Genomic DNA, 107,183 nt, shown 5'->3' with positions numbered 1-107,183 from the left:
ACCAACACCAACACCAACACCAACACCAACAAGTGTAGCGGATCGCTTTGTTGGAAGTTGGTTAGCGGGCAAAGGAGGTTGTATTAACGGTTCTGCTCTAAAAATGAACATCATTAAGGTTTCTGATAACAGCGTTCGATTTGCTAGTGAAACAATACGTTATGAGAATGAATCGAACTGTACAGGTAACATTGTTGCAAGTTACCGCCAAGCTGAAGATTTTAGTCTGGTTTCAAATATTGGAGCACCTCAGACAATACAAACCTCAAGCTATAACAAAGTAGATTGGCAGCTTGTTGTAGCTGGAGAATTGGAGCAAAAACAATCTGCTATTTTAGGTTTTAAAAATGCAAATCAATTCTGCCTAGTTCCTACGAATGAACCAAATGCGATACATAATTATTTGCAGCAAGCAAACTTTGATCTCATGAATACTTGCTTTACAAAAACAACCCCACCAGCAAGCATGCAAAAGCCGACACAAGTATTGGCAACAGCAAGTTATAGACTAGCGGACAATAAAGAATCTTGGGCCGATCTATTAACTCAACTTAACGATCAAGGACGCCAAGGCTATGCCCTTCTCACGCCATCAGTCAGTTTAGATAATCCTGATAGTAGCTTTGCCCTATATAAAAATTTATATGTCAAAAACAATAAAACCACTGACACATACACCTATAAAACAGTTGATGTTAAAACCAATTCAGTGGCAAACCGTTATTTACTATGGGTAAATGAGCTAAATAAACAAGGTAGCTTAGGCTATATATATAAACTCTCATTTGGAGAAGTAACTTCGAATACAGATAAATATTTATTTGTTAAAAATGATAAGAAACCAGCAACATATTCTTATTCTAATCGCTTCTTAACCAACACTTCTCGCACGAGTATTTTGAATGCCTTCAATGAACTTGGTGCGCAAGGTTGTAAGCTAATTTACGCAAATACCTCGTTCACCAATAACGGCACAACGAATGGAACCTTCTATGTACCTACCTGTGTAAATAGCAGTACACATAACGGAACCTATGCATATCGTTATTTTGAAGTTCCACAACATATCCCGTTTAACAAGGATGATGCAATTAAACTTGAAAAACTTCTTAAAGAGCAGGCAGCCGAAGGTTATAGACTGGTTGATGCGAACAATAATCTAGGCTTCTTTAATATTGATGGTTATCTATTTGAGCGTGATAGTGAAAATACAGGACCTATTGAATATAAAGTATTTATTGAAGATGCTGCATCCGAAACAGATGAACCATATCTCGTTGAAAATCGAATTCAAGACCAAGGTAAATTAGGTTGGTTCTTTGCAGTTCGACTTGGATCGGTCTATACCAACTCACCAACAAATTATGATTTAGCAAGTGGTGTAATTTTCCCTAAATAGGATATCTAAAACAAATAAGGCCACAAATGTGGCCTTATTCTTACTTAAAATTAGATAACTTATCCTAAGTTTTTAAAGCCCTGCTGACGCCATGCCTCATAAACAATCACGGCGGTTGCATTAGATAAATTTAAACTTCTTGAGTTTTCGGCCATTGGCAAACGGATCCACTGTTCTTGTGGAAACATTAAGCGGACATGCTCAGGCAAACCACGTGTTTCTGGCCCCATCAGTAAAGCTACAGGCCGATTCAAATCGACTGTATGTGGAGTCGCTGAGCCTTTAGTGGTGAGTGGAAAAACATGCTCAACACCTTTAGCTTTTAAGTCTGCAAGGCATAGTTCAATGTTGTCCCAAATCTGCATACGCGCCCATTCATGATAATCAAGGCCTGCTCGCTTGAGCTTTTTATCATCTAACTCAAAACCTAGTGGCTTGACTAAATGTAGCTGTGCGCCCGTATTAGCACATAAACGAATGATATTGCCTGTATTGGCAGGAATTTCAGGCTCGTATAGGACAACATGAATCACAAATTTTCTCGACTTTAATAACCAGCAATAAATTCAGATAAATTTATTGCCATTTTAACTGTTCACGTAAATTCACCACTTCACCAATAATAGTTAAAGTTGGCGCTACGATATGATGTTCAGACACTTTAGTTGCAATATCAGCTAATGTTCCAACAATAACTTTCTGTTCTGGTGTGGTTCCTTTAGATATTAAGGCTACAGGCATATCAGCACGTTGACCATGAGCAATAAGTTGCTCACAAATGCGTTCCAAACCAACTAACCCCATATAGAGGACTAAAGTTTGATTTTCATAAACTAGTTCATTCCAAGGGAGTTCAGGAGAACCTTCCTTTAAATGCCCAGTCAAGAAACGTACACTTTGTGCATAGTCACGATGAGTTAATGGAATTCCTGCATAAGCTGAACAACCTGATGCTGCGGTTATCCCCGGCACAACTTGGAAAGTGACGTTCGCCTCAACTAGCTCTTGAATCTCTTCACCACCACGCCCAAAGATAAATGGATCACCACCTTTTAGACGACAAACACGCTTTCCTTTTTGAGCATATTCAACCAGTAAAGCATTGATACCATCTTGGGGAACAGAGTGATTTGAACGCGCTTTACCTACATAAATTTTGGTCGCATCGCGGCGGCAAAGTTCTAAGATCGGTGCAGACACCAAACGATCATAAATCACAACATCTGCTTGCTGCATAAGACGCAATGCTTTTAATGTCAGCAATTCTGGATCACCTGGTCCAGCCCCCACCAAATAAACCTCACCTTTAGGTGCAGTCCATTCTGTTAAGGCTTGCTGAATCAAATCATTTGCAACTTCTAAATTGTCATTAAAAACTTGTTCTTTTAATGGGCTAGCATATAAGTTTTCCCAAAAGATTCGACGCTCATCTGGGTTACTAATCTTTTCTTTTACTTGCTTACGCCATTGACCAGAAAACTCAGCAAGTTTCCCCATGCCATGTGGAACAATCGTTTCTATTTGAGTACGAAGTTGTCTAGATAAAACGGGTGATGCACCATTTGAGGCAACAGAAATGATCAATGGAGAACGATCAATAATTGCTGGAACCATAAAGCGACAGTGTGGAATATCATCGACACTATTTACCAGTAAATTACGCGCTTCACATTGCTCAAAAACAGCTTTGTTCACTTGCGCATCATTAGTCGCAGCAATGACTAATCTGTAAGGTGTATTTAAAAAAATTTCAGCAAAGGTCTCAGCAAAATACTGCCCTCCACTCGCCTGAACCAACTCTAAAAGCTGATCTTCAATTGCTGGAGCAATAATATCAATTACGGCTCCAGCTTTGACTAAAAGATTTGCTTTGCGCAAAGCAATATGCCCACCACCCACAATCAGACAACGTTGCTGTTGCAACTTTAAAGAGATTGGAAAAATATCCACCTTAAACCTCTACATTAATCATCTGATTTGGGTTAAGCAAAAACCATGCACAATTTAGATGCAAAGCTTAGTCAATAAAGGTTAAACCACCCATATATGGGCGTAATACTTCTGGAATCTCGATAGAACCATCTTCACGCTGGTAATTTTCCATTACAGCAAGCAAAGTACGTCCAACTGCAAGACCTGAACCATTTAGTGTATGCACTAATTCAGTCTTCTTTTGATCCATTCTGTAGCGTGCTTTCATGCGGCGTGCCTGAAAATCACCCATATTAGAGCAACTTGAGATTTCACGATAAGTATTTTGGCTTGGAACCCAAACTTCTAAGTCGTAAGTTTTAGTCGCACCGAAGCCCATATCCCCACCACAGAGCAAAATTTTGCGGTATGGCAAACCAAGTGCCTGCAAAATACCCTCAGCATGCGCAGTAAGGTCTTCAAGTGCCTGCATAGAAGTTTCAGGTTTAACGATTTGCACCATCTCAACTTTATCAAACTGATGCTGACGAATTAAACCACGGGTGTCGCGACCATAAGAACCAGCTTCACTACGGAAACACGGTGTATGCGCTGCATATTTTAATGGCAAGCGTTCGGTATCAATAATCTCATCACGAACGAAGTTAGTAACAGGAACTTCTGCTGTAGGGATGAGGTAATATTCTTTTTCACCTTGAAGTTTGAACAAATCTTCTTCAAATTTTGGTAACTGACCAGTACCACGAAGTGAATCCGCATTTACCAAATAAGGCACATAAGCTTCAGTATAGCCATTCTTTAAAGTATGGGTATCAAGCATGAACTGCGTTAAAGCACGTTGTAGGCGCGCTAAAGAACCTTTCAACACACTAAAACGTGAACCAGTCAATTTAGTCGCAGTTTCGAACTCTAAACCGCCCATCCACTCACCTAAGTCAGTATGATCTTTGATTTCAAAATCAAACTGACGAGGCGTACCCCATTTTGAAATTTCAACGTTATCATCTTCATCTTTACCAGCAGGAACAGACTCATCTGGTAAGTTAGGGATGCTAAGCGCTTTTTGTTCAATCTCGTTTTGGAGCTCTGACAAAGCAACTTCAGCAGCTTTGATTTCATCACCAATCGCTTGCATACGCGCCATGATTTCAGAAGCATCACCACCGGATTTTTTAATCTGACCCACTTGTTTTGCACCGGCATTACGCTCTGCCTGCAATTTTTCAGTTTTTGATTGCAAGTCTTTACGGCGAGTTTCTAAAGAAGCCCATTCCTGAACATCTAATTGAACACCACGTTTTGCCAAAGCTGCATTAACAGCTTCAATATTATTTCTGAGTAACTTAGGGTCGATCATAATCAATCATAATATGGGTAAAAAACTGGCTATAGTGTAAGGCCTTCACACTAAAAAATATAGTGATCATCTTCATAACGAATAGCTTTCACACAATTGTTAGAATAGATCACCTATTTTAGAACTTATAGTTTGGCACACTCGGTAAATACTCAGGTTTAATGAATTTACTCGCTTCAAAATACGGCAGTGTTAATTCAGACATTCCTTCGGCATAAGAAGCCAATTCATAAATTGGATAGACAAAAACAATCCCATTTGCGCCGTAGTAGAAATTATCACTTAATTGCAGTTTTTCACGACTGATATTGTGCTCTTGAAGCCAATTTGTATTTGCATCAAAAAGTGCATCAACTAATTGTTTTTCAACATCAGGCTGAATGAGCTCAGCAACAGTAATATGTTTTTTATTTAATAAATCAAAAGTCACGAACTCTTGATGTGACATGCCATGTGCTGCGCCAACAGAATACGAATAAGTCTGTAATGCAAAAGTTGCAAGATTATAATTTTGCCCTAAATAGCGAACATAAATTGCACTTTGACTCGAACGCGGCTCACCTTCAGGTACCTCTACAGGTTTATCAGCCAAGTTTGCAAAAGCATTCGGATCTGCTTTCTTTATTCGATTAGTGAAGTAATCATTAATCCACTTTTGATTGGTTTGTACTGTTTGAAAGTCATACTCAGTACAACCATCTTCTAAACAAACTTTTGATTTTGGCAATTTTACTGGGATTACTTTTGCCTGAATTACAGGAACACCAGCCTCTTTAGTTTCTTTAACTTTTGCAGTCGAAGCAGCCTGCTCTTCTTTGGCTGTCGACTTTGGTTGGCAACCACTCACAATTGCCATTGCAGCCATTAATGGAAGAATACAAATAATTTTTTTATCGTAAAGTCGCATAATAATCCCCATGAATTTACCTCTATCACTATACAAAGCGTCCGATCGAGGTGGGGTTAAAAAATGTATCTATCTCTCTTATATAAAAAAAGCTACCGTGAAAGGTAGCTTTTTTTGAAGAGGCTTTAATTATTGATCAATAATATCTGTGCCTTTTGGTGGCGTAAAGTTAAAGACAGATGCTGGAATTGAAGCATTTACTTTCACGTTCTTAAAGCGCACATAAGTAGTCTGACCTAATGAGTCTTGTAACACCATAAGCGTAGGCGCTTTATTTGCTCCAAAACTAATTGTTAAGCTTTGGAAAGCGCCATCTTCTTTTTTAGGGAATAATGTGAAATAAAGTTTTGATTTATCGGGTTGCGTTACACGGTAAGATTTCATGATTTGATTAGTATTACCAGAGAGTAATAACGCTGGTGTATCTGCAACCTGATCATCTAAGCTTTGGCGAACCGCTTGTTGTAAATCTGGATCATAGATCCAAACTGTTTTCCCACTTGTTACAATCGTTTGTTTAGCAGGACTTACTGTTTCCCAATAAAATTTCCCTGGACGTTCAACTTTCATTGAGCCTTTGAATGTCTGGTTCATATGCTGTGCACTTAAACTCTTTTTCTGTGCCACAGTTTTTGTATTGGCTTTAGTTGTTTGTTCAAAATCGGCAGTCAAACGCTGTAAACCTGATAACTGATTAACCAGGTTCCCAATTGCCTGTTGCTCCGGTGCTGCTACAGGCGCAGCAAACACTGTAGTACTCATTACAGGAGCAAGCACTGACGCGCTGAGTGTAATAGCACACATAGTTTTACGAAGCATATTCATGTCATCACCTTTTTAGTTGCTGTAAGACAACTTGCCATCTTCCAAAGTTATGAAACTTAGCAAGCTCTTAATTCAAGACTCATATTAACCGACAAACTCTGTGCTAATCATTGAGAAAATAAGATATTTTGTTATGTTATTCATGTTGTTTGTAGAATTTCATTCATCATGATGAAGATACACCAGATTAAATTCCATAAAAAAAGCCCACAAAATGTGGGCTTTTTTTGAAGCTAAAACTTATACAGTTTCAACTTTTACGTAGCGACGGCCAAATTGACCTTTCACTTCGAATTTTACTACGCCGTCAGCAGTAGCAAATAAAGTATGGTCACGGCCCATACCAACATTTGCACCAGCGTGGAACTCAGTACCACGTTGACGAACGATGATGTTACCAGCAGTTACAGCTTGACCGCCGTAAACTTTAACACCTAACATTTTTGGGTTTGAATCACGACCGTTCTTCGTCGATCCACCGGCTTTTTTAGTTGCCATGTCTCTTACTCCTCGTGATTAGCCTGAAATACCAGTAATTTTCAACTCAGTGAACCATTGACGGTGACCTTGTTGTTTACGGTAGTGTTTACGACGACGCATTTTGATAATGCGGATTTTGTCGTGACGACCATGGCCAACCACTTCTGCAGTTACTTTAGCGCCAGCTACAACTGGAGCACCGATTTGAATGCTGTCACCGTTTACAACCATTAATACATCATCAAATGTAATAGTCGCGCCAGATTCAGCTTTCAATAATTCAACTTTAAGGGTTTCACCCTCAACTACACGGTGCTGTTTACCACCGCTTTGGATTACTGCGTACATAATGTACTCCAATTAGCCCGTGTCGTCGTGCCGATAAGGGATATATCGATCTTAAAACGCTCGCCACTGGGGTTATATAAGGCGACAGATTTTAAGTGAAATTTGATCAAACGACAAGTATTTTCTATTTATCAGTGGCTCCTATTCCCCTCTTTTTACAAAATCAACAGACAGCTTCGATTGGAATTTAGCAGTTTTCATTGATTCTGAATGAAAATTAAAATACAGTTCCAGACACAAATTGCGACAAGAACAAGTTGTATTAATGCTGATGTCATTAAATTTATTGTTTTGCCGGAAATATCATGTTTTGCTTAAATAAAGAACAAAGAACGCATAAAGACAATAGAAATGATTAATATCAGCCACTTGTTTACCTGTGCAACACACCTTTAATTGTTACACTAACGCCACTTATCTACCAATACGGGGTTTTTCTTCATATGGTCATCGATTTCAAGCAAGACATTCTTGCGCCTGTTGCCTCAGACTTTGCTGCGATGGATCACTTGATTAATGAAGGAATTAGCTCAAAAGTCGGTTTAGTCATGTCTGTCAGCAAACATGTGGTTGAAGCTGGCGGAAAGCGTATGCGCCCGATTATGTGTTTACTGGCGGCTCGCGCTTGTGGTTTAGACAACATGCAAAATGCTCAACGTCTGGCTGCAATCATTGAAATGTTGCATACCGCGACATTAGTCCATGATGATGTGGTAGATGAATCTGGGCTTCGTCGTGGTCGACCTACAGCAAATGCGACATGGAATAATCAAACAGCCGTTTTAGTCGGTGACTTCCTTATTGCTCGCGCTTTTGACCTATTGGTTGATTTAAACAACATGACTTTATTGAAAGACTTTTCAACAGGTACATGTGAAATTGCTGAAGGTGAAGTATTACAACTTCAATCACAGCATCAACCCGATACAACCGAAGAAACATATTTAAAAATTATTCACGGTAAAACATCTCGCCTGTTTGAGTTGGCTACAGAAGGTGCCGCTATTCTGGCTGGGCAAGAGGCGTATCGTGAACCATTAAGATTGTTTGCTGGTCATTTTGGTAATGCATTCCAAATTATTGATGATATTTTAGACTACACTTCAGATGCTGAAACATTAGGTAAAAATATTGGTGATGATTTAATGGAAGGTAAGCCAACTTTACCGTTAATTTCTGCATTAGCACACTCAACAGGTGAAGAGCATGTGATTATTCGTCGCAGCATTGCAACTGGTGGAGTGGACCAATTATCTCAGGTCATAGAAATTGTACAGAAGTCTGGTGCTTTAGATTATTGTCACCAACGTGCCCAAGAAGAAACAGAAGCAGCACTGCAAGCTTTATCAAACCTACCTGATACACCGTATCGTCAGGCTTTGATTAACTTAACTCAGCTTGCGTTACATCGAATACAATAGATATTATTTTGCCTATGCATATAAATTTTTCAGATCTTTTTTTAAAAATACAGAAACAGCTTGAGGATTCTCAAGCTGTCATTGACGAAAATCTACTTATTGAGTTAGTCAATGCTATTCGTCCATCCGATCCTCAAAATACGGATGAGACAAAGCAAAAAATACAGGCTTTCATTGAAAGCCTATTACGCACACCTACAGCACCCTTCCTGCTACAAACTTTTTTATTACGTCTAATTAATCGCTATAAACAAGTCAGCTTATATGCTGATAGCGGAATTTTGTCTTTAGATGGTTTCTGGAACCAGCTAGGACAAAGACTCGGAGCACATTTTTTACCGTTAATCGAAGATGCAAGCCAACTCAAAATATTAATTGGTAGAATTTTCTATTTAGAAAGTGACAAAATTTGGCTCAATAATATTGATGAGGAAGATTGGGCAAATCTATTTGGTCTTATTGGACAAAGCCAAAGTAATGTAGATGAAAAGCTTGTCATTCAAAGTGAAATGATTAAAGCGATTACCGTTTTATCTTATCGAATTAGTGGAATTGGTCTTTACCCCGAATTTATTAATGCTCAACCGGAATTAACTGAATATGAATCACCATTTTTAGTTCAAAACCGTGAAATTGTTGAGTTTATCGAGAAGTACAAAAAACAAGAACTTTTTGAACATGAAATTGCGGTGACTTCCCCTCCGGATGCATCACAAGCATTTGTTATGTTGGAACAGTGTCGGGATGTGGTTTTAAAAATTCGCCGTGCTACCAAAAGAATTGGGGTCAGCTTAAGTTTGACTTACTTATTGTCATTACTTGAGCAGTGCCTCGATCGAATTGAATTACTGCTTTATTTGGTTGTAGATAACACTAAAGGAAAATATGTCTCTTTAGGACATCTGATTTCCGATTTAACCAAGGCGCACTATAGTGAAAAAAGTGTTCGCTCTTTATTAAGTACAACAAGTGAACTTATTGCTTTTCAAGTAACTGAAAATGCCAGCCGAACAGGTGAACATTATGTAAGTACTGATACCAAAGGCTTTTGGGGCATGTATAAAGCTGCTGCTGGAGCGGGTGTCATTATTGCCTGTATGGCATCTTTAAAAATTCTTGCAGCAAGAATGACAATGGCTCCGCTAATGCAGGCCTTTACTTTCAGTATGAATTATTCTCTAGGATTCATTCTGATTCATGTACTGCATTTCACAGTTGCAACCAAACAACCTGCAATGACAGCTGCGGCCCTCGCAGCCACTGTGCAACAGCGTAAAGGCTCTAAAACAGCTCAAATTGCAGAGTTAGCAGCCCTGATTATTAATATTATTCGAACACAATTCATTGCTATTTTAGGCAATATTTCAATTGCGATTCCTACTGCTGCACTCATTACATTTGCTTGGCAGTTCTATCTTGATGAGCCCTTGTTAACTCATACTAAAGCAACGTATTTGTTGCACAGCTTAAACCCCTTCACTTCATTAGCAGTTCCACATGCAGCGATTGCCGGAGTGTGTTTGTTTTTGTCGGGTCTCATTGCTGGATACTTCGATAACCTAGCTGTTTACCGAAAAGTCGGTCCACGCCTAAGAGCACATCGTCGCTTAGCAAACTGGTTTGGGCAAGATCGCCTTAACCGTTTTGCTGAGTATATTGAACGTAACTTAGGAGCATTAGCAGGTAACTTCTTATTCGGGATTATGTTAGGAAGTATGGGTACCATAGGGTTTATTTTAGGTTTACCTTTAGATATCCGTCATATTGCCTTTGCTTCGGCTAACTTTATTCAAGGTTTAATGACCATTAACGGCAGTCCAGACATCGGACTGATTATCGTGTCCTTTCTAGGTGTGTTATGTATTGGTCTCACTAACTTATTCGTTAGTTTCACCTTAACGATTATTGTGGCTCTACGTGCACGTCGTGTTCGCTTCGAACAATGGAAACCTTTAGCCAAACTCGTTATGACCCATTTTCTGACTCGCCCAAGCGATTTTTTCTGGCCCCCAAAACAGCCGCTAGAACTTGAAGAAAATACGACTACAAATAATGGAAAAAAGATAGAACATTAAAAATTTTGCTTTGTACACAAAATGTGAATTCCGTCAATTTTGTTGTGATTGTTTTTCCAAATGTTAAAAATTTTTCAAAATGAATTTACGATGATCTATCAGGCTTGAAAAAAAGTGTACTGGCAAGTACACTTTTAACGGCTTTCAGTAGTGGACACTGCTTGAATAAGCAAAGGTATTTATATGCCCTATTTGTTGCTTTTTATTGGTTGTATTTTTTTAGGATTAGGTGTTCTTGGTTTGTTTGTACCAAGACTTCAGTCTTTGGATCTTCTCAGCGTTCAAATATTGAGTGAATATCGTTCAGATTATCTTAACTCTATTACGATCTTCCTAGCACGGATAGGTGGTATGCCTTTTGTACTTTTTTTATCCTTTCTGGTGTGTATATATCAGGCATGGTATAAAAAATATATTACTGTTATTTTCATTAGCGTGGGAGTTCTTGGCAGTATCACCATGGGTTGGCTGCTCAAGTGGTGTGTTGATCGCCCAAGACCCCCACAGGTATATCATATTGTCGAAAGTTACGGTGCATCGTTCCCAAGTGCACACAGTGTTTATGCATCAACACTGGCTTGTCTGGCAATGATAATGTTATGCCATAAGCCCAACATTAACTCTCCTTATATCATTTTGATTTCTTGCCTTTGGTTTATCTGCATGGGGCTTTCAAGAATATATGCTGGAGTTCATTTTCCAACAGATGTACTCGCCGGTTGGGGCATAGGTTTTATTTGGATTGCACTGCTTTGGCTCTGGTTATTACAAACACAAAGTAGGTTAAGTAAAAAACAAATATATTTTTAGATTTTATCTAACGAGGTGGAACAATGATGTCGGCTAAGCTTTGGGCTCCTGCCCTTACTGCTTGCGCATTAGCAACAAGTATCGCACTTGTTGGTTGTGGCAAAGGCTCCGATGAGAAACAGCAAGCTGCTGCTGCTCAGAAAATGCCGCCTGCTGAGGTAGGTGTTATTGTTGCTCAACCACAAAGTGTTGAACAAAGCGTTGAGCTTTCTGGCCGTACTTCAGCATATCAAATTTCTGAAGTTCGTCCTCAAACAAGTGGTGTAATTTTAAAACGCTTGTTTGCTGAAGGAAGTTATGTGCGTGAAGGTCAGGCTCTTTATGAACTGGACTCTCGAACAAACCGTGCAACGCTTGAAAATGCAAAAGCATCTCTTTTACAACAACAGGCAAATCTAGCTTCACTACGTACCAAGCTAAACCGTTATAAGCAACTTGTTTCGAGTAATGCTGTATCTAAACAAGAATATGACGACTTACTTGGTCAGGTTAATGTTGCTGAAGCACAAGTTTCTGCTGCGAAAGCTCAAGTAACGAATGCAAATGTAGATCTTGGTTATTCTACAATTCGCTCACCAATTTCTGGTCAGTCTGGACGTTCTTCTGTAACAGCTGGTGCTTTAGTTACGGCAAACCAAACTGATCCTTTAGTGACGATTCAACAGTTAGATCCAATCTATGTTGATATTAACCAGTCTAGTGCCGAGTTATTACGTTTACGCCAACAACTCAGCAAAGGCAGTTTAAACAACAGTAACAACACGAAAGTGAAGTTGAAGCTTGAAGATGGTTCGACTTATCCAATCGAAGGACAACTTGCTTTCTCTGATGCTTCTGTAAATCAGGATACAGGAACGATTACTTTACGTGCCGTATTCTCGAACCCGAACCATCTGTTACTTCCGGGTATGTATACAACTGCGCAGATTGTTCAAGGTGTAGTTCCAAATGCTTATCTGATTCCTCAAGCCGCAATTACGCGTTTACCGACAGGTCAAGCTGTAGCAATGCTTGTTAATGCTAAAGGCGCTGTTGAGAGTCGTCCTGTTGAAACCTCTGGTGTTCAAGGACAAAACTGGATTGTGACTAATGGTCTCAAAGCTGGTGAAAAAGTGATTGTTGATGGTGTTGCCAAAGTTAAAGAAGGGCAAGAAGTGTCAGCAAAACCTTACCAAGCTCAACCAGCGAATCCTCAAGGTGCAGCTCCAAATGCTACAAAACCGGCTCAATCAGGTAAACCTCAAGCAGAACAAAAAGCATCTAATGCATAAGGGGTAGATTGAATGGCACAATTTTTTATTCATCGCCCCATTTTCGCGTGGGTGATTGCATTAGTCATTATGTTGGCGGGTATTCTCACGCTAACTAAAATGCCTATTGCACAGTATCCGACGATTGCACCACCGACAGTTACAATTGCTGCAACTTATCCTGGTGCATCGGCTGAGACTGTTGAAAATACTGTAACCCAGATCATTGAACAACAAATGAATGGTCTAGATGGTTTACGTTATATTTCATCTAACAGTGCAGGTAACGGTCAAGCTTCTATTCAATTAAACTTTGAACAAGGTATTGATCCGGATATTGCACAGGTTCAGGTTCAAAACAAACTGCAATCTGCAACTGCGCTTTTACCTGAAGACGTTCAACGCCAAGGTGTGACGGTTACTAAATCTGGTGCAAGCTTCTTGCAAGTTATTGCATTCTATTCACCAGACAATACCCTGTCAGACTCAGACATTAAAGATTACGTAAACTCGTCAATTAAAGAACCACTTAGCCGTGTTGCTGGTGTTGGTGAGGTACAAGTCTTTGGTGGTTCATACGCAATGCGTATCTGGCTCGACCCTGCAAAACTTACCAACTATCAGTTAACACCAAGTGATATTGCGACTGCTTTACAAGCGCAAAACTCACAAGTTGCTGTAGGTCAGTTAGGTGGTGCACCAGCGGTTCAAGGTCAAGTGCTTAACGCAACAGTAAATGCGCAAAGCTTGTTACAAACACCTGAACAATTTAAAAATATTTTCTTAAAGAACACAGCATCAGGTGCTGAAGTTCGTTTAAAAGATGTTGCTCGTGTAGAGTTAGGTTCTGATAACTACCAATTCGATTCGAAGTTTAATGGTAAACCTGCTGGTGGTCTTGCAATTAAAATTGCAACTGGTGCTAACGCACTTGACACCGCTGACGCTGTTGAACACCGTTTAGCTGAATTGCGTAAGAACTATCCAACAGGCCTTGCAGATAAACTGGCTTATGACACGACTCCATTTATCCGTCTTTCAATTGAAAGTGTTGTACACACATTAATTGAAGCGGTAATTTTAGTGTTCATTGTTATGTTCTTGTTCTTGCAGAACTGGCGTGCAACGATTATTCCAACACTTGCTGTACCTGTTGTTGTATTAGGTACATTTGCTGTTATTAATATCTTTGGTTTCTCAATTAACACCTTAACCATGTTCGCTATGGTATTGGCAATTGGTCTTCTGGTCGATGACGCCATTGTTGTAGTAGAAAACGTTGAGCGTGTGATGAGTGAAGAGCATACCGATCCGGTCACGGCGACTTCACGATCAATGCAACAGATTTCTGGTGCGTTAATTGGTATCACAAGCGTATTGACAGCGGTATTCGTACCAATGGCATTCTTTGGTGGTACAACAGGTGTAATTTACCGTCAATTCTCGATTACCCTTGTAACAGCAATGGTTCTATCGTTAATTGTAGCGTTAACTTTCACCCCTGCACTTTGTGCAACCATTTTAAAACAGCATGATCCTAACAAAGAACCAAGCAATAATATTTTTGCTCGTTTCTTCAGAGGATTTAACAACGGTTTTGACCGCATGTCGCATAGCTACCAAAATGGTGTTAGCCGCATGCTTAAAGGCAAAATCTTCTCTGGCGTACTTTACGCTGTAGTGATTGGCCTACTCGTGTTCTTGTTCCAAAAACTCCCATCTTCATTCTTACCAGAAGAAGATCAGGGTGTGGTCATGACACTTGTTCAGTTACCACCAAACGCAACGCTTGACCGTACAGGTAAAGTGATTGACACCATGACAAACTTCTTCATGAATGAAAAAGATACTGTGGAATCTATTTTCACCGTTTCGGGCTTCTCATTCACGGGTGTTGGTCAAAATGCTGGTATTGGGTTCGTTAAATTGAAAGACTGGAGTGAACGTACTTCACCAGAGTCTCAAATCGGTGCGTTAATTCAGCGTGGTATGGCATTAAATATGATCGTCAAAGACGCATCTTACATTATGCCATTACAGCTTCCTGCAATGCCTGAACTTGGTGTAACAGCTGGATTTAACTTGCAACTTAAAGATTCAAGTGGTCAAGGCCATGAGAAACTTATTGCAGCACGTAATACGATCTTAGGTTTGGCTTCACAAGATAAACGTCTTGTAGGGGTACGTCCTAATGGTCAAGAAGATACACCTCAGTATCAAATTGATGTAGATCAGGCTCAAGCTGGTGCTATGGGCGTTAGCATTGCTGACATTAACAACACTATGCGTATTGCATGGGGTGGCTCATACATTAACGACTTCGTTGACCGTGGTCGTGTGAAAAAAGTTTATGTTCAAGGTGATTCGGATAGCCGTATGATGCCTGAAGACTTAAACAAGTGGTATGTACGTAATAGCAAAGGCGAAATGGTACCGTTCTCTGCATTTGCTACAGGCAAATGGACATATGGTTCTCCTCGTCTTGAACGTTATAACGGCGTATCATCGGTTAACATTCAAGGTACACCTGCACCTGGCGTGAGCTCTGGTGACTCTATGAAAGCCATGGAAGAAATTATTGCTAAGTTACCATCTATGGGCTTACAAGGTTTCGACTATGAATGGACAGGTTTATCACTTGAAGAACGTGAGTCTGGTGCTCAAGCTCCATTCTTATATGCACTTTCATTGTTAATCGTTTTCCTTTGCTTAGCTGCATTATATGAAAGCTGGTCTATTCCGTTCTCGGTTTTACTTGTAGTACCACTTGGTATTATTGGTGCAATCGTATTGACTTACTTGGGTATGATTATTAAAGGAGATCCAAATCTCTCAAATAACATTTACTTCCAAGTAGCAATGATCGCGGTCATTGGTCTTTCTGCAAAAAATGCGATCTTGATTGTTGAGTTCGCAAAAGAGTTGCAGGAAAAAGGTGAAGACCTACTTGAGGCAACTTTACATGCTTCAAAAATGCGTTTACGTCCAATTATCATGACTACCCTTGCCTTCGGTTTCGGTGTACTTCCACTTGCCCTTTCAACAGGTGCTGGTGCAGGAAGTCAGCACTCAGTCGGTTTCGGTGTACTCGGTGGCGTACTCAGTGCAACGTTCTTAGGTATCTTCTTTATCCCTGTATTCTATGTATGGATTCGTAGTATCTTTAAGTACAAACCAAAAACCATAAACACTCAGGAGCATAAATCGTGATGCAAAAAGTATGGTCTATTTCAGGTCGTAGCATTGCGGTATCTGCACTTGCGCTTGCTTTGTCAGCTTGTCAAAGCATGCGCGGCCCAGAACCAGTCGTGAAAACCGATATTCCAGAAAGCTATGCATATAACAGCGCTTCTGGTACGTCTATTGCTGAACAGGGTTACAAACAGTTCTTTGCTGACTCTCGTTTGCTCGGAGTGATTGATTTGGCGCTTGCCAACAACCGCGACTTACGTACAGCAACGCTCAATATTGAACGTGCCCAACAGCAATATCGAATTACGCAAAACAACCAGCTTCCAACAATCGGAGCAAGTGGTAGTGCAATTCGTCAGGTTTCTCAAAGCCGTGATCCGAATAACCCCTACTCTACTTACCAAGTAGGTTTGGGTGTAACTGCCTATGAACTCGATTTTTGGGGCCGTGTACGTAGCTTAAAAGATGCTGCACTAGATAGTTATCTTTCAACACAAAGTGCACGTGATTCGACTCAAATCAGTCTGATCAGCCAAGTTGCTCAAGCATGGTTAAACTATTCTTTCGCAACAGCGAATTTAAGACTTGCAGAGCAAACGCTTAAAGCACAACAAGACTCTTACAATCTCAACAAAAAACGTTTTGATGTGGGCATCGACAGTGAAGTTCCACTACGTCAGGCACAGATTTCTGTAGAAACTGCGCGTAATGATGTAGCGAACTACAAAACACAGATTGCTCAAGCACAAAACTTGTTGAACTTGTTAGTGGGCCAATCAGTTCCACAAAACTTGTTGCCAAACCAACCTGTAAAACGTATTACTCAACAAAATGTATATACAGCTGGTTTACCGAGTGACTTGCTTAACAACCGTCCAGATGTAAAAGCTGCTGAATATAACTTAAGCGCTGCTGGTGCGAATATTGGTGCTGCAAAAGCACGTTTATTCCCAACCATTAGCTTAACGGGTTCTGCAGGTTATGCATCAACTGACTTAAGTGATCTATTTAAGTCTGGTGGTTTTGTTTGGTCAATTGGTCCAAGCTTAGACTTACCAATCTTTGACTGGGGTACACGTAAAGCCAATGTGAAAATTTCTGAAACCGATCAGAAAATTGCATTGTCTGATTATGAAAAATCAGTTCAGTCTGCGTTCCGCGAAGTTAATGATGCGCTTGCAACTCGTGCCAATATTGGTGAGCGTTTAACAGCTCAACAACGTCTAGTAGAAGCGACTAATCGCAACTACACACTGTCAAATGCCCGCTTCCGTGCTGGTATTGACAGTTACTTGACAGTTCTTGATGCACAGCGTTCATCTTATTCAGCAGAACAAGGTTTATTGTTGCTTCAACAAGCTAACTTAAACAACCAAATCGAGTTATACAAAACTCTAGGTGGTGGTTTAAAAGCAAATACTTCAGATACAGTGGTTAATCAACCATCAAGTGCTGAACTTAAAAAGCAATAAGTTTTAAATAACTTAATTTATAAAAGCTCACTTCGGTGGGCTTTTTTATTGCATCTGATGTGAATATTTTTTATCTTGAAACTTTAAGAATTTAGATTGATAAAAAACAATGTTACTGAGTAATTTAGAAAGTGTTCCGGGCCACCAGATTGTAAAGCAACTTGATGTTGTTTATGGAAGTACAGTCCGTAGTAAGCATGTTGGCCGTGATTTGATGGCAAGTTTAAAAAATATTGTAGGTGGTGAACTTACAGGTTATACCGAATTATTAGAAGAATCCCGCCAAGAAGCGATGGATCGCATGATTGCCAAAGCTCAGCAACTTGGTGCGAATGCAATTGTTGGTATTCGTTTTTCAACTTCAAATATTGCCCAAGGTGCTTCTGAATTATTCGTATATGGCACGGCTGTGGTTGTTCAACCTCAAGCACCCCATATACCAGATCCATTTAGTGCATAGGTAGAAAATGGACAATCTTATTTTTCAGCTTGTTATTTTTCTGATTCTTTTCAGTATTGGTTGGGGTTTTGGCCGCCATATTGAACAAAAACATTTGAAAGAACTTCTAGAAAAAGAACAGCAATTCGCCCATATCAGAATTGATACCAATCGTTTTGCAACGAGTGATCAACTAGGTCATTTGATTAGTAGTAATGTCGTGATTTCTCATGACTACTTTAAATACGTATTGGCATCCATTAAGAATGTTTTGGGCGGAAGACTTACCAGTTATGAAAGTGTAGTTGAGCGTGCTCGCCGTGAAGCCATTGTTCGCTTAAAACAACAAGCCCATACCGCAGGAGCTAACCATATTATGGGAGTTCGGCTGAGTACAACCGAACTTGGTATGCAGGGAGGAATGGTCGAAGTATTTGCATACGGTACAGCAGTAAAAGATTAGCACTGCCCCATAGCAGAAAAATGAATACGCGGATTGCCAATATTTTTAGTTAAGTGTTGGCAAATTCCGGTAATTTTCCAACTCTCTTGTTGTTTTGCCAAAGTAAAATAATAACGGCCAAACGAATGAAAATAATCATTTTCCGAAAAACGATAAATTTGATAATTACATTCTACCCATGCTCGGTCTTGTTCAATCTGAATAAGAGGATTACTTAAATTGTGCTGTAGGCGTAAATGCGATAAAGCTTGTTGCCGAGAACCTTTATATTCATGACAAGACACGACACATAAAGGCTCTCCCCTAAACTGGAAATAGTCCACCTCAAGTTGATCTGCCAATAACTCATCAAAAGCGTCCCAATTTTTCTGGTCAAAGACCAATTGAAAACGCGTAATGACGTCTAAAATACGGTGATAATCTTGATCCATGGTGAACCTTCTATGCGGGTTTTTCCATCAATTTAGCACGGCGAAATCACTTTTTTATTTTACTTTTGTTTTCCGAATCATTTTATAAAGAAGTTTTGGTGACATTCGAGAAACCATCACACCCAGTTTTTCTTTTGCTCCACCAACAACAATATATTCTTGACCCTGCATTAATGCTTTTACGGATTGCTCTGCAAATACATCTGCCTCTAAACCATTCTCGATAGCCTCATCTTGATGACCTTGAGGTTGCCCAGCACCATTTAGCGCATTGAACGAAACGTTAGTTTTTACGAAGCCTGGGAAAATAACTGAAACTTCAACACCTTGATCGGAGACTTCAGCACGTAAACTATTTGCCCACATGTGAATTGCCGCCTTAGCAGCAGAGTAGCTTGCACGGTACTGAGTCCCTAATAAACCCGCTACACTCGACACAAATACAACTCGACCAGACTTTTGTTTTAGCATGGTCGGCAGCACAGTTTTGGTTAATGCCACTTGAGAGAAATAGTCAACTTCCATAATGGCCCGTTCGGTTGCCATTGTCGTATCTTTAATTAAAGCACGTTGGCTTAAACCTGCATTATTGATGAGCCAGTCAATTCGCCCTTTCGCTTTTAAAATCTGCTTATAAGCTTCGTTTACTTGTTTTTCATCAGTAATATCAGCAACCACCGACAAATGACGGTCAGCGTTTAACAAGCCAACCCGAACTTCTTCTAATTCTTCAAAACGACGCGAGGTCAAAATCACTTCGGCCCCTTGCAAAGCCAACTCACCGGCTAAGGCCTTACCCAGACCAGAAGATGCTCCCGTAACCCATACCACTTTATTTTGCAAAGTATCAAGTTTGGCCATGCTTTATGTTCCTATTATCTTTTTAAATTATGCTGCTTGATGCATGAAGGCCAAAAAGTGGTTGATATAATGAGTTGCTGTGGTCTGATCGACCTGTGTACCTAACTTTTCCAAACGTTTATAGCCCAAATGCGTCGTCATGTTGATTACTCCGTTAAGAGTTTTATCGACAACTAAATTAAATTTTAAACGCTTTTTAGGCTCACGTACTAGGCTTGTTACGCCTAAATCTACAATTTGTATTAAGGTTTCAAAAGCTGCCGCGATACTTTGCATATTACCATCACGAATTTGCTGCGTAAGGTTTTGAGCTTGTTGTACGAGTTGCAGGGTAACTGGATAGGTAATATAAACTTGTTGCCCCTGTTCTTTCATCAGAGACGTCATGTAATCGACTAAAGGCAAAAGACGCTCATTTCCAAAAAATGAAACTGACCACGGCATGTATTTTCGAAAAGTCTCTAAAACTTGCTGAATCACTTTTTCAGACTCAGCTTGTTGTTTTGGAGACATGGTTGCACTTCCTGACTGTAAAAGCACAGAAAAAACCTGCTCAATAATTTCACAAGAAAGATCAGAGAGTACGTCGCCTAAAGGTTTTGCCTGACTTTGACTTACCCCATCATGCAGTTTCTGTCGAATGGTCTCAAATTGGGTATAAGTTGAATCGGAAATTTTCAGAAAAACTTCATAACTCATGAGCAACATCCTTTTTCAATTCGTTTGTAATTTTTGTGCCGTGTGTCTACACGATTTAATTGTGATCCATCTTTCATAAATCTACCGTTTTTTGAAAAAAATACAAAACCGTTTATCTGTTTTCAGCACATTAATTTCGAGGCATTTTTTTGCTACAATAGGTGCAATTTTTTATGCATATTCGATCTAAGCTACTATGACTGACGCTCAAACCGCTCAAAATATTGCGACCACATACGATCCAACCGAGATCGAAAAGAAGTGGTACCAAACGTGGGAAGAACAAGGTTACTTCAAACCTTCTGGTCACGGTGAATCATTCTGTATCATGATTCCACCACCAAACGTCACTGGTAGTTTGCACATGGGCCATGGCTTTAACAATGCCATTATGGATGCCCTCACCCGTTATAACCGTATGATGGGTAAAAACACTTTGTGGCAACCGGGTACTGACCATGCTGGTATTGCAACGCAAATGGTTGTTGAGCGTCAACTTGGCTTACAAGGTGTGACTCGTCATGACTTGGGTCGTGATAAGTTCATCGAAAAAGTTTGGGAATGGAAAGAACAATCTGGCGGCACAATTACGAAACAAATTCGTCGCTTAGGTTCATCTGTAGACTGGTCACGTGAACGCTTCACGATGGACGAAGGTTTATCAAACGCAGTTAAAGAAGTATTCGTTCGTTTGCACGAAGACGGTTTAATTTACCGCGGTAAGCGCCTAGTAAACTGGGACCCTAAACTTCAAACAGCACTTTCTGACCTTGAAGTTGAAAGCAAAGAAGAAAAAGGCTCACTTTGGCACTTTAAATATTTCTTTGAAGACAAATCAGTTAAAACCCAAGACGGCAAAGACTATTTAGTCGTTGCAACAACTCGTCCTGAAACTTTACTCGGTGATACTGCTGTTGCCGTTCATCCAGAAGATGAGCGTTATGCACACCTTGTTGGCAAAAACATTGTATTGCCAATTACTGGTCGTTTAATTCCAATCGTTGCTGACGACTACGTTGAGAAAGACTTCGGTACTGGCTGTGTAAAAATTACTCCTGCTCATGACTTCAATGACTATGATCTAGGTAAACGCAATAGCTTGCCAATCATTAATATCTTCAATAAAAACGCCGAAGTTTTAGGTGAGTTTGAATATATTGCAAAAGCTGGCGAACAAATTTCTAAAACTATTACTGCACCTGCGGAATATGCTGGTTTAGAGCGTTTTGAAGCACGTAAAAAATTAGTTGCTCAAGCTGAAGCTGAAGGCTGGTTAGATCAAATCCAACCGTATGATTTGAAAGCTCCACGTGGCGACCGTTCAGGCGTAATCATTGAGCCATTACTTACTGACCAATGGTACGTAAAAATTGCCCCGCTTGCTGAGCCTGCAATTGAAGCAGTTCAAGATGGTCGCATTAAGTTTGTTCCAGAACAGTACAGCAACATGTACATGGCGTGGATGCGTGACATTCAAGACTGGTGTATTTCACGTCAGCTTTGGTGGGGTCACCGTATTCCAGCTTGGTACGATGCGAATGGCAACATCTATGTTGGCCGTAACGAAGAAGAAATACGTGCGAAAAATAACATCGCTGCTGACGTTGAACTTAAACAAGATGAAGACGTTCTTGATACATGGTTCTCTTCTGCACTTTGGACATTCTCAACTTTAGGTTGGACTGGCGACGCACAAAAAGATGCAGCAAATGATTTCCTTAAAACCTTCCACCCAACAGATGTGTTGGTGACTGGTTTTGACATCATTTTCTTCTGGGTTGCCCGCATGATCATGATGACCCTGCACTTCATGAAAAATGAAGATGGTTCATCTCAAGTTCCATTTAAGACTGTTTACGTTCACGGCTTGGTGCGTGATGGTGAAGGTCAAAAAATGTCGAAGTCTAAAGGTAACGTACTTGACCCATTAGACTTGATTGACGGTATTGATTTAGAAAGCTTAGTTGCGAAACGTACAACTGGCCTAATGAACCCGAAAGATGCTGCGAAGATTGAAAAATCAACGCGTAAAGAGTTCCCAGAAGGCATTAATGCTTATGGTACTGACGCAGTTCGTTTCACATTCTGTGCGCTTGCAAACACTGGTCGTGACATTAAGTTCGACTTAAAACGTGTTGAAGGCTACCGTAATTTCTGTAACAAAATCTGGAACGCAACTCGTTTCGTTCTGATGAATGTTGAAGGTCAAACTGTTGGTCAAGAGGCTCGTCCTGATCTTTGGGAACTTCCAGAACAATGGATTATGAGCCGTCTGCAAAAAGCTGAAGCTGCTGTACATCAAGCGTTTGCAACGTATCGTTTAGACCTTGCTGCTCAAGCGATTTACGACTTTATCTGGAATGAATACTGTGACTGGTACGTTGAGTTAACTAAACCAGTTCTTAACGATGCAGAAGTTTCAGAAGAGCGTAAAGCTGAAGTACGCCGTGTATTGCTTGCAGTGATGGAAGCATCATTACGTTTGGCTCATCCGCTTATGCCGTATTTGACAGAAGAAATCTGGCAGACTCTTGCACCAATGCTTGGTAAAGGTGGTCCAACGATTATGACTGCTCAATACCCTATTCCTGAGCAAGCAAAAATCAACGAACAAGCTGAAGCAGATATGCAATGGCTTCAAGGTTTGATTGGTGCAGTACGTAACATTCGTGGTGAGTTGGGCTTAGGTAATGCGCGCTTGTTGCCAGTATTACTTCAAAATACGTCTGACGCTGAACGTGAACAAATTATTCGTATTGAAGCGTTGTTCAAAGCATTGGCTAAAGTTGAAAGCATTGAGTTCTTGAATAAAGACCAAGAACCACCTTTGTCTTGCTCTAGCGTTGTTAGCCATGCATCGGTATTTGTACCAATGAAAGGCTTAATTGACCCTAAAGCTGAGCTTGCTCGTTTGCAAAAAGACTTGGATAAAATCCAAAAGCAACACGACCAAATTGCGGGCAAACTTGCAAATGAAGGCTTTGTTTCTAAAGCACCAGCAGCAGTTGTTGAAGGTGAAAAAGCGAAGCTTGCTGAATTTGCTGCTCAGTTAGAGAAAGTTAAAGCGAATATGGAGCAAATTGCTGCGCTTTAAGCTTTTTAGTTAAATGAACCCAGAATCTGTGCAAGCAGGTTCTGGGTTTTTCTATATTTAGCAATTACTTTTTCTGTAGAATCACCATATGAAGATTCCATGATTTTATATGACCACTCAACAAAGGAAGATTTTCATTAATTTCTTTATGAAACAATAAATTAAACTCGCATAAAAACAAATCGGCAATATCTTGATAAGTAAATCCTATAAATTTTTCAGGTTCGTTCATAACCCATTCATCTTGAGTCCCCAATAAATCAGCTACCAGAATTCCGCCTTCAGGAAGCGCATTTATAATTCGTTTAATTACACTATAAAAATAGCTTGGCTCACAAAAGAATAGACTTGATGAGGCAATAATTAAGCTTGCAGACGGGAAATTAAAGTCTTCAAAAGATTCATGATACAAAATAAATTTAGAGTCATCTTTGAATCGCTCAGCACAGACTTTTTGTGCATCAATTGAAATATCAAAAGCATGAACATTAAATCCCTTTGAGAGTAGATAAGCAGATTCATTGCCAGCGCCACAGCCGCAATCTATAGCAATTAAAGGTAAGTTAGGAAAATGACCTAAAGCCTTCTCTAAAATAGGTCTATGTTTAAGTTCTTTTGATAATTGAATAAATTTTTCATTCATAAATCCGATCTTTTAATTTTTATAATTTTCACACTATATTTTATAAAAAATCCAATCTCAATAATTTCTTATTTCATAAGCTGCCGACCATATCACGGGCAAACTTGCAAATGAAGGCTTTGTCTCTAAAGCACCAGCAGCGGTTGTTGAAGGTGAAAAAGCGAAGCTGGCTGAGTTTGCTGCTCAGTTAGAGAAAGTTAAGGCGGATATGGAGCAGATTGCTGCGCTTTAATACAGTAGTTTGATTCAAAAAATCCCCTCTTAGTGAGGGGATTTTTGTTGGAAATAATTACAATTCAGTTCAGAAAGACATATATTTTCAAGCTTTGATATAACCTATTAGGCAACCAAGTCAAATATTGATCAAAAATATAAATTCAATAAAATCTTAACCTATTAATTTAATGTCTTAAAAATATCAATCAATTTTATACACACTAAATAATAGTTTTCCATTTGCAGAGATTGCCCAATATAAGTGATCATTTTTCTGACTTTCTTCTAAAATAATGAATTTATTTTGCTGGCAAACTTGTTCAATTAAACCAATATTTTTTTCTGAACCATACACATTAAAAGAATCATGTCTTTCAAAATCATCATGATCCCTTAGCAATTCAGGTGGTTGAACATAATGAATGTTGGAGTTAAATGTTTTCCAACGTTTTTTTATAGTTGGCTTAATACATTCAACTGTTGAATAGGTAATTTTCTTCTGGCCTTGCAACTGCTTTTTAGATAAAAAATTTACTTTAGTTTTATTATCTAAGGGATAGACTACAATCCAATAACCATCGTCAGATGAATCTAGCCTTTGATAAAAAAATATTGATTTTGTCAGATTAGGAAAGATTTTATGATCATATAAAATACTATTTTTCAATCTTTTCTTATTTAAACTCTCTTCAAAAAAATTATCCGCCATACATACTAAAAAAATTATTACAATTAAAAAACTTACAATTGAAATAAAGACATAAATTACTAACATTAAAATTATACTTAAAAATTTTTTTAGCATAAAAACTCAACTTCAAAACTAGAAAAGGCCCCCATAGGCCTAATTTCTTACAGCTATATTAAATAGCCCCCAATTTTTTTAAAATCCCCCAAATCATCACTATTAATCTCACAGCACCATATTTCTGAAAGTTAATTATTTGTGTTATTAATTAATAATTTTAGAGAGTTTGTCAAAGAAACTAAAGCACTCCATGCCCTAATAGCATCTCTACCCCACTCACCTTTTTCATATGCTTTAAACGTTCCTTTTCACACTTCACCTGCTGCTTTAATTCAACACAGTCTGCATCTACAGCTTTATAAACATCACTAATGTGTACATGCTCTGCTTTTACATTCTTGGCTAACTGAAAAGAGTCTAAAATTTCAGCCATTTGACTTTCAAGCTGCTGACTTTGTGCATCCAAAGCCAGTTTATAAAACCTCAACTGCTCCGCAGATAGTTCTTTAGCGTCTAGCCCTTTATTCTGTTCAAGCTGTAACTGGAGTTTGAGTAAATAAAACAAATCTTGCTTTTCATAGGCCTGACTTGCCTGTTGAAACAATTCAGTTTTTTCTTCTTTTTTTGTTTCATCTTGCTCACGGTCTGGATGAATCATCGCAGCAATTTTTAAATAAACTGTTTTTAACGACTGCGTTGCCATCTGCTCGGCTTGTTCACGTTTCTGTTGTTGTCTTTGCTGCTTGGCTTGTTCCCGCGCTTGTTGTTGCTCAGCAGCATATTGTTCAAAGTCTTCTTCAAACTCTGAACCTTGATCAACGCTTTCTTCATATTCAGATTTTATTGACTGAGCTTTTTTATTCTTCCTTGCTGACTCTCGTGTATGTTGCTCATAAAAGGTATCGATTTCCTTCACTAACTCTAACTGCTCAGCAGATAGGATTTTGGAGCGCTTCAACATTTGTGCAAGCTGGGCAATTTTTTCATCTAGTTGTTGTATGTCTGCTTTGGAAAACTCATGGCTATGCAGCATATTCCAAAGTTGCTCTAGCTGCTGAAATAGCACTTCATGCAAATCGTTATACACAGGCATCAGTTTTTGCCGAATGTGCTGTTGAATCTCAGCTTGTGCATTTTGCCATGTGCTCAGGCTAACTTTTTGCTGTTCTATTTTATCAATCAGGCGATTCAGTTTTTTCTGCTGTGCAGATGGTTCAGACCTTTGCTGCAAGCTCACTTTAAGATCAAAGGACATACTCATCCACCTGAAAAAGAAAAAAGTGTAGCAATAATCAGATGAGGAAGGTAGCCAAGCATTCTTTAAGCCAGAATCAGCCTATTCATTTTTAGAAAATAGAATGCGATTATCTAAGTTATAACCTAAGAGATCCACCAAATCACTAATGGCAAAGTCACGGCAGCACATAAGGTTTGGAAGCTAATCACAGCTGCCATAAGCTGACTATCACCACTCAAAACTTTGGTTAAAATGTATGAAGCAGAAGCCGTCGGTAGAGCAAAGAAAATAACTAAAATTTGCGTTTGTAAGTTTGGTAAACCAAACCACATGCAGACCGCGTAAGCCAAGGCAGGCACTGCTAAAAGTCGAGCAAACGTGTCTGCCGCCAATACCACAATGTCTTTTTTAATTTGCATAAACTGCAAAGCTGCGCCAACACATAACAACCCCAATGGCAAACTCGACACTGAAAAAAGCTTAATAAACTGAGTAAAGCCTTCCCAAATCGGGATATGCAGCGCATTGACTGCTGCCCCGACCACACACGATGCAATTAAAGGATTTTTAAGGAGTGCAATCAAAACAGGTTTAATTGCCATGTGTTCTTTAGAGGTTAGAGCAAGCACCGAAATAACGTTCACAAGTGGAATGCAAAGCGCCAATAAAATTGCCAGAATTGCCATTCCTTCACTTTTAAAAAGCGAAGTCACTAAAGCCAAACCAATATAGGTATTAAAGCGAACCATACTTTGTAAGTGCACACCAAAGCGTGCAGGCGGTATGTGCCAAAACATTCGGAGTATGTATAAAAAGGCGGTCACTGCTAAAACCACAATCAACATCGCAATAATGACTGTGCTCAAACTTTTTAAGTCAATTTTTGCGGTTGATAGCGTACTAAAAAGCAAAGCAGGAAATAAAATATAGTAATTTAGCTTCTCTGCCCCAGCCCAAAACTCATCGCTAAAAAAACGATATTTTTTAAATAAGTATCCCGATGCAATTAATGCAACTAAGGGAAAAAGAGATAAAACAATGCTATTCATTTCTTTACTCGAGTTTTGTGGAGGTTTGCTGTTTGGCAATAACCTTGGCTTACTCATATATTAAAGATAATGAAAACTCATGATAAAATGAGTTTTTACTCATAACAAATACAACATGACCTTTACCCAGCTTGAAATTTTCGCACTCATTGCTGAACTAAAAAGCTTTACTGCTACAGCAGAAAAGCTGGGAATTTCACAGTCGGCAGTTTCCCATGCGCTTAAATCATTAGAACAACAATGGGGCATTAATCTGATTTCAAGATCCCAGAGTGATATTGAGCTCACCACGACAGGTCAGCAGTTATTGACCCATGTAAAAGAGTTATTGAGTATTTCCGATACCTTAGAAAAAGAAGTGGCTGCCATCCATGGTTTAAACGAAGGCACATTACGTATTGGTTCTTTTGGTGCTTCATCTTCTATTTATCTATTGCCTGAAATTTTAGAAGCCTTTCGGCAACGCTATCCTAAAATTGAAATTTATATTGATGAAGGCGAAGATAAAGAAGTTGCTCAGTGGTTATTGGAACGGCGCATAGAGGTTGGTTTTTTGATTATGCCAGATGAGCGTTTTGATACATTCCCCTTAATTGAAGACCGTTTTGTTGCCTTAATTCCCAATCAATTTCCACTCGCTCAACAACTCTATATTAATCCAGCACAACTAGAAAATTGCCCTTTTATTATGACAATGGCGGGTAGTAGATATCAGGTCGAATTAATTTTAAAAAACTTTAATGTGAAACCAGACATCAAATTTTATGTTTCACAAATTTTGAGTATCGTCAGCATGGTTCACAACCAATTAGGGGTGTCTATTGTGTCTGATATGGTCATCACCAAAGAGTTACTCTCACTTTATCCAAACGTAGTTAAACGCCCTTTTAAACCGAACCTTAAACGTTCGATTGGTCTCGCAGTCAAAAATAAAAAGCACATGAGTCCCGCTGTGAAAGCCTTTATTGAAGTTGCCCAATCGGTTTGGTCAAATCATTAAATGATTACGAATAATTTTTAGGAATTTGATAACGAACTCTTTCAGGTCAATTTATAAGCGCATTAGATGATTTATAACGTAAAAAGCGCCATAACTGCCCCATCTTAACCAAACCAACGCACCATTTATCGCCAAAAACCACTTTTGCAATTCAAATTGGTGCACTTATTGCATATTCACTTTTATGCAATTGAGTTTGTTTCGACAAACTTAGGTTTTTAGATTCCTTAAATCTATTTTGGTGCAATTTACAGACCCAGATTTGTTCCAAAATGGAATTTAGCACTTTTTTCGAGCATGCTATGCAAAATGTAGATCTATTTTTCTTATTACTTGGTGCTGTTTTGGTTCTTGCCATGCACGCAGGTTTTGCATTCTTGGAACTTGGTACGGTTCGCCATAAAAATCAGGTGAACGCACTGAGTAAAATTCTGACTGACTTTGCCCTTTCTGCAATCGCATATTTCTTTGTTGGCTACTACATTTCCTATGGTCAGCACTTCTTCCATGATGGCACAAGCCTCGCAAGTGATCATGGCTACAACCTCATGCGGTGCTTCTTTTTACTGACTTTTGCTGCGGCAATTCCAGCCATTATTTCGGGTGGTATTGCTGAACGTGCAAAAATGCGTTCACAAGCAATTGCAACACTCGCTTTAGTTGCGCTGGTCTATCCATTTTTCGAAGGTATGGTCTGGAATGGTAACTACGGTCTGCAAAAATGGTTAGAAGCAACTTTTGGTGCAGCCTTTCACGACTTTGCAGGTTCGGTCGTGGTACATGCTATGGGTGGTTGGATTGCACTTGCTGCCGTGATTTTATTGGGTGCACGTTCTGGTCGTTATAAGAAAGATGGCCGTGTAAGTGCTCATCCGCCATCTTCTATTCCATTTTTAGCGCTCGGTTCATGGATTTTAATTGTAGGTTGGTTTGGCTTTAACGTGATGAGCGCACAACGTGTTGATGCAATTTCAGGTCTGGTTGCCATTAACTCACTCATGGCTATGGTTGGCGGTACGATTACAGCCAATGCGATTGGGAAAAATGACCCTGGTTTCTTACACAACGGTCCACTTGCTGGTTTAGTCGCAATCTGTGCAGGCTCTGACATTGTTCATCCAGTCAGTGCGCTGGTTATTGGTGGCGCAGCTGGTGCAATGTTCGTGTACCTATTCACCTACACACAAAACAAGCTCAAAGTGGATGATGTGTTAGGTGTGTGGCCTTTACACGGCGTATGCGGCGCATTTGGTGGTATTGCAGTAGGTCTATTCGGTCAAAAATGGCTTGGTGGTTTAGGCAATGTATCTTTTGCTTCACAGCTCATTGGTACAGTACTTGCGATTGCTATTGCGCTCGCTGGTGGCTTTATTGTTTATGGCTTACTCAAAGCAACTATTGGCATTCGTTTATCTCAAGAAGATGAGTTTAGAGGTGCAGATTTATCTATTCATAAAATTTCTGCAAACTCTGAAGAAGGTATGTTCTAACTCAACAGCTGATAAGCAGGGTCAAAATGTCCTGCTTATCATTTTCTTAAAATTCTTTACTATCCAAATTAATTAAAACTCTTTAAATAAATAATATATATCTATGAATCATCAATGTTATTTTTTAAGTCTTAACTTTATTTCAACATTAAATTTTGTTTAGTTTAAGAACAATTTAAGTTTTATTTTATGTAATGCCTTCAACTCACACTCAAATTGATGTTGCATGGCAATGAACCAACAAAAACAATTTTTTCAACTTCAGCTTATTTTTCTTGCCCTTAGTTTTTTTATGCTTTTATTTATATTTCCAGTGGGTGGGAAAATTGATATGTATTTCATCCACCCTTGGATGGATTCAACAGGTCATTTCTTTAATCGGGACAATTGGTACCTTGTCAGGGTTAACCATGAAATCGTAAAACAGATCATTACCACCGTTTATGTGATCTTTTTATTTCTGTGGATTGCATCATTTAAAGTAGAAAAATTGAAGCTTTATCGCTGGCAATATGGCTATATGTTTTTTGTGAGTATGATTGGTAGCGGTGTAGTTGGCCTATTAAAATCGCAATCTGCTCACGCTTGCCCTTGGAACATGGTTCATCCGACTGCTTTAAGTTATGTATGGGACTTTACCGCTACGCATGGCCATTGTTTTCCAGGTGGTCATGCAAGTGCAGGCTTTATTTTAATGACAGGCTTTTTTGTTTATCGCCTTGAACAACCTAAACGTGCCTATTTTTATCTGATCGCTGGCATCATCTTAGGCTTTCTAATGGGCTGGGGACAAATGATGCGTGGCGCCCATTTCCTTAGCCACAATTTATGGACAGGCTGGGTGGTTTGGGCAGTGAATATCTTATTTTATAAAATATGTATTCACCGCTTTGAGTTTGAAAAACGAATCAAACAAGAACTTGTTTAAATCAAGTTCTTGCTTCATGAATATGTAGAGCTTTAGGCAATTTAACTAAAACAGAGAGTCCGCCAAGCTCTAAGCTTCGATCTAGTGTCAAAGTCCCACCTAAACGCTGAGTCGCTCGGTCAACAATTGATAAACCTAAACCACTACCCACTTCAAGGTGGTGGTGTACACGATAAAAACGTTTTAAAACTTTATCGTAATGTTCAGGGTCAATCCCTGCACCGCTATCTTCAATTTGTATACACGCATCGCCATCTTTAGCAGTAAAGACTGAAATATTAATCATTCCTTCATGAGGCGTGTATTTAATTGCATTATCAATTAAGTTAAAAATAATTGAGTGTACTGTTGGCTCAACACTATGCATTTCAATAGGTTCATTACGGACAAACCCTAGGTCAATATCTTTTTGCATAGCTAAATTAACCAGCTGCTCAACACAATTTAAAGCGACATCATTGAGTTGAAAAGTTCTGGTCGGTTCAATCACACTTAAAGAGACATCTTGCTTAGCCAAAGCCAAAAGCTGTGTGACCAAATGCTGAATACGCGCTAATCCTTTACTCAAGTTTTGCAGCGCTTCATGCTCAGGAAACTGACTGATTAAAATCTTGGTTTGTAAATTTAGAGCTGTAACAGGAGTTCGTAATTCATGAGCAGCATCTGCAATAAACTGTTTTTGCTCATTTTGAGCTTTAGAAATACGCTCAAACAAACGGTTCATTTCATCAATAGTTGGCAATAACTCTTGAGGATAGTCCGAAACTTCAATGGGAGTTAACTCTTCCGAATCGCGTTCTTTCAGCTCATTTTTAAAGTCATCTATCGGCTTTAGGCCTCGACCAATAATTGCAGCCAAAGCAAAAATCGCAAATGGCAAAATAATTAAATACGGAATAAACATACTTCCCGCAAGTTCCCAAGCAAAAGCTTCGCGAACTCGTTCTTGTTGACTGACCTGAATCTGGTAATCTTTTAAAGGCAAAACATAAGTTCGCACTACGCCTTGGCTAGTTTTATGAGAGTAAAAGCCAGCTTGTGTAACAGGTGCAACCAACAGATGTAAACTGTGAGATAAATGAGCCTGATCCTTATAGGCCCAAATATCTAAAAACAAATCTTCTTCATGATAAGTTTTATGTAAATCAAACTTACTACTTACTGTTCTTAAAGGATACTCAGCTGTTCGTTCTGCTAAATACTGCATTTGAGTATCTAAAATTTCATCAACTTCTTGAAGTGCAACTTTATAGGCACTAAAAATTAATATACAACCTAAGATGACACTGAAAATTGAGGTGCCCCAAATCAGTCGTTTCTTTAATGAATAATGCACTTTTATAAAGTTCCAAAATTGAAGTGAGGATTACCCTAAACGGTAACCCAACCCTCGAATAGTTCGAATAAAGTCTTTTCCAAGTTTAGCTCTCAAGTGATGCACATATACTTCAATCGTATTACTGGTCACTTCACTGTCGAAATCATATAACTTATCTTCAAGATTTGCTTTAGAAAAGATTTTATTTGGATGACTCATTAAAGGAATAAGAATCGCCCATTCACGGTTCGACAAATCAATCCGCTGGCCTTTAAAGGTTGCAATATGTTGTTCAACATTTAAAACCAGATCGCCATTTTGTAAAAGTTGCTCATGATTCGCAAGCTGAGCCTCTACTCCAGTACGGCGCAATAGCGCATGAATACGGGCAAGTAACTCATCGAACTCGTATGGTTTAATTAAGTAATCATCTGCACCGTGGTTTAATCCATCCACGCGGTTTTGCAACTGGTCTCGTGCCGAAATGATTAAAACTGGAGTGACAGCTCTTTGACGGATTTGCTTTAAAACCTGCATGCCATCCATCATCGGCAAACCTAAGTCTAATAAAATGATATCAAACTTATTTTTTGCCAATTGAGCCAGACCATCCAAGCCATTATTGACCCACTCCACCTCAAATTGATGATATTGCAGCAACGTTATTGTTGACTCAGCAATCATAAAATCATCTTCAATCATTAAGATTTTTGTCATGTTCTAGGCTCGCTTTAATTCACATGGGCACATGAGTGCAACATGTCCAGTTGAGGGTTAATGACCTGAGTTTTCACATCCAGCATACTTAACAAACTTGGGAATAAATTATCCTGACTTAACTTTTGTTTCGTTTGTTGGCCTAAACAACTCACTTGTGCAAGATTGTGTTGTTTCCAGTTATCAGAGAACCACATAATCATTGGAACATGTGTTTGTTGAGTCGGTGCAATTGCATAAGGTGAACCATGTAAATATAAACCATGTTCGCCAGTTGATTCGCCATGATCAGATAAATACCATAAACCTGTTTGATATTTCGATACTTCTTTTAAATTATTAATCATCTGACTTAATACATGATCTGTATATACGATTGAATTATCATAGCTATTTATTAATTCGGTTGAAGAACAGCCCTGTATCGCATTAGTATCGCAAGTCGGTTTAAACTTTTGATATTCCACAGGTGCACGCTTGTAATAGGCTGGGCCATGACTGCCGACTTGATGTAAAACAATTAAACGTGGACGCGTGTCTTCTTTAGGAATAGTAGCTAAATATTCATTTAAGCTATCAATTAAAATATCATCAAGACATTCGCCATCTTTACACCATTTTTGCTTTAACTTTTCTGGAATTTGATATTGCTCAACACGATCACATGCGCCTTTACAACCAGAATTGTTATCAATCCAAGTTACCTGATAACCCGCACGCTTTGCAATGTCTAATAGTCCTTCACGATGACTTGCTAATTGCTCATCGTAGTCAACACGTGGCATGCCCGAGAACATGCATGGAACTGAAACAGCTGTTGCTGTACCACATGAACTTACTTGAGAGAAATTCAAAATATCTTGTTTAGAAAGTTCTGGATTCGTATTTTTAGCATACCCATTGAGTGAAAAACTCTCCGCACGAGCTGTCTCACCGACAACCAGCACCATTAATTTAGGCAGGTTCTTTTGTACTGACTGAACCTGATGAGCATCTTGACCATAATGTATTAATGGTAAGTTCTTCTTAGGTGCCTTTTTATGATAATAAGACATCAAAGAAGAAATAGTGTTTTGAGGAGAAATCATGCCTTTTAAATCACGATGTTCACGAAAAATAGCTGCAAAATCCACATAATATGTAAATAACAAACCACCTACAACTGCGAAGGCAATAGCTATATATAATACTTTCTTAACTAAAAGAGGAACTATTCTTTCTTTTTTGATCTTTACCTGAGTAATCAAAAAAATAGGTAAAACAACGAAGAAAACTGTCCAAAGTCCAAAGCGTAATGAAACCAAGTCAGAAACTTCAGATACATCTGTTTGTATCATATTTTGAATCTGATCAGGCGAGATGATTACACCTAACGTATTTACAAAGTAAGAGCTAAAACCACCAATGAAAACCAGCAAAATTGCAAAAAGTTTGGCTGTCCATTTCCAGTTTAAAATTTGTAAAAGCGCATAATACGCAGCAACAACAATAATCACTGTAGCAGCTAAAAATAGAATAGCTTTTACTCCAAAATATGGAGTTAAAAGATGTACTTTGTTATAAAAACCAATATTTAAAACTGCACCTAACCAAATGGCTATAATGAAATTAAACATAAACAGTGAAATCTGTTTATTTTTTAAGGTAGAAAAAAAATTCAGCATCTTGGGGGAACTACAATCTTTTTATGATGCTTTACTGTAGAAATTGAAACTTAAAAATGACTTAAATAAAAAATGATCTAATACATAAATCTTAAAAAATACTTATTTCAAAATTTTTCTAATAAAAAGACGAGGTTAAATTTAACCTCGTCTTTTTTGATTTTTAACTAAATATTGTTCTTAGAAACTATATTTAGCCATTAAACCAACACGGTTATCTTTGTAAGACTTACCTTCAAAGGTATCACGCTTACCATTTACATACTCTAGACCCAAATCAATTGGTTTAACTGGTGTATAAATCACGTTAAGCCATGCTTGTTGAACTTTTTCATTTCCATCTTTATATGCTTTTGCATAATCAGTGCCGTCATCAGCGAATTGAGCACCATACGCTAAAGTCGAACGCAAGTTAGGTAAAATTTTATAAGTTCCACCCACTTGTACTGCTACAAATTTATTTTGCTCGATATCACCATCTACTACGGTATAAGCCTTGTTGCTACCATATAAGTAGTTACTATTACCTACAACATATGATGCATCAGCAAATAATTTTAAAGGATCAGATACTTTAAAGTCCGTACCAACAGCAACACCCCAACCAGTTTGGTTATCACTACCAGCTTTAGATTTATAGTTTTCAACTAATGCACGAGCTGAAGCCGAGCCTTTACCATCTGCATAGCCTTGAGTGATTTTAGCAGTTAATACTGGCAAACTATATTTGATGCTATCATTTACCCAATTATTATCTTTATCTTTTGCACCAGTAAGACCAGAACTATCACCTCTTTCTGCCGATACAAACAATTGTGTAGCTGGTCCTAACTTGTAGTTATAACGCACTTGCGGAACACGTGTTGTACCACCACCAATGTTTGTCGAGAAATCGATCATTTCTGGTGCATGGCTCGCCAAGAAGTTAGATGTTGTTTGACCAAATAACCAGTTGTTATATGTTACATACGCATGACGAACGCGTAATGAGCCATTTGAATCTGTTGTTGAACCGGCAAAATCGACTTCGAGTTTACCGCCAACTTTGGCATCATTTACTGGAGCAGTAAAATCTAAACCAAGGCGTGTCGTTTTAGCAGTCGCACGTAATTTATCATGCGTTTTGCCGTCTGACTTACTAACATCACCAAAGTCGTTATCCGCACCTTCAAGAATATAGTTAGCATCACCACGAACAAAACCATATAGGTTCACATCAGCGCCAGCTTTAGATTTAAATCCTGCTAACGGTGAAACTGGTGCAGCAACTGGTTGTGCTTTCACTTCAGCGAGTTGAACTTGCTGTTGTTGCTGTACTTGCTGTTGTTGTTGCTGTACTTGGCTTTGTTGTTGAATTAAAGCTTTTAAAGCCTCAACTTCTTTACGAAGCTGTTGAATTTCCGCTTTGTCGGAAGTCGCAGCATGTGCCCCACTCATCATTAAAGCTGTAACTGTAAGAGCTAAACTTTTAACAACGAAAGATTTACGATTAAGGAATAGATCCATCAAAAACTCCAAAAAATATATTTTATGTTGCCTATCCATGCCAAGTTGATTTACGCCATTAAATTAAGGGGCTAAAAAATCAACTCTCCTCCACTTTGGTTACATTAATTTTATTACCGCAACCAAAACCAATTTCAACGTTATGCAAGACCAAAACCAATAACCAAAGACATAAAAAACATACTTTGACTTACAGATTTTTACCTTAACTTCATGTTGTAACGAATCCTACACAACTCTCTTATCTTATAGAATGATTAAATCGTTATTTCATTATTCTTTTTTAGACTTTAGGCTAATATCCAATCTACTTGAACATTTTTCTACCCATTTTAATTGATTCACATGATTTTTCTTGTTAACGAAATCCATTTTTACTCCAGTTAGCTTCCATTTGCTACCCAAACAAGATGGCACAATTAATAGAGCATTTAAATAGCTAAAAACATACATTTTTAAAAACATAGACAAAGGTAGTAGATTATGACTAGATCACTCCTTAATCGATATTAAATTTCTTTATTTCATTTAGTTAACATTATTTTTCTTGTAGTTTTGCATGTTTCCAGAGAGAAATAGGGAGCAAAGTAACAGTGCCAATAATGACAATAGCTATCAAATAATGGAAATAACCGAAAGCATCTCCAAACACACCACTCAAGCTATAAAGCCCCCCACTCACAGTCGCCATGACTGAAACCTGAAAGGTAAAATCTGTACCTGCATATTCTTTTCGACTGTAGTGCATGACTAAGGTCAACATAACCACCAACAACATTGCCGAGAATGCATCCTCTAAAGCATTGACTGTATAAATCGCCCAAACATTTAGTTGAATTTTCTGTTCGTAAGCATAAGCTAAATAGGCATAGGCCGCTAAACTCATGATTTTAAATACTGAAAAAATAATTAAAGTAGTGGGTCTAGAGAAATATTTAAGCACTCCACCAGCGATTGCTGCCCCTGCCAGTGCTGCCACTGCACCGAGCATGGTGATATAAACACCAATTTGAGTAAAACTTAGCCCCATATCGACCATTAAAGGTTTAAGTAATGGTCCAGCTAAACCATCTGCTACTTTAAAAGTAATAAGGACAACTAACCAAGAACGAAGCTCTTTATTTTGAGAGAAATAACTCAAGTAGGCCTTAATTTTTATGACTAAATTTTGCTGGCTAGGTTTAAGTTGATGACCTGAATAAGCTGCATGTTTAGGTTCTTTAAATAATAAAACGGGTAAAGTATTTAAAAACACCAAGGCTGCTAATAACAGGAAAGTGGGTTGCCATGTTAACCAGTCTAAACACCAGAGTACGGCACCTCCACCGACAATAAAACCGAGTCGGGAACCAATCACCTGAAATGTATTTCCCCAATGTTGCTGGTCATGCTTTAACAAATTGACGGCCAAAGCATCGGTCGCAATATCTTGTGTTGCTCCTGTTAAGTTCATTAAAAGAAGCGAAATAAAAAAAGCAAATAAATAAAGAGGCTGGTCTAAAGCCTGAATAGGGAAAAAAGACAAAATACACAACACAGCTACCGTCAAAAACTGCGTAGGTAAAATCCAACTACGATAGTGCCCCAAACGGGAAAGTGCATGTCGGTCAACCCACGGCGCCCAAAAGATCTTAATTGACCAAGGCAACATAAGCAGCCCAAAACCACCAATATGAGCGAGTGACACACCTTGTGCCCTTAAAATAACAGGTAAAGCATGGGTCATAAAACCGACAGGTAGCCCTTGTGCCCAATATAAGGAAAATAGCAGAAGATAAAGATTTTGCTGCCGAAACATATATACCTACTTTTTATTTCTTTAATGAGGAATAACATCAAATGTCATGTTGTTCTTACATTTTGCCAATGAAGCATATATTTCAAAAGATTAAGATAAAACTAGGACAAGTTAAAATTTAAAAAATATGGATCAACATTTCCCTAATTTACCTGATTTGGTACCCCAACGTGGTACTGCTTTAAGCCGGGCACTATTTAAGAAACTTTTTTTAGCGCAAGGTTGGACAATTGAAGGCGAAGTTCCTAATTTTCCAAAAGCAGTAGCAATTATTTCACCCCATACTTCCAATATTGATGGATGGTATGGCTTTCTTGCGATTTTCGGATTAGGTATCCAAATTACAGTATTGGGTAAAGATGCCCTTTTTAAACCACCGTTTAAGCGGGCATTAGACTGGGCTGGAGTCATTCCTGTTAAACGTGATACAGCCAATGGACTTACTGAACAAGTGGTTGCAACCATTCAAAAATATGACAAGATCTGGATTGGGATGGCGCCCGAAGGCACACGTAAAAAAGCAAAAAAAATGAAAAGTGGTTTTTACCATATTGCTGCAAAAGCCAATATTCCCATTGTGATGTTTTCTTTTGATTATGACCGTAAGACGATTCACTGCTTAGGTCACTTAGACCCAAGTGGCAACTATGATGAAGATCTCGCCAAGATTTTTGACCGCTATGAAGGAAAAATCTCACCCAAAAATCGTAATTGGCTTGCCGAACCTTTACAAAATCTAGTGAAAAAAACCTAGCAAAAATTGAGCGAATCTGGTCTTATGGCCCTTCTTAATTTATCTCGACATAGATTATTTTTAAAGATGAAAATTGCTCAATTTGCCAGTATTGGATTTATCTCTCTAGCACTCTTTGGCTGTGATAAATTTAGCAAAACACCAACGCCGACTACCTCAATTAAAGCCCGTGAACCTGTAATTGCGCTTGCTTTAGGTGGCGGTGGAGCAAAAGGATTTTCACATATTGGTGTAATCAAAGTTTTAGAGTCTCATGGAATTAAGCCTAAAATTGTAACAGGTACCAGCGCTGGTAGCTTTGTTGGAAGTATCTACGCGAGTGGACAAACACCCTACCAATTGCAAAGTCTGGCTCTGAAATTACAAGAGTCTGATATCCGTGATTTAACGCTTAACCGTCAAGGCATTATTCTTGGACAAAAGTTACAAGACTACGTGAACCGTAATGTTGGTAATAAACCAATTGAGAAGTTCCCAATCCGCTTTGCGGCTGTGGCAACGCGTCTTGATAATGGTCAAAAAGCAGACTTTATTAAAGGTAATGCTGGTCAAGCAGTACGCGCCTCTTGCAGCATTCCAAATGTGTTCGTGCCTGCCACAATCGGCAATCAAAAATACGTAGATGGCGGCCTAGTCAGCCCAATTCCTGTAAAAACAGCTCGTGATATGGGTGCAGATATTGTGATTGCAGTTGATATTTCCGCGCGTCCAGCAGGTAACCGCCCAGCCAACATGTGGGGATTACTGGATCAAACCATTAATATTATGGGCCAACAAAGTATTAATGAAGAACTCAAGCAAGCAAATGTGGTAATTAAACCTAAAGTTGGTCATTTAGGTACACTAGACTTGAAATCCAGTAATGAAGCAATTTTAGAAGGTGAAAAAGCTGCTCAAGCTCAAATGCGTCAAATTGAAGGTGCAATTGCAAACTTCAAAAAATCTCCAGCAGCATTTAAGCCCGCGCCACGCTCTAAATTCTAATTGAGGTGGTTTTTTTCTATCCACATTTCCTATCATCTGCTACAGTGGTAAAAGTGATACTAGTCACTTTTACCCATCATAAAGATATATAAAAGAGCAGATTTATGGAATTTGTTGTACAACCTTGGCACTGGTTTGTATTGGGTATCTTACTTATTCTTTCTGAACTGATTCTACCTGCCTTTGCCGCACTCTGGTTTGGTATTGCCGCCATTATGGTGTGCATTCTCTATTGGTTATTTCCAGATATTAGCCTCACAACGCAAATTGTATTGTGGATAATATTATCAGTGCTATGCACCATTCTTTGGTTCAAGTTTATTAAACCCTTATCAATTGATAAAACGAAAGCGGGCCTCCCCCGTGAAGCAACTATTGGTCAAATTGGAATGGTTATTCAAACTGGTCTAGACCATGATCAAATTATTGTTCGCTTTCCAATGCCTATTTTAGGGGCCGATGAGTGGAATTGTCGGAGCACCACTCCTGTTAAAGTGGGCGATCGTGTCAGAGTTATTGACATTTCGGGTAATGACTTAATTGTTCAAACCCACAGTACTTCATAAACATTAAAGATAAAGAGAGGGTATTTTCATGCCAGTCGGTACTATTATTGTTTTAGCCTTTTTGGCTTTTGTAGGTGTTACCATTTTTAAAGGGGTTCGTATCGTTCCTCAGGGCTACAAATGGATTGTCCAACGTTTAGGTAAATATCACACTACTCTTAATCCGGGACTTAATTTTGTGATTCCCTATATCGATGAAGTAGCTTATAAAATTACCACGAAAGATATTGTGCTAGATATCCCGTCGCAAGAAGTGATTACACGTGACAATGCCGTATTGCTCATGAATGCTGTTGCCTATATTAATTTAACCACACCAGAAAAAGCAGTTTACGGTATTGAAAACTATACATGGGCGATTCAGAACCTTGTACAAACATCATTACGTTCTATTGTCGGTGAAATGGATCTAGATGATGCATTGTCTTCACGAGATCATATTAAGGCTAAGTTAAAAGCTGCTATTTCTGACGATATTTCAGATTGGGGCATTACCTTAAAAACAGTCGAAATTCAGGACATTCAACCGTCTCATACCATGCAAGCTGCCATGGAAGAGCAAGCTGCCGCAGAACGTCAACGTCGTGCTGCTGTTACTAAAGCCGATGGTGAAAAACAGGCTGCTATTTTAAGTGCAGAAGGTCGTTTAGAAGCTTCTCGCCGTGATGCAGAAGCACAAGTCGTGTTAGCTGAAGCCTCTCAACGTGCAATTGAAATGGTGACCAGTGCAGTTGGCGATAAAGAGATTCCTGTGGCATATCTATTGGGTGAACAATATGTAAAAGCAATGCAGGATATGGCGAAATCAAATAATGCTAAAACTGTGGTTTTACCTGCCGATGTTTTAAATACAATTCGCGGTATTATGGGAAAGCATAATTAATTCAATTACTTCAAATAAGTAATTAAAATCAAGGCGGTGACTATCATGTCGCCGTTTTTTTATATTATTGGTTTTTTAATCTTTTCTGATCTTTCAAAGGTAATTTCTTTACGACTAAATCATAAGAATCATGAATTAAATCTTGCAGTAAATCGCTAGTTAAACTCTTATGCGGTGTAATCGAAATCCAATGTTTTTTATTCATGTGATAACCCGGAATAATAAATGAATAAAGCTCCTGATATTCCTGACTCTTATACGGATCACACTTAACATTAATCATTTTGACGCTTGCAACTTCTGTCGTCAGCATGAACATTTTCTCTAAAATTTTAAAAACTTCATAGTCAGGGCCAAACGGATGAGTCTGTTGACTAAAGGGAAGATTACGCGCAATTTCAATTGCTTTTTGATGGAGTTGTTCACCATTCATTTTTTTCTCCTTTACTCATTTCGCATGAATAGAAGTTATGAATATTGATTTAATATTATTAGTTCGTACGCGCTAAAAGAAATTGTGATATATCTACTAATTCTTTTGCATTGTCACCAAAATGAGCTAGGGCTTCAAAAGCTTGATCATGCAATTCTTTGGCATAAATCTGTGCTTGTTCGAGGCCCATTAAAGCTGGGTACGTCGATTTTTGAACTTGCTCATCTTTACCAGCAGTTTTGCCCAAAGCTTCGGTACTCGAAGTAATATCGAGAATATCGTCTAATACTTGAAAAGCCAGCCCAATCGCTTGTCCATATTGACGTAATTTTGGAATTGCTTGATCTGTTCCAGAAAAGATAGTGACTGCACCCATCATAATGGCAGCCTGAATAAGCGCACCAGTTTTATTACGATGAATATTTTCAAGTTCGTCTTGAGCAATTTGTTTAGCTTCAGCTTGTAGGTCTAACACCTGTCCACAGACCATTTTAGAAGTGGCTGTTGCTAAAATCTGAATTTGCTTTAATACAATTGCAGCATCGGTACCCTGCCCTTGTTCATCGAACAAACGACTACCTAAAACTTCAAAAGCCATTGATTGTAAAATATCGCCTGCAAGTAAAGCAGTATCTTCACCAAATGCAACATGACATGTCGGTTGACCACGACGTAATAAATCATTGTCCATACAAGGCAAGTCATCGTGCGCTAGTGAATAACAATGAATGAGTTCGACTGCAACAGCAGCACGACGAGCGGCCGCAAAATTTGGATTTGGCTGTAAAGAAGCCGTGGCATAACATAAAGCTGGACGCACACGTTTTCCACCAAGCATAACTGCATGGTGTACTGCACTTTTTAAAGGTTCTGGAATTGAGAACGCGGCCAATGTCGTCAATAAATCTTGTTGAATACGTTGTTGAGCTTGTTTTAAAACATCCGCATTAACTTGAGAGAGTGATGACACAGTCGCCTCGATAAAATCAGTAGAGAAATTTTATTGAATGTAATGAAGCATTCATGCGCTACATCATACACGATTCACTGTGAAAAGTGGGTGATGAGTTTTTGAAGGCAACTGTAAAAAAGCCTCTACATGATTGAGAGGCTTTTTCTTACTTAACGACTTTTAGAAGCTGTCACCTGGAACGCGAACCCAACCTTCCATTAACACACGTGCACTACGGCTCATAATGGCTTTTTTCACGACCCATTGATCGTTAATAAGTTCCGCTTGAGCACCAACACGTAATGTTCCAGATGGATGACCAAAACGTACTGCTTCACGTTCGCCGCCACCAGCCGCAAGGTTTACTAACGTTCCTGGAATGGCAGCCGCAGTGCCAATCGCAACTGCTGCAGTTCCCATCATTGCATGGTGCAATTTACCCATCGACAAAGCGCGAACCAGTAAATCGACATCACTCTCTGAAACTGACTTACCACTTGAAGCGGTGTAGTTTTTAGGTTTAGAAACAAAAGCAATTTTTGGTGTGTGCTGACGTGCAGCCGCTTCTGAAATATCTTTAATTAAACCCATCTGTACCGCACCATACGCACGAATTTTTTCAAAACGTGCCAGCGCAGTTGCATCACTATTAATATGATCTTGTAATTCAGTACCTTGATAACCTAAATCTTCTGCATTTAAGAAAATGGTTGGAATTCCGGCATTAATAAAAGTCGCTTGGAAACGACCAATATCAGGAACATCTAATTCATCAACAATATTCCCTGTAGGGAACATATCACCGCCTTCTTCGCCATCATCGGCTGGGTCTAAAAACTCAATTTGAACTTCAGCGGCAGGAAATGTCACCCCATCAAGCTCGAAATCACCAGTTTCTTGAACTTGACCATTGGTAATAGGCACATGCGCAATAATGGTTTTTTGAATATTCTTTTGCCAGATTCGAACCGTGCATAGGCCATTTTCAGGAATACGGTCTGCATCAACCAAACCATTTGAAATAGCAAAAGAGCCAACCGCAGCACTTAAGTTTCCGCAGTTACCACTCCAGTCTACAAAAGGCTGATCTATTGAAACCTGACCAAACAAATAATCAACATCATGATCTTGCTGAGTACTTTTAGCGAGAATAACTGTTTTGCTGGTACTCGAAGTGGCTCCGCCCATCCCATCAATTTGTTTTCCATAGGGGTCTGGGCTACCAATGACACGTAGTAAGAGCTGATCTCTTGCTTGTCCTGCAACTTGGGCTTTTTCAGGCAAATCATCAAGCTTAAAAAAGACACCTTTACTGGTTCCACCACGCATATAAGTTGCTGGAATTTTAATTTGCGGTACTGAGCTCATATCAACTGTTATCCTTACTATTATGTTCTTCTATATCAAAACAAGCATTCTTGTTTACCCTTCTCTTCATCTTAAATTGTTTTAAGGTCAAGAGATAGCGATCTGCTTTATACATCAATCGTATTGACGCGAGCATATTTTGGGAATTTAGCAATATGCTTGCAATGACTTAATCTAAGCAAAATCTAAGAAAAAAAGTCTATATGAAATTATATTTTTTAGAGCACTTTTCACTCTATATTGAAATATTAAAAGTAAACCAATGATTTTAAATATATTTTATTATTACTTTTCAGTCACAGCTTATTAATTTGTAGTCTAGGCTAAAATAACTCCATCTATTAGAATAATTTACTTATTCATTGTGAGTGAAGACCTTTGACCAACGAATCTTCTACACTGCAACGAGGACTAAAAAATCGACATATCCAATTAATTGCTATGGGTGGAGCAATTGGTACCGGATTATTTTTAGGCTCGGCGCAAGTGATTCAATCTGCGGGACCATCCATTATTTTAGGATATGCCATTGGCGGCTTAATCGCGTTTTTGATTATGCGTCACTTGGGAGAAATGATTGTTGAAGAACCTGTTGCAGGATCGTTCAGCCATTTTGCGTATAAATATTGGGGGAAATTTCCCGGATTTTTAACCGGATGGAACTATTGGATACTCTATGTTCTGGTTGCGATGAGTGAACTCACCGCGGTAGCCAAATATATTAATTATTGGTGGCCTCATATTCCAGCATGGACTTCTGTCTTATTTTTCTTTGTCGTGATTACGGCAATTAACTTAACCAACGTCAAATTTTATGGTGAGTCCGAATTCTGGCTCGCTATTATTAAAGTTGCTGCGGTTATCTCTATGATTGTGTTTGGACTTTATTTGCTCTTTACAGCAGATGTAGGTTCAAGCATTTCATTTAGTAACCTTTGGTCTCATGGTGGATTTTTTCCAAATGGCTTTAGCGGCCTGTTCTATATGTTGGCTTTCTTGATGTTCGCCTTTGGTGGTATTGAACTGATTGGTATGGCCGCAGCAGAAGCAAAAGATCCGAAAAAAACCATTCCAAAAGCAATTAACCAAGTCGTTTTCCGTATCTTGATTTTCTATATCGGTTCATTGGCAATCTTACTTTCATTAGTGCCATGGAACCAATTAGATCTTGGCGGTCTCGACAAAAGTCCATTTGTTATGATTTTTAGCCAAATGGGAATTGGTTGGGCTGCACACTTACTGAACTTTATTATTTTAACTGCTGCTCTATCTGTTTATAACAGTGGGATGTTTGCAAATAGCCGTATGCTATACAGTCTCGCTCAACAAGGGAATGCACCAAAAGTTTTTGCAAAAACCAATAAACAGGGGGTTCCTATTCCCGCTGTTCTGCTTTCTGCTTTATTAATCTTTGGTTGCGTTCTTTTAAATTACTTTGTGCCTGAAGATGCTCTTGGACATCTTATGTATGTTGTGGTTGGTGCACTTGTTCTAAACTGGGCAATGATATCAATTACACATTTGAAGTATAGACGCTTTGTTAAGCACGCCAATATTAAGACATCTTTTCCAGCGTTATGGTCACCTTTTAGTAATTACTTAGTTTTAGCGTTTATTGCTGTGGTTCTCTATATTATGTGGACTCAAGGCTTCAAAGAGTCAGTAATGATGATCCCTATTTGGATTACGGCAATGCTCGTACTTTTTGACTATTTAAATCCTAAAAAACTAGATTCCATTGAGAATCCGGAAGAATAAATAAATCTAAAAAGCCATTGTCTCGACAATGGCTTTTTTATTCATCATTAGAAAATTAAGCGCTATAAAATTAAAATTTCATCGACAATAAAACTAGACGTTATGCATATTTATACTGACGCGAACAGTAAGCTCGTTCAATTTCTGGTGAACGTAATTGCTGATGCTTAGTTTTACGCCCTGCCATACGTTTGCGCCAGAGTTTAAAACTATTGGTTTTCAGGTTGTATCTCATTAAACGAATAACTTCGCTTTCACTTAAGCCATATTCTCGCTCAATTGCTTCAAATGGAGTGCGATCTTCCCATGCCATTTCAATAATTCTAGATAAGTCCTGTTCATCAATTTTTTTCATGTTATGCCCTTTTGAATTATACGATAGTCAAATCTGATTTTTAACAAACAACCTTCTAGGAATAACTTCACCTACTCGATTGCTTGTCTTAAACCTTTTCGTGTTTTGCTTCAGATCATAGAAAGATCAACATGAATTTTTTGTGATTTTTTAGCTTTATAAACTGTTTTTCTACAGATATAAGTGTTTGAAACCGTTGAATGATTCAACTTTATCTTTATTGGCCACTCTGGCAAAAGTTTTAATAACTAAAACGTAAAAAAGCCATTGCCTTCGCAATAGCTTTTTTGTTTATAATCAGAAAATTATGCGCCCTTAGCTTAACTGGATAGAGCAGTTGCCTCCTAAGCGACCGACGTGGGTTCGAGTCCCGCAGGGCGCACATATTTCATCACTTAATCCTTCACTTCAGCCAACAATGTTTCAGCTGCAAGTTTTCCTAAATTATTAGAAGCAAGCGGACTATCACCTGTTAGCAATTTACGGTCTCTATGACATTGACCTGTAATGCCCTTATTTAAAATTTCTACACCGAGTTTTTCAAGGTTTTCACCTACTAGCCAAGGTAAAGCTCCAGGCATATAACCAATATCAATATTTGCTCCCTTATCTAATGAATCAGGGAATACACAAATTTGATAGCCTTTAAAAATATAGTTTTCTGGCTGTTCATCAACTGCCGCAGCCAATAATGAAGCTGGACCATGACATAAAGTAATAATAAATTTATCTTGTTCAACTGCCCATTTAAGGACTTTTTTCACCTCAAGGCTATGTGGAATTTTAGCCAATACGCCATGCCCACCCGGAATAAATACAGCCGCATATGGTGAGTTTTCCCCTACTGCATTTTCTAAAATATCAGCCAGCTTTAATGGATTTTTTAATTTGTCTGCATATTTCTGAAAGGTACCTAATACAACTTGTTCTTGCTTTGGCATTGCCCACATTTCAAGTTTAGCAGGGTTCCCAGACAGTGTCGCAACATCAATTTCAAAGCCTGCATTATCTAAATGAAACATCGGTAAAAGCATTTCTACAGGATGGTTGCCTGTTGAAAAGAACTTACCGTTTTGCATCTGAATGTAACGCTCATCAGTTGCAATCATTAAAACTTTTTTATTGCCCGCATACGGCGCTGAATAAGTCGTGCCGTCGTAATCGGTTTTAGGAGCAGTATATTGACTCAGTGAATAAGGTGATGGGAAAAAGGCATTATCTTCAGCCAAATCTGGAGTAGGATTTTTATCATCAATATTTGCGGTATTCATTGTTACTATCCTTTTTCATCAGTATGGAAAGAAATAATAAGGTAAGAACCAATTGTTATTTCTTACTCAATTTATAGGTGAAGTTATGGAACTGGTGCAATCTGCCAATAGAATTTGGCAATTTTTATAGAGAAATAGGCAGAATCTAGAATTATAAAATTCAGTTTAGGCGAACCTATCGTTCGCCCAAACTTTAATGATTACGGCGTTACGCATTCATTTCTAAAACGATCTTTCCAATATGATCACCTTGTTCCATACATGCGTGAGCACTTTGTACATCTGAAAAAGCATACGTTTTATAGATTTGAGGTAAACATTTACCTTGAGCCAATAATGGCCATACATGCTCATGCAAAGATTGTGCAATCTCTGCTTTTTCTTGGCTATTACGTGCTCGCATCGTTGAACCCGTAATTGTGGCACGTTTTAAAATCAGTTTTTGTAAATCAAATTCTTTTGCGATTCGTCCCCCCATAAAACCAATAATGACCAATCGGCCATCACGTTTTAATAGATTTAAATTTTTCGTGAAATAAGAACCACCCACAATGTCCAAAATGACATCAACACCTTGATCTTGAGTATGTTTCAAAACTTCTTGCTCAAAATCTTGGGTTTTATAGTTAATTGCTGTGGTGAAACTAGAGAGTGCTTCAACTTTATCTTCACTACCAACGGTCGCAAAAGTTCTAATTCCTAAAGCTTGGCAAATCGCTAAAGCTGTAGTTCCAATACCACTTGCCCCACCATGAATCAGTGCAGTTTCATCTTTCTTTAAACGGCCAATATCAAATAGGTTTGCCCAAACCGTAAAAAATGTTTCTGGAATTGCAGCAGCTTGTGTAAAAGATAAATTTTCAGGTATTGGCAATACTTGAGTTGCAGTTACTGCACAATATTCTGCATAACCACCGCCATTTGTTAGAGCACAAACTTTATCACCAGCCTTGAATTGATCTACTTGTTCACCTACAGCAATCACAACACCAGCGACTTCAAGTCCGGGTATTTGAGTAACACCTTTAGGCATTGGATATAAACCCATACGCTGCAAAACGTCAGGACGGTTAATTCCAGCAGCCTTTACCTCAATTAAGACTTCATCTGCTTGAGGTACTGGAAGACTAGCATCTTGAACTTTTAGAACCTCAGGTCCACCAGGAGCCGTAATTTCAATAATTTTCATGGTTGTTGGAAGGGTCATAAAATACTCCATGTTTGATTTATATTTCAAAATACTAATCTACGTTAAATAATTGAGGACTTGGGTGGAACGCCAAACAGTCGCTTAAATTCTCGGCTAAATTGTGAAGCACTGACATAACCTACTTCATAGGCTGCTTCTGCTACACCCATTTTATTGTTCATGATCAACTCACGAGCCTTATGTAGTCGAGTAATTTTGATGTACTGTAAGGGCGAATAATTCGTCACCTTTTTAAAAGTTTGATGAAAAAGCGAGATGCTCATGCCCGCTTGTTTCGCCAACTCTTGAACCGTTAAGTTATGATAATAATCACGCTGAATAATTTCACAAATGGTGTAAATCACGCCATTACGACTTGCTATAGCCGATAAACTCTCGACTAGATTGCCACCTGAGGCCTGCACCACACGATAAACCAATTCTCTTTTAACTTGCTCACCCAATATAAAAGTATCTTGTTTAGAGCGAAGTAAATTGAGCAATCTGAGAGCAACCTCTGAAATGGTCGCATTCATGTCAATCACTCTAAGCCCACAGCTTAATTTTAAATCTTCCGAGTGAGCATCTTCAGTAACCACTTGTAGCTGTTTATCCATTTTAGTAATGAGATCAGTCATCATTGGTGGTTCAAATTTTATTGCTATCGCCAACATGGGTTCATTATTTTCAACAACAGTATCGCAATCAAACGGTATTGCAATTGAGATGAATAAGCACTGCCCTTGTTGAAATTGAAAGATTTCTTTACCAATATACCCTCGCTTTAATCCCTGTATCACTAAAACAATTGAGGGTTCTTGCAACACGGCAACAGGTGGTGTGGAATGATCTACACGCATCAAAGTGATGTTAGGGATAAAAGTAGGATAGAGTCCTTCTGCTGGAGCCAAGTGCAAAAATGCATCGACCAAATGTTCTGTAAGATGTTTTTGCGGCATAGTTTTATTGTGAGAAGTAATCTAATAATCAATATAACAATGAAGCTAAAATGAAAACATCTGTCTTACGTTTACTTTGTATAAATAGGCAATTCAAATCAATTTTTAGGCATAAAAAAACCTAGAACACTCTAGGTTTTTCACTTCATCAGATTATTTAAGCCGATAAATTAAAGAACATTGCTGCAATCAAAATAATTACACCGAGTGCAATTCGATACCAAGCAAATACGCGTAACGTATGACGCTCTACAAATAGAACCAATGCTTTTACAACAAACAACGCGGCAATAAAAGCAGCAACAAAACCTACCCCAATATTAATCATATTATCAGCGGTCAGTACGTCAGCATTTTTAACCAAGTCAAAAGTTGCAGCACCCAACATGGTTGGCATAGCGAGGAAGAAAGAGAATTCTGTAGCAGCCTTACGTGATAAGCCCGCAAACATTCCCCCTACAATTGTTGCACCCGAACGTGAAGTTCCCGGAATCATGGCAACACATTGAGCAAGGCCCACTAAAAGCGCTTGTTTAAAAGTAATTTTGGTTGCATCAAGTGTCTTATGTTCAAATTGTCTAGATTCAACCCAGAAAATAATAAGTGCCCCGACAATTAAAGCAATCGCCACCACAATTGGGCTGAATAAAACACTTTTAATAAAGTCTACTGCCAAAACCCCAATAATAACTGCTGGGAAGAAAGCGATAAGCACACTGATAGCAAAATGACGTGATTCCACATCACCACTAAAGAAGCCTTTAATCAAGTTAACGATTTTTTGTCGGTATAACCAGCACACTGCCAAAATAGCACCTAACTGGATTACGACCTCAAATACACGACCGCCGTCTGAATGGAAATCGATAATATGACCAAATAAAATTAAATGGCCTGTACTCGAGATTGGTAAAAATTCAGTTAAGCCTTCGACAAAGCCTAAAAACAGTGCTTTTATAACTTCAAAATTTTCCATCACTTGCTCAAAAAGTTAATCACCAGAAAAGTCTAAAAATTTGTTTTATATCATGTATAAACCATAATTTTGGCCTAGTTCATGCCCAATATCAGATCATTTCTAGCATTTGTGGTTATTGCCCTTAGCAAAAGGCGGTTTATTTAAAGGGGAATAATGTATCACATCATCATGACAATCTTAGGTTAACTATCGTAAAAAGATGAACTTGTTAAGAACTACAAAATTTCTCATTCTATAGCTAAAGATTTTTACGCTTATTGACCCTAAAAATGATCTTAAAAAGACATTACAAAAACATGATATTATTTTTATTACATGCAACTCATATCAAAAATTCTATCTGAATGAAAAATACCAAAATTAATGCACGTCATCTTATTATCGATTTATTTCTTTCCTCCGCTTATCCTCAGCTCACCATTAAACAAATATTGATCGCCGCTAAACTTTTTAATATGAGTGACAACGGTATTCGTGTTGCTACGACTCGGCTATTAAATGAAGGCATGATAGAAAGCGTCGAGCGCGGTATTTATCAACTTTCGCCATCAACAAAAGAATGGGCAAAAGTCATTTTGAATCGTAAAAATGGCATTAAACAGACCAAAGAATGGCAACAGAATTATCTGGCAGTATTTACGGGGACATTAGGCCGTATAGATCGGACCGCTTTAAAAAAGAGAGAACACGCTTTACATCAATTTGGCTTTAGAGAGCTCGAAACTGGTATTTATATACGCCCAGACAATTTAGCCTATAGTTTTGAAAAAACATGTGAAGAACTCACTTTAGCTGGCCTTGAAAATGAAGCCAAAATTTCTATTATTCAAAAATTTGACTCAAAAACAGTTTCGTTAATTCCTTCTTTATGGGATACGAAGCAGCTTGAAGAAAATTATGAGATGTATAGTCAAGATATCCAAGAATGGCTTTTGAATTATAAAAATTTACCCTTAAATGAGGCTGCTACCCAAGCTTTGTTATTAGGACGTGAAACGATTACCTTACTCATGAATGATCCTCTGCTGCCCCCTCCATTTGTTAACGAACATGCCCGTAATCAGTTTGCTCAGAATGTACAGCAGCTCGATTCGATTGGACAAAAACTTTGGCAGAAACTTTATGAAAAAGAATTAGCCCATTAAAGGGCGATTTATTTTTTTACAAACAAATATTACACTTTTTAAAGTTTTATGATTATATTAGTAATATAAAATATGGATACTAAAATCTGATTTGGGAGAATAAAAATGAACGCACAAGTCAGTGTGACCGATCTCTTTAGCAAAGAAGAAATACAGGAACTTACACAACCCTCAGATGCGTATGGTGCTTGGGCTGTTGCAAGTACATGGGCTGTTATTGGCGGAACATTTGCCAGTTTAATTATGATGTGGGATTACTTACCGAGCTGGGGCAAATTACTTGCTTGTATGCTTGCCTTAGCAATATTGGCAGGTCGCCAGTTATGCCTAGCAATTTTGATGCATGATGCATCGCATAAAAGCTTGTTCAAAAATAAAAAAATAAATGACTTTGTCGGTGAATGGCTATGCGCCCGTCCCATCTGGAATGATCTACAAAAATATCGCGTACATCATGTTCGTCATCATGCAAAAACCTCTACGCCAGATGACCCAGATCTTTCTTTAGTTTCTGGCTTTCCTGTAAGCAAAAAATCTCTTACTCGTAAATTCTTACGCGACTTAACGGGTATGACCGGATTAAAGTTTAGCTTTGGTCGAGTGTTAATGGATCTCGATTTAATGAAATGGACGGTTGCAAATGATCAAGTCTGGCTAGACCGAAGTAATAAAGACTTCATTGACTATGCTAAAAGCCTTATAAAAAACAGTAGCGGAGCTATTGCTACCAATGTAGCTCTTTATCGGGTTTTAAAAGCTTTTGGTCAACAACGGTTTTATTGGTTATGGCCCCTAGCTTATTTAACACCCTTCCCATTATTTTTAAGAATTCGCTCCATGGCCGAACATGCAGGGATGCAAACGAGCAATACCGCTTTAACCAATACACGAACAACACGTGCAGGTTGGATTGCTAGAAGCTTTGTGGCCCCTATTCATGTCAATTACCACATGGAGCACCATTTAATGGCTTCGGTGCCCTACTTCAAACTACCGCGTATGCATCGTTTATTGAGAGATCGCGGCCATGTTCCAGCACCACCTAGCTATTCTGAAGTAATTGAATCACTCTCATCTAAGCCAGAACAATCTACTTAATTAACTCAAATGATAAATGAAAGGTCATAAATTTATGGCCTTTTAACTTAAATCATCCATCTTCTGTTGGGTTTGGAAATATTTAGGCGTAACACCCATCCAGCGCTTAAATGCACGGGTAAAGTGAGAAGTCTCGGCATAACCCAGCATTAAAGCCACTTTTTCAATCGACATATTATTTTGAGCTAGAAGTTTCTGGGCCTGCTCTTTTTTCAGTGAGTCCACTAAAAAGGTAAAACTAGTGTGATCAAGAGCTAAATAGCGTTGCAGGGTTCGCTCTGACATATTCATGATTTGAGCAACTTGCCCGACTTTCAATGCCTCAATCTCCCCATTCAAAAGCAATTTTTCAGCAACTTGTTTGACTCGCCCTTTCCAGCCACTTTTTAATTTTAATTTCTCTATATCCCGCTTACATTGTGCATTTAACAACGGCGCTAGTATTGGATCAGCCGTTAATACAGGCTGTGCTAAATACTCTGTTGGAAATATCCAACAATTACACTTTTGATTAAATAAACAAGTGACAGCCAGTTGATGACTTATTTGGGAAAAACCTATCGGTTCTGGAATTTGTAATTCAACTTTTCCTAAATGAGAAAGTCCTGTTAATTTTTTTGCAATTTGAACAAAACCGATTAACAAAAAAATGTTGGCATTTGGACTCAGCTGAAATTGATTAACAGGTTGATGAATTGACCAACATGCATAATTATTTTCTTGTTTTAATTCTGGTTTAAAGACCTTACAACGTGAGCCAATGAACTGTTCAAGAATTTTCAGCGCTTCCCCTAAATTTGGAGAAACTATAGCGGCCATTCCGACTGAACCATAACATGAAGCCGTCATTCTTAAAGCTAAATGCCCAGCTAATGCTGGCTCTTTGCATAACTCGATGGCACGTTCAATAAGCTCATTTAAGATGTTGAACTCAACATACCAGTAGGGCTTTTTTAATCGGTCTAAGGTTATTCCACTTCCATCTAAAAGTTGCTCGCCAGAGACATCCCATCGCTTAACAGTCTCGACGATTAAATTAATATAAGTTCCGGGTAAATCTGGATTCATGAGCAACCCATTGAGCAAAATAAAATGGCGCGAAATGGTAAAAACTGTCAGTTCATGAACTATGCCATGCTTTTAAATTGATGCATAGTTATTCAAAACAAAATCCGCTGAATTGCACTAGACAGCACAATTTCTGAAAAGAATACAGGTCACCTTATGAACATTCTGATTGTCCATGCTCATCCAGAACCCCAGTCTTTTACTGCTGCTCTAAAAAGTACAGCCAAACAAACCTTAGAAAAATTGGGGCACACAGTAGAGATTTCAGATTTATATACGATGCAATTTAACCCTGTTGCGTCCAAAGAGGATTTTCTAGAGCTTAACCAACCTGATTATTTTAACTATGCCCTCGAACAAAGAAATGCCAGCAAAAATCAACTATTAGCTCCAGATATTCAAGCAGAAATTGAAAAAGTAAAAAAAGCTGATTTAGTTATTTTAAATTTCCCCCTTTATTGGACATCTGTTCCAGCAATTTTAAAGGGCTGGATTGATCGTGTGTTCGTCTCGGGCTTGTTTTATGGTGGTAAGCGGTTTTATGACCACGGCGGCATGGCAGGTAAAAAAGCGATGTTGTGCTTAACACTCGGTGGTAGAACACACATGTTTGGAGAGAACTCAATTCACGGCCCAATTGAAAATTATTTATCACCGATTCAACGTGGTACTTTGGCATATGCCGGTTTTGAAGTTTTACCACCATTCATTGCTTATCACGTACCTTATATTAGTCAAGAAGCACGAGAAACCCTTATCGACGACTACGTAACCTACCTCACTCATCTAGACAAGCTTGAACCACTAAAATTTCCTAAGCTTGAGCAATTTGATGAAAAACTATATCCACTCTAATGCTGTGTTTGAGCTCTAAAAATTAAATAGCCGAATCTATCTTTATATTTTTGGCTATTCTCTCTCATAGTTACTCCCGAACAGAGAGGCAAAAACGCAAAAAAAATAGATCAAATGGTAAAAAAACTAAGGTAAACTTTTTTATAAAATTAAGAATATAAAAGTTAATCAATAATATACAGATGTAGAGAAACTAGACTTATCAACTAAAAATGACAACTACTACTCATTTCATAATCGATTAATTCATATTTTTACAAAAAAATCTTTGACCATTTTTCTTGGATTTGTGACAAAAATGTCACTAAAACAAACCTCTTTACTAATAGATTAAAAATATAAATATCAATCAATTAAAATAATTTACCAAGGAAAATATTCCTTCATATTTCATTCATTATTGGCACTATTTGTATAAAAAGTGAGTACTCTTCAGTTCATATAACAGATTTACTCTTATTGTAATTATGCTATTTTTGTTACATGGAGTTATCAAAGCTTTTATAAGTTGTAATTAGAAGCTTTGAAGGCAACACAGTTTAAACGGTTTAACTCTGTTACTTTTAAAAAAATGTCTTGAAGTTCAAGGAAAGATTAAAATGAAATTAAAACATCTGAGCACTGCAATGATTTTAGCAACGCTGCCTGCAACTGGGGTTTTTGCAGCAGCATTGGATCGCTCTGGACAATCAATGTCTGCATTTTTGCAGCCTGGTAACTATTTTGAAGCTGGTATTTCTATTTTAGACCCAGATGTAGCGGGTAAAGAAGCAGGATCAAGCGCAACTCGCCGTGATATTAGTGACATGGGTAATGACTATTATTTCCCAAGTGCGGCATTAAAACTACAACTCAATGATAAATTCTCTTTCGGTCTACTCTATGATCAACCATTTGGAGCAGATGCAGAATATTCAGGTAATAATGTATTCGTTTCGAATCCAGGCACTGATACTATTTTAAGTCAAAAGGCATTAAGTGACTTAGCAACCAGCTCAATTAATAAATTAATTCAAGCATCTGGATCAGAATTTACACCAGCTCTTATAGCTGTGACGAATGCTACTGGTGGTGATCCTACAAAACCAACTCAAACAGAGGTCTTAGGCGCATTACAACAAGTTGCTAAAGGTGGAAATACAACTGTAGGTGCAGGACTAACAGCACTACAAAACACCCAAGCTGCTATTAATGCAGCAAATAATTATTTAGGTAAAGGCGCAACTAAAGTTAAAGTTGATACACAAAACTTATCTTTTGTTTTTGGTTTCCAACCGACTCAAAACTTTAATTTCTACGCTGGTCCTGTATTACAAACAATTAAAGGTAATGTAAGTTTACGAGGTCAAGCTTATAGCCTTTATAATGGTTATGATGCAAATATTAAAGAAACAACAGGCGCGGGTTGGTTAGCAGGCGCAGCTTATCAAATTCCTGAAATTGCACTTAAAGCATCTGTAACTTACCGTTCTGAAATTGATCATAAAGTGGATATTAACGAAAATTTATCTATATTAAATTTCCCTGGTCTTACTTCAGTACTTGCTGGTTTAGATGTTCCAGCTTCTAAACTTCAAGCAATTAACTCATCTGGTAAAACTACAATTACAACACCACAGTCTGTTAACCTTGATTTCCAAACAGGCATCATGGCTGATACAGTTGCGTTTGCCAATGTACGTTGGGTGAATTGGAAAGATTTCTCAATTCAACCATATAAATTTGGCAAAGTCTCAGAAGCTGTAGGTGGTCTTGTTGGACGTCCAAATGGCTTTAACCTAGTTGAATATGCCGATGACCAATGGTCTGTGAACGCTGGTGTAGGTCGTAAACTTACCGACAAGTGGGCTGGTAATGTATCTGTAGGTTGGGACTCTGGTGCAGGCAACCCAATCACAACTCTAGGTCCAACAGAAGGTTACTGGAACGTAGGTTTAGGTGTTCAATACAGCCCTACTCCACAAACATTTATTGCTGGTGGTGTAAAATACTTCTGGTTAGGCGATGCTAAGGCTCAAACTGGCGCACAAGCTGGTGGTGATGAATATGTTGCGGAGTTCTCTGACAACAACGCAATCGCTTATGGTTTAAAACTTGGTTATAAATTCTAAGTTCAAAACTCATTAATATAAAAAGGCGCTTAAAGCGCCTTTTTATATTATTTATCTCTTATGCTGGAATGCTACGTTTTGAAACTGAACGGATTGCTTCTTTCAAGGCATCATATCCGTGAATAGCTGGAAACTGTGGGAACTCAGCAATCACGTTTGCAGGTGCATCAAATAAGAAACCGTGATCAGCTTCTCCAAGCATCGTTGTATCGTTATAAGAATCACCCGCTGCGATTACACGGAAATTTAATCCATGTAGTGCTTTAACCGACTCACGTTTTTGATCAGGTTGACGCAATTTATAAGCTGTAATCATTCCGTCTTCATCTGTCTCTAATTTATGACAGAAAATTGTTGGCCATCCTAATTGCTTCATTAATGGATGTGCAAACTCATAAAACGTATCTGACAAGATCACAAGTTGGAAATGTGTGCTCACCCATTCAACAAATTCTTTTGCACCAGGTAATGGCCCCATCTCGGCAATGACTTCTTGAATGTCATTTAAGCCTAAACCGTGTTGTTTTAAGATATTAAGGCGCTGAGTCATTAAAACATCATAATCCGGAATATCACGAGTTGTTGCTTCGAGTTCTTTAATCCCTGTTTTTTTTGCGAAATTGATCCAGATTTCAGGAACTAAAACCCCTTCAAGATCTAGGCATACGATTTCCATGAATGCTTCCAACGTTGGTTAAAAATTGCTGTATCATACCACTAAGATTTTCAGTTTTGCGTTGTTATTGATCAAATCAATTTTATTCATAAGGATCGAAATTAAAGTGCTAAGCACTTTATTCACTATCCATTAGAATATTTTTCATAACTCAATGCGCCCAAGCCTTTTGCCAGGAACACACATGACCGTTATTCCGACTATTGATATCGTAGATGCTCTTGCAGCCGAATATGCGACCAAAAGCCCGCGAGAAATTTTAGAGCTTGCCTTAAGCCAGCAAGGTGAAATCGCAATTTCTTTTTCGGGAGCAGAAGATGTTGTCTTAATTGATATTGCTTCACGTTTGGGTAAGCCATTCCGTGTCTTTAGTCTTGACACTGGTCGACTGCATGCCGAAACTTATCAATTTATTGAAACTGTCCGTAAACACTACAATATCAATATCGAAATTTGTTTCCCTGAATCTGAAGCTGTTCAAAACATGGTAAACGAAAAAGGTTTATTCAGCTTTTTTACAGATGGGCACCAAGAATGTTGTGGTATCCGAAAAGTTCAGCCTTTGCGTAAAAAACTTGCGACTTTAGATGGCTGGATTACGGGCCAACGTAAAGATCAAAGCCCTGGTACACGTACAGAAATTCCAGTAGTACAAGCTGATGCAGGTTTCTCTGGTCCAGGTAAGCAACTCATTAAATATAATCCTTTAGCAAACTGGACAAGTGCTGAAGTATGGAGCTACATCCGTATGATGGAAATTCCATATAACCCTCTTCACGAACGTGGTTTTGTTTCTATTGGCTGTGAACCATGTACACGTGCTGTATTACCTAACCAACATGAGCGTGAAGGACGCTGGTGGTGGGAAGAAGCGACTCAAAAAGAGTGTGGATTACACGCAGGTAATATGAAAAAGTAATTTGTTATCAAAAAACCACTGCTAAATCAGTGGTTTTTTTTATGTCATGTTCCGTACACAAAGTCATATTTTATCTACTCTAAACGCTATATACTTAATTTTACGGTTCTATAATTCTAATAAGAGCTCAGATAAGGGCTTCTTAGAAAAATGCATGAGGCACAATGATTTATGCGTCCATTACACCCAATTGATTTCATTTTTCTGTCACTTGAAAAAAGACAGCAACCCATGCATGTCGGTGGATTATTTTTATTTGAAATTCCTGAAAATGCACCTGAAACTTTTGTACATGATTTAGTTGAAGATATTAAACGCTCAAAAAGCATTCCTATTCCTCCGTTCAATAACCGTTTAAATGGCTTATTTTGGGATGAAGATGAAGAGTTCGATATCGATCATCACTTTCGCCACATTGCTCTGCCTCATCCTGGCCGTATTCGTGAACTTCTGGTTTATATTTCACAGCAACATAGTTCATTAATTGATCGTGCAAAACCTCTTTGGACTTGTGACATTATTGAAGGAATCGAAGGCAATCGCTTTGCCATGTATTTTAAAATCCATCATGCAATGGTCGACGGCGTTGCAGGGATGCGTTTGATTGAGAAATCACTTTCAAAGACACCAGAAGAAAAACATGTTGTTCCTTTATGGTGTGTTGAGAGCAAAAGAACTAAACGACTAAAAGTACCGACTCCAAGTACCAGTAAGATTAAGAGTATTTTAGGAGGCATTAAGTCTCAACTCGATATCGCTCCTAAAGTCATGCAAGAGCTATCTCAGACTATATTTAAAGAAATGGGCAAAAATCCTGATTATGTTTCTACTTTTCAGGCGCCAGTGTCGATTTTGAACCAAAGAGTCAGTGCTTCACGTCGTTTTGCAGCCCAATCATTTGAACTGAGCCGTCTTAGAAAGATTTCAAAAGTGTTAGGCGTAACAATTAACGATGTTGTACTCGCAGTATGTTCTGGTGCTTTACGTGAATATTTGATTAGTCAAAATAGCTTACCTAAGAAACCACTTATTGCCATGGTGCCAGCTTCATTACGCACCGATGATTCTGACATGAGTAACCGAATTACCATGATTCTGGCAAATTTAGGAACTCATAAAGACCAACCGTTAGAACGCCTAGAAATCATTCGTCGCAGCATGCAAAATTCAAAGCAACGCTTTAGCCGTATGACTGCGAATGAAATTTTAAACTATAGTGCGGTTGTTTATGGTCCGGCAGGATTAAACATCATGTCAGGAATGCTTCCTAAGCGTCAGGCGTTCAATTTAGTGATTTCTAATGTACCAGGACCACGTGAGCCGCTTTATTGGAATGGCGCGAAATTAGATGCGCTCTACCCTGCTTCAATTGTCATGGATGGACAAGCTCTAAACATTACCATGACCAGTTATTTAGATAAACTTGAAGTTGGATTAACCGCTTGTCGAAATGCTTTGCCAAAAATGCAAAACCTTTTGACTCACTTAGAAGATGAGATTCAACGTTTTGAAGAAATTATTGCAGAGAAACAGCTGAAACATCATTCAGCAAGTTAGAAAATTAAGGGGCTTTGAATTGGCCCCTTATTTTTTGATTGTGCGGCACTGGTTAAGTAACTGATGACATACTGAACGAATCATTGCAGTTGTGATCGGTACTTCTTTACCTTGGTCATTCAACATATAGCAGCTATTTACTGGCGTGCTTTCTAAAACATGTTTAAGACCGTTGCTAATTAAGTTTTCACTTACATTCATGGGTTATACCTCTTATTGTTTGCTAAGACGTTTAATAGGGAGAACGTCTAGGGCTACTGTATGTAAGTAGTATTTAAAATTCATGAATGAAAGTAAAATTTCAGTTGTAACAAGGATTAAGCGATATCTTGTTACAACTTTAACTTAAAATGATATCGTATTGCTCTTGCGTATATAAATTTTCGACCTGAAATTTAATGACACGATTGATGAAATGCTCTAAATCTGCCACTGCTGGCGCTTCTGCTGTTAATAATCGGTCAATCACTGAAGGATGGGCAACAACAGTAAAGCCACTCGTTGACTCAAATGCACGGGTATATCGTAATATCTCACGAAATATTTCGTAACACACTGTCTCTGCTGTTTTGACAAAACCACGTCCTTGACAGGTTGGACACGACTCACACAGCAAATGTTCTAACGACTCACGTGTTCGTTTACGCGTCATTTCGACCAGACCAAGTTCTGAAACTTGAGTGATTTTGGTCTTGGCGTGATCACGCTCAAGCATTTTTTCAAACTGACGCATCACCTCTTCACGGTGAATTGCCTCTTGCATGTCAATAAAATCAATAATGAGAATACCACCCAAATTACGCAGTCTAAGTTGACGCGCGATAACTTGAGTCGCTTCCATATTGGTTTTAAAAACGGTGTCCTCAAGACTACGACCACCGACATATGAACCCGTATTAACGTCAATCGTTGTCATGGCTTCAGTCTGATCGATCATCAAATAGCCGCCTGACTTCAAAGCTACGCGGGTTTGTAAGGCTTTTTGAATATCTTCTTCGACATTATAAAGATCAAATAGTGGTCGCTCGCCCGGATAATGAATGAGTCGACTCTGCATATTCGGGACAAATTCTTCAACAAACTCAAGAAGCTTCGCGTGAATCTCTCTCGAATCGACATAAATCTTTGCAGTTTCGTCGCTAGCCAAATCTCGAATAATACGTTGAGGTAATGGAAGCTCTTCAAAAATTAAGGAAGGAACAGCAACATCAATTTGTTTACGTTGAATGTATTCCCATAATTTACTCAGATAGCACATATCCTGTGCAATTTCTGCCTCATCTACGCCTTCAGCAGCTGTGCGTACAATCACGCTACCCGGCAAATTATGTTCAGATTGAATACCTTCGATAATATTACGTAGTCGTTCTCGCTCTTCTTCAGATTCAATACGCTGAGATACACCAATATGATTACCATATGGCATGAGAACCAGATAACGAGAAGGGATTGAAAGGTCAGTACTCAGACGCGCGCCTTTTGTTCCCAACATATCTTTCATTACTTGGACAGTAAGCGTTTGCCCGGGATGTAAGAGTTCAAAAACATTTGGGGTAGGTTGTGAACGAGGCCAAACCATATCATTGATATGTAAAAAGGCTGTTCGAGATAAACCAATATCAACAAAGGCTGCTTGCATGCCCGGAAGCACCCGCACGACTTTACCCTTGTAAATATTGCCGACTAGACCACGTTTGACTGTACGTTCGACATACAGCTCATTAACAGTTCCATTTTCGATTAATGCCACCCGACACTCCATAGGCGTGACATTAATAAGTAATTCTTCTGACATACATAAACTCAAAGCATTATAAAATTTTTATTAAAGAGTCAGAGAAGCTGTTAACTTTAACTTTGCCTAGTGTTCATCGACAATGCTATTCAATTAAGAATGATAACAACCTCTTATGTCTTTACTCTTTTTAATAACTGTGCAAATTCGTATAAAGGAAGTCCTACCACATTACTATAACTTCCTTGAATTTGGGGAATATATTGAGAAGCAATCCCTTGAATTGCATATCCACCGGCCTTCCCCACAGGCTCACCTGTAGCCCAATAATCTTCCATATCTTGCGTAGTTAGAGGCTGAAACTCAACTTGAGTTTGCACCACCTGACTTAACATTTTTTGTTGCGTAGCAATACATAATCCAGAAAACACATCATGCCAACGTCCAGATAATTGTTTCCAGATTTCAAAGGCATGATTTTTCGATTCAGGCTTACCAATAATTTGGCCATCAAGCCCAAGACTTGTATCGGCAGCAATAACGATTGCGTCTGGAAAAAGCTTCAATACAGTTTGTGCTTTTTCTCTAGCTAACCGTTCAACATAATGATGAACCAGCTCATTTTCATGAACGGACTCATCAATATCCGGACTATAGATTTCAAAATCCAAACCCAGTTGTTGCAATAGCTCCTTCCGACGAGGAGAGCTAGATGCTAAAACTATATGCGCCATTTTGCCAAACAATAATAGACGATTGGCCAAGTGATGATACTTGTCATCAATGGTTGCCAATGTCTAGCAATCGAAAAATGAATTCCACCCATGGTCTGCGTTACCCACATAAACACTAAATGAGCAATAATGACCAGAGTTGCAATTGTCCATAAATTACCAAAGGTTAAAATACGGCGCTCGCGAATTAAAAAACGGGTAAGAAAAGTCACAATTACAAAACTTAAAGCATTAAGGCCTAAAGGCGCATCAAGCAAAAGGTCTGTAAAAATCCCCATTCCAAATGCAAACCAGACCCCACACCATGTTGGCTGACATACCACCCAAAATAGCATAATCATTAACATGAATAATGGGCGCCAACCTGAAATATCGTAGGATAGCGGGTAAACCATGAGCACGGAGCCGACAATTACAGAGAGGATAATTCCCCATAATGGATCGTTTCGTTTTTCTCGTTTCAATTTAGCGATCGGCATATGGTTGCTCCTTCGCTAAAGAATCAGAGAAAAGTACGACTACATGATGACCTGTTGCTAATTGTGCGGCTGGTGTAACATCAATTTCTGCAAACTCGCCCGAATTATGACGTCTTATTTTGGCAACTGTACCCACTGCGTACCCTGCTGGGAAATGTTCACCCAAACCTGAGCTAAACACTTTATCACCCACTTGAATATTCGCACTCGTCGGGACATATTCCATTTTCAAACGACCCAAATCACCAGTACCAGAAACAATTGCCCGCATTCCAGTGCGCTCAAGACGTACTGAAAGTGAATGTTCTTTATCTGATAACAACATTACACGTGAGCTATGAGGATATACATTAATGATCTGTCCCATAATTCCTTTATCATCCAGAACCGTTTGACCGACCTTAAGATGGTCCATAGAGCCACGGTTAACAATAATGATATGACGTAATGGGTCTGCATCTGTCCCAATTACTTCAGCGATCTCCATACGTCCATCAATAATTAATGGAGTATCAAGAAGACCTCGCAAACGGGTGTTTTCAGCTGACAGTTCAGAAAGCTTCTGTAAACGAACCTGAGCTTGTAAAAGCTCAGCCTGCATCGCAGTATTTTCACGACGCAGTTGTGCTTCAGATTTTGTTTGTTGATTCAGCCATTCTCTCGACAGTACTGGATAACTAGCCAATGCATAAATTGGGTTATATGCAGCGTACAAGACATCCCTTGCTGGCTGAATTACATACGGCATGCGCCAATCAAAAAACAGCACAACCAAACATGTAATGACCGCAATAATGAACGAGCGGAAAGATGGCGGCTGTCTTGAAAAAATATTCGGTTGCACCGCCTAATCCTTAAACTTAACCAACAAAAAGCATGTCATGGTTCGGGTTGTCGAAGAATTCCAATACCTTACCACCACCACGGGTCACGCAAGTAAGAGGATCTTCAGCAACCACAACTGGTAAACCAGTTTCTTGAGCTAATAATTTATCGAGGTTACGAAGTAATGCACCACCACCTGTCAACACAATACCGCGCTCGGCAATATCAGAAGAAAGTTCTGGAGGAGTTTGCTCAAGTGCAGATTTTACTGCGCTTACAATATTTTGTAATGGATCAGAGATTGCTTGAGTAATTTCGTCAGAAGTTACAGTAATTGCGCGAGGCACACCTTCTGCAAGGTTACGACCACGTACTTCAATTTCTAATGTTGTGCCATCAGAAACAGCCATACCTACTTCTTTTTTAATAATTTCAGCAGTGGTTTCACCAATTACACAACCGTGAGCTTTACGAACATAATTGATGATTTGCTCATCAAAAACATCGCCACCGATGCGTAAAGAGTCAGCATAGACACAACCTTGCAATGAAATAATTGCAATTTCAGTTGTTCCACCACCAACATCCACAACCATAGAACCACATGCTTGTTCAACTGGCATACCTGCGCCAATTGCAGCAGCCATAGGTTCTTCAATGAGACGAACATCACGGGCACCAGCATTAAATACTGCTTCGCGAATCGCACGACGCTCGACCAAAGTTGATTTACATGGTACACATACAACTACACGAGGTGCAGGTGGGAACAAACGTTTTTCGTGAACTTTACCAATAAACTGATTCAACATGGTTTCAGTCACTTCAAAATCCGCAATTACACCGTCTTTCATTGGACGAATTGCAGAAATATTCGCAGGCGTACGGCCCAGCATTTGCTTAGCATCTAGACCTACAGCAGCAACAATTTTTTGTGAACCACTGTGACGAATTGCCACAACTGTTGGTTCATTTAATATAATGCCGCGGCCTGGTGCATAAATAAGTGTATTTGCTGTACCTAAATCAATGGCTAGATCCGGCGAAAACAAGCCAATTAGTCGTTTTAGAATCACGGTTCGTTCTCAGTTAAACTTTCATGTGGATGCAAGGTGGCAACTTTAAACTAAATGTGATGATTTGAACAAGTCAATCGCTTATTATAACGCACGATATTTTGAAAATTTTTAATACTGATTAGGTGATGTTATGTCTACATCGGATGCACAGCATTCAGCAGATTTAAATGCACAAACAGTTTCAGCAATCGCCAATCTTGCTCGATTGTCGCTCAATGATACGCAATCTGCTGAATATGCTCAAAGTCTAAATAAAATTTTAGGCATGATGGAAACCTTAAAAGGCATTGATACGGAAGGCGTAGAACCTTTGAAAAGCCCTTTTGACAATCCTCAACCTTTACGTGCTGATGTGGTAACGGAAAGCAATCATCGAGATGAATACCAAGCAGTTGCACCTGCAACTCAAGATGGTTTGTATCTTGTTCCTCGCGTGATTGAATAACTTTTACTCAATTAACCCATCTTCCCTATTTTGAATGTAAAGAAATTTTACTCATGACTGATTTACATCGCTTATCAATTCGTGAACTTGCTGAGGGCTTAAGCCAAGCGAAGTTTTCATCTCGCGAACTGACTGAACATTATTTGCAACGTATTGCTAAAATTGACCCACTGGTAAAAAGCTATGTGACGGTTACACCTGAACAGGCGCTCGCGGAAGCTGACGCTGCGGATGCTGCTTTAAAAGCAGGTAATGCAACTGCTCTAACGGGTATTCCACTTGCTCATAAAGATATTTTTTGTACCAAAGGCATTAAAACAACTGCTGGTTCAAAAATTCTTGATAACTTCATCTCTCCTTACGATGCAACTGTTGTTGAAAAAACTAAAGCTGCTGGTCTTGTCACTTTAGGTAAAGTGAACATGGACGAGTTTGCAATGGGTTCAACTTCAGAAAGCTCATATGTTGGCGCAACAAGTAACCCATGGGCGCTTGACCATGTTCCTGGTGGTTCATCAGGTGGTTCTGCTGCGGCTGTAGCGGCTGATTTAGCGCCTTTCGCTACGGGTACAGATACAGGTGGTTCAATTCGCCAACCTGCTTCTTTCTGTGGCTTAACAGGCTTAAAACCAACCTATGGTCGTGTATCTCGCTTCGGTATCATTGCTTACGCATCATCTTTAGACCAAGCAGGTCCAATGGCACGCTCTGCTGAAGACTGTGCGTACCTGATGAATGTAATTGCAGGTCACGATACAAAAGACTCGACTTCGGTTAAAAAAGAAGTTGATGACTACGTTGCGAACTTAAATGGCACATCTGTAAAAGGCTTACGTATTGGTATTCCTAAACAGTACTTTAACGTTGCAGGCTTAGATGCAGACGTAAAAGCACGTGTCGAAGAATCATTGAAAAAGCTTGAAGAAATGGGTGCAACGCTTGTTGAGATTGACCTCAACATGACTGAAGCCTATGTACCAACGTATTACCTCATCGCGCCTGCGGAAGCATCATCTAACTTGTCTCGTTACGATGGCGTTCGTTATGGCTACCGCTGTGAAAACCCAGCTGACTTGATGGATCTTTACAAGCGTTCACGTTCAGAAGGTTTTGGTCCAGAAGTTCAACGCCGTATCTTAATTGGTACCTATGCACTCTCTGCGGGTTATTACGATGCTTACTATGTGAAAGCTCAAAAAGTACGTCGTTTAATTCAACAAGACTTCTTAAAAGCATTTGAAAATGTAGACGTGATTGCTGCCCCTTCTGCACCAACAACTGCTTATAAAATTGGTGCGAACTTAAGTCCAACTGAAATGTATTTAGGCGATATCTATACACTTGCAGTGAACTTAGCAGGCTTACCAGCGATTAATGCTCCTGTTGGTTTTGATAAAGACAGCTTACCCGTAGGCTTACAATTAATTGGTAACTACTGGTCAGAATCACAATTGTTGTCGATTGTTCATCAATACCAACAAAACACCGATTTCCATACTCAACGTGCGGCAATTGCTGAGGAGAATGCATAATGGCTGAAGCTCAAAAGTTGAAATTGATTGACGGTTGGGAAGTCGTTATTGGTATCGAGATTCACACTCAGCTTGCAACCAATTCTAAAATTTTCTCAGGTTCATCGACTGAATTTGGTCAAGACCCAAATACACAAGCGAGCCTTGTCGACTTAGCAATGCCAGGTGTACTCCCTGTTTTGAATGAAAAAGTGGTTGATCTTGCTATCCGCTTTGGTTTGGGTATCGATGCATACATCGACCAAGCCTCTGTGTTTGCACGTAAAAACTACTTCTACCCAGACTCTCCAAAAGGCTACCAAATTAGCCAAATGGATAATCCAATTGTTGGCTTGGGTCATATCGACATTCAACTTGAAGATGGCACAACAAAACGCATTGGTGTAACTCGTGCTCACCTTGAAGAAGATGCGGGTAAATCTATTCATGACCAATTTGAAGGCATGTCTGGGATTGACTTAAACCGTGCTGGTACACCTTTACTTGAAATCGTTTCTGAGCCAGACATGCGCTCAGTTGAAGAAGCAGTGGCATATATCAAATCAATTCACACCCTTGTGCGGTGGTTAGGTATTTCCGACGGTAACATGGCTGAAGGTTCATTCCGTGCGGACTGTAACGTATCTTTACGTCGTCCGGGTCAACCGTTTGGTACGCGCTGTGAGCTTAAAAACCTCAACTCATTCCGTTTCATTGAACAAGCGATCAATGTTGAAATTGAACGCCAAATGGAAATTTTGGAATACGGTGGAAGTATTGACCAAGAAACTCGTTTGTTCGATCCAAACAAAATGGAAACGCGTTCAATGCGCTCTAAAGAAGAAGCGAACGATTACCGCTACTTCCCAGATCCAGACTTGTTACCAGTGATTATTGCAGATGAGCAAATCGAAGCTGCTCGCGCTGCACTTCCAGAGTTGCCTGCTGCACGCCGCGCACGCTTTATCGCAGACTTTGGTGTAACTGAATACGATGCACATGTACTTACGCTCTCACGCGAAATGGCAGACTTCTATGAGGCTGTTGTGGCTGCTGCGGGCGGTGCTGCGCAAGGTAAAGTATCTGCAAACTGGGTAATGGGCGAATTCTCAGGCGCATTAAACAAAGCGGGCCTAGATTTGGCTGACTCACCTGTTTCTGCTGAACAGCTTGGCGGCATGATTGCACGTATTATTGACAACACCATTAGCGGTAAAATTGCTAAACAAGTCTTTGGCTTTATGTGGGAATCGGAAGGTAAATCTGCCGATGAAATCATTGCTGAAAAAGGCTTAAAGCAAGAAACCGACACAGGTGCAATTGAAGCAATCATTAAAGAAGTACTTGCAGCTAATGAAAAAATGGTTGAAGAGTATAAGTCTGGTAAAGAAAAAGCCTTTAACGGTCTTGTTGGTCAAGTCATGAAGGCTTCTAAGGGTAAAGCCAACCCTGCTCAAGTAAATGAATTAATGAAAAAATTAATTGGTTAATTTGACTAGCCAACTCAACAAAAAGCCTCGATTTATCGGGGCTTTTTTATATCCATCTAAAGCATCCTTCGACTAAAGAATGCACTTTTTTCCTAAAGAATTACTCAGTGACTGTGCTAATTTAAATTAAGAATTTAGATAACTTATATTTTAAAAAGAGAGATTAATCATGTCTAAAAAGATTTTAATGTTAGTCGGTGACTATACCGAAGACTATGAAACTATGGTTCCTTTTCAGTTCTTAACTGGTTTAGGTTATACCGTGCATGCTGTTTGCCCGAATAAAAAGAACGGCGATCATATTGCAACCGCTATTCATGATTTTGAAGGCGAACAAACTTATAGCGAAAAACGAGGCCACAACTTTGCAATTAACTATGATTTTGATGCCGTTAATACCGAAGACTATCTAGGCCTAGTCATTCCGGGTGGTCGTGCACCCGAATATTTACGTATGAATGATCGCGTTGTCGAAATTGTACGTGAATTCGATAGAGTGAAAAAACCAATTGCAGCCGTATGCCATGGCGCTCAGTTACTCGCAGCGGCAGATGTATTACAAGGTCGCCTCTGCTCAGCTTATCCAGCATGTGCTGCCGAAGTAAAATTGGCAGGTGGACAATACGCAGATATTGCTGTGACTGAAGCAGTTACAGATGGTCATTTGGTGACTGCCCCAGCTTGGCCTGCACATCCAGCTTGGTTAGCACAATTTGTAAAAGTTTTAGGCGCTAAGATTACGATCTAAATAGACCTCTTCATCCTAATTAAAATAAAGCCTGCTGATTAAATAGCAGGCTTTATTACTAAAATAGAAAAAAGATTTTTTATCTTGTGATTCCCAACTTATTCCAAATCTCTGGTGTTAAAAACGTAGTCACTAATTTATTTAAATCGATATAGCGCAATGTGCCCTGCAGTTGCTGTTTAACTGCGGGATCTTTAACAATATCTTCACCAGCACTTTGGCCTAACTGCTGGAAAGCTTCTCCAACCGCCTTAACACCTTCAGCCTGAATCACAGCTTTAGTTTGGGTAGAACATTGCTCCACAATCACACGTTGTAAAACCTGCGCCAGTTTCTGATCTAACTGATCCTTTTGCTCAGGCGTTACATTACTAAATGCTTTTAAATCAGGATGGGCAGCTAAAGCCGTAAATGTCCATTGAAGCACCGTGGTCTTGTCTGAAGCCGTTGTAGCCTTAACTAAACAGTCACTTAACTGATCAACCGTTGGACCAGCCATCGTAATTTGGGTTGTACCCAGTACAGCAGCTGCCATACAAACTGAACGGCTCAAATGTGAAAACTTACGGCGAGCAATCGCATAAACTTGACGTGACATGGGTCTAGCTCCAATAAACAATCTGTTCTTTGTATCACAGAGCTAGTGGTGTTACCTGTTATGACTCTGTAAATCGTCTATTTCTTCAAATTTAACAACTACTTTAATAATTAGCCCATTCCCGCATAATTCCATGCTTCTGGAATATTGGGCTGTTCTGGTGCTTTATTTAAATCAATATTTAAGTTTCTACTGCCGTTATATGATTTCTCACTTGAATCTGAGGCAGGTGATACGCTTAAACTATAACGATAGCGAAATTGCCACAACATAGGTTTAATCGGACGAATATCTAGATTAAGACTATCTTCATCATGACAATTTCCTTTAGAACTCTCATAATCTTGCTCAGAAAAACATGCTCTAATCATCCGACTAAAACTAAATGGATAGTTCGCAATAAATTGATGTGTCGTTCCAGAATCTTTTAACTCATAAAAGCTAACCCGTTCAATTCCAGCCCCACCACCCGAATACATTTCAGAAAGCTGATCAATTATTGCAATTGCATAACGATTTTGGGTCATGGGAAAAAGCTTAGGAAAGATAAACTGTCCATCAGATGTACCCTCCTTTTGAGTAGAGAGATTTACATGCCACTGTTTCGATAGTTTGAGTCCCTTTGCAGAGTCGTTAAATTGAATAATATCTCCACCTGACAAAAGCCATAACTGCCGATCTGCTGTTTTTAAAACCCGCCATTGATCCGGATGCTCGCAAAGCTTTTTAACTTGTATGCAAAGTTGCGCCTGCTCATTCTGACTTAATTGTGTTTTTTTAAACTCTAAAATACTTAAGGGCGCAGCAAAAGCAGGCTTGGCAAAACAAGCAAACATTCCTGCTATAACCAAGAAAGCTATCTCTATTTTACTTTTAATCATTTTTTTATTTTCCTAATGATATTTCTTTTCAACAAATTAGCTATTTTACAATAGCTTCAATTCGATCAAGCTCCCACACCCCACCTGCTGCCAAGCCTTTGCACATCCCTGTCCACATATCTTTTGTGTGTACAAAACTCTTGCCGTCCCATACCCATTCTTCACTTGCCCAACAATCGCCGATGCCTCTTCCTTTTTGAGCACTACTAATAATACCGCTATCGAAATCAGAAGCTGTTTCTGTCACAAACGTTGCTTTACCAGTCAAAGACTCATCGAGCACCCATGCCCCATACCCTTCGTTATAAGCCCCTCTCCAACACAATGTAGTCGCCAAAACTTTCTTATTGGTTAGTTTATATAGCTCGATTTCTTGTGGTTCAGCTCCATCACTATTACCGCCATAAATTCCTTCACAAAAGTCTTCTTTAGGATTCTGATTAGCTGCCATCAAGCTACGGTGTATTGTTTGATACTTCTTGCTTTTCGGTTGTAGCGTTAAATAAGGTTTAGCTGTCGTTTTAATGCGTTTAACAAGTAGTTTTGACTCAGGCATAAGTACTTTAGCTTCATTGGCACTGCCCTTTTTAACTAAAGCACCAACAGTTCCAATACGCTTCTGAAAATCATCCATTTTTAATAGCACAGCGGTCATTCCTGCATCAGAAATTTTCCATTCATGCTGTGCATTTTTAAATACAATTTCAGTTTTCTGTTTAGACTGCTGTAGTACAGCGTTGACTTGTGAATTATTCAATTTCCCCATCAATGGCAAATCGGTACCATCTATAGTTACAGTGCCTAAATCTTTGCCATTTACATAAAAATGAATATTTTTAAGCTGATTCGCTGGCATGCTTTGTTCATAGTCAGACAAAGCAAACTCAGCTTGCACAGCTTGTTTTGGCCCTGCTTTACGTATCAATAAAAGCGATGCCGGATTATCGCCATTTTCTTCATTTTGATAGCCTGCGGCTTTACATGTACCCGTATTGCTACAAGAGATTTCCCATTCTTGGTGTGAAAATGAAATACCTTTTATGTCTTGAGCAAAACCATAAGAACTGATGACTGATAAACAGCAAATTGAAAGGATTTTTTTCATTTTTTCATGTCTCTGCTGGTCTGTTTTATTATGAAGTTAAAAACAGTTTTAAATTTTGAATTGCCTTATAGTTTAAAAGAATATGTTAGATTTATATAAGATTTAAATTGATTACTTTCTAAAAATGAAAAAATTAAATTTTCTATTATGCACAGCATTGGTCAGTCTAATTTCAACTGCTTATGCAGAAGTAAAAAGCTTTACTCCCCATTTCCCAAAGTTTTATAGCTCTGCTGCAACCCGCAAAGCAGATAATCAGTTCTACGCCCTAGGAGAAGCAAAGTTTTTAAACGGCGTTACAGTGCCGTTTTATGGTGTTACAGCACAAAGCCCGACAGAGAATGGCTTACTTAAAGACTTTGAAACTTGTACACCTAAAAGCTGCCATTTTAATTTTAAACTCGATGCTCAGCATGCAAAACAACTCAAGCTTCTTGCATTACCTGAATCAGGTTTAGTACTCGTTCCAAGAAATTGGCAAGATGTGCAAGCAAATGCAGGCGCTAACAGGACGGGTTTTGCTCTAATAATGAGTAAAGATCAAAAACAAGCAATAGAACTCTATGATTCTTCATTTTGCGTTGGTTGTGGGCTACCAAATGCAACGCTCTATTTCCCAGAATTGTTAAAAGAAAGTCTTGAAAATGAATTCGGTGGCTATAAAGACCCTAAAAAACTCATCAATATTGTTCATCCTTCTAAAAAAGTGGCTTTTTTTAGTTATCAAATTCCACAAGTGAACAATAAAACGCATGGTATTGCTAAATATGATGATGAAGACACTTTTAACTATAAAGAGATTCAAGTCACCTTAGATAAATCTCAACAGTCTTTAGTAGGACCTATCCTTAATTTTTATAATACAACCCATTAATCCAATGCTTATAAAAAACCCGCTTTCGCGGGCTTTCTTTTATTTATGCAATGTTGATTCAAAAGCTTTTAAACGCTTGTAAATCGAAAGTAATTCAATAATTGTTGGCCAAGACGTAATAAGATATTGAAACGACTTACGAACCTGTTGGAAAACATTAAGAATTTGCATCATAACACCTAAAGTAACAACACCTGCAGCAATTGAAGGTGCTAATATAAAAATGCCATAAAGATTATCTAATTGAAGGTACCATATACGAACTAAATTAAAATAAGCATAATGAAAATACAATCTAAAGTAGTTTAGCCTAACCTTACCGAATAATTCCTTTAGTGTTATCGGATCAGCCCTATCTGAATAATCTTCCCCATATACTAACTCTTTACGATATGCCGCTTCGACTTTTTGATTATTAAACTCTAATCCTGGTAGTTTATATCCAACTAACATGAGTATGACTGTTCCTAAAACAGCCCAACCAATTGCAGCAATCATTAAAGCATGAGGAATTTCTCCTACAACAGGTAAAACTTTTATATGCGACGATAATTGCAAAAGAATTGGTAAGAAGGCAATTAAAGTCATAATTGCTTCGATAAAACTAACACCTAAACTTTCTGAAGTTTTAGCAAAACGCATTGTATCTTCTTGTACACGCTGAGAAGCCCCTTCAATAAGTCGCAATTTAGCCCAGTATTGAGTATAAAATTCATTCATTGCTGTTCGCCATCTAAAAATATAATGGCTTACAAAAAATAAATTTATGACCCCTATTGTTACATAAACCATTGCAATATATATGAACGTCAGCATTTCAGTATATAACTGAGCAACCTCTCCACCACCACTTGATACCATTTTTTGAATCAAATTATAAAATGGTTGATACCAAGCATTTATTACTACATCAACTTGAACACTGAACCAGATATTAAATAAAATAAATGCTGAACCCCAGATAGACCATCGCTGCCATGGATTATTGGAAATAATTTTCCAAAAACCAGCAAAAAGTGTTGTGGAGACTAAAAACCAAAGATAGAACCACAAAAAAGCAGGTGACCAGAAGCGACTTACCCCTATAGGTGACTCAGCATCTGCATAACCATGAGGAAAGCCTACATACTGCCCCCAGTGTTCTCCCCCTGTATACCAGAGCACCATATTTAGCGCGAGCCAAATAACTACAGATATAAAAAAATACCGTGGAGACGGAAAAAATGATTTGAACATTGAGCGTGGATATCCTTATATTTCTTCAAATTTACAATGGAAGGAATACTAAAACCTAAACCTTAAAATTGTGAAGGGCAAAGTTTAGAGAATTGTCAATTTTTCCGGTTTCATTGAAGGATTTGATCGTTTTTTTGTAAATTCATCCCTTTTTGGCAATTTAATCCATTTAAATTACCTTGTATATGACTCTTGATAGAGCCATATACGGCTTTTATAACACAGCAATATCAGAGATTAAATCTCTTCTTTACGAACAATATAGCCTTCCAACTGCATTGCCTGAATCAGCAAATCTAGATCTGAAGCGCTTTTAAGCTCAACGTCAACACTCACGGCGCTTTCTTTGGCACGGCTTGTTGCTGCAAAGCGCTCATGACGTAGTTCATAAATATTACCGCCTTGCTCAGCAATGATTGCTGTTAAACGGGCTAAAGCACCTGGGTTATCTGGTAATTCAACACGAATACGAACCATACGCCCTGTACGCGTTAAATGACGTTGCAATACAGAGACCATAACGCGTGTATCAATATTGCCACCAGAAAGCACTACACCAAGCTTATGACCTAAAAATAGATCAGGACGAGACATAATTGCAGCAATACCTGTCGCACCGGCCCCTTCACATACTGTTTTCTCAATATTGAGTAACAGCGCAATTGCCTCTTCAATCATGTCTTCAGTAACAACAACAATGTCATCAACATATTCTTTAGCAACTTGAGTTGTAAGCTCACCCGGAGTTTTTACTGCAATACCTTCTGCAACTGTAGAGCCCATTGAAACAGCATGCTGATAATTGCACAGAAGTTTCGCCATACTTGGATATACAACCGATTGCACCCCAATCACTTTAATTTTGGGATTGATAGCTTTAGCAGCAATCGCAATACCAGAAATTAGACCACCACCACCAATTGGCACAACTAAAATGTCTAGTTCAGGCACCGCTGCAAGCATTTCAAGCGCAATGGTTCCTTGACCTGCAATAATTTCTGCATCGTCAAATGGATGAATAATTGTTAAAGATTCTTCTTGTGCAACACGATGCATTTCAGCAGCAGCTTCTGAAAAGTCTTGTCCGTGCAAAATAACGCGTGCCCCATATTCACGCACTCGCTGTACTTTTACATTAGGTGTAGATTTAGGCATCACAATGGTCGCTGTTACGCCTGTACGTTGAGCATGATACGCTACGCCTTGCGCATGATTGCCTGCCGAAGCGGCAATAACACCATGTTGTTTTTCTTGGTCAGATAAACACAACAGTTTATTCAGTGCACCCCGTTCCTTAAAAGAAGCTGTAAATTGTAAGTTTTCAAATTTCAGCCACATCTCAGCCCCTAAGGTTTTAGAAATGGTTTCTGAGAAAACAAAAGGAGTTTTTACGACTAAACCTTCTAAACGCTCTGCGGCAGCATGAACATCATCTAATGTTGGAAACCCATTTTTAACCTGTTGCTGTATCATTTATCTAGTCAGCCTCAATACATTACAAATCAATTATTTTTTAAAAATGACATCAATATTTTATATTGGTCATCAGAGTTTTCAGCATATCCAACATATACCTAATATACAAAAATTTTTATTCCAAAAATTAAGGATTTAAATTCACATAAAAAAAGCCCTATTCAGGCTTTTTAATTAATTTTCAAATAATTAACATCAAATTATTGAGTTTGTGCACTTAACCCTTCAGTAGACATATTCTGTTCAGCTATTTTTTCATCAATAGCAAACTGAATATCAGAAAGTTTGGCATTGGCTGCATCGATGCCAGATTTCATGGTAGCTTCACGACCTTTCACATCAAAAATATGCGCTTTTTCTCTTAAATCTGGCTGAATAACAACATCCGCATATTGTAATTCTTCTGCCGCCAAACGACCTTGCATAATATTAATATTCTGGTTAAACAGTCCCCAGACATTCGATGTTTCTGTATAAATAGGCTGAGCTAAAATATCAACGGCAATAATCACATCAGCACCTAAGTCACGTGCAACCTCAACTGGTACAGGACTGACCAAGCCACCATCTACATATTCAGATTTACCAATTTTAGTGGGTACAAACATACTTGGAATCGAAGCAGATGCTCTTACGGCCTGCCCAGTATTACCATAGTTAAATACGGTTTTAGTGCCATGCTTTAATTCGGTTGCAACCACATACATTGGGATTTTCATTTTTTCGAGTGGGACATTATTTACTTGCTGGTTAACGTAGTTTTCTACTTTTTTACCATCAAAAAAACCTTTTAGTCCGATACTAATATCACGCACATCACCAGCTTTCATTTTTAAAGCAGTATCACGTAATTGAGCAGGACTTTTGCCACTGGCATAAAGTGCTCCAACAATACTACCCGCACTGGTACCTACAATAAAATCGGGTCGGATACCATGTTGCTCCAAAACCTCAATGACACCGATATGAGCATAACCTCGTGCTCCACCACTACCCAATACGAGTGCAACGATAGGACGTTTTTGCTGTTTTTTAATTCGTGCAAATGGCTGATCAACAGAGCGAGCATACGCCTCTGCTGTTGGTGATTTTAGCGCAGCAGATAAGTGTGTAGTGGTCTGGCATCCTGCCAACACCATAGAGAGTCCGAGAACCCACAATTTAAGCTGTTTCATGGCCTATCTTCGCACTATGAGGTTTAAGTTCGGATTGCAATTTTAGTTGCTAGTCTCGTTAAAAGCTGTATTGAATTTATTTAATTTGTCATGTTTAAAATTTAGACTCAAGTATTTTATTTATCCCCCTTATGAAAAAGGCCCCTTATTTATAAGAGGCCTTTTGTAACTTACCAGATATCTGAATCAACTTTTTTCTTCAATTCCGGATATTTATCAATTTTAAACTCAGGCTCTTTAATGCCTTTTTTCAATTGTTCACGGTAATCTTTCAACAATGTGCGTGCCATCGGTGTTAACAGTAAAATTGCAATCAAGTTAATGGTTGCCATGATACCCATAAACAAGTCAGCCATAGACCAAACGAGTGGAACACTACCAATTGCACCGAAGTACACCATCACCAATACAAAAATACGGAAGATGAACATGACTTTCGGGTTGTTATTAATAAACTGCACATTACCTTCTGCATAGGCATAGTTACCTAATACAGCTGAATAACAGAACAAGAATAATAGAACAGCAAGGAAGTCCGATCCCCAATGCCCAACTTGAGTTTCTAAAGCACGTTGAGTTAATTCAACACCAACAAAACCTGCATCTTGGTAAACACCAGAAACCAAAATAATGATTGCAGTACTTGTACATACAATGAAAGTATCTACAAATACACCGAGCATTTGTACCAAACCTTGGTTTACAGGATGTTTTACATCAGACGCAGCCGCTGCGTTTGGTGCAGAACCCATACCAGCTTCGTTAGAGAACAAGCCACGCTTAATCCCTTGCATCATTGCCATTGACACTGCTGCACCAAAGAAACCACCTGCTGCAGAATTAAAATTGAAAGCTTCAGTCACAATCAGCTTTAAAATATCAGGTAAAATCGCATAGTTACTGATTGCAATATAGAGAGCAACAGATAGGTAAAGACCTGCTTTTAAAGGTACAAACATCTCTGCAAATTTAGCGATACGCTTGATACCACCAAAAATTGCCAATGCAACCATAACAACAAGCGCAATACCAACCCATGAAATTTCTAGATCAACGCCACCTAAATGAGCAATAACATTGGCTTTATCCCAACCCCAAGCATGTGAAGATGCATTAGCAATCGCGTTGATTTGAACTGAGTTAAATACGAAACCGTAGGTAAAGATCAATGCAAGTGCGAAGACCACACCAAAGGTTTTACTGCGCAAACCTTGAGTAATATAGTAGGCTGGTCCACCACGGAACTGTTTACTCTTACTATCTCTAACTTTAAATAGCTGAGCAAGCGTAGACTCAATAAAAGCAGAGCTCATACCAAGAACAGCAGTTACCCACATCCAGAAAACTGCACCAGGACCGCCAATTGCGATAGCAATTGCTACACCAGCAATATTACCTACCCCAACACGGCTCGCAAGGCCAGTTACAAACGCCTGAAAAGGTGTAAGACCATGCTCATCTTCCCCTTCTGTACGACTACTTTTCATCACTCGGATACTTTGCAAGAACATGCGAATTTGCACAGCTCCTGTTAAGACCGTATAAAAAATACCTACAGCTAGCAAGAAAATAACCAAAAAGTCCCATAAAGGGTCATTAAAAAATTTTACCCACGACATCAGTGTGGCATTGAGTTGTTCATTCATACTCGGTCCGCTTACGTTCCTTGCTAATGTGCTAAAAGCACATGCCAAAATACTGCAATAAACAAAAAAGCCCCTAGAAACCGGGACTTTTCAGTAAATTCAAGAAAAAACTTTTAATGTCAATTGAATAGCAATTACCGTCACAAGTTTAAGCAACATCATGCCCAACACTAAGCCTTTGAAGGTTGCATGAGAGAAAGCGACCTTCAGATAAAATAATATCATTGCGCTACTGAACTTTTCCGCTTTCGGAAAAACAGTATGCATCGACTCAGCTACAAACTTGGAAACTAACAAATGACCACCGCTAAATAAACTCGTCTAATGATTCCCATCAGTTAAGCGAGTTTTACAAAATCTGGATTTAAGCCAATAAGCATATTTACATATACTTTTGAACAAATGTCTAAACTGGATATAAATTTCAAAGACTGTAACGAGCCATCGCCATAACGCGATTATCTGCGCCCTTTTCTTCATGATCAAAGAAGAGTGCGTTTAGACCTGTACTAAGCTGTTGTATTTTTTGTGGCTCAGTAGCTGCTTGAGTTACGTTCATTTTCATGGTTGCAATGGTAATCGCCAATCCTTGTTTCATGAACTGCTTGTTGATGAGTGGTAAACTCATGTAAAGCTCCTATACCTCGTGTATTTCTCCATTTCTGCATCTAAATCCTTTTTGTAAAAGAATTTTGTTTGCAGCCAGCATTTCCTAACGTGAGTATGGAGAAATCATACCTGCGTAAAAAAGTCGGTATTATGCAGAAATTTAAAGTTTTGTGTATATTTTTCATTAAAATTTTATATAAAAAATGGTCATATTTTATATAAAACTATCCGTTTTGTACTGTTTTTAAACATATTATACCTTTATTTCAATTGAATATTTTTCACCCACTCACTGTTATGCTTTTATTTTTATAACCGACAAAATCACCCTATTTTGTCTATTTAAATCTAAAGTGGCATATTCGAATTATAATTAATCAGACAATATGTCTAGACTAATTAAATTATCATACCTGTAAGGATATCTCTTTTCTAATATTTTTTGCTTATAAATGAAGTACTTTCAAAATATGAAAGTAAGCTTCAAAAAGTATGAAATATTTAAGAAAAAGATGTAGGAGTACTCATGAATCTGGAACAAGTTCGTCTCGTTGATGAAGCTATCACTTCTCGACATTCTGTCCGCGCTTTTTTAAATACTCCAATTGAGTCAGAAGTCATTAAAGATATATTACAAGTCGCAAGTCGAGCTCCTTCTGGAACAAATACTCAACCATGGAAAGTCTATGTGGTAACAGGCAATAAGCGTGATGAAATGGTAGAGCGTGTTTGTGCAGCACAAATTGAAGTTTCAAAAAACCCAGAACTTGCAGAAAAATATAAAGAAACCTTTGCCTATTATCCTGAGAAATGGATATCGCCGTTTATTGATCGCCGCCGTGAAAATGGTTGGGGACTCTATGGTCTACTCGAAATCAAAAAAGGCGAAAAAGAAAAAATGGCGGAACAGCAGTTACGTAATTTTAAACTATTCGATGCTCCAGTCGGCCTGTTCTTCACTGTAAATAAAACAATGGGAATCGGGTCTAAAATGGATATCGCAATGATGATCCAGAACGTGATGGTTGCTGCTAAGGCACGTGGTTTAGATACATGCCCACAAGCAGCTTGGAACCATTTTCACCCTGTTGTTTTAGATATCTTGGATGCATCAGATGAAGAAGAGCTCGTATGTGCAATTGCGTTAGGTCATGCTGATCCCAACCACATTGTAAATACCTTTATTACCCCTAGAGAACCAGTTGAAAATTTCGCAGTTTTTCTAGACGAATAATATATAAGTAGCCATTCTCTTAAAACTATGAGAATGGCTTTATTGTTACCTGTTTCGTCGCTTTTAATACGACAATAAAACCGCTTAGTGTAAATAACACCATTATCACGCCCATATTGAGCGATGCAGACCAAATAAGGAAATTAAGTAATACACCACCTAAAAGACCGCAAGCGAATTGCATACTTCCCATGATTGCACTCGCTGTACCTGCGCGAGCGCCTTGTTTGGACATTGCCAACGCCATTGCATTTGGTCCTGTTAAACCAATGCCTGAAATCGCTAAAAATAGCCCTAACATTACAAGCCATAAAGGTGCCGCAGGAATTAAACCAGCAATTAATACAATGCTTGCCCCTGTCACTTGTACCATTGAACCAGCTCTTAAACGTTTAGTGATTTCAACACGTGTTGTTAAGTGCTTATTTAAAGATGACATCAACATAATGCCAAAAGCATTTAGTCCAAATACATAAGCAAACTCTTGTTGATTGAGTCCGTACTGGTCCATGAAAACTGCTGGTGCCGAGCTGATATAACAAAATAGCGCTGCTCCTGTTAAACACCCTGCAAACATAGGTAAACGGAAGCTCGTATCTTTGAAAATAGCCCCATAGAGAGTCACTACTTGATATGGTGAAAGCTTAAGCCTTTTATCAGTTGCCAAGGTCTCTTTAAAGAAGAAATGTACACACAACCAACATATGACACCGACAATTGAAAGGGCAATAAAAATAGCTTGCCAAGGAAACCAGATTAAAATCCATGCTCCAATCATAGGTGCCAAAATTGGTGCAAGTCCCATTACAATCATCATGCTTGAAAAAGCTTGTGCCGAGCCTTGAACGTCTAATTTATCGCGTATTGCTGCACGAGCCATGACCACGCCCACACAGCCACCTAAAGCTTGCAAAATACGAGCAGCAATCAAGCCCCATTCATTTGTCGCCAATACGCAAAATAAGCTTGCGACTGCGTAAAGTGCGAGGCCAAAATAAAGTGGTTTTTTTCTACCAATACGGTCGCTTAGAGGACCATAAACCAACTGCCCAACAGCTAAACCAAAAAAGTACGCTGGTAATGTATTTGCCACCATTTGCGTACTTACCCCAAAATCATGAGCCATTTGTGGCAAAGCAGGTAAGTACATATCGATGGATAATGGCCCTAAAGCCGTAAGCAAAGCGAGCAGCATAATCCAGCCAATAGAGTATTGACGCTGGGCTGTTTGTTCAGACATAACGATATTTCATTTTTCAATCATTTGCATACAGACAAGCTTACACTGTCTATCGTATGATTTGTGCAACATTGGTGTAGAAATACACAAATCCTTTATCACTCAGGTTGATCAGCAAGGACTTCCTTTGAAATCTTGGTTTAAACGCCTAAAAAGAGCGACTTATAACACAACATTTATGTATAACGTACGAATGCTGATAGCCTTTTCAGGAACTGCTTTCGTGCCTTATTTTTTAGGCTATCAATTAGCAACCATTCCACTCACTTTAGGTGTAGTCGCAGCAGGTTTAAGTGATATTGATGATCGCTTTTCCGTGCGAATCATGAACCTGATTTATACTTATATTGGGTTCTTCGTTACCGCTGCTTCCGTACAACTACTTTTCCCCTACCCCATGGCTTTTGCTTTAGGGTTAATTGCATCATGTATTGGCTGGATTTTACTCGGTTCATTAGGACGTCGTTACGCAACCATCTCTTATGGCTGTTTAGTTGTTTCAGTCTATACCATGCTAGGTGTGCACCTTTTTGATCATTGGTATATCCAACCTGCCCTTTTAGTTGCAGGCGCTGCATGGTATGGCCTCATTGCTACTATTAGCTTTTTATTATTTCCGGTTCGACAACTACAAGACAAACTGGCTGCGTCTTATGCATCCCTAGGCGATTTTCTTTTTGCAAAATCAAATTTGTTTGATGTAGATATGACCCCTGCCAGCTATCAGCAAAGCATGATCGAGCTGTCGTTAGAAAACGGTAAGTTAATTACGATTTTTAATGACTTAAAAACAGCTTTACTGACTCGTTTAAAAGGCGACCGTGGACAAAAAGATACCCGCCGAAGCTTACATTATTATTTTGTTGCTCAAGATATTCATGAACGTGCTGACTCAGCCCATATTGATTATCAAAAATTAGCCAAAATTTTTCAGCACAGTGATATTTTATTTAGATTCCAACGAATTTTGGCGGTTCAAGGTAAAGCTTGCCAAGAGTTAAATGAATGTATTTTGCAACACAAACCTTATAACCATAATAAAAGGTTTAAACAAAGCTTTGAAAATCTACGCCTCTCTTTAGAGAAGTTACGTCGTGATCAGCATTATGACCTTTTATGGGTAAATGCTCTTTTCGCTTTATACCAAAATTTAAAGTCTATCGATTCCCAGTTACTCAACTTGGAAACTGAACAACACATTCAATCTGATAAAGTAAAACAAGCCGAGAACCAGCTGAAAGATGATGATTTACAAGGATGGAATGATATTGTCATCCGAATAAAACAGAACCTAACTCCTGAATCTGTGCTGTTCCGCCACGCAATTCGTGTCTCGATTGTTTTGTTTATCGGATATGTCTTTATTCAAATGACCCATATTGAATATGGGTACTGGATTATGCTTACAGCTCTATTTGTAAGCCAACCCAACTTTAACGCAACCAAGCGCCGCTTACGTTTACGAATTGTTGGGACATTAGTTGGTATTGTCGTTGGACTTGCGATTATCTTCTTAATTCCTTCGACAGAAGGACAACTATTCATGTTGATATTAAGTGGAGTCCTGTTTTTTGAATTACGCAGTAAACAATATGCGCAGGCAACTGCCTTTATCACCATTTTGGCATTAATTAACTTTAATCTAGATGGTTCAGCAATGGCTGCTGCCATTCCTCGATTTGTAGATACTTTAATGGGATGTGCTTTAGCTTGGTTTGGGGTGACCTTTATTTGGCCTGACTGGAAGTTTCGACGTTTGCCTCGTAACATCAGACGCTCACTCCAAGCTCAATGTAATTATTTAGCCGAAGTTGTCAAACAATATCATGAAGGCCGTAATCATGCGCTAAATTACCGAATTGTACGTCGAGCTGCACATAATACTGATGCTGAAGTTGCTTCACTTATTTCAACTTTAGCGACCGAACCAGACTTTGACCCGACTCGTAAATCCGATATTTTTGAATTTTTATGTTTAAACCATACATTTTTAAGTTATATCGCGGCACTTGGGGCACATCGAGAAAACATTCAGGATCAAGCTGTCCTTAAACTGTTAGACCAAGCCCTTGATGATATTCAAGGGGCGCTATTAAGAGACGAAATGCCTGATCTTACAGCACAAAATATGCTCCAAACGATACGTCAACGTCTAAGCCAAAATGATGAGGATGACCAAAAATCACTCATTATTTTACAGCAGCTCTCGCTCATGCTTGGTGTATTGAACCGATTTAGTATGTTAAAACAACGGCTAAGTCATGATCTTGATAATGATGCTAGTGAGCTTGCATCATTATAAATTTGCCTCGGAATTTAGTATTAAATTGGCATAATATCCTTTCCTGACTTATGCCAATTAGTGCTAAACTTAAAACAGTTTACAATTTGTTATTTGCACTATGACCGCGAAAACTTTATACGCTTATACGCTTCAGCCTGTTCCATATGACGTGTCAGAAGCTGAGCAACGTAATGCACAGCTTCTTATCTGGCGCAGCACTAATAAAATCAGCACAAAAATTTGGGCAATTATGGGTGTCGTTTTAGCCCTAGCTATATTAGGTCTTATTTTTATTAAGAACTACTCTACTGTTTTTTGCTGGGTTGCTATTGTCGCTGTAGTACTTTACTACCTAGGTCGTAAATACGGATTAGAATGGTACGTTAAACGCAAAATGAATGAATTTCCGGTACAGGAAATCAAAGGTATTCGTTTAGGTGTACAGCCTCATGGCATCGTGATGCGTCAGCAAATGGGCCTTCAAGAAGGCGTTGGTACAATTGGATGGAAAAATATCTACGAATGGTACAACGCACCTGATTTCATTTTGGTCAATTTCAAAGTGAAAGATCCAAAAGGTCAAGAGCAGCAAGGTGCTTACATTCTACCTAAGCGCATGGATTCTAAGAACTTTTCGTTCAATACGATTCGCACTCACTTAAAAGAATCTGTAGGTGAACCAAAAACCTTGTAATTCTCGATTCTATAAAAAGCCTCCTGATGGAGGTTTTTTATTAAAGTAAAAATAAATGATAATGAAAATTAATATTATCTCCAAAATCCATATTATCTACTCAATCTTCGGCTATACTTCGTTACAAGATCTCCATCATATTTACATTTTCGACCATGTTTAAAAAAATTTTATTTCAAATTCATTGGTTTCTGGGTATTACTGCTGGCCTCATCTTATCCATTATGGGTGTAACAGGTGCAATTTATTCTTATGATCAACAAATTTTAAAATGGGTGAATTCTGATAGTTATGTTGTTCAAGCTGAAAACACTCCAAAGTTAACCCCTGCTCAGCTATATCAACATTTCAATACAACTCAGCCTGAAATTAAAATTAATAGCATTACGATTGCCAAGGGCCCCACCTCTTCCTCTGTTGTGAACATTGAAAAAGAAGGTGAACGTCGTGGTTACAATATGATGGTTAATCCATATAACGCTCAAGTTCTGCCAGATGTAAAAGGCCGAAAGTTGTTGTTACTCATACAACAAATTCATCGTAATTTAACAGCTGGTGAAGTTGGTAAACAAATTACTGGTGCATGCGCACTGATGTTAATTTACTTTGTACTCAGTGGGTTATATTTACGCTGGCCAAAAAAGCATTCTGCTCGTCAATGGCTCGCTGTTAAGCCGAAGTTGAAAGGCCGAAATTTTATTTGGGATCTACATGCTGTTGTAGGTACGTGGGTCATTATTTTTTATCTTCTTTTCGCGTGTACAGGTCTATATTGGTCTTATGACTGGTGGCGTAGTGGCATGTTCACAGTGATGGGAGTTGAACAACCTAAACCACAAGGTCATGGTGCCACTCCTCAAAATCGTGGAATGCAACAAGGTAAACAATCTGACCGTAATAACGATAAAAAATCAGAGCCTCAATTAGATAATACTCAGCTCATTACAGCACTTAATCAAACATGGAGCGGCTTCAATAGTCAGATCGGACGTGATTATTCGACACTAACATTGAACTTACCGAAAAAAGATGATGGAAAAGTTGAGTTAAACTTTGTCGATGCTACTCCACAACATGAGCGTGCACGTAACCAAGCCATCTATAATTATCAAACTGGCAACATCGAAAAGATGGAGCTTTACGAAGACAAAAAACTTAATCAAAAGATCATGAGCAGCATGTTACCAGTGCATCGTGGTAGTTTCTTTGGACCAATTTATCAATTTGTTGCAATGCTTGCTTCATTAGCAATGCCTTTGTTCTTGGTTACAGGATGGATGCTTTATCTTAAACGCCGTAAACAGAAAAAATTAACACAGGCGGCTCGTCAGTCTTTAGCTGGACAATATATTGATCCAAATGCGAAACCTTGGCTTATTACCTATGCAACTCAGACAGGTGTAGCCGAACAACTCGCTTGGAGTACAGCAACAAGTTTACAAGAAGCTCATCAACCTGTTCAGGTTAAACCTGTACAGCAGCTAACACAGTTTGATTTAGAGCAGCATGAGCAGGTTCTATTTGTGATCAGTACTTATGGTACTGGTGATGCACCAGATCTCGCCACAAGCTTTGCTAAAAAGCTTTTAAAAGCAAATCTAGATCTTAAACACATCAACTATGCTGTTTTGGCATTAGGTTCTAAAGAATATCCTGATACTTATTGTAGCTTCGGACATGCGGTAGACCTCTGGCTTAAAACTAATGGTGCTCATGCCCTCTTTAGTACAATTGAAGTTGATAATGCAAACTTAGCGGATATTCAGAACTGGAATCAGGCACTCGCGAAAGCAACTAAATTAGATTTGCATGCGGTAAATTTAGAAAAAGTATTTGATACATGGATATTGCAAAAACGCGACCTACTCAATCCAAATAGCTTAGGTCAACCTGCTTATAATATTGAGCTTAATGCAAAGCACGAAGCACTATGGCAAGCGGGTGATATTGCTGAAATTCAATCAGGTAATAGCCCTGAACGTATTCACGACTTTTTGCAGAAGCATCATATTCTTAAAAACACAAAAGTTGATTCTTTACAGATTTCAATCGAAAAAGCTCTTTGGAATAAAGATTTAACGGGCGAGATTGAACCCTTTGCGAATCTGGACCATTTATTAGAGCAGCTCCCTAACTTACCAACGCGAGAGTATTCGATTGCGAGTATTCCTTCTCAGCAAGTGCTTCGTTTGGTTGTTCGTCAACAATATGACGCATCTGGTAATTTAGGTTTAGGTTCGGGCTGGCTCACTCAACATACGCAAGTTAATAATGAAATTGCTTTACGTATTCGTACCAATGAATCATTCCATCTTATTGATGACAACCGCCCTATTATTTGTATTGGTAATGGAACTGGTATTGCTGGCTTAATGAGCCTATTACACACCCGTACTCGTCATGACTACACTGAAAACTGGTTAATCTTTGGTGAGCGTCAAAGAGCATGTGATTTCTTCTATGCATCAACTATTGAGGCATGGCAAACAACAGGAATGTTAAAACGCCTTGATTTAGCATTTTCGAGAGATCAAGAACAACGTATGTATGTTCAAGATGTAATCCGTCAGAATGCAGCAGAATTAGTAAGCTGGATAGAACGCGGTGCGGTTCTTTATGTATGCGGTAGTATTGATGGTATGGCAAGTGGAGTCGATCAAGCACTTATCGAAATTATAGGTGAAGAACAGGTAGATGAGTTAAGACAACAAGGCCGTTACCGCCGTGATGTTTATTAAAGATCAATAAAAACAAAAACCGAGTAACAGCTTAAATGCTTTACTCGGTTTTTTATTGCATTCAGAATGATTTTGCATACACTGTCTGCAATTTAAATTGCAACTCTAAGCACAATGCAAGTCAGTAAGTGGATCCGTATTTTCCTAGCAATCATTGGTTCGATTTTATTTCTAGATGGATTAGTTTTAATTTGTCTCAATAAAATTAATGTAGGCACAATTATTCCTTTCATTTTAGGTGCTTTCTTCTGCCTATATTCTTTATTTTATTATCATTTAGAACGCTTTTTCTTCTACCACTATCGCTTACATACATTTTGGCGTTTTGGGTGGCTATGCTTCTGGATATGGCTAATTGGCTTAGGCTATTTTTTTAGCTTTATTAAAGAAAATAAAGATACTTCAGATAATATTCCTCCAGTAAAAGCAATTATTGTCTTAGGAAGCGGTGTCGAAAATGGTCAACCATCTACAATTCTTGCAAAACGTTTAGATACAGCCGCCCCTTTAGCGCTTAAACAACAGCAAGCAAAAGTTGTTTTAACAGGTGGTTTAGATTTTTCAGAAAAAGAAAGCGAAGCATTAGTGATGTCTCGTTATCTTGAACAAAAGTATCATATTGCAAAAGAACGAATGATTCTTGAAGATAAAAGTACCAGTACTGAGCTTAATTTAAAAAATAGTAAACCACTATTAGCACAGCAGCACATTAACTTAAACCAACCAATTGCTATTGTGACAAGTGATTTTCATATTCCTAGAGCAGTAGCAATTGCAAAGAAACAGGGCTATACCCAAGTTTATGGAGTAGCAGCCGAAACACCTTTAGCTACTCGCTACAATGCATGGTTACGTGAATATTTCGCGTATGCGAGTGGATGGCTTCTAAACGAATATTAAAAGTAATTTAGTCGAAAAACTGCTATTCAAAAAATAGCAGTTTTTTATTTGCCAAAATATTAGCAATCAGTACAAATATAAAGTCGATCTAAGCCGAAGATAATAAATTGCAGATTAAATTCTTATATTTAGTCTCGAATGAAACAAATTTAATGAGGATTAGGAACCCATCGAAGGCATAAGTATAGAAGTACTAAAGTTAAAAAATTGAAATCAATAGAAAAATAACTCAAAGGAGTAAAACTTTATTTTTTAGAATGGAAAATTGAAAAATATATCTAGTCACATAGTAAATATGTTTACATGTAAGCAAAAGATATTTATGGAAGAATTAATTTAGGAAATTAAATTTTCTGAAAGAAATAATGGTGGGCGCTGACGGGATCGAACCGCCGACATTCTGCTTGTAAGGCAGACGCTCTACCAACTGAGCTAAGCGCCCTTAATGAGAAAAGATAGCGAATGTATCTTTATACTCTACATTCTCTAAACAAGGGAATCAAGAGAATGGCGCAGCGGACGGGGCTCGAACCCGCGACCCCCGGCGTGACAGGCCGGTATTCTAACCAACTGAACTACCGCTGCACTACAATACTTTAAAATAAAGTATGGTCACATATATGGTGGGCGCTGACGGGATCGAACCGCCGACATTCTGCTTGTAAGGCAGACGCTCTACCAACTGAGCTAAGCGCCCTAGAAGAAAACTAATTATTCATTAATTTTTTGATTTAAAATTTTTACATTTCAAACCTTCTTCCAAACACAACCCGAACTGAAAAGTGGCGCAGCGGACGGGGCTCGAACCCGCGACCCCCGGCGTGACAGGCCGGTATTCTAACCAACTGAACTACCGCTGCACTTTCACAATATCGAAATTGTGGGGTAAACGATGTTAAGTCTTAAGTGGCGCAGCGGACGGGGCTCGAACCCGCGACCCCCGGCGTGACAGGCCGGTATTCTAACCAACTGAACTACCGCTGCACTTGAGAGCTTAACGTAAAGGCTTGGTGGGCGCTGACGGGATCGAACCGCCGACATTCTGCTTGTAAGGCAGACGCTCTACCAACTGAGCTAAGCGCCCTTAACGTCTTCATCGTTTGTGAGGTGCATTATAGAGAATCTTTAACAGGTGTCAAACGCTTTTCGACTTCTTTTTAAAAAAATGCGAATGAATGATTAAAAATAAGTCATTATTAAGTAAAAAACAATTTTTTGTATTTTATTTAAACACTTATTTCAATATTTACCACATTTGCACAGCTCATCAAGATTAGATAAAACTCGCTCTCAGGTTAAAGATTGTTCAGATAAATAAACTAACGCATCTTCAGTAACTAAATCAAATAGCTCAATGATTTCTTCATTACGCATTCGAACGCAGCCATGTGACATTGGCACCCCCATTGGTTGCGTGTCTGGCGTTCCATGAATGTAAATGTAACGCTGCATGGTGTCGTGACCTTCGCCTTTATTAAAACCTTCTTCTAGTCCATCTAACCAAAGAATACGAGAAAGTATCCAGTCTCGCTGAGGATATTGGGTAGCTAACTCAGTGCTATAAACCTCCCCCGTTGGCTTACGTGCAATAAAAACTGCATTTTGTGGGGACTCGGCACCAATTTTCTTTGCTACTCTATGCCATCCGCGCGGTGTTCTACCCGTGTTTTCCTGCTCACCAATTCCATTCTTTCCTGTAGAAATGACATAGAACTTATTATGTTTAGGCAAAGTTAATGTTTGGTTTGCTAAATCGATAAGAACATCCGCATCTTCGAGCTTAAATTGAGACATTGAACTTATTCTCTTATATCAACTCAAATACATTGAGTTTAATTAAAAAATTGTTGTAAGGGCTTGTCTTACACTGGAAATAAAAGATTATCAATCTTTTATTTTGGCTCAGGGCGTAGCCATAACCAAACTGCAACGATGAACATAGTAAGATCAGTAAAAACCTTGACTAAAAGTGGTGCTGAAGTGAATAGCATGATAATTCCGCTAATCGCCATCATTATGCTTGCAATCCACTTCGCTTTACGAGGCACTGTGCCATTGGCTCGCCAATCACGTAGCGTTGGACCATATTTAGGATGATTTAACAACCAATTATCCATTTGTGGCCAGCCTTTTGACGCAGCCCAAGCAGCCAGAATCAAAAACACTGTTGTTGGCATACCTGGTAAAATTGCTCCAATAATGCCTAGCGTGATAAAAATCACGACCAAAGAGCGCCAGAACAATGTTCGCATATATAAACCTTAACCTGCTGTTAGCGTTAGTATAAAGTGTTTTTCTAATATTTTTTGTTGATCCGTTATGAAATTAGGATGAATTACTTCGAGTATTAAATGTATGAATATTGCCTCAGTTAAAACGTCCTATTTCGAGCCATGGCTTCAATTTCAACATCCTATAGTTAGACAACTCGCTTTTTGTATTGCTAGTCCAAATTTACTTTGTCAAATACCAAAAAGCTTAGATATACAACATCATTTCAAGTTACATACAAGTGAGTTTTGGGAGGTTCATTTTCAAAACTATTTGCCGCGTTTGAAAGAGCTTGATCAAACTCCAGAGCCTTTAATTCGGTTTTTATCTCAGCTTAAAAGTACACGCTTAGGTTTACGCTTTGAGCATCTACTCTGGTTTTGGTTGCAAGAGGATCAGTATCACTCCTATCAACTATTAGGACATAGTATTCAAAAAATTGAGGGAGCAAAAACTTTAGGAGAACTAGATTTTTTAATTTTAAATAAAGAAACTCAAGAAATTGAACATTGGGAGGTAGCCTTAAAATATTATCTCGGTGAGGCAGATTTACATTTAGAACAATGGATTGGCTTAAACCGTCAGGATACTTTAAGCAAAAAGCTTTATCATTTTACGAACAAACAATTTCAGTTTTCTGAAGCCTTAAACTTTGAAATTCAACAACGTTTTTCAGTTTTAAAGGGTCAGCTTTATCTTCCTCTAGATTTAAATTTAAAACAGCCGCTACCTGACTGGATAAATTTACAGCGTCGTTTAGGGTATTGGGGCACCACAATTCCTCATTCTTCTTTTTATCGACTAGAAAGACAGGAATGGCTGTGTCCAAATAAACAACCTAGTTCCGCCCCAGCACATTGGTGGACAGACGGTTTATATTGTAAAAATGGTCAGGAATTTCTGTTTTATATGTTTAGACATCCTTCATATTTAAAATTTAAGTCCAACTTCCAGAAATTTAAATAATTAACAATAAATTTAAGATTCTAGAAACATTTTATAACGTTTTTACTATTAAACAGTCATGTTTCTTTTTCCGTTTGTTTTTTAATCTAAATTTACTTCATTATTAAATTTAAACGGAGAAAATGATGAAAAAAGTTTTAGCTGCTTCTGTCATGATTGCTGTTGTTTTAACAGGCTGTAATACGTTTAAGGGTTTTGGTAAAGATGTTTCTAAAGCAGGTGATGCTGTAACGAATACTGCTGAAAAAACACAAGATAAAATGTAAGTTAGAGTTATCACTAAAAAAACCTTATCGTTCTGATAAGGTTTTTTTATTTTTACGTACCCATCACGTAGAGATTCGCCTATTATATCGGACTATATTTCACCTGATCAGCACGCAATTTCCGGTATGAACCATTCAGATACTCTCTCGCTTAGCCTAGAACTTTTACAACAACCTTCTGTTACTCCAGTTGATCATACTTGCCAGACCATCATGGCAGACCGCTTACGCCAAGTTGGTTTTCATATTGAACCAATGCGTTTTGGTGATGTAGATAATCTCTGGGCACGTCGTGGAACTGAAGAGCCTGTATTTTGTTTTGCAGGTCATACTGATGTCGTTCCGACAGGTAAATTAGAAGCTTGGAATTCAGATCCATTTGCACCTGAAATCCGCGATGGAAAATTATATGGTCGCGGTTCGGCAGATATGAAAACAGCTTTGGCAGCTATGGTTGTCGCATCTGAGCGTTTTGTAGCAAAACATCCAAACCATAAAGGTTCTATCGCATTCCTGATTACTTCAGATGAGGAAGGCCCTGCTGTTAATGGTACGGTCAAGGTTATTGAGACTCTTGAAGAACGTAACGAAAAAATTAAATGGTGTTTAGTAGGTGAACCCTCAAGTACTCATAAATTAGGTGATATTGTTAAAAATGGGCGTCGTGGTTCACTTAATGCAGTATTAAAGGTTCAAGGTAAACAAGGCCATGTTGCTTATCCACATTTAGCACTTAACCCAATTCATGAAGCATCACCCGCTTTAACAGAGCTATGCCAAACCGTTTGGGATAATGGAAATGAATATTTCCCAGCAACATCATTTCAGATTTCAAATATTCATGCTGGAACTGGTGCAACCAACGTAATTCCGGGTACTTTAGAAGTTACTTTTAACTTCCGTTATTCAACAGAAGTGACAGCTGAACAGCTTAAACAACGTGTTCATGAGATTTTAGATAAACACGGTTTAAAATATGAAATTATTTGGAATTTGTCTGGTTTACCTTTCCTGACTCCAATCGGTGAACTGGTTAATGCCGCTCAAACTGCTATTTTAAATGTAACTGGTACTGAAACTGAGCTTTCAACAAGTGGTGGTACTTCGGACGGACGTTTTATTGCTCCGACAGGTGCACAGGTATTGGAGTTAGGAGTTCTTAACGCAACAATTCATCAAATTAATGAACATGTTGACGTGCATGACCTCGATCCCCTGACTGATATTTATGAGCAAATTTTAGAAAATTTATTAGCTAAATAAAAATTAAAAAAGGAACTCAAATGAGTTCCTTTTTTTTATAGATGAAGCGAGTTTTGGATATATTGCAAATTAGGAACGTGGTAGCGTTGATTCTCCATTCGCACATATTTAAATACACTTGGATTCTGTAAAGTATCTTGTATATCTTCATTTTCATCTACGACTTCAGAAATACGTAAACGAACTGAAGCTGGCATCGATTTGCAGATGAGTGCAAAACGTTGGCTGATATCTTCACTTTCAATAACCAATGCCACCGCTCGCGAGTCAATTTCATTGTGCAATGAATAGACCGGAAGCTTTACGTCATGCCATTCAATATGCTTAATACCATTTTTAACATCCATCGCTGATAACACGATGTTTTGTGGCAATAGCATCGGCACTTGCTGATCGCACTCAATAATATACGCATCAATAAAACCGGTTGAAACAGTAATTAAATGTTGAAGTTCTTGCTGATCCATTTCATTAATTAATGATGTACTTATCTGATTTTTCATTAGGCAAGCTCCTCTTCACGTGTCGTGAAAAAAGCATCAATATTGTGAAGTAAGTCTTCTTCTTGGAAAGGTTTACCCATGTATTGGTTAACTCCTAAAGCAAATGCTCGTTCACGGTGTTTTTCACCAGTTCTTGATGTAATCATAATGACTGGCATATGTTGATGTAGATCATGATGTCGTACGAGGTTAAGTACCTCAAAACCATCCATTCGCGGCATTTCAATATCAAGCAACATTAGATCTGGCTTAATATTTTCCAACTGCTCAATTGCATCAATACCATCTTTAGCAGTGACTACGTCATAGCCCTGACGTTCGAGTAAACGAGTCGTTACCTTACGGACTGTAACAGAGTCATCTACAATCATAATGAGACGGCGTTCGTCAGACTCGCGTTGTCTATAGACAGTCTCATTGAGCGACTTATGTCGACGAGTAGACTGAATTTGGCGAGCAATATTTTGTCCATCTAAAATTAGACAAACTTGACCATCACCTAAAATAGTTGCACCTGCAATCGCACCAATACTAGAGAACTGCTGCCCGATTGGCTTAACTACAATCTGCGCACGTGAACCAATAAGTTGATCAACCAATAATGCAATGGTTTGCCCATTATTGGCCTTAATCATTAATACTGGTAGCGAATACATCATCCCACTTAAACGTGGAATCGGTTGATTACCAACAAACTCAGATAAATAGCGTAATGGATAGCGTTTATTTTCAAATTCAAAGAACTCTTGTGCACTTCCAAAATACTGTTCTAACGATGTTGGTGAAACTCGAACAATTCGATCGATTTGAGCTAACGGAATTGCAAATTGTTGATCAGCAACTTTAACCATCAAGGCATCACTAACAGCTACTGTGGTTGGAACACGTATGGTAAAGATTGTTCCTTGCCCATAAACAGAGTCAACAGTCACATGTCCGCCCAAAGCTTTAATATCACTTTGTACAACATCAAGCCCTACACCACGACCTGAAATCTGAGTGACTTGATCGGCTGTACTTAACCCTGGATGGAAAATCAACTGCAAAATATCTTGATGTTCTAATACTTGTTCAGAATTAATCAAACCAGACAAGAGAGCCTTTTGACGGACCTTCTCAATATCAATACCTCGACCATCATCTTTAAACGTAACAACAACATCCGTACCTTGACGGTGAATATTTAGTTCAATACGTCCAGTTTCTGGTTTTTTTGCTTGTTCGCGTTGCACACGATCTTCTAGACCGTGGTCAATTGCATTTCGAAGCATGTGCTCAAGCGGTGTAACCAAACGCTCTAGCATTGTCCGGTCTAGCTCACCTTCGGTATTATTAACAAAAAGTTCTGCTGGTCGATCCAATGCAGTAGAAGTCTGTCTCACAATTCGTTGTAAACGAGGTAGCAATCGAGAGAATGGTACTAATCGCGTTCGCATTAGCCCTTCTTGAATTTCAGCCTGAATACGTGATTGCTGTACCAATAAACTTTCGGTATCTCTGATTTTTTCGGATAATGTATTTTTGAAATCGACTAAGTCGGATGCAGATTCGGCAAGTGATTTCGATAATTGATTCAATGAAGAATATTGATCCATCTCTAGAGGATCAAATTCTGTATAACGAGAGTGCTCAATACCGTGTTTTGCAATAATCTGGGTTTCTAATTCGCCTTCCATTCGACGTAACTGATCTGCAAGTCGTTGAATGGCTAATTCCATTTCTACGAGCGTATGACCAAATTGACTTAGATCCATTTCAATTCGTGAACGGTTAATCGAATTTTCACCAGACAAATCAATCATTTTCTCGATTAAATCTGCTGAAACACGAATCATCTCATTGTTTTGTTCAAGATGCTGGGTATGTTCCCATGCACCCATCATTGGCGGTGGTTCTGTACCATCACCTTGTACAAAACTCATTACAGGTTCCGTGCCAAATAGATCAGTTCTAGTCAATTTACTCGGAATTTGAATTGCCGTTTCAATAAACTGAATATTTTCTAGACTATGCTGTAAACCATCGAAATGTTGATAATTTTGCTTAAAAATTGCCTCTTTTAACCAGACAATTGCACTCTCTAATAGGTTGTCATAAATATTTGAACTAAAATGATAAAGCGCAAATTTTTCAAAAGCATTCTCAAGTTGATAAGCAATTGCTTGCACAGTTTCTAGTCCCAACATACGGGACCCCCCCTTCAAACTGTGCACTGCTCTTTGTAGCTGAAGCAAGATACTACGATTGGTACGCTGCTCAAACCACTGCTTTAACAGATGATCGGCCATCTCTAACAGCTCGGCCGCTTCCTCCATAAATGTCTGCTCGACAACAGAATCAATATCCTGATCTTGGATACTGTCTGTATAGCCTTCTGCATCAAAAATTTGTAATTCTGTGTGCTCAACAAGTCGAGTATTAGACTCAACAATCTGCTCAAAATTAGAAGTTAACTCATCGAGATTTAACGCAGTATCGTGTATAGCTTCTTGCTGTAATACTTCAACATTTAATTCTGATATAACATCTGTTTCAGACTCTGCTTGCATCTCTTCAACAACAGAGCCAAGTGACTCATATACCTTACCGGCACTCTTAAGCGCTTGAATAGTATGAAAAGCAGCATAATCGAGGTGCTGCTCACGTACTATTTGTAGACGGTCAGCTAAATCATCTTGAACCAGACGGATAAAATCAATAAGAGCAGATGAAGCAACCAACTGTCTTTGAATTATGCGCTCATAAATACTTTCTAATTCATGTGCAATTAAACCAATATAATTTGCCTGAATCATATTTGCCCCACCTTTTAAGGTATGCAAATAACGCATCAGGTTATTAAGAGCAGCAAAGTTCTCTTGATCATTAACCCAAATATTAAGATCTGTATCCATTCCTTCAAGCAACTCATCAGCTTCTTCAAGAAAAATATCTAACAGTTCTGGATCAAAATAACGATTTACGTGCTCAGTAGTCATGAACTGGCGATCTAAATGCATACTCTGACTCATTGCTACATGATCAGTTAATACACTTTCGATAGATGCCGGAGATTCATCTGATGTTTGTTCTACATCAACACTAAATAATGATTCAACAACATCCTGATTATCTAATGGTTCAGAATTAAGGCTTGGAATATGTTGGGTATATAGTTTTAGCTCTTCCAAAACATTTTGGTGTTGCTCAATAATACTAACTCTTTGACCCGCAGCTAATGCGTCAAATAACTGAATTAATTGTTGATGTGCTTTCTGATAAATTTCAAAAACATAATCTGATTGCAATAAATCAGGTCGATCAAGCAATACATCATAGCTATCTTTTAGTTGGTTCGTATATTCATATAAACCAACCATGGCCTGAGACTGAGTATGTTGCAGTAACAAGTTAGCTTGTTCACTTAATCGTTCAAGATAGTGAGGAAACTCAGAACGAATTCCCTTCTCAAAATCTAACTCTGCATCAAGTAATTCTGAAACATTGAGCTGTAACAGCTGAGATACCAGACCATGTGGAGGCATGAGTGGGCTTGAATGCTCCCCATGCTGCTCCATATACGCATCCCAAACCTGATTGAATTGTTTCAGGTCAGAATCTAATTGGTCATTAGAGCAGTGTGCAGCTAATAGATCTAAACAATTTCGAATAAACTTTCTGTAATCACGGAGTAATAATATCTCTTCTGAATGAGAAGAAAGTTCTTCTTGTAATAAGATTTTGAATAAATGCTCAACCTTCGTACTAGCATCAAAAATTGCTTCTACCTGAGCCATTGCCGAGCTACCGCGCAATGTATGTAATGCACGGATGAGCGCATTATAACTTTCGTGCTGATGTATTTCTTGTTCTAAAAATTGATCAATAGTCGCTAAATGCTCTTCCGCTTCCTCCATAAATAAAACTAAGGTTTCAGCAAGATTATGTTCACTTTCTATCGTGGTTTCTAGGGTTAAATTATCTGACACCGGCTCTAAATCATTCACCTCTAAACCAGTCTTAGTTTCCACAGTGAGAGTATCAGACAATAATAAAAGTTCTTCTAAAGCGGGCTCTAAACTTTGCTGTTGTTGTAATTGTTGTCCCAATAAAATAAGAGGTCTAAAATCTACTGTATGTTCCTTTTTAGATTTAAAGTCATCTACTAATTTAAAGAAATAGAATTTAAATACCAACTGAACATATTGTTGGATGTTAGGAGTTAATGTGAGACTCTCATTGATGATCCGATTAAGCGTATCTTCTACAGTCCAAGCAAGCTCAGCAGAAGATTTCGCTGCAATCATTCGCCCTGAACCTTTCAAGGTATGAAAATGGCGACGGATCTCAGTCAGCGTAGCAACATTTTTAGATTGCATCCATTCATGAATCAAAGATTGCAATTCAACAAAAATTTCTTCAATTTCTTCAACGAAGATATCAAGAAATTCAGCATCTTGTTGAGAATAGCTATCTTCCGGTAGCATCATTGCTTCAGTTAAAGTTTTTAATATTTCTTTCATAGCAAAGGCTTCTTTTGCTTGTCTCCTAAATGGAGAAAAACGACAGAGTCAACACCAGATAAATAACTGTGTCCCCAATATTTACCTAGCGTTGTTAATACTTTTAAAAGGATAGCTATTATAGAAACAGCTATCCTCGTCCCCAATTTAATCAGGTAATTTAAAGTCCGTTACCGATTCACGTAATGACTCTGCCATATTTGCTAATTCAGAAACCGAACGTGCTGTATCGAATGTTGCAGTTGTGGTTTGCGAAGTAATTTCTTGTACGACGGTCATGGTTGTCGCAATATGACTCGCAGATGCAGACTGAAGTTTTGCTGCATCAGAAATGCTGGCCATTAAGTTTGCCAAGTCACCCGATACTTTTTGAATCTCGTCCAAGGCAATACCCGCATCTTTTGCCAAGTTCGCTCCGCGTACAACCTCAGTTGTTGTCTGTTCCATTGAAATAACAGCTTCGTTAGTATCAGTCTGAATTGTTTTAACCAGAGTTTCGATCTGTTTAGTTGCTGATGCTGAACGTTCCGCAAGACGCTGTACTTCATCTGCAACCACGGCAAAACCACGTCCAGCCTCACCTGCCATAGATGCTTGAATTGCCGCATTTAATGCAAGAATGTTTGTTTGGTCCGCAATGTCGTTAATTAACGATACGATGTTACCAATTTCTTGTGAAGACTCACCCAAACGTTTAATACGCTTAGAAGTTTCCTGAATCTGTTCACGAATCGTGTCCATACCTTCAATTGAACGGTTTACCACTTGTGCGCCATTAGAAGCAATTTGTACCGAACGTTCTGCTACTTCGGTAGATTCCGATGCATTTGAAGATACTTGGTCAATTGATTGCGCCATTTCATTCATTGCGGTTGATGCGCCGGCAATCTCTTGTGCCTGATGCTCTGATGCTTCTGCCAACTGGTTAGTAATATTCTGAGTATCATGCGTATAGCGGGCAACTTCCTGAGAAGTTTCATGAATTCGGGATACAAGATCACGTAATTGGTCAATCGCGAAGTTAATCGAGTCGGCAATTGCTCCCGTAAAGTCTTCAGATACCGTTGCATATGAACGCAAGTCACCGTCTGCCAAGTCGGCGATTTCATCTAGTAAACGTAAAATCGCGTTTTGGTTACGGTCATATTCTTCTTGTAAGGTAGCTACACGTTGTTTATCTGCTTTACTACGAAGTGATAAAAGCTTTAAGACTGAACTAATTAAACCTAGAAGTGATAATGTAAGAAGGGCAACTAAAGCAAATGCTTTCCAACCATATTGTGTTTGCTTAGAAAGATCACCCAATACAGATAACATTTCATCAGATTCCGATAAGATCTCGCCTGATGACTGACGTACGTTTACAATCTGATCTGTATGCTGAAGAACTGATGCCGCTGCAGATTTTAAAACTTTATCATATTCAGATTTAATACCTTCCAAAGACTCACGTACTTCCGGAGACTCAACTCTAGCAACACCCAATTCAGCATTTCCGTTTAGCTGTGCATTTAAATACACACCAAACGTCTCAATATCCACACCAAAGTCATGTGCTGAGGTTTGAGAGTTTTCAGTACCAACCAAAACAGTGTTAATAGAGCGTAAAATACGTTCCGCAATAAATACTTGGTTCTTAGCAATAATCACCTGACTACTTGGTGCTTTTTCGCGAACCATCTTATCAACCATCAAGTTATATTCAGCCTGAATCTCTGGAATAGAATCACTAATCGAGATATTCATGTTATATAACTGATTAATTACATCTTGATGTGACGAGATCAAGTTAATGTCATAAGACAAAGCTTTCCACAGAACTGCAACTTTTTTGTATTCTTTTGAAGATTTACCATGAATATTTTCAACATCTTTGATGTTTTCTGCAAAAAGTTTATTTGATTCCGCTAACTCTTTCATAGCTTTAGGTGAACCAGAAGCCGTTGCTTCAGTAGCCTGTCTAGAAATCGTCTGTGACAATAAACGCAACTCACCTAAACTACGTGTTAATTCGTTATGTCGAGGTACGCTATAAAATAAATAAACGAGCGAAGTTAAAGCAAATACCAAACATAACAACGCTACATAAAGGATAGGCTTGGACTTTTCACTTTCCCCAAATAAACTGGCGTATTGCTCAATTCCTGACTGGATTTTTGCAATAAAATTGAGACCCGATTTTTCGGACGCAACACGATTGCCGCCTTTCTTTTTAAGCTTAAAGCCCATAGCTTCTCCCCAGAAAATACTCTGTTTTTCACAGCGTAAAAAAATTAGTTTATAAATTTTGTCGATGCATTCATGTAATGTGGGTTTTGCAATAAACGACTAAATAAAAAGACATGCCAATGCTGGTTATGTTGGTGAAAATAACCTTGGCAATAATCTTTTAGGTTTTCCTCTAAGTCTAAGCTTTGAGAAAAAAAACTTTTTTTATTAAAGTGCTGAATCCCCAAGACCTGATCCACAACCAACCCCACATACTGGTCGTGATGGCTAATACATAACACTTTTTGGGCAGACGAAAATGTACTTCGTTGCCCTGAAATAAAATGAGCCAAATCAGAAACTGAAAGCAACCTTCCCCGAATGTTCGCTAAACCTTTTACCCAACTTTGAGCATTTGGAACTGGCGTATATTTCGGTGGATAGATAACTTCTGACACTTCCCCAAGTGGTGCGACGAAGTATTGCCCTCTCATTTCAAAAGCAATCCCTGACCATCGCTGTGCTTCATTTTGAACTGAAGCGTAATTCTTATTACCCCGTTTAGACAAACGAAGTAACTCGATAAATCCATTCGCTGCCATACTCGATCCTATAAAACGGGCAGATAATCCCGTTATTTATGTTTTTATGGATGGATGAGTTAATTTAGAAATTGTTTAATTACATCAATCAATTGCTTTTCTTCGATAGGTTTAATCAGATAATCGATTGCACCTTGACGCTTACCCCATACTCGGTCAGTTGCCTGATCTTTAGTACTCACAATAACAACAGGAATATGCTTAGTGTCTTCATCGCGGGTAATCTGACGTGTTGCCTGAAAACCATTTACACCAGGCATAACAACATCCATTAACACTAAGTCAGGCTGTTCAGCTTTTGCTAAAGTTACACCATCTGCACCATTAGATGCTTCAAGTACGTCATAGCCGTGCTTGGTTAGAATTTCTCTAAAACGATAAGTTTCTGTTGGTGAGTCATCAACAATAAGAATACGTGCCATTTCTTTGCCCTTAAATTACTTAATTATGAACTTACATGATTACGAATCGCGTTTAACAATTCGTCTTTGCTAAAAGGTTTCGTCAAGTATTCATCTGAACCTACCACACGCCCTTTTGCCTGATCAAATAAACCATCTTTACTAGAGAGCATGATAACGGGAATGTTCTGATAATTTTGAGAGTTTTTAATCAAAGCGCAAGTTTGATAACCGTCTAAACGAGGCATCATGATATCGACAAAAACAATATCTGGATTTGCCTCTGCAATTTTGGACAAAGCTTCAAATCCATCCACCGCAGTAATTACTTCACAGCCTTCTCGCTGTAATAAAGTTTCGGCTGTTCGGCGAATGGTTTTTGAGTCATCAATTACCATTACTTTCAGATTTTGGAATGCATCTTCCATTTAATCTTCCATCCCCATAAATATAAAATATAAATGCAATTTAACTTAAATTTGTTTTTACGCATTTATACGCATTTTTAACATATCTCACAGTCTATTTTCAATGAGGCATTTTTGTCTACTTTCTCATTTATAAACAATAACTTTTAACCTCATCACACTTTAATTAAAATTATCATTTTTTTTATAATGACTATATTTTTATTCAGCTAAATAATAACTAATATATTAAAGATTAATTATTTAAAAATAAGCGATTTAGCTTTCTTTTTTTGGGGATTTTCAATGAATAATCGGATGAAATATGCCTTTTATAGGAACTGCTTGTCTGTATCTATAGGCATTATTTCCTTCGGTTCGCTCTGTTTTTCAACAACCTTGGCTCTAGCAGATACTTCTAAAGTGGTCTGGTATCGTTATTATGATCAACACGGTACTGCCAATATCAGTACATCTGTCACTCCTGCTCACATTCGTTACGGTTATGAAGTTCTAGATCAAAATATGCAAGTGATTAAAAGAAATCACTCTTATAGTGCCGAGGCTGATTTAAATCAATCAGGTCAACGAGCATTATCGGCACGGCATAGAGAACTAGATATCAAATTAAAAAATGCTTATAGCAATAGTAAGACAGCCATGCTTAAAAGAGATCAAGCATTACTTGCTATAAAGAAGCAAATTAACTATCAAGAGGAACAACTCGACCAGTTACAACAAGACAAAATTTTATTTAAGCGTCAAGAAATGGAATATTTCAGAAAGCGAGAAGTCATTCCTGAACGACATAAGACTTTGATTGAAAACAATCTAAATAATATTTACAAAGTCAAACAGACACTTGAAACACTTTCCAAGACTTACAAACGTACCAATAGCGAGTATGAAAACATTATCGAGCGTTTAAAAAAGCTTGAATAACTGTAAAGGTTTATCAAGAATAGGGGCAAAATAAAATTTGAATTATAGGATGATGCTGTATGCACAAGATGCATCTCACCCCTTCCACTATTTTTAAACTGAGTATTATTAGTTTATGTTTGATTTTAGCTGCATGTAATCAGCAAGAAACGACTAAAACAACGGCATCAGCTCCAGCAAAAATTGAACTCATTCCCCAAGACCTAATTGCAGTTAAAGAAGGAGCACTTGACTCTCAAACTGCATTTACGGGAACCATCCGTGCGGTTCAGCAAAGTTCAATTCAGGCTCAAGTGAGCGCCACAGCGACGACTGTAACTACAAATGTTGGTCAACAGGTACAAAAAGGCCAAGTTTTAGTGAGATTGAATAATCAGGACAATGTTGCACGTTTAGCACAAGCGCGCGCCAACCTCGCATCAGCTCAGTCACAAGCTGAACTTGCACGCAATTTAATGAACCGAAAGCAACGACTTTTTAATCAGGGGTTTATTGCTCGTGTCGAGTTTGAACAGAGTCAGGTTGACTATAAAGGACAACTTGAAAGTGTAAAGGCCCAACAAGCGAATGTTGATATTGCTCGTAAGGCTGATCAAGACGGCATTATTACCAGCCCAATTTCAGGCGTCATTACTAAACGACAAGTCGAACCTGGTCAGACCGTATCAGTTGGTCAAACCTTATTTGAAATCGTAAATCCAGACCAACTTGAAATACAAGCCAAGCTACCAATTGAACAGCAGTCTGCTCTTAAAGTCGGTAGCAGCATTCAATATCAGATTCAAGGAAATTCTAAACAGTTAAATGCGACGCTTACACGTATTTCACCTGTTGCAGATCAAGACAGCCGACAAATCGAATTTTTTGCCGTTCCTAAAGAAAAAATTGATTCGTTAAGCATTGGCGCTTTCATTAATGGAAATATTCTCCGCAATGACACTCAGCAAGGCCAAACGATTCCTTTAGACAGCATTCAAAATATGCAACATGATCCTTTTGTATGGGTGGTACGTAATCACACCATTCAAAAAGTTAAAATTCGTGTGATTGAACAGCGCTATAACGACAATATTGCTTTAGTTGATGGCCTACAACGCACAGATCTAGTGAGCCGTATTCAATTTGAAGATTCCGACATTAATAAAAAAGTGACGGTTACAACCGAAAAAAATAAATAAGGTAGAAAATAGCATATGTGGTTTACTCGAATCAGTGTGAAATACCCCGTTTTTACTATTATGATGATGATCAGCTTAATGGTACTCGGGTTGGCTTCTTGGAAACGTATGACGGTGGAAGAGTTTCCGAACGTTGATTTCCCATTCGTAGTAGTGACTACGCAATATGCTGGTGCTTCACCTGAAGCTGTCGAATCAGATATTACAAAAAAACTCGAAGATCAGATCAATACAATTTCTGGGATTAAACAAATCACTTCACGCTCAAGTGAAGGCTTTTCAATGATTGTGGCTGAGTTCAATCTCGATACTTCATCGGCCCTTGCAGCACAAGATGTTCGTGACAAAATTGCTCCTGTCACAGCCCAATTTCGTGATGAAATTGATACACCGATTGTACAACGCTACGACCCCTCCTCTAGCCCGATCATGTCAGTTGTATTTGAATCAAATAGCATGAGTTTGGCTCAATTAAGTTCATATGTAGATAAACGTATCGTGCCGCAGCTTAAAACTGTGTCTGGTGTCGGTAATGTGAATTTATTGGGGGATGCCAAACGGCAAATACGAATAAAAATTCTTCCTGAGCAATTGCAAAGTTACGGCATTGGTATTGATCAGGTCATTAATACGCTAAAAAATGAAAATATTGAAGTTCCCGCAGGAACCTTACAACAAAAGAATTCTGAACTGGTTGTACAGATTCAATCAAAGATCATTCATCCACTTGCTTTTGGTGATTTGGTGATTGCCAATAAAAATGGTTCACCAATTTTTCTAAAGCAAGTTGCAACTATTGAAGATACACAAGCCGAACTACAATCAAGCGCATTTTATAATGGAAGAACAGCAGTCTCTGTCGATATTTTAAAGAGTTCCGATGCCAATGTGATTCAGGTTGTCGATAAAACCTATCAAACTTTAGAGAAATTAAAAACACAAATGCCTGCGGGTTTAAACTACAAAGTTGTGGCCGATAGCTCCAAAGGAATTCGTGCTTCAATTAAAGATGTGACCCGTACCATTATTGAAGGTGCTGCCTTAGCAGTTTTAATTGTTCTATTATTTTTAGGCTCTTTCCGCTCTACCGTTATTACAGGCTTAACCTTACCGATTACTTTGCTAGGAACCTTAACTTTCATTTGGGCTTTTGGTTTTAGCATTAATATGATGACGTTATTGGCCCTATCGCTCAGTATTGGTCTATTAATTGATGATGCGATTGTGGTTCGGGAAAACATCGTAAGACATACTGAACTTGGCAAAGATCATGTGACTGCTGCCTTAGAAGGCACGAAAGAAATCGGTTTAGCCGTACTCGCAACCACGCTTACCATTGTGGCCGTATTTTTACCTGTCGCCTTCATGGGCGGGTTGATTGGACGTTTCTTTTATCAGTTTGGTGTAACGGTGAGTACAGCCGTTTTAATTTCAATGTTTATTAGTTTTACGCTTGATCCGATGCTTTCTGCTCACTGGAAAGATCCAGTCAAGAAAAAAGATAATTGGTTACAACGCTTTTTTAACCATATTTCTAATGTGTTAGATCGACTGACTCATGTTTATGAAAAGCTCTTAAAGCTGGCTTTACGTTTCCGTTTCATCACAGTCATTATTGCAATTGTTTCATTATTTACTGCATTAGGACTGTCTAAACTGATTGGGACCGAATTTGTACCTACCCCAGATAAAGGTGAAGTTCGTATTCAGTTTGAAACTCCTGTAGATGCATCCTTGGAATATACTCAAGCGAAATTACATCAAGTCGATAAAATTATTAGACAATTTCCCGATGTGGTTTCTACTTATGGCGTGGTCAACAGTGAAGTAGACTCAGGTAAAAACCATGCAGGTTTAGGCGTGACCTTAAAGCCCAAACAAGAACGTAGCTCAGATTTAAATACACTCAACAATGAGTTCCGTGATCGTTTGCAAAGTGTAGCGGGTATTCGAGTGACTTCTGTTGCCGCAGCACAAGATTCAGTCTCAGGCGGACAAAAGCCAATCATGATCTCAATTAAAGGATCTGACCTAAATGAGCTACAGAAAATTTCAGATCGTTTTATTGCTGAAATGGAAAAAATTAAAGGTGTAGTTGATTTAGAAAGCTCATTGAAAGAACCTAAACCGACTCTGGGTGTCCACATTAATCGTGTACTGGCAAGTGACTTAGGTTTATCCGTTTCTCAGATTGCCAATGCGATTCGCCCATTAATTGCGGGTGATAATGTCACAACTTGGGAAGATCGTGATGGCGAAAATTATGATGTGAATGTACGTTTAAATGAAAATAAACGTATGCTTCCGCAAGATGTGCAAAACCTATATCTCAACTCCAATAAGACCAATGCGACTGGGCAAAATATATTAGTTCCACTTAGCGCAGTTGCAACAACCGAAGAAAAACTCGGTGCTTCACAAATTAACCGACGTGATCTTGAGCGTGAAGTATTGATTGAGGCAAATACCTCAGGACGACCTAGCGGCGACATTGGTCAAGACATCGATAAAATGCAAAAGGCATTTAAACTACCTGCTGGATATACATTTGATACTCAAGGGGCAAATGCTGACATGGCTGAATCTGCTGGATATGCATTAACAGCCATCACCCTTTCAATTGTATTTATCTATATTGTTTTAGGTTCTCAGTTTAATAGCTTTATCCATCCTGCTGCAATTATGACCTCTTTACCATTGTCACTCATTGGTGTTTTTCTTGCCCTATTCTTGTTCAAAAGTACCCTAAATCTATTTTCGATTATCGGCATTATTATGTTGATGGGGCTCGTCACTAAAAATGCGATTTTGCTTATCGACTTTATTAAGAAAGCAATGGATCAGGGGACAAGCCGTTATGATGCTATTTTACAAGCGGGCAAAACTCGTTTACGTCCAATTTTAATGACGACAAGTGCTATGGTGATGGGGATGGTTCCCCTAGCTTTAGGTCTTGGTGAGGGCGGTGAACAAAGCGCACCAATGGCTCACGCTGTGATTGGGGGAGTAATTACTTCTACCCTATTGACTCTTGTGGTTGTACCCGTCATTTTCACTTATCTAGATGACTTGAAAAACTTTATGCTGCGTCAAACTCGACGATTCATGTCATAATGCAGCGATTATCGTATAATCTGCGTTTTTATAACGCTTAACTTTTAGGACTTTTTCCATGCGCGCAAGCCGCTTTTTATTTGCAACGTTGAGAGAAACCCCAAATGATGCTGAAGTGATTTCACACCAGCTCATGTTACGTGCGGGGATGATTCGTAAATTGGCATCTGGTTTATATACATGGCTGCCGATGGGAACACGTGTGCTTAAAAAAGTAGATGCGATTGTTCGTGAAGAAATGAACCGCTCAGGCGCAATGGAAGTATTCATGCCCGTGACTCAACCCGCAAGTCTTTGGGAAGAATCGGGTCGATATGAACAATATGGTCCTGAATTATTACGCTTTAAAGATCGTCATACGAACCCATTCGTACTTGGGCCAACGCATGAAGAAGTTATTACAGACATGGCGCGTAACGAACTTAAAAGTTATAAGCAGCTTCCTGTAAATTTCTATCAAATTCAAACCAAATTCCGTGATGAAATTCGTCCACGTTTTGGTGTAATGCGTTCACGTGAGTTCATCATGAAAGATGCTTATTCTTTCCATGCAACTCAAGAGTCACTACAAGAAACTTATGACGTAATGTACGACACCTATAGCCGTATTTTCACTCGTTTAGGTTTAGATTTCCGTCCAGTACAAGCCGACACAGGTTCTATTGGTGGTTCAGCTTCACACGAATTCCACGTATTGGCTGCTAGTGGTGAAGATGACATCGCATTTTCAACTGAATCTGATTATGCAGCAAACGTTGAAATGGCTGAGGCTGTTTTAGTGGGTGCACGTGCAGCACCGACACAAGAATTTAAATTGGTTGAAACACCAAATCAAAAAACAATTGATGATGTATGTCAGTTCTTAAATGCTGATCCAAAGCAATCTGTTAAAGCTTTATTGGTTCAAGGTGTTGCTGACGAAAAAGGTAATGTTCCTGTTGTTGCTCTATTTGTACGTGGTGACCACGAACTGAATGAGATTAAAGCTGAGAAGCATCCTTTAGTGGCTGCCCCTCTTACTTTTGCAACTGAAGCACAACTTCAAGCATTTGGTTTAACTGCTGGGTTTACAGGTCCACAAGGTTTAGTTGAAAAAGGTTTAACTGTAATTGTTGACCGCGCTGCATCTGTTCTTTCAGATTTCGTTGCTGGTGCAAATGAAGCTGACAAACATG

General features: G+C 38.6%; 94 protein-coding genes, 7 tRNA genes and 2 pseudogenes (1 of these 103 cut by a window edge). 43 read left to right on the top strand and 60 right to left on the bottom strand.

Annotation, left to right across the window (positions count from 1 at the left end; genetic code table 11):
- Positions 1 to 1,399, top strand: a 1,399-nt coding sequence (locus I7H67_RS04205; protein WP_198307153.1) for a PT dipeptide repeat lipoprotein, incomplete at its 5' end; no start/stop codon positions are given.
- 59 nt (positions 1,400 to 1,458) lie between these two features.
- Here the strand turns inward: I7H67_RS04205 and I7H67_RS04200 are convergent.
- From I7H67_RS04200 to rplU, 7 genes are all read right to left on the bottom strand, one after another.
- Positions 1,459 to 1,932 carry a tRNA (cytidine(34)-2'-O)-methyltransferase gene (locus I7H67_RS04200; RefSeq protein ID WP_002116042.1) on the bottom strand — a complete coding sequence of 158 codons (474 nt, stop codon included), beginning with the start codon at positions 1,930 to 1,932 and terminating at the stop codon, positions 1,459 to 1,461.
- Between the two features lie 43 nt (positions 1,933 to 1,975).
- On the bottom strand, positions 1,976 to 3,349 hold the full coding sequence (cysG, locus tag I7H67_RS04195; RefSeq protein WP_198307152.1) for a siroheme synthase CysG: 1,374 nt from the start codon (positions 3,347 to 3,349) through the stop codon (positions 1,976 to 1,978).
- Between the two features lie 67 nt (positions 3,350 to 3,416).
- A complete protein-coding gene (gene serS / locus I7H67_RS04190; protein WP_013196969.1) occupies positions 3,417 to 4,688 on the bottom strand; it encodes a serine--tRNA ligase in 1,272 nt (423 codons plus the stop codon).
- A gap of 118 nt (positions 4,689 to 4,806) precedes the next feature.
- Complete coding sequence (locus I7H67_RS04185; protein WP_151768328.1) at positions 4,807 to 5,607, bottom strand: RsiV family protein; 801 nt, start codon at positions 5,605 to 5,607, stop codon at positions 4,807 to 4,809.
- Positions 5,608 to 5,724: 117 nt separating this feature from the next.
- Complete coding sequence (lolA, locus tag I7H67_RS04180) at positions 5,725 to 6,420, bottom strand: outer membrane lipoprotein chaperone LolA (protein ID WP_005310008.1); 696 nt, start codon at positions 6,418 to 6,420, stop codon at positions 5,725 to 5,727.
- Positions 6,421 to 6,660: 240 nt separating this feature from the next.
- On the bottom strand, positions 6,661 to 6,918 hold the full coding sequence (gene rpmA / locus I7H67_RS04175; RefSeq protein ID WP_002116037.1) for a 50S ribosomal protein L27: 258 nt from the start codon (positions 6,916 to 6,918) through the stop codon (positions 6,661 to 6,663).
- A gap of 18 nt (positions 6,919 to 6,936) precedes the next feature.
- Entirely contained in the window at positions 6,937 to 7,248 is a 312-nt protein-coding gene (gene rplU, locus I7H67_RS04170) for a 50S ribosomal protein L21 (RefSeq protein WP_004639133.1), read from the bottom strand.
- Positions 7,249 to 7,691: 443 nt separating this feature from the next.
- Between rplU and sdsA the strand changes: the two genes are divergently transcribed.
- The 8 genes from sdsA to I7H67_RS04130 all read left to right on the top strand — a co-directional run bounded on the left by sdsA (position 7,692) and on the right by I7H67_RS04130 (position 18,370).
- On the top strand, positions 7,692 to 8,669 hold the full coding sequence (gene sdsA, locus I7H67_RS04165) for an All-trans-nonaprenyl-diphosphate synthase (RefSeq protein WP_198307151.1): 978 nt from the start codon (positions 7,692 to 7,694) through the stop codon (positions 8,667 to 8,669).
- A 14-nt stretch (positions 8,670 to 8,683) separates the two neighbouring features.
- Positions 8,684 to 10,744: a site-specific recombinase gene (locus tag I7H67_RS04160; RefSeq protein WP_198307150.1), complete on the top strand. Its 2,061-nt coding sequence runs from the start codon at positions 8,684 to 8,686 to the stop codon at positions 10,742 to 10,744.
- A 183-nt stretch (positions 10,745 to 10,927) separates the two neighbouring features.
- Positions 10,928 to 11,554 (top strand): phosphatase PAP2 family protein, encoded by a 627-nt coding sequence (locus tag I7H67_RS04155; protein ID WP_004789375.1) that lies wholly within the window; start codon positions 10,928 to 10,930, stop codon positions 11,552 to 11,554.
- Positions 11,555 to 11,577: 23 nt separating this feature from the next.
- Complete coding sequence (adeI, locus tag I7H67_RS04150) at positions 11,578 to 12,825, top strand: multidrug efflux RND transporter periplasmic adaptor subunit AdeI (RefSeq protein ID WP_004789373.1); 1,248 nt, start codon at positions 11,578 to 11,580, stop codon at positions 12,823 to 12,825.
- Between the two features lie 12 nt (positions 12,826 to 12,837).
- Positions 12,838 to 16,014, top strand: coding sequence for a multidrug efflux RND transporter permease subunit AdeJ (adeJ, locus tag I7H67_RS04145; RefSeq protein ID WP_005309992.1), 3,177 nt, complete (start codon positions 12,838 to 12,840; stop codon positions 16,012 to 16,014).
- Positions 16,014 to 17,468: a multidrug efflux RND transporter outer membrane channel subunit AdeK gene (gene adeK / locus I7H67_RS04140; protein WP_049838025.1), complete on the top strand. Its 1,455-nt coding sequence runs from the start codon at positions 16,014 to 16,016 to the stop codon at positions 17,466 to 17,468. Before adeJ ends, adeK begins: the two co-directional genes overlap by 1 nt.
- A 109-nt stretch (positions 17,469 to 17,577) precedes the next feature.
- Positions 17,578 to 17,928, top strand: coding sequence for a YbjQ family protein (locus tag I7H67_RS04135; protein WP_198307149.1), 351 nt, complete (start codon positions 17,578 to 17,580; stop codon positions 17,926 to 17,928).
- A gap of 7 nt (positions 17,929 to 17,935) precedes the next feature.
- Complete coding sequence (locus I7H67_RS04130) at positions 17,936 to 18,370, top strand: YbjQ family protein (RefSeq protein ID WP_151989033.1); 435 nt, start codon at positions 17,936 to 17,938, stop codon at positions 18,368 to 18,370.
- On the opposite strand, the gene I7H67_RS04125 is transcribed toward I7H67_RS04130, so the two are convergent.
- From I7H67_RS04125 to I7H67_RS04115, 3 genes are read right to left on the bottom strand one after another with little or no spacing between them, the layout of a single operon-like run.
- Positions 18,367 to 18,801 (bottom strand): nuclear transport factor 2 family protein, encoded by a 435-nt coding sequence (locus I7H67_RS04125; RefSeq protein WP_198307148.1) that lies wholly within the window; start codon positions 18,799 to 18,801, stop codon positions 18,367 to 18,369. The genes I7H67_RS04130 and I7H67_RS04125 overlap by 4 nt on opposite strands.
- Positions 18,802 to 18,855: 54 nt before the next feature.
- A complete protein-coding gene (locus I7H67_RS04120; RefSeq protein ID WP_198307147.1) occupies positions 18,856 to 19,662 on the bottom strand; it encodes an SDR family NAD(P)-dependent oxidoreductase in 807 nt (268 codons plus the stop codon).
- Positions 19,663 to 19,689: 27 nt separating this feature from the next.
- Entirely contained in the window at positions 19,690 to 20,361 is a 672-nt protein-coding gene (locus I7H67_RS04115; protein WP_151768324.1) for a hypothetical protein, read from the bottom strand.
- 196 nt (positions 20,362 to 20,557) lie between these two features.
- On the opposite strand from I7H67_RS04115, the gene I7H67_RS04110 reads away from it, so the two are divergent.
- Complete coding sequence (locus I7H67_RS04110; RefSeq protein WP_198307146.1) at positions 20,558 to 23,455, top strand: valine--tRNA ligase; 2,898 nt, start codon at positions 20,558 to 20,560, stop codon at positions 23,453 to 23,455.
- A 64-nt stretch (positions 23,456 to 23,519) separates the two neighbouring features.
- Here I7H67_RS04110 and I7H67_RS04105 read toward each other — a convergent pair whose 3' ends face one another.
- Positions 23,520 to 24,098 (bottom strand): methyltransferase domain-containing protein, encoded by a 579-nt coding sequence (locus I7H67_RS04105; protein ID WP_198307145.1) that lies wholly within the window; start codon positions 24,096 to 24,098, stop codon positions 23,520 to 23,522.
- Positions 24,099 to 24,183: 85 nt separating this feature from the next.
- Here I7H67_RS04105 and I7H67_RS19840 point away from each other — a divergent pair.
- A pseudogene (locus tag I7H67_RS19840) lies at positions 24,184 to 24,330 on the top strand (hypothetical protein); the annotation flags it as partial.
- 186 nt (positions 24,331 to 24,516) lie between these two features.
- Here the strand turns inward: I7H67_RS19840 and I7H67_RS04095 are convergent.
- The 3 genes from I7H67_RS04095 to I7H67_RS04085 form a co-directional block, all read right to left on the bottom strand.
- Positions 24,517 to 25,119: a hypothetical protein gene (locus tag I7H67_RS04095; protein ID WP_198307144.1), complete on the bottom strand. Its 603-nt coding sequence runs from the start codon at positions 25,117 to 25,119 to the stop codon at positions 24,517 to 24,519.
- A 181-nt stretch (positions 25,120 to 25,300) separates the two neighbouring features.
- Entirely contained in the window at positions 25,301 to 26,317 is a 1,017-nt protein-coding gene (locus I7H67_RS04090; protein WP_198307143.1) for a molecular chaperone DnaJ, read from the bottom strand.
- Between the two features lie 125 nt (positions 26,318 to 26,442).
- Positions 26,443 to 27,348 carry an AEC family transporter gene (locus tag I7H67_RS04085; protein ID WP_198307142.1) on the bottom strand — a complete coding sequence of 302 codons (906 nt, stop codon included), beginning with the start codon at positions 27,346 to 27,348 and terminating at the stop codon, positions 26,443 to 26,445.
- Between the two features lie 115 nt (positions 27,349 to 27,463).
- Between I7H67_RS04085 and I7H67_RS04080 the strand changes: the two genes are divergently transcribed.
- The 3 genes and pseudogenes from I7H67_RS04080 to I7H67_RS04070 all read left to right on the top strand — a co-directional run bounded on the left by I7H67_RS04080 (position 27,464) and on the right by I7H67_RS04070 (position 30,766).
- A complete protein-coding gene (locus tag I7H67_RS04080; protein ID WP_198307141.1) occupies positions 27,464 to 28,348 on the top strand; it encodes a LysR family transcriptional regulator in 885 nt (294 codons plus the stop codon).
- Positions 28,349 to 28,650: 302 nt separating this feature from the next.
- Entirely contained in the window at positions 28,651 to 29,838 is a 1,188-nt protein-coding gene (locus tag I7H67_RS04075) for an ammonium transporter (RefSeq protein WP_198307140.1), read from the top strand.
- 219 nt (positions 29,839 to 30,057) lie between these two features.
- Positions 30,058 to 30,766: pseudogene (locus I7H67_RS04070) on the top strand (phosphatase PAP2 family protein).
- A 1-nt stretch (position 30,767) separates the two neighbouring features.
- On the opposite strand, the gene I7H67_RS04065 reads toward I7H67_RS04070, so the two are convergent.
- From I7H67_RS04065 to I7H67_RS04040, 6 genes are all read right to left on the bottom strand, one after another.
- On the bottom strand, positions 30,768 to 32,102 hold the full coding sequence (locus tag I7H67_RS04065) for a two-component system sensor histidine kinase PmrB (protein ID WP_005309951.1): 1,335 nt from the start codon (positions 32,100 to 32,102) through the stop codon (positions 30,768 to 30,770).
- A 30-nt stretch (positions 32,103 to 32,132) separates the two neighbouring features.
- A complete protein-coding gene (locus tag I7H67_RS04060) occupies positions 32,133 to 32,801 on the bottom strand; it encodes a DNA-binding response regulator PmrA (protein ID WP_005309947.1) in 669 nt (222 codons plus the stop codon).
- A gap of 14 nt (positions 32,802 to 32,815) precedes the next feature.
- Positions 32,816 to 34,465: a phosphoethanolamine transferase gene (locus tag I7H67_RS04055; protein WP_198307139.1), complete on the bottom strand. Its 1,650-nt coding sequence runs from the start codon at positions 34,463 to 34,465 to the stop codon at positions 32,816 to 32,818.
- Between the two features lie 180 nt (positions 34,466 to 34,645).
- Positions 34,646 to 35,971 carry a DcaP family trimeric outer membrane transporter gene (locus I7H67_RS04050; RefSeq protein ID WP_198307138.1) on the bottom strand — a complete coding sequence of 442 codons (1,326 nt, stop codon included), beginning with the start codon at positions 35,969 to 35,971 and terminating at the stop codon, positions 34,646 to 34,648.
- 273 nt (positions 35,972 to 36,244) lie between these two features.
- On the bottom strand, positions 36,245 to 36,436 hold the full coding sequence (locus I7H67_RS04045; RefSeq protein WP_034591627.1) for a hypothetical protein: 192 nt from the start codon (positions 36,434 to 36,436) through the stop codon (positions 36,245 to 36,247).
- A gap of 73 nt (positions 36,437 to 36,509) precedes the next feature.
- On the bottom strand, positions 36,510 to 37,769 hold the full coding sequence (locus tag I7H67_RS04040; protein WP_198307137.1) for an MFS transporter: 1,260 nt from the start codon (positions 37,767 to 37,769) through the stop codon (positions 36,510 to 36,512).
- Between the two features lie 127 nt (positions 37,770 to 37,896).
- Here I7H67_RS04040 and I7H67_RS04035 point away from each other — a divergent pair, with 127 nt between their 5' ends.
- From I7H67_RS04035 to I7H67_RS04020, 4 genes are all read left to right on the top strand, one after another.
- The gene (locus tag I7H67_RS04035; RefSeq protein ID WP_198307136.1) at positions 37,897 to 38,523 is read left to right on the top strand and encodes a lysophospholipid acyltransferase family protein; all 627 of its coding nucleotides are present in this window, start codon (positions 37,897 to 37,899) and stop codon (positions 38,521 to 38,523) included.
- Positions 38,524 to 38,589: 66 nt separating this feature from the next.
- On the top strand, positions 38,590 to 39,507 hold the full coding sequence (locus I7H67_RS04030; RefSeq protein ID WP_017392534.1) for a patatin-like phospholipase family protein: 918 nt from the start codon (positions 38,590 to 38,592) through the stop codon (positions 39,505 to 39,507).
- A 104-nt stretch (positions 39,508 to 39,611) separates the two neighbouring features.
- Positions 39,612 to 40,073, top strand: a complete 462-nt coding sequence (locus tag I7H67_RS04025; protein ID WP_005309929.1) for an NfeD family protein — start codon at positions 39,612 to 39,614, stop codon at positions 40,071 to 40,073.
- A 28-nt stretch (positions 40,074 to 40,101) separates the two neighbouring features.
- Positions 40,102 to 40,956, top strand: a complete 855-nt coding sequence (locus tag I7H67_RS04020) for an SPFH domain-containing protein (protein WP_005036413.1) — start codon at positions 40,102 to 40,104, stop codon at positions 40,954 to 40,956.
- A gap of 64 nt (positions 40,957 to 41,020) precedes the next feature.
- Here I7H67_RS04020 and I7H67_RS04015 read toward each other — a convergent pair whose 3' ends face one another.
- The 3 genes from I7H67_RS04015 to prpF form a co-directional block, all read right to left on the bottom strand.
- A complete protein-coding gene (locus tag I7H67_RS04015; protein WP_092708892.1) occupies positions 41,021 to 41,389 on the bottom strand; it encodes an MmcQ/YjbR family DNA-binding protein in 369 nt (122 codons plus the stop codon).
- A gap of 58 nt (positions 41,390 to 41,447) precedes the next feature.
- On the bottom strand, positions 41,448 to 42,359 hold the full coding sequence (locus tag I7H67_RS04010; protein ID WP_198307135.1) for a polyprenyl synthetase family protein: 912 nt from the start codon (positions 42,357 to 42,359) through the stop codon (positions 41,448 to 41,450).
- Between the two features lie 162 nt (positions 42,360 to 42,521).
- Positions 42,522 to 43,709, bottom strand: coding sequence for a 2-methylaconitate cis-trans isomerase PrpF (prpF, locus tag I7H67_RS04005; protein ID WP_198307134.1), 1,188 nt, complete (start codon positions 43,707 to 43,709; stop codon positions 42,522 to 42,524).
- A 378-nt stretch (positions 43,710 to 44,087) separates the two neighbouring features.
- Here prpF and I7H67_RS04000 point away from each other — a divergent pair, with 378 nt between their 5' ends.
- Positions 44,088 to 45,467, top strand: a complete 1,380-nt coding sequence (locus I7H67_RS04000) for an amino acid permease (protein ID WP_004789335.1) — start codon at positions 44,088 to 44,090, stop codon at positions 45,465 to 45,467.
- A gap of 100 nt (positions 45,468 to 45,567) precedes the next feature.
- Here the strand turns inward: I7H67_RS04000 and I7H67_RS03995 are convergent, their stop codons facing one another.
- Positions 45,568 to 45,822: a TIGR03643 family protein gene (locus tag I7H67_RS03995; protein ID WP_003655360.1), complete on the bottom strand. Its 255-nt coding sequence runs from the start codon at positions 45,820 to 45,822 to the stop codon at positions 45,568 to 45,570.
- Positions 45,823 to 46,131: 309 nt separating this feature from the next.
- Here I7H67_RS03995 and I7H67_RS03990 point away from each other — a divergent pair.
- A tRNA-Arg gene (locus tag I7H67_RS03990) sits at positions 46,132 to 46,204 on the top strand.
- Between the two features lie 13 nt (positions 46,205 to 46,217).
- Here I7H67_RS03990 and hchA read toward each other — a convergent pair.
- The 4 genes from hchA to I7H67_RS03970 form a co-directional block, all read right to left on the bottom strand.
- Positions 46,218 to 47,093 carry a glyoxalase III HchA gene (hchA, locus tag I7H67_RS03985; RefSeq protein WP_198307133.1) on the bottom strand — a complete coding sequence of 292 codons (876 nt, stop codon included), beginning with the start codon at positions 47,091 to 47,093 and terminating at the stop codon, positions 46,218 to 46,220.
- A 208-nt stretch (positions 47,094 to 47,301) separates the two neighbouring features.
- A complete protein-coding gene (locus I7H67_RS03980; protein WP_198307132.1) occupies positions 47,302 to 48,312 on the bottom strand; it encodes an NAD(P)H-quinone oxidoreductase in 1,011 nt (336 codons plus the stop codon).
- Between the two features lie 32 nt (positions 48,313 to 48,344).
- Positions 48,345 to 49,241 carry an AraC family transcriptional regulator gene (locus tag I7H67_RS03975; RefSeq protein ID WP_198307131.1) on the bottom strand — a complete coding sequence of 299 codons (897 nt, stop codon included), beginning with the start codon at positions 49,239 to 49,241 and terminating at the stop codon, positions 48,345 to 48,347.
- Between the two features lie 157 nt (positions 49,242 to 49,398).
- Complete coding sequence (locus I7H67_RS03970) at positions 49,399 to 50,217, bottom strand: undecaprenyl-diphosphate phosphatase (protein WP_016137097.1); 819 nt, start codon at positions 50,215 to 50,217, stop codon at positions 49,399 to 49,401.
- Between the two features lie 347 nt (positions 50,218 to 50,564).
- Between I7H67_RS03970 and I7H67_RS03965 the strand changes: the two genes are divergently transcribed.
- Together I7H67_RS03965 and I7H67_RS03960 are read left to right on the top strand one after the other, a co-directional pair.
- On the top strand, positions 50,565 to 51,365 hold the full coding sequence (locus tag I7H67_RS03965) for a PaaX family transcriptional regulator C-terminal domain-containing protein (RefSeq protein ID WP_198307130.1): 801 nt from the start codon (positions 50,565 to 50,567) through the stop codon (positions 51,363 to 51,365).
- Positions 51,366 to 51,470: 105 nt separating this feature from the next.
- A complete protein-coding gene (locus I7H67_RS03960; protein ID WP_198307129.1) occupies positions 51,471 to 52,463 on the top strand; it encodes a fatty acid desaturase family protein in 993 nt (330 codons plus the stop codon).
- Positions 52,464 to 52,505: 42 nt separating this feature from the next.
- Here I7H67_RS03960 and I7H67_RS03955 read toward each other — a convergent pair whose 3' ends face one another.
- Positions 52,506 to 53,531, bottom strand: a complete 1,026-nt coding sequence (locus tag I7H67_RS03955) for an AraC family transcriptional regulator (RefSeq protein WP_198307128.1) — start codon at positions 53,529 to 53,531, stop codon at positions 52,506 to 52,508.
- A gap of 156 nt (positions 53,532 to 53,687) precedes the next feature.
- On the opposite strand from I7H67_RS03955, the gene I7H67_RS03950 reads away from it, so the two are divergent.
- Positions 53,688 to 54,386: an NAD(P)H-dependent oxidoreductase gene (locus I7H67_RS03950; RefSeq protein WP_198307127.1), complete on the top strand. Its 699-nt coding sequence runs from the start codon at positions 53,688 to 53,690 to the stop codon at positions 54,384 to 54,386.
- A 599-nt stretch (positions 54,387 to 54,985) separates the two neighbouring features.
- Positions 54,986 to 56,497, top strand: a complete 1,512-nt coding sequence (locus tag I7H67_RS03945) for an OmpP1/FadL family transporter (protein WP_198307126.1) — start codon at positions 54,986 to 54,988, stop codon at positions 56,495 to 56,497.
- Between the two features lie 58 nt (positions 56,498 to 56,555).
- On the opposite strand, the gene thrH is transcribed toward I7H67_RS03945, so the two are convergent.
- Complete coding sequence (thrH, locus tag I7H67_RS03940) at positions 56,556 to 57,173, bottom strand: bifunctional phosphoserine phosphatase/homoserine phosphotransferase ThrH (protein ID WP_198307125.1); 618 nt, start codon at positions 57,171 to 57,173, stop codon at positions 56,556 to 56,558.
- A 184-nt stretch (positions 57,174 to 57,357) separates the two neighbouring features.
- Between thrH and I7H67_RS03935 the strand changes: the two genes are divergently transcribed.
- Positions 57,358 to 58,092: a phosphoadenylyl-sulfate reductase gene (locus tag I7H67_RS03935; protein WP_004789321.1), complete on the top strand. Its 735-nt coding sequence runs from the start codon at positions 57,358 to 57,360 to the stop codon at positions 58,090 to 58,092.
- Positions 58,093 to 58,263: 171 nt separating this feature from the next.
- Positions 58,264 to 59,649 carry a WS/DGAT/MGAT family O-acyltransferase gene (locus tag I7H67_RS03930; RefSeq protein ID WP_005309889.1) on the top strand — a complete coding sequence of 462 codons (1,386 nt, stop codon included), beginning with the start codon at positions 58,264 to 58,266 and terminating at the stop codon, positions 59,647 to 59,649.
- Between the two features lie 27 nt (positions 59,650 to 59,676).
- Here I7H67_RS03930 and I7H67_RS03925 read toward each other — a convergent pair whose 3' ends face one another.
- The 6 genes from I7H67_RS03925 to I7H67_RS03900 all read right to left on the bottom strand — a co-directional run bounded on the left by I7H67_RS03925 (position 59,677) and on the right by I7H67_RS03900 (position 64,498).
- Positions 59,677 to 59,850, bottom strand: a complete 174-nt coding sequence (locus tag I7H67_RS03925) for a PA1571 family protein (RefSeq protein ID WP_002116397.1) — start codon at positions 59,848 to 59,850, stop codon at positions 59,677 to 59,679.
- Positions 59,851 to 59,989: 139 nt separating this feature from the next.
- Positions 59,990 to 61,444: a ribonuclease G gene (gene rng / locus I7H67_RS03920; RefSeq protein WP_004789319.1), complete on the bottom strand. Its 1,455-nt coding sequence runs from the start codon at positions 61,442 to 61,444 to the stop codon at positions 59,990 to 59,992.
- A 113-nt stretch (positions 61,445 to 61,557) separates the two neighbouring features.
- On the bottom strand, positions 61,558 to 62,118 hold the full coding sequence (locus tag I7H67_RS03915; RefSeq protein WP_049838059.1) for a Maf-like protein: 561 nt from the start codon (positions 62,116 to 62,118) through the stop codon (positions 61,558 to 61,560).
- Positions 62,106 to 62,597 (bottom strand): rod shape-determining protein MreD, encoded by a 492-nt coding sequence (gene mreD / locus I7H67_RS03910; protein WP_192455324.1) that lies wholly within the window; start codon positions 62,595 to 62,597, stop codon positions 62,106 to 62,108. The genes I7H67_RS03915 and mreD overlap by 13 nt, the downstream gene beginning before the upstream one ends.
- Positions 62,584 to 63,441 (bottom strand): rod shape-determining protein MreC, encoded by an 858-nt coding sequence (mreC, locus tag I7H67_RS03905; RefSeq protein WP_004789316.1) that lies wholly within the window; start codon positions 63,439 to 63,441, stop codon positions 62,584 to 62,586. Before mreC ends, mreD begins: the two co-directional genes overlap by 14 nt.
- A 16-nt stretch (positions 63,442 to 63,457) precedes the next feature.
- Positions 63,458 to 64,498 (bottom strand): rod shape-determining protein, encoded by a 1,041-nt coding sequence (locus I7H67_RS03900; protein ID WP_004789315.1) that lies wholly within the window; start codon positions 64,496 to 64,498, stop codon positions 63,458 to 63,460.
- Positions 64,499 to 64,631: 133 nt separating this feature from the next.
- On the opposite strand from I7H67_RS03900, the gene gatC reads away from it, so the two are divergent.
- The 4 genes from gatC to I7H67_RS03880 all read left to right on the top strand — a co-directional run bounded on the left by gatC (position 64,632) and on the right by I7H67_RS03880 (position 68,695).
- Positions 64,632 to 64,946, top strand: coding sequence for an Asp-tRNA(Asn)/Glu-tRNA(Gln) amidotransferase subunit GatC (gatC, locus tag I7H67_RS03895; protein ID WP_000107699.1), 315 nt, complete (start codon positions 64,632 to 64,634; stop codon positions 64,944 to 64,946).
- Between the two features lie 53 nt (positions 64,947 to 64,999).
- Positions 65,000 to 66,478: an Asp-tRNA(Asn)/Glu-tRNA(Gln) amidotransferase subunit GatA gene (gene gatA / locus I7H67_RS03890; protein ID WP_198307124.1), complete on the top strand. Its 1,479-nt coding sequence runs from the start codon at positions 65,000 to 65,002 to the stop codon at positions 66,476 to 66,478.
- A complete protein-coding gene (gene gatB, locus I7H67_RS03885) occupies positions 66,478 to 67,947 on the top strand; it encodes an Asp-tRNA(Asn)/Glu-tRNA(Gln) amidotransferase subunit GatB (protein WP_151822737.1) in 1,470 nt (489 codons plus the stop codon). The genes gatA and gatB overlap by 1 nt, the downstream gene beginning before the upstream one ends.
- A 169-nt stretch (positions 67,948 to 68,116) precedes the next feature.
- The gene (locus I7H67_RS03880; RefSeq protein ID WP_198307123.1) at positions 68,117 to 68,695 is read left to right on the top strand and encodes a DJ-1/PfpI family protein; all 579 of its coding nucleotides are present in this window, start codon (positions 68,117 to 68,119) and stop codon (positions 68,693 to 68,695) included.
- A 79-nt stretch (positions 68,696 to 68,774) separates the two neighbouring features.
- Here I7H67_RS03880 and I7H67_RS03875 read toward each other — a convergent pair whose 3' ends face one another.
- The 3 genes from I7H67_RS03875 to I7H67_RS03865 form a co-directional block, all read right to left on the bottom strand.
- Entirely contained in the window at positions 68,775 to 69,293 is a 519-nt protein-coding gene (locus I7H67_RS03875; protein ID WP_198307122.1) for a hypothetical protein, read from the bottom strand.
- Between the two features lie 110 nt (positions 69,294 to 69,403).
- Positions 69,404 to 70,174: a hypothetical protein gene (locus I7H67_RS03870; RefSeq protein ID WP_198307121.1), complete on the bottom strand. Its 771-nt coding sequence runs from the start codon at positions 70,172 to 70,174 to the stop codon at positions 69,404 to 69,406.
- Positions 70,175 to 70,214: 40 nt separating this feature from the next.
- On the bottom strand, positions 70,215 to 71,279 hold the full coding sequence (locus I7H67_RS03865) for a DUF1176 domain-containing protein (protein WP_198307120.1): 1,065 nt from the start codon (positions 71,277 to 71,279) through the stop codon (positions 70,215 to 70,217).
- A gap of 124 nt (positions 71,280 to 71,403) precedes the next feature.
- Between I7H67_RS03865 and I7H67_RS03860 the strand changes: the two genes are divergently transcribed.
- Positions 71,404 to 72,153: a DUF4850 domain-containing protein gene (locus tag I7H67_RS03860; RefSeq protein WP_198307119.1), complete on the top strand. Its 750-nt coding sequence runs from the start codon at positions 71,404 to 71,406 to the stop codon at positions 72,151 to 72,153.
- 39 nt (positions 72,154 to 72,192) lie between these two features.
- Here the strand turns inward: I7H67_RS03860 and sbmA are convergent, their stop codons facing one another.
- From sbmA to I7H67_RS03830, 6 genes are all read right to left on the bottom strand, one after another.
- Positions 72,193 to 73,389 carry a peptide antibiotic transporter SbmA gene (sbmA, locus tag I7H67_RS03855; protein WP_198307118.1) on the bottom strand — a complete coding sequence of 399 codons (1,197 nt, stop codon included), beginning with the start codon at positions 73,387 to 73,389 and terminating at the stop codon, positions 72,193 to 72,195.
- A gap of 237 nt (positions 73,390 to 73,626) precedes the next feature.
- The gene (locus I7H67_RS03850) at positions 73,627 to 74,862 is read right to left on the bottom strand and encodes a threonine ammonia-lyase (protein WP_004789305.1); all 1,236 of its coding nucleotides are present in this window, start codon (positions 74,860 to 74,862) and stop codon (positions 73,627 to 73,629) included.
- Between the two features lie 203 nt (positions 74,863 to 75,065).
- The gene (locus I7H67_RS03845; protein ID WP_198307117.1) at positions 75,066 to 76,040 is read right to left on the bottom strand and encodes a patatin-like phospholipase family protein; all 975 of its coding nucleotides are present in this window, start codon (positions 76,038 to 76,040) and stop codon (positions 75,066 to 75,068) included.
- Positions 76,041 to 76,210: 170 nt separating this feature from the next.
- Positions 76,211 to 77,686, bottom strand: a complete 1,476-nt coding sequence (locus I7H67_RS03840; protein WP_005309848.1) for an alanine/glycine:cation symporter family protein — start codon at positions 77,684 to 77,686, stop codon at positions 76,211 to 76,213.
- Between the two features lie 99 nt (positions 77,687 to 77,785).
- Entirely contained in the window at positions 77,786 to 77,953 is a 168-nt protein-coding gene (locus I7H67_RS03835) for a hypothetical protein (protein ID WP_116772752.1), read from the bottom strand.
- A 157-nt stretch (positions 77,954 to 78,110) separates the two neighbouring features.
- Entirely contained in the window at positions 78,111 to 78,314 is a 204-nt protein-coding gene (locus tag I7H67_RS03830; protein WP_151767610.1) for a hypothetical protein, read from the bottom strand.
- A 507-nt stretch (positions 78,315 to 78,821) separates the two neighbouring features.
- On the opposite strand from I7H67_RS03830, the gene I7H67_RS03825 reads away from it, so the two are divergent.
- A complete protein-coding gene (locus tag I7H67_RS03825) occupies positions 78,822 to 79,529 on the top strand; it encodes a nitroreductase (RefSeq protein WP_198307116.1) in 708 nt (235 codons plus the stop codon).
- A 25-nt stretch (positions 79,530 to 79,554) separates the two neighbouring features.
- Here the strand turns inward: I7H67_RS03825 and I7H67_RS03820 are convergent, their stop codons facing one another.
- The gene (locus tag I7H67_RS03820; RefSeq protein WP_198307115.1) at positions 79,555 to 80,769 is read right to left on the bottom strand and encodes a multidrug effflux MFS transporter; all 1,215 of its coding nucleotides are present in this window, start codon (positions 80,767 to 80,769) and stop codon (positions 79,555 to 79,557) included.
- Between the two features lie 127 nt (positions 80,770 to 80,896).
- On the opposite strand from I7H67_RS03820, the gene yccS reads away from it, so the two are divergent.
- From yccS to I7H67_RS03800, 4 genes are all read left to right on the top strand, one after another.
- Positions 80,897 to 83,071 (top strand): YccS family putative transporter, encoded by a 2,175-nt coding sequence (gene yccS, locus I7H67_RS03815; RefSeq protein ID WP_198307114.1) that lies wholly within the window; start codon positions 80,897 to 80,899, stop codon positions 83,069 to 83,071.
- 100 nt (positions 83,072 to 83,171) lie between these two features.
- Positions 83,172 to 83,747: an SdpI family protein gene (locus tag I7H67_RS03810; RefSeq protein ID WP_013196917.1), complete on the top strand. Its 576-nt coding sequence runs from the start codon at positions 83,172 to 83,174 to the stop codon at positions 83,745 to 83,747.
- Between the two features lie 155 nt (positions 83,748 to 83,902).
- Complete coding sequence (locus I7H67_RS03805; protein ID WP_198307113.1) at positions 83,903 to 86,485, top strand: PepSY domain-containing protein; 2,583 nt, start codon at positions 83,903 to 83,905, stop codon at positions 86,483 to 86,485.
- Positions 86,486 to 86,599: 114 nt separating this feature from the next.
- Complete coding sequence (locus I7H67_RS03800) at positions 86,600 to 87,385, top strand: YdcF family protein (RefSeq protein WP_198307112.1); 786 nt, start codon at positions 86,600 to 86,602, stop codon at positions 87,383 to 87,385.
- A gap of 366 nt (positions 87,386 to 87,751) precedes the next feature.
- On the opposite strand, the gene I7H67_RS03795 is transcribed toward I7H67_RS03800, so the two are convergent.
- The 8 genes from I7H67_RS03795 to I7H67_RS03760 form a co-directional block, all read right to left on the bottom strand.
- A tRNA-Val gene (locus I7H67_RS03795) sits at positions 87,752 to 87,827 on the bottom strand.
- A gap of 66 nt (positions 87,828 to 87,893) precedes the next feature.
- Positions 87,894 to 87,970: transfer RNA gene (locus I7H67_RS03790), tRNA-Asp, on the bottom strand.
- A gap of 36 nt (positions 87,971 to 88,006) precedes the next feature.
- Positions 88,007 to 88,082: transfer RNA gene (locus I7H67_RS03785), tRNA-Val, on the bottom strand.
- Between the two features lie 86 nt (positions 88,083 to 88,168).
- Positions 88,169 to 88,245 (bottom strand) — tRNA-Asp (locus I7H67_RS03780).
- Between the two features lie 47 nt (positions 88,246 to 88,292).
- Positions 88,293 to 88,369, bottom strand: a tRNA-Asp gene (locus I7H67_RS03775).
- Between the two features lie 24 nt (positions 88,370 to 88,393).
- Positions 88,394 to 88,469 (bottom strand) — tRNA-Val (locus I7H67_RS03770).
- 206 nt (positions 88,470 to 88,675) lie between these two features.
- Positions 88,676 to 89,179 carry a cell wall-recycling L,D-carboxypeptidase ElsL gene (gene elsL / locus I7H67_RS03765; RefSeq protein ID WP_198307111.1) on the bottom strand — a complete coding sequence of 168 codons (504 nt, stop codon included), beginning with the start codon at positions 89,177 to 89,179 and terminating at the stop codon, positions 88,676 to 88,678.
- 98 nt (positions 89,180 to 89,277) lie between these two features.
- Positions 89,278 to 89,637 carry a YbaN family protein gene (locus tag I7H67_RS03760; protein ID WP_005309821.1) on the bottom strand — a complete coding sequence of 120 codons (360 nt, stop codon included), beginning with the start codon at positions 89,635 to 89,637 and terminating at the stop codon, positions 89,278 to 89,280.
- A 103-nt stretch (positions 89,638 to 89,740) separates the two neighbouring features.
- On the opposite strand from I7H67_RS03760, the gene I7H67_RS03755 reads away from it, so the two are divergent.
- The 3 genes from I7H67_RS03755 to dapE all read left to right on the top strand — a co-directional run bounded on the left by I7H67_RS03755 (position 89,741) and on the right by dapE (position 92,151).
- Positions 89,741 to 90,622: a DUF1853 family protein gene (locus tag I7H67_RS03755; RefSeq protein ID WP_198307110.1), complete on the top strand. Its 882-nt coding sequence runs from the start codon at positions 89,741 to 89,743 to the stop codon at positions 90,620 to 90,622.
- A 122-nt stretch (positions 90,623 to 90,744) separates the two neighbouring features.
- On the top strand, positions 90,745 to 90,888 hold the full coding sequence (locus I7H67_RS03750; protein ID WP_003655297.1) for an entericidin A/B family lipoprotein: 144 nt from the start codon (positions 90,745 to 90,747) through the stop codon (positions 90,886 to 90,888).
- 126 nt (positions 90,889 to 91,014) lie between these two features.
- Positions 91,015 to 92,151 carry a succinyl-diaminopimelate desuccinylase gene (gene dapE / locus I7H67_RS03745; protein ID WP_198307109.1) on the top strand — a complete coding sequence of 379 codons (1,137 nt, stop codon included), beginning with the start codon at positions 91,015 to 91,017 and terminating at the stop codon, positions 92,149 to 92,151.
- A 35-nt stretch (positions 92,152 to 92,186) separates the two neighbouring features.
- On the opposite strand, the gene I7H67_RS03740 is transcribed toward dapE, so the two are convergent.
- From I7H67_RS03740 to pilG, 6 genes are all read right to left on the bottom strand, one after another.
- Positions 92,187 to 92,654 (bottom strand): hypothetical protein, encoded by a 468-nt coding sequence (locus tag I7H67_RS03740; RefSeq protein WP_198307108.1) that lies wholly within the window; start codon positions 92,652 to 92,654, stop codon positions 92,187 to 92,189.
- On the bottom strand, positions 92,654 to 97,156 hold the full coding sequence (locus tag I7H67_RS03735) for a hybrid sensor histidine kinase/response regulator (protein ID WP_198307107.1): 4,503 nt from the start codon (positions 97,154 to 97,156) through the stop codon (positions 92,654 to 92,656). Before I7H67_RS03735 ends, I7H67_RS03740 begins: the two co-directional genes overlap by 1 nt.
- Before the next feature lie 147 nt (positions 97,157 to 97,303).
- Positions 97,304 to 99,385, bottom strand: coding sequence for a methyl-accepting chemotaxis protein (locus I7H67_RS03730; protein ID WP_192455290.1), 2,082 nt, complete (start codon positions 99,383 to 99,385; stop codon positions 97,304 to 97,306).
- Between the two features lie 44 nt (positions 99,386 to 99,429).
- The gene (locus I7H67_RS03725) at positions 99,430 to 99,966 is read right to left on the bottom strand and encodes a chemotaxis protein CheW (protein WP_005309806.1); all 537 of its coding nucleotides are present in this window, start codon (positions 99,964 to 99,966) and stop codon (positions 99,430 to 99,432) included.
- Between the two features lie 59 nt (positions 99,967 to 100,025).
- Positions 100,026 to 100,388 (bottom strand): response regulator, encoded by a 363-nt coding sequence (locus tag I7H67_RS03720; RefSeq protein WP_004789266.1) that lies wholly within the window; start codon positions 100,386 to 100,388, stop codon positions 100,026 to 100,028.
- A 23-nt stretch (positions 100,389 to 100,411) separates the two neighbouring features.
- Entirely contained in the window at positions 100,412 to 100,795 is a 384-nt protein-coding gene (pilG, locus tag I7H67_RS03715) for a twitching motility response regulator PilG (protein WP_000389061.1), read from the bottom strand.
- Positions 100,796 to 101,080: 285 nt separating this feature from the next.
- Between pilG and I7H67_RS03710 the strand changes: the two genes are divergently transcribed.
- The 4 genes from I7H67_RS03710 to I7H67_RS03695 form a co-directional block, all read left to right on the top strand.
- Entirely contained in the window at positions 101,081 to 101,716 is a 636-nt protein-coding gene (locus I7H67_RS03710; RefSeq protein WP_005309804.1) for a hypothetical protein, read from the top strand.
- Positions 101,717 to 101,784: 68 nt separating this feature from the next.
- Positions 101,785 to 102,894: an efflux RND transporter periplasmic adaptor subunit gene (locus tag I7H67_RS03705; protein ID WP_107881308.1), complete on the top strand. Its 1,110-nt coding sequence runs from the start codon at positions 101,785 to 101,787 to the stop codon at positions 102,892 to 102,894.
- Positions 102,895 to 102,909: 15 nt separating this feature from the next.
- On the top strand, positions 102,910 to 106,008 hold the full coding sequence (locus I7H67_RS03700) for an efflux RND transporter permease subunit (RefSeq protein WP_198307106.1): 3,099 nt from the start codon (positions 102,910 to 102,912) through the stop codon (positions 106,006 to 106,008).
- A gap of 58 nt (positions 106,009 to 106,066) precedes the next feature.
- Positions 106,067 to 107,183 carry the 5' portion of a proline--tRNA ligase gene (locus I7H67_RS03695; protein WP_198307105.1) on the top strand. 599 nt of this gene lie beyond the right edge of the window, so only the first 1,117 of its 1,716 coding nucleotides appear in the window; its start codon is at positions 106,067 to 106,069; its stop codon lies off the right edge, out of view.

The sequence above is a fragment of the Acinetobacter sp. ACIN00229 genome, from assembly GCF_016106645.1.
In the GTDB taxonomy this organism is placed as follows: domain Bacteria; phylum Pseudomonadota; class Gammaproteobacteria; order Pseudomonadales; family Moraxellaceae; genus Acinetobacter; species Acinetobacter oleivorans.
The sequence above is the reverse complement of the archived record's forward strand: the minus strand, read 5'-3'. Positions and strand labels throughout refer to the sequence as shown.

What these genes read in the sequence shown, in the direction of transcription:
- serS (WP_013196969.1), bottom strand. Translation starts at nt 4,688, where the DNA reads ATGATCGACCCTAAGTTACTCAGAAATAATATTGAAGCTGTTAATGCA.
- I7H67_RS04185 (WP_151768328.1), bottom strand. Translation starts at nt 5,607, where the DNA reads ATGGGGATTATTATGCGACTTTACGATAAAAAAATTATTTGTATTCTT.
- lolA (WP_005310008.1), bottom strand. Translation starts at nt 6,420, where the DNA reads ATGAATATGCTTCGTAAAACTATGTGTGCTATTACACTCAGCGCGTCA.
- rpmA (WP_002116037.1), bottom strand. Translation starts at nt 6,918, where the DNA reads ATGGCAACTAAAAAAGCCGGTGGATCGACGAAGAACGGTCGTGATTCA.
- rplU (WP_004639133.1), bottom strand. Translation starts at nt 7,248, where the DNA reads ATGTACGCAGTAATCCAAAGCGGTGGTAAACAGCACCGTGTAGTTGAG.
- sdsA (WP_198307151.1), top strand. Translation starts at nt 7,692, where the DNA reads ATGGTCATCGATTTCAAGCAAGACATTCTTGCGCCTGTTGCCTCAGAC.
- I7H67_RS04160 (WP_198307150.1), top strand. Translation starts at nt 8,684, where the DNA reads ATGCATATAAATTTTTCAGATCTTTTTTTAAAAATACAGAAACAGCTT.
- I7H67_RS04155 (WP_004789375.1), top strand. Translation starts at nt 10,928, where the DNA reads ATGCCCTATTTGTTGCTTTTTATTGGTTGTATTTTTTTAGGATTAGGT.
- adeI (WP_004789373.1), top strand. Translation starts at nt 11,578, where the DNA reads ATGATGTCGGCTAAGCTTTGGGCTCCTGCCCTTACTGCTTGCGCATTA.
- adeJ (WP_005309992.1), top strand. Translation starts at nt 12,838, where the DNA reads ATGGCACAATTTTTTATTCATCGCCCCATTTTCGCGTGGGTGATTGCA.
- adeK (WP_049838025.1), top strand. Translation starts at nt 16,014, where the DNA reads ATGCAAAAAGTATGGTCTATTTCAGGTCGTAGCATTGCGGTATCTGCA.
- I7H67_RS04135 (WP_198307149.1), top strand. Translation starts at nt 17,578, where the DNA reads ATGTTACTGAGTAATTTAGAAAGTGTTCCGGGCCACCAGATTGTAAAG.
- I7H67_RS04130 (WP_151989033.1), top strand. Translation starts at nt 17,936, where the DNA reads ATGGACAATCTTATTTTTCAGCTTGTTATTTTTCTGATTCTTTTCAGT.
- I7H67_RS04125 (WP_198307148.1), bottom strand. Translation starts at nt 18,801, where the DNA reads ATGGATCAAGATTATCACCGTATTTTAGACGTCATTACGCGTTTTCAA.
- I7H67_RS04120 (WP_198307147.1), bottom strand. Translation starts at nt 19,662, where the DNA reads ATGGCCAAACTTGATACTTTGCAAAATAAAGTGGTATGGGTTACGGGA.
- I7H67_RS04115 (WP_151768324.1), bottom strand. Translation starts at nt 20,361, where the DNA reads ATGAGTTATGAAGTTTTTCTGAAAATTTCCGATTCAACTTATACCCAA.
- I7H67_RS04110 (WP_198307146.1), top strand. Translation starts at nt 20,558, where the DNA reads ATGACTGACGCTCAAACCGCTCAAAATATTGCGACCACATACGATCCA.
- I7H67_RS04105 (WP_198307145.1), bottom strand. Translation starts at nt 24,098, where the DNA reads ATGAATGAAAAATTTATTCAATTATCAAAAGAACTTAAACATAGACCT.
- I7H67_RS04095 (WP_198307144.1), bottom strand. Translation starts at nt 25,119, where the DNA reads ATGCTAAAAAAATTTTTAAGTATAATTTTAATGTTAGTAATTTATGTC.
- I7H67_RS04090 (WP_198307143.1), bottom strand. Translation starts at nt 26,317, where the DNA reads ATGTCCTTTGATCTTAAAGTGAGCTTGCAGCAAAGGTCTGAACCATCT.
- I7H67_RS04085 (WP_198307142.1), bottom strand. Translation starts at nt 27,348, where the DNA reads ATGAATAGCATTGTTTTATCTCTTTTTCCCTTAGTTGCATTAATTGCA.
- I7H67_RS04080 (WP_198307141.1), top strand. Translation starts at nt 27,464, where the DNA reads ATGACCTTTACCCAGCTTGAAATTTTCGCACTCATTGCTGAACTAAAA.
- I7H67_RS04075 (WP_198307140.1), top strand. Translation starts at nt 28,651, where the DNA reads ATGCAAAATGTAGATCTATTTTTCTTATTACTTGGTGCTGTTTTGGTT.
- I7H67_RS04060 (WP_005309947.1), bottom strand. Translation starts at nt 32,801, where the DNA reads ATGACAAAAATCTTAATGATTGAAGATGATTTTATGATTGCTGAGTCA.
- I7H67_RS04055 (WP_198307139.1), bottom strand. Translation starts at nt 34,465, where the DNA reads ATGCTGAATTTTTTTTCTACCTTAAAAAATAAACAGATTTCACTGTTT.
- I7H67_RS04050 (WP_198307138.1), bottom strand. Translation starts at nt 35,971, where the DNA reads ATGGATCTATTCCTTAATCGTAAATCTTTCGTTGTTAAAAGTTTAGCT.
- I7H67_RS04045 (WP_034591627.1), bottom strand. Translation starts at nt 36,436, where the DNA reads ATGTTTTTAAAAATGTATGTTTTTAGCTATTTAAATGCTCTATTAATT.
- I7H67_RS04040 (WP_198307137.1), bottom strand. Translation starts at nt 37,769, where the DNA reads ATGTTTCGGCAGCAAAATCTTTATCTTCTGCTATTTTCCTTATATTGG.
- I7H67_RS04035 (WP_198307136.1), top strand. Translation starts at nt 37,897, where the DNA reads ATGGATCAACATTTCCCTAATTTACCTGATTTGGTACCCCAACGTGGT.
- I7H67_RS04030 (WP_017392534.1), top strand. Translation starts at nt 38,590, where the DNA reads ATGAAAATTGCTCAATTTGCCAGTATTGGATTTATCTCTCTAGCACTC.
- I7H67_RS04025 (WP_005309929.1), top strand. Translation starts at nt 39,612, where the DNA reads ATGGAATTTGTTGTACAACCTTGGCACTGGTTTGTATTGGGTATCTTA.
- I7H67_RS04020 (WP_005036413.1), top strand. Translation starts at nt 40,102, where the DNA reads ATGCCAGTCGGTACTATTATTGTTTTAGCCTTTTTGGCTTTTGTAGGT.
- I7H67_RS04015 (WP_092708892.1), bottom strand. Translation starts at nt 41,389, where the DNA reads ATGAATGGTGAACAACTCCATCAAAAAGCAATTGAAATTGCGCGTAAT.
- prpF (WP_198307134.1), bottom strand. Translation starts at nt 43,709, where the DNA reads ATGAGCTCAGTACCGCAAATTAAAATTCCAGCAACTTATATGCGTGGT.
- I7H67_RS03995 (WP_003655360.1), bottom strand. Translation starts at nt 45,822, where the DNA reads ATGAAAAAAATTGATGAACAGGACTTATCTAGAATTATTGAAATGGCA.
- hchA (WP_198307133.1), bottom strand. Translation starts at nt 47,093, where the DNA reads ATGAATACCGCAAATATTGATGATAAAAATCCTACTCCAGATTTGGCT.
- I7H67_RS03980 (WP_198307132.1), bottom strand. Translation starts at nt 48,312, where the DNA reads ATGGAGTATTTTATGACCCTTCCAACAACCATGAAAATTATTGAAATT.
- I7H67_RS03975 (WP_198307131.1), bottom strand. Translation starts at nt 49,241, where the DNA reads ATGCCGCAAAAACATCTTACAGAACATTTGGTCGATGCATTTTTGCAC.
- I7H67_RS03970 (WP_016137097.1), bottom strand. Translation starts at nt 50,217, where the DNA reads ATGGAAAATTTTGAAGTTATAAAAGCACTGTTTTTAGGCTTTGTCGAA.
- I7H67_RS03965 (WP_198307130.1), top strand. Translation starts at nt 50,565, where the DNA reads ATGAAAAATACCAAAATTAATGCACGTCATCTTATTATCGATTTATTT.
- I7H67_RS03960 (WP_198307129.1), top strand. Translation starts at nt 51,471, where the DNA reads ATGAACGCACAAGTCAGTGTGACCGATCTCTTTAGCAAAGAAGAAATA.
- I7H67_RS03955 (WP_198307128.1), bottom strand. Translation starts at nt 53,531, where the DNA reads ATGAATCCAGATTTACCCGGAACTTATATTAATTTAATCGTCGAGACT.
- I7H67_RS03950 (WP_198307127.1), top strand. Translation starts at nt 53,688, where the DNA reads ATGAACATTCTGATTGTCCATGCTCATCCAGAACCCCAGTCTTTTACT.
- I7H67_RS03945 (WP_198307126.1), top strand. Translation starts at nt 54,986, where the DNA reads ATGAAATTAAAACATCTGAGCACTGCAATGATTTTAGCAACGCTGCCT.
- thrH (WP_198307125.1), bottom strand. Translation starts at nt 57,173, where the DNA reads ATGGAAATCGTATGCCTAGATCTTGAAGGGGTTTTAGTTCCTGAAATC.
- I7H67_RS03935 (WP_004789321.1), top strand. Translation starts at nt 57,358, where the DNA reads ATGACCGTTATTCCGACTATTGATATCGTAGATGCTCTTGCAGCCGAA.
- I7H67_RS03930 (WP_005309889.1), top strand. Translation starts at nt 58,264, where the DNA reads ATGCGTCCATTACACCCAATTGATTTCATTTTTCTGTCACTTGAAAAA.
- I7H67_RS03925 (WP_002116397.1), bottom strand. Translation starts at nt 59,850, where the DNA reads ATGAATGTAAGTGAAAACTTAATTAGCAACGGTCTTAAACATGTTTTA.
- rng (WP_004789319.1), bottom strand. Translation starts at nt 61,444, where the DNA reads ATGTCAGAAGAATTACTTATTAATGTCACGCCTATGGAGTGTCGGGTG.
- I7H67_RS03915 (WP_049838059.1), bottom strand. Translation starts at nt 62,118, where the DNA reads ATGGCGCATATAGTTTTAGCATCTAGCTCTCCTCGTCGGAAGGAGCTA.
- mreD (WP_192455324.1), bottom strand. Translation starts at nt 62,597, where the DNA reads ATGCCGATCGCTAAATTGAAACGAGAAAAACGAAACGATCCATTATGG.
- gatC (WP_000107699.1), top strand. Translation starts at nt 64,632, where the DNA reads ATGTCTACATCGGATGCACAGCATTCAGCAGATTTAAATGCACAAACA.
- gatA (WP_198307124.1), top strand. Translation starts at nt 65,000, where the DNA reads ATGACTGATTTACATCGCTTATCAATTCGTGAACTTGCTGAGGGCTTA.
- gatB (WP_151822737.1), top strand. Translation starts at nt 66,478, where the DNA reads ATGGCTGAAGCTCAAAAGTTGAAATTGATTGACGGTTGGGAAGTCGTT.
- I7H67_RS03880 (WP_198307123.1), top strand. Translation starts at nt 68,117, where the DNA reads ATGTCTAAAAAGATTTTAATGTTAGTCGGTGACTATACCGAAGACTAT.
- I7H67_RS03875 (WP_198307122.1), bottom strand. Translation starts at nt 69,293, where the DNA reads ATGTCACGTCAAGTTTATGCGATTGCTCGCCGTAAGTTTTCACATTTG.
- I7H67_RS03870 (WP_198307121.1), bottom strand. Translation starts at nt 70,174, where the DNA reads ATGATTAAAAGTAAAATAGAGATAGCTTTCTTGGTTATAGCAGGAATG.
- I7H67_RS03865 (WP_198307120.1), bottom strand. Translation starts at nt 71,279, where the DNA reads ATGAAAAAAATCCTTTCAATTTGCTGTTTATCAGTCATCAGTTCTTAT.
- I7H67_RS03860 (WP_198307119.1), top strand. Translation starts at nt 71,404, where the DNA reads ATGAAAAAATTAAATTTTCTATTATGCACAGCATTGGTCAGTCTAATT.
- sbmA (WP_198307118.1), bottom strand. Translation starts at nt 73,389, where the DNA reads ATGTTCAAATCATTTTTTCCGTCTCCACGGTATTTTTTTATATCTGTA.
- I7H67_RS03850 (WP_004789305.1), bottom strand. Translation starts at nt 74,862, where the DNA reads ATGATACAGCAACAGGTTAAAAATGGGTTTCCAACATTAGATGATGTT.
- I7H67_RS03845 (WP_198307117.1), bottom strand. Translation starts at nt 76,040, where the DNA reads ATGAAACAGCTTAAATTGTGGGTTCTCGGACTCTCTATGGTGTTGGCA.
- I7H67_RS03840 (WP_005309848.1), bottom strand. Translation starts at nt 77,686, where the DNA reads ATGAATGAACAACTCAATGCCACACTGATGTCGTGGGTAAAATTTTTT.
- I7H67_RS03835 (WP_116772752.1), bottom strand. Translation starts at nt 77,953, where the DNA reads ATGCATACTGTTTTTCCGAAAGCGGAAAAGTTCAGTAGCGCAATGATA.
- I7H67_RS03830 (WP_151767610.1), bottom strand. Translation starts at nt 78,314, where the DNA reads ATGAGTTTACCACTCATCAACAAGCAGTTCATGAAACAAGGATTGGCG.
- I7H67_RS03825 (WP_198307116.1), top strand. Translation starts at nt 78,822, where the DNA reads ATGAATCTGGAACAAGTTCGTCTCGTTGATGAAGCTATCACTTCTCGA.
- I7H67_RS03820 (WP_198307115.1), bottom strand. Translation starts at nt 80,769, where the DNA reads ATGTCTGAACAAACAGCCCAGCGTCAATACTCTATTGGCTGGATTATG.
- I7H67_RS03810 (WP_013196917.1), top strand. Translation starts at nt 83,172, where the DNA reads ATGACCGCGAAAACTTTATACGCTTATACGCTTCAGCCTGTTCCATAT.
- I7H67_RS03805 (WP_198307113.1), top strand. Translation starts at nt 83,903, where the DNA reads ATGTTTAAAAAAATTTTATTTCAAATTCATTGGTTTCTGGGTATTACT.
- I7H67_RS03800 (WP_198307112.1), top strand. Translation starts at nt 86,600, where the DNA reads ATGCAAGTCAGTAAGTGGATCCGTATTTTCCTAGCAATCATTGGTTCG.
- elsL (WP_198307111.1), bottom strand. Translation starts at nt 89,179, where the DNA reads ATGTCTCAATTTAAGCTCGAAGATGCGGATGTTCTTATCGATTTAGCA.
- I7H67_RS03760 (WP_005309821.1), bottom strand. Translation starts at nt 89,637, where the DNA reads ATGCGAACATTGTTCTGGCGCTCTTTGGTCGTGATTTTTATCACGCTA.
- I7H67_RS03755 (WP_198307110.1), top strand. Translation starts at nt 89,741, where the DNA reads ATGAATATTGCCTCAGTTAAAACGTCCTATTTCGAGCCATGGCTTCAA.
- I7H67_RS03750 (WP_003655297.1), top strand. Translation starts at nt 90,745, where the DNA reads ATGATGAAAAAAGTTTTAGCTGCTTCTGTCATGATTGCTGTTGTTTTA.
- dapE (WP_198307109.1), top strand. Translation starts at nt 91,015, where the DNA reads ATGAACCATTCAGATACTCTCTCGCTTAGCCTAGAACTTTTACAACAA.
- I7H67_RS03740 (WP_198307108.1), bottom strand. Translation starts at nt 92,654, where the DNA reads ATGAAAAATCAGATAAGTACATCATTAATTAATGAAATGGATCAGCAA.
- I7H67_RS03735 (WP_198307107.1), bottom strand. Translation starts at nt 97,156, where the DNA reads ATGAAAGAAATATTAAAAACTTTAACTGAAGCAATGATGCTACCGGAA.
- I7H67_RS03730 (WP_192455290.1), bottom strand. Translation starts at nt 99,385, where the DNA reads ATGGGCTTTAAGCTTAAAAAGAAAGGCGGCAATCGTGTTGCGTCCGAA.
- I7H67_RS03725 (WP_005309806.1), bottom strand. Translation starts at nt 99,966, where the DNA reads ATGGCAGCGAATGGATTTATCGAGTTACTTCGTTTGTCTAAACGGGGT.
- I7H67_RS03720 (WP_004789266.1), bottom strand. Translation starts at nt 100,388, where the DNA reads ATGGCACGTATTCTTATTGTTGATGACTCACCAACAGAAACTTATCGT.
- pilG (WP_000389061.1), bottom strand. Translation starts at nt 100,795, where the DNA reads ATGGAAGATGCATTCCAAAATCTGAAAGTAATGGTAATTGATGACTCA.
- I7H67_RS03710 (WP_005309804.1), top strand. Translation starts at nt 101,081, where the DNA reads ATGAATAATCGGATGAAATATGCCTTTTATAGGAACTGCTTGTCTGTA.
- I7H67_RS03705 (WP_107881308.1), top strand. Translation starts at nt 101,785, where the DNA reads ATGCATCTCACCCCTTCCACTATTTTTAAACTGAGTATTATTAGTTTA.
- I7H67_RS03700 (WP_198307106.1), top strand. Translation starts at nt 102,910, where the DNA reads ATGTGGTTTACTCGAATCAGTGTGAAATACCCCGTTTTTACTATTATG.